We start from the raw sequence: 82,748 nt of genomic DNA on the forward strand, positions 1-82,748 counted from the left end.
TTATCGCGCCATCCATGCCGGGTTGGCGATCCTGATCGCCACGTCGATCGCCGGCGCCGCGCCTTCGTCCGCGCAGAACGTGCCGGTGCCGAAGCCCGCGCCGAAGGGCCGCGACGGCACGCAGATGAGCGCGCAGGAGCAGAGGGGCCCGACGACGACGGGCTCGACGCAGACGCCGCCGACCCCTGTGATTCCCGATCCGCGCCGCAACGTTCCGGCCAACATCTTCGCGACATTCGACGCCAACCAGAAGGCGCAGGCCGCGCGGATCAGCAGCTATCTCTCCTCGCTGCAGACGCTGTCAGGCAGTTTCGTGCAGGTCGGCCCCGACGGCTCCAAGACCAAGGGCGATTTCTACATCCAGAAGCCGGGCAAGGTTCGCTTCGAATATGAGCCGCCGAGCCCGATCGACATCGTTGCCGACGGCTCGTCGGTCGCGGTGCGCGACCGCAAGCTCTCCACCCAGGACATCTATCCGCTGTCGCAGACGCCACTGCGCTACCTGCTGTCCGATCGCATCGACCTGATGAAGGACACCAATGTCGTCAGCGTCACCGCCGACGACGTCTTCATCTCGATCACGATCGAGGAGAAGCAGGCGCTGATCGGCACCAGCCGCTTGATGCTGATGGTCGGCGCCAAGGACGGCCAGCTCAAGCAGTGGACCGTCACCGACCCGCAGGGCTACGACACCACGGTCGCCGTGTACAATCTCGACACCACCAAGAAGATCGATCCGGGCCTGTTCAAGATCGATTTCACGAACTACCAGACCCCACCGGGTTAGTTGATCGCAGGATGGGTCGAGCGCAGCGAAACCCATCATGGTGCCGCATGCGAGAATGATGGGTTTCGCTTTCGCTCTACCCATCGTACGGCCCTATTGCGCTTTGCGCGTCCCCTGTGGACAATCGATTCCGACGCTCCAATCCATGCTAAGACGCGTTTCCCATGCGTCTTTCCCTGACAACCTGGAACATCAACTCGGTGCGCCTGCGCATCGACCTCGTCGCCAAGTTCATCAAGCAGGCGCGGCCGGACGTGCTCTGCCTGCAGGAGACCAAGTGCATCGACGACGCCTTTCCGCTGAAGCGGTTCAAGCGGCTCGGCTATGAGCATGTCGCGCTGAACGGACAGAAGGGCTATCACGGCGTCGCCATCATCTCGAAAGTGCCGTTCGAGAAGACCGACATCCGCACCTTCTGCGACAAGATCGATTCCCGTCACATCTCGGTCGAATTCGGAGAGAAGGCGCAGCTCGCAAAACCGCTGGTGTTGCACAACTTTTATGTCCCGGCCGGCGGCGACATCCCCGATCCCGCGCTCAATCCGAAATTCGAGCACAAGCTGCAATTCCTCGACGAGATGAAAGCCTGCGAGCCCTTGCATCCGCGCGGCGACGACCGTCACATCCTGGTCGGCGACCTCAACGTCGCCCCGCATGAGAACGACGTGTGGTCGCACAAGCAGCTCTTGAAGGTCGTTTCGCACACGCCGATCGAAACCGAGAAGCTGCTCGCAGCCCAGTTGCATGGCGAATGGTTCGACGTCGCTCGGGAGCGAATTCCACTATCGGAGAAGGTCTATACGTGGTGGAGCTACCGCGCCGCCGACTGGACGGTGGGCGATCGCGGCCGCAGGCTCGATCACATCTGGGTCTCGCGCGCGCTCAAGGACAGCGTCACGGATTTCACCATCACCCGCGACGCCCGCAGTTGGGAACGGCCGTCGGACCACGTGCCGGTGACGGTGACGCTCGAGGTGTAGCACCGACCACGTCATTGCGAGCGCAGCGAAGCAATCCATCGCGCCGCTTGTGGAGGCATGGATTGCTTCGCTTGCGCTCGCAATGACGTGGAGAGAGCAACGCGCCCCAACCTACCCCTCACCATGAGGATCGGCAGCTACGAACTCAGCTTCCCACCCGCCACCAGAATGTCGCTCGCGATCTGGGTGGTGCGGGTGGCGAATTCGTCGCGCAGTCGTCGCGCCGCGGCAGGATCACTCTCCAGCACGCGTTGAAACAGGCTGCGCGCGATACGAATACAAGAGGCGCGCTCCAGCGCGGTCGCCGTTGACGGCCGCTTCATCCGCACGATCAGGGCGAGTTCGCCGATCAGTGCGCCGGGGCCAGCGATGATCTCGGCGCCGCCGTCCTCAACGCGGAAGGTGCCGTGCTGCACGACATAGCCCGCATCGGCCTCATCGCCGGCATGGAAGAGAACATCGCCACGTTCGAAATTACGCTGTTCGGAGCCGATCGCGAGCATGCGTAGCGCAGTATCCCCCAGCAGCCGCAAGGTGGAGACGCGTTCGAGCAGCGCTACGTCATCTTCGATCGACATTCAGGCCGGTGACCGGGGATACGATTCGGTCGCGAATCGTATCACGGCACCAGCTTGTAGCCACCGGCTTCCGTCACCAGGATCTCGGGGTTGGCGGCGTCCTTTTCGATCTTCTGCCGGAGCCGGTAGATATGCGTCTCCAGCGTGTGGGTGGTGACGCCCGAATTGTAGCCCCAGACCTCCTGCAGCAGCGTCTCGCGCGACACCGGCATCTGGCCGGCGCGATAGAGGAAACGCAGGATCGCGGTCTCCTTCTCGGTCAGCCGCACCTTCCGCGCATTGGCGGCGGTCAGCATCTTCGAGCCGGGGCGGAAGCTGTAAGGACCGACCGAAAACACCGCGTCTTCGCTGGCCTCGTGCTGGCGGAGCTGGGCCCGGATCCGTGCCAGCAGCACCGCGAAGCGGAAGGGCTTTGCTACGTAGTCATTGGCGCCGGACTCGAGACCGAGGATGGTGTCCGAATCTGTGTCGTGCCCGGTCAGCATGATGATCGGTGCCTTGAAGCCGCCCTTGCGCAGGGAACGTACCACCTCGCGGCCATCGGTATCGGGAAGGCCTACATCCATCAGGACCAGATCGGGAGAATTGGTCTTGGCGGCGCTGGCGCCCTTGGCCCCGGTGTCGACCGCGGAGGCTTCGAATTCCTCATGAAGCGAAAGTTGTTCGACGAGCGTATCACGCAAGTCGGTATCATCGTCCACGATCAAAATCTTGCGGGCATTGGCCATAGGAACGATCCTCTTGGAGGCAGGCAGCAGCGGACACAAGCGGACAGCGCTTTTGGCCGAGACTTGATAGTGAGAGTCGTATGTAGGTAGTCGTTCATTACCGATTCACAAGCCAATCACAGTCTATCCCAAATCAGCGGCCGATTGGATGAATGTGCTGTAATCCCGCCAGATAGAACAATCGGGGCCGGGGAGGCAAGGCGCGAGCTTTTCGATTCACATGGGAAGTTCCAATTTTTCAATCACTTATGAGACAACCGCGCGTGATCGGCCGTTGTCCTTGATTCAGATCCGGCCGGCCGCCGGTAACCCGTGCCGGGGGTGGCTGACCGCGGACGGCTGGTCGGTGCCGGTCGCGCTCGGCCGCGGCGGCATCCTTGCCAACAAGCGCGAGGGTGACGGCGGCACCCCCCGCGGGGTCTTCCACCCGAGGCAATTGTGGTGGCGGGCGGACCGCAGTTCCCGGCCGCGCACCTTCCTGCCGACACGCCCGATCCGGCCCGAGGACGCCTGGTGCGAGGACCCGGCGGACCGCCACTACAACCAGCCGATGCAACTCATCCGCGAGCAGTACGGCGACCGGTTGACGCGCCAGGATCATCTCTACGACTTCATCATCGAGATCGACCACAACACGACGCCGCGCATCGCCGGCCGCGGCAGCGCGGTGTTCCTGCATCTCGCCCGCCCGAATTTCGCGCCGACCGCCGGCTGCGTCTCGATGACGAAGTCGTCAATGCTGCGGCTGCTGCGCCGGATGAGCCCGCGGACGAGAATCGTGATTGGGTAGAGGGCCGGTTTTGCTCTGCGGGGAAGGAGTCAGTTGGGTTCGACCAAGCTTCCACAACGTCATTGCGAGGAGCGAAGCGACGAAGCAATCCATGCCTCAGCAAGTGGCGAAATGGATTGCTTCGCTTCGCTCGCAATGACGACGGGGAGAGCGCCAGTCATCCTCACCGCGCGCCGAAGATCGCGGATCCCACCCGCACATGCGTGGCGCCCATCTGGATCGCGGTGGTGAAATCTGCGCTCATGCCCATCGAGAGATTCGTCAGGCCGTTGCGCGCGGCGATCTTGGCCGTCAGCGCGAAGTGCGGGGCAGGGGGGTCGTTGACCGGCGGGATGCACATCAGGCCTGAGATCGAAAGCCCGTAATGCTCGCGGCAGCGCGCGATGAAGGCGTCGGCATCGGAAGGAGAAATGCCCGCCTTCTGCGGCTCCTCGCCGGTATTGATCTGGACGAACAATTGCGGATGCCGGTTCTGATTTTTGATTTCCTTGGCTAACGCCTCGCAAATGCTGGGGCGGTCCACTGAATGGACGGCATCGAACAGCGCCACCGCCTCCTTCGCCTTGTTGGATTGCAACGGCCCAATCAGGTGCAGCAAGATGCCCGGGTGAGCCTGCATCAATTCGGGCCACTTCGCCTTGGCCTCCTGCACGCGATTCTCGCCGAAAACGCGCTGCCCGGCCGCAATGACAGGCGAAATCGCATCCGCGCCGAACGTTTTCGACACCGCGATCAACGTCACCGAGCCACGATCGCGACGCGCATCCTTGCAGGCGCGCGCGATTTCCTGCTCGACCTCTGCGAGACCGTTTGGTGAATGCGCGGTTAGCGGCGCCGTGTTTTCCGGTGTCATGTCATCTACCAACGCGTGGTCCTGCGAGGGTTTCCTCGAATTTTACCAAATCCGGGAAAGGCTTCTTGAACCCTTCCTTCTACTTTCACGAGTGGGGCTAGGGGACAATGATGTCTAAAATTAATTTCAACCGCAAACGCGCGAAACTCAAGAATCTTCTGGGAATTCGCGCACGATTGGCACTGCTTGCGCTGTTGCTGGTGGCTCCCTTGATGCTGGACCGCGTCCGCACCCTGGAAGACTCGCGCGCCAAGCAGCTCGCGCATGCGGTCGAAGAATTCGCCACCCTCACAGCACATAGCGCCGACGCCCAGCGCGAGGTGATCTCCTCGGTCGAAACGGTGCTGAAATCCGCCGCCTATATCCGCGCATCCGCCGGCGGCATCGGCAAGAGCTGCGAAATCCTGCGCGCCAGCGTGCCCGCCAACATGCCGTGGATCCGCAGCCTGATGTTTCTCGGCAGTGACAACCGGATCCAGTGCTCGACCGACAACGCCTATGTCGGCATCGATCTCAGCGACCGGCCCTATGTCGCGGAAGCGCGGACCCGCCGGGAATTCGTCTTGAGCGATTTCATCGTGGCGCGGCCCTCCAATACGCCGGTCGTGATGGCCGCTTACCCGGTCGGCGCCATCAACAGCGAAACCGACTCCGTGGTTCTCGCGGCAATCAACCTGGACTGGATGTCGGGGATCATGACCAATTACGGCGGACGCGCCGGCGTCTCCTCTGTGCTGGTCGACAGCGCCGGCACGGTTCTCGCAGCACCGCTCGATCAGGCGAGCATGATCGGCCGCTCGCTGGATACCGTGCCTTTGATGTCAGCAATCGCGGACAAGGCGCTCAGCTACGGCGAATCGTCCGGCTCGATCTCCTTCACCGCGGCGGATGGCACCAACCGCACGATCAGCTTTGCCCGCATTCCCGGCACGCGCTCGCGGCTGATCGTCAGCATCGACGAGGCCAGGGTGACGGCTGCAATCGATAGCGATATCCGCACCGCCTATTGGCAGCTCGGCTTCGTCTGCCTGCTCGTGCTGTTCGGTGCGCTGGTCGGCGCGGAAAAACTGATCATCCATCCGATCGACGTGATGACCCGCACGGCCAGGCGCTTCGGCGAAGGCGACTGGTCCGTCCGCGTCGCGAAGGGCAAGCTGCCGGCGGAGTTCGTGCCGCTCGCGCGCGCCTTCAATGCGATGGCCGCGCAGCTCAGCCAGCGCGAACGCGATCTCGTCGCCACCAACGACCGCCTGACGGTGATGGCCTCGATCGACATGCTCTCGGGGCTTGCCAACCGCCGGGGTTTCCAGAGCCGGCTCGATTTCGAGTGGATGAAGGCGCAGCAATATGATTGCGAGCTGTCGCTGTTGATGATCGATGTCGATCATTTCAAGCTCTACAACGACACCTACGGCCATCCCGAAGGCGACGCCTGCCTGACCAGGCTCGGCGAGACGCTCTCCGGCATCGCCGCCGACACGCTGGGCTTTGCCTGCCGCTACGGCGGCGAGGAGTTCTGCCTGCTGCTGCCGAACACCAGTACCGTGCGCGCCAAGGAGATCGGCGAGATCGTGCGCGCCGCGGTGCAGGATCTCCGACTGCCGCACGCGACCTCCAGCCACCAGATCGTCACCGCCAGCGTCGGCGTCGCCTGCACCAAGCCGGGCCCGTCGCTGCACCCCAGCGACCTGATCGAAGCCGCCGACGCCGCCCTCTATGCCGCCAAGCATCTCGGCCGCAACACCGTCGTCGAGCACGGTCTGGTGCGAGATGCCGGCGGCGCGGCGGCGATGGCAATGGCGAGTTAGATTTCTCTCCTGTCATTCCGGGGCGCGACGAAGTCGCGAGCCGGAATCCATCGGGCCGCAGGCGCAGGTGGAGAAATGGATTCCGGGCTCGATGCTTCGCATCGCCCCGGAATGACGGCGGAGATTCTGCAGCGTTTCCAACGTGATTCGCCCCGTCCAGCCTTTGCGCGAAAAACATTCCGCTTCCGTCGTCGGGCAAATCAGTGATTTAACTCCGCGCGTCTCACCCAAATGAGGGGCGGCTCGCGATCGTCACGAACGTGCGGTGGGATGCGGTGGACGTGACGGGTGTGACTGACGAGCACACACATCACGGACGGCGAAGTCGTGTGGTTCTGGCGCCCCGACGCTGGCGCTAAGTTCTGTTCGTTGAACGGAGCGACGGTGGCAAGAAAGCCCGGTCACCGAGAAGAGCACGAAGTAAGCCGTAAACCACTGCGCAGGGAAAGCCGGTGTTGCTCCGGTTGACCTGTGGTCCTACCCCCGTGCTTTTTGTTGCACGGGGCCCACGGGTGCAGCCGGCACCCGGCTTTCCCTGCGCCCTCAGCTATCGAAGAGGGCGAAACGAGGCGCAAGACTCGGGCAATCAATGCTGCGAGAACGTGAACTCATATCCCCTCCACCGTCATGCCCCGCCAACGGGTCGGCGCGTACGCGCCGCCCGATGACAGGCTCCGGCGGGGCATCCAGTACCCGACGGCCTCTCGGCGTAAGCACGACTGCCTCTGGAATACTGGATCGTCCGGTCAAGCCGGACGATGACAGCGGAGAGCTGTTTGACAATTGAATCAGATCTCTCCGTCCGTCGTCGCTGCTTTCGCAGGGGCGACAGTAGGTTGGGTCGAGCGCAGCGAAACCCATCAATCTTGCCGCTCACTCCATTGCGATGGGTTTCGCTGCGCTCGACTCATCCTACCTATGAGGACGGGGCAAGTGCCCAACCCGTTGACCCCGCAGCCAATTCTATGGCCTAGTCCGCCGTCTTCTAAACGGCCGAAAGGCCCCAAGAGCCCTGCTCCATGACCTCCGAACGTTACAACGCCCGTGAATCCGAGCCGCGCTGGCAACGCCAGTGGGATGAGAAGGCGATCTTTGCGTCGAAAAACGACGATCCGCGGCCGAAATACTATGTGCTCGAGATGTTCCCGTACCCTTCCGGGCGCATCCATATCGGCCACGTCCGGAACTACACGCTCGGCGACGTGCTGGCCCGCTACATGCGCGCCAAGGGGTTCAACGTGCTGCATCCGATGGGCTGGGACGCGTTCGGCCTGCCGGCGGAGAACGCCGCGATCGAGCGCAAGGTCGCGCCAAAGGCGTGGACCTACGACAACATCGCGGCGATGAAGAAGCAGCTCCGCTCGATCGGCCTGTCGCTCGACTGGAGTCGGGAATTCGCGACCTGCGACCCCAGCTACTACAGGCACCAGCAGAAGCTGTTCCTGGACTTCCTGCGCGCCGGCTTGGTCGAGCGCGAGAAGCGCAAGGTCAACTGGGACCCGGTCGATATGACCGTGCTCGCCAACGAGCAGGTGATCGACGGCCGCGGCTGGCGCTCGGGTGCTGTTGTCGAGCAGCGCGAGATGAACCAGTGGGTCTTCAAGATCACAAAGTATTCGCAGGAATTGCTCGACGCGCTGGATACGCTGGACCGCTGGCCGGACAAGGTGCGGCTGATGCAGCGCAACTGGATCGGCCGCTCCGAGGGCCTCTTGATCCGCTTCGCGCTTGACACCGCGACCACGCCGGCCGGCGAAAGCGAATTGAAGATTTTCACGACGCGGCCGGACACGCTGTTCGGCGCCAAGTTCATGGCGATCTCGGCGGACCATCCGCTGGCGCAGGCTGCGGCCGCCAAGGATCCGAAGCTTGCCGAGTTCATCGCCGAGGTCAAACGGATCGGCACCGCGCAGGAGATCATCGACACTGCCGAGAAGCAGGGTTTTGATACCGGCATCAAGGCGATCCACCCGTTCGATCCGAACTGGAAACTGCCGGTCTATGTCGCGAACTTCGTGCTGATGGAATATGGCACCGGCGCCATCTTCGGCTGCCCGGCGCACGACCAGCGCGACCTCGACTTCGTCAACAAATATGGTCTTGGCAACACGCCGGTGGTCTGTCCCGAGGGTCAGGACCCGAAGAGCTTCGTGATCACGGACACCGCCTATGACGGCGACGGCCGCATGATCAATTCGCGCTTCCTCGACGGCATGACGATCGAGCAGGCGAAAGAAGAAGTGGCGAAGCGATTGGAATCGGAGCTGCGCGGCAACGCGCCCGTGGGTGAGAGGCAAGTCAATTTCCGCCTGCGCGATTGGGGCATCTCGCGCCAGCGCTATTGGGGCTGCCCGATTCCGATCATCCACTGCCCGAAATGCGACGTGGTGCCGGTGCCCGACAGCGCGCTGCCGGTGACGCTGCCGGAGGACGCGACCTTCGACAAGCCGGGCAACGCGCTCGACCATCATCCGATCTGGAAGCACGTCACCTGCCCGAAATGCGGTGGGCCGGCGCAACGCGAAACCGACACCATGGACACCTTCGTGGATTCGTCCTGGTACTTCGCGCGCTTCACCGATCCCTGGAACGAGACGTCGCCGACCACGCCCGCGGTCGCCGACCGGATGATGCCGGTCGATCAGTATATCGGCGGCGTCGAGCACGCGATTCTTCACCTGCTCTACAGCCGCTTCTTCACCCGCGCGATGAAGGCGACCGGCCACATCGCGATGGACGAGCCATTCGCCGGCATGTTCACGCAAGGCATGGTGGTGCACGAGACCTATCAGAAGGCCGACGGCACCTATGTGACGCCTGCCGAAGTGAAGGTTGAGGTGATCGGCGGTGAACGCCGCGCCACGATGATCTATGGCGACGAAGAGATCACGATCGGACCGATCGAGAAGATGTCGAAGTCGAAGAAGAACACGGTCGACCCTGACGACATCATCGCGGCCTACGGCGCCGACGTCGCGCGCTGGTTCATGCTGTCGGACTCCCCGCCCGACCGCGACGTGATCTGGAGCGACGAGCGCGTGCAGGGCGCGGCGCGTTTCGTGCAGCGGCTGTGGCGGCTGGTGAATGAATCCGCCGAGATCGCCAAGGCGGCGCCAGCGGCCCGGCCGGCCTCATTCGGGCCCGAGGCGCTCGCCTTGCGCAAGGCGGCCCATGGCGCGCTGGACAAGGTGTCCTCCGGCATCGAGCGGCTGCATTTCAATGTCTGCCTCGCCCATATCAGGGAATTCGCTAATGCCCTGGCCGAGACCCTGGCCAAGGGCGACAAGCCCGCGCCGGACGTCGCCTGGGCGGTCCGCGAAGCCGCGGTCATCCTCGTTAACCTGTTCGCGCCCATGATGCCGCACCTGGCCGAGGAATGCTGGCAGGTTCTGGGCCGGGAGGGGCTGATTTCGGAGGCTTCCTGGCCGCAAATCGAACGCGATTTGCTGGTTGAAGACAGCGTGACCCTGGTGGTCCAGGTCAACGGTAAGAAACGGGGTGATGTTACCGTGCCACGGGCGGCCGAAAATCCTGAGATCGAGGCTGCCGTTCTGGCGCTCGATGCGGTAAAAGCCGCCATGGGCGGCAAGCCCGTCCGCAAGGTGATCGTGGTGCCCATGAGGATCGTGAATGTCGTCGGCTAGGATCCGGATCGCTCTCCGGCTCGTCGCGGTGGCCGCTTTGGCCGCGCTGACGGCCGGCTGTTTCCAGCCGATGTATGCAGAGCATACCGACGGCACACCGGCGCTGCGCGAGAAGCTGATGGGCGTCGAGCTCCCGCCGATCACCGACAAGCCGAACGCGTCCCGCGAGGCCCGCATCGGCGTGGAAGTCCGCAACGCGCTGGCGTTCAAGCTCTATGGCAACGCCACCGGCATGCCGCCGACCCATCGACTGGTGATCCGCTTTACGACCAGCCGTTCGTCGCTGATGGTCGATCCGAACACGGCACTGCCGACCGGCGAGAACTTCGGCATCGACGCGCAGTACAACCTGGTCGATATCGCTTCCAACAAGTCGGTGATGACGGGCTCCACCTTCTCGCGCGTGTCCTACGACATGCCGGGCTCCTACCAGCGCTTCACCCGCACGCGCGCCTTGCGTGACGCCGAAGATCGCGCCGCGCAGGAGATCGCGGAGAATATCAATACCCGGCTGGCCTCCTTCTTCACCGCCGGCACCTGATCGCCATTGGTCGCGCTTCGCGGAAAAGACATCGACGCCTTCCTCGCCCGGCCCGATCCCGGCCGTCCGATCATCCTGCTTTACGGCCCCGATGCCGGCCTGGTGCGCGAGCGCGCCGACGCGCTGATGGCCTCCGCGGTCGACGACCCCAACGATCCGTTCTCGCTGGTCCGTCTCGACGGCGACGACCTCGCCGCCGAGCCTTCGCGATTGGTTGACGAAGCGATGACGGTGCCGCTGTTCGGCGGACGGCGCGCGATCCGCGTCCGTGCCGGCTCACGCAATTTTGCTAGCGGCGTCGAGACGCTTTCAGATTCGCCGGTGAAGGATTGCCGCATCGTGATCGAGGCCGGCGACATCAGGCCGGACTCACCGCTGCGCAAGATCTGCGAGCGCGCCAAGACTGCGGTGGCGATCGGCTGCTATCCCGACACCGAGCGCGACCTCGCCAAGCTGATCGATGACGAGTTGCGGGCATCCAATTTGCGTATCGCGCAGGATGCCCGCGCGGTGCTGATGTCACTGCTCGGCGGCGACCGCCAGGCCTCGCGCAACGAAGTGCGCAAGCTGACGCTCTATGCCCATGGCCGTGGCGAGGTCACGCTCGAGGATGTGATGACGGTGGTCTCCGATGCATCCGAGCTGAAGCTCGATCCGATCGTGGACAGCGCCTTCGCCGGCAATGCGGCCGCGGTGGAGAGCGAGTTTGCGAAAGCGATGGTCGCCGGCACCTATCCCGGTGTCATCATCTCGGCCGCTCAGCGCCAGGCGGCCTGGCTGCACAAATCGGCGCTGGCGATTGCCGATGGCGCACCGGTTTCGTCGGTGCTCGAGGGCGGCTTTCCGCGGCTGCACTTCTCGCGCAAGGGCGCGGTCGAGATCGCGTTGCGTAACTTCAGCCCGCAGCGGCTGGCCGGCATCATCGAGCAGCTCGGCACCGCCGCGCTCGACATGCGCAAGCAGAACTCGCTCGCCGCCGTGATCGCGCAACGCGCCCTGCTCTCGATTGCCGCGAATGCACGAAGGAGAGGATGAGACGCGATGCATCCCAAGCGTCATTGCGACCGATGCAATCCATCTCGCCGCTTGCGGAAATGTGGATTGCTTCGTCGCTTCGCTCCTCGCAATGACGGGAATGCGCATTGGGTAAGGCCGGACTAGCCGCCCTCGAGCCGCCGCATCACTTCGTCGAGCTGCTCGAGGCTGCGGTAGCTGATCTGCACGATGCCGCCGGGGTCGCGGTGGTTGACGCTGACGGTGAGGCCCAGCGCATCGGAGACGCGCTTCTCCAGCGCAAGCGTGTCGGGGTCCTTCTCCTTGCTGCCGCCGCGCGCCTTCTGCGGCTTGCGCACCGGCACGCCCTCGTCATGCGCCAGCGCCTCGGTCTGGCGCACGTTGAGGCCTTCCGCGACGATGCGCTTGGCGACGCCGAGCGGATCCGGCACGCCGATCAGCGCGCGCGCATGACCGGCGGACAATTCACCGCTTGCGATCAAGGCCTGCACCTCGGCGGGCAGCTTGGTCAGTCGCATCATGTTGGCGACATGGCTGCGGCTCTTGCCGACGATCTTCGCGATATCTTCCTGGCTGCGTTTGAACTCGTCGGCCAGCGCATGATAGCCCTGCGCCTCTTCCATCGGGTTCAAGTCTTCGCGCTGCACGTTCTCGATGATCATGATCTCGAGCGCGTCGCTGTCGTTGACCTCGACCGGGACGATCGGCACTTCGTGCAGGCCGGCAAGCTGGGAGGCGCGCCAGCGCCGCTCGCCGGCGATGATCTCGTAGCGATCCTGCGCGCCCTTGACCGGGCGCACCACGATCGGCTGGATCACGCCGCGCTGTTTGATCGAATCGGCGAGCTCATGGAGCTCGGCATCGGCGAAGCTGCGGCGCGGATTGCGCGGATTGGCTTTGAGGAATTCGATCGGCACCTTGCGCTGCGTGCGCGGCCGCTCGACATGCGCGGCCTCGCCGCCGACGTCTCCGATCAGACTTGCAAGCCCGCGGCCCAGTCGCGAACGCGCTTCGTCGGCCATTGTCGCCAGCTCCCTTGGATTCACGTAGCAAACTCCGGAAACAGAATTTCAGATTGGTCGGATCGTAGGCTGGGTCAAGCGCAGCGAAACCCATCGCGGTCATCGCGTGAGAGAACGATGGGTTTCGCTGCGCTCTACCCATCCTGCGGATCACCCTTAACTCGCACGCAACTCGCGTTCGCGCTGGATCACTTCGGTAGCGAGCTTCAGGTAGGCTTCGCTGCCGACGCACTTGAGATCGTAGACCAGCACCGGCTTGCCGTAGGACGGCGCTTCGGAGATGCGCACATTGCGCGGGATCATGGTGTTGTAGACCTTGCTTCCCATGAACTGCCTGACGTCGGCGACGACCTGGTTCGACAGGTTGTTGCGGGAGTCGAACATCGTCAGCACGATGCCGTGGATCGAGAGGTTCGGATTGAGCGTCGAGCGCACCTGCTCAACCGTCTGCAACAATTGCGACAAACCTTCGAGCGCGAAGAACTCGCACTGCAGCGGCACCAGGATCGCATCCGACGCCGCCATCGCATTCACGGTGAGCAGGTTGAGCGACGGCGGACAATCGATCAGCACATAGGTGTAGTCGGCGTCCGGCGAGGTGTTGTTGTTGAGTCCGGCAATGGCGTCGCGCAGGCGGAAGGCGCGGCCCGGCGTCGTACCCAGTTCGAGCTCGAGGCCGGAGAGATCCATGGTCGAGGGGGCAATATGAAGCCGCGGCACCGCAGTCGCTACGAGCGCGTCGCGCAGCGGCGCCTCGCCGACCAGCACGTCATAGGTCGAGCAGCTGCGATTGCGGCGGTCGATGCCGAGCCCGGTCGATGCATTGCCCTGCGGATCGAGATCGATGACCAGGACCCGCTCGCCAATTGCCGCGAGTGCGGTTCCGAGATTGATCGCTGTGGTTGTCTTACCGACGCCCCCTTTTTGGTTGGCGAGCGACAGGATGCGCGGATGGCCGGCCGGCTGCGGCGCCCTATCCTCTTGATAAACCTCATCAATTACGGTCATATCGTTGCCCTGCTGATCCCCTGCGTAAAGCTCAACGTCGCCCGATGGAGTCGAGCTCGACAATCCAGCCATGTCCGCCGGTCCGGCTGGAGTGAAGTTGCGGCTTGATTGTCCAATATTTAGTGGCTTCGGTCAATTCAGCCTCTACATCTTGGCCCTTCAGAAACAGCGCTTTTGCACCCTTTCGCACCAGCGGTTCCGCAAAGCCGATGAGTTGATGTAGCGGAGCCAGCGCCCGCGCGGTCACGCAATCGATGGGCCCGCTGATTCTATCCACAATATCCCCGATGTCGGCCAGATGCACCGTCCCCGGCGCACCCGTCACTCGAAGCGCTTCACGGAGAAAGGCCGCCTTTTTGGCGTTACGCTCGATCAGGTGCACTGTGGCACCCGGCGCCTCCGCGAGCGCGCAGGCGAGCACGACACCCGGAAAGCCGCCGCCGCTGCCGAGGTCGACCCAGATTTTTGCTGCAGGAGCAAGGGTCAGCAGTTGCATCGAATCGGCGATATGGCGGGTCCAGAGTTCGGGAAGCGTCGACGGCGCGACGAGATTGGTCTTGGCCTGCCACTCCAGGAGAAGCGCAACATAGCGCTCGAGCCGGACTTCCGTTTCACGTGAAACGGGGATGAGGGCGAGCGCCGCTGCCTTGTCGGTGCGGGCGGCTGTTAGTGCTTTAGGCGGTGATGCTTTGATCATCGGTCGGGAAGATGCCGGTCAAGAGCAGGCTGTCGTGGCGAGCGAGCCCCGTTTCACGTGAAACCCTACGCAGTCGCGCTCGCCGTCTTCCGCCGGGCCTCACGGCGCAGATAGGCGGCCAGGATGCCCAGCGCCGCCGGGGTCATCCCATCGATCCGACCCGCTTGGCCGACGGTCCGCGGCTGCGCAGCCTTCAGCTTGGCGCGCGCCTCGTTGGAGAGGCCGGGCACGTCATCATAATCGACGCCAGTCAGGATCAATCCCTCATCGCGGCGGAAGGCATCGACGTCGGCGACCTGGCGCTTCAGATAGACGTCGTACTTTGCATCGATCTCCAGGTGAACGGCGACCGATGGCTCAATGGCCGATAGCTCCGGCCAGATGCCGCGCAGCGTCGACCACTCCACTTCTGGGTAGGACAGCAGCTCAAATGCCGAGCGACGGACGCCATCGCGGTTGAGCGCAAGCCCGTGCCTTGTGGCCTCGTTCGGCGTGATGGAAAGTGACCTAGTCAGCGCCCTCGCGGCATTCAGCGCCGCCATTTTCGCGATGTGGCGCCTGGCGCGGGCTTCGCCGACGCACCCCAACGCTATCCCCTTGTCCGTCAGCCGCTGATCGGCGTTGTCGGCCCGGAGCGTGAGCCGGTACTCGGCCCGCGAGGTGAACATCCGATAGGGCTCAGTGATCCCGCGCGTGACGAGGTCATCGATCATCACACCGAGATAGCCATCAGCGCGGTCGAAAACGATCGGATCAGCGCCGCCGGCGGAGAGCGCCGCGTTCAGGCCAGCGACAATCCCCTGCCCCGCCGCTTCCTCGTACCCGGTCGTGCCATTGATCTGGCCAGCCAGGAACAGCCCCGGCAATCGCTTGGTCTCAAGCGTGGGTTCAAGCTCGCGCGGGTCGACATGGTCGTATTCGATCGCATAGCCCGGCCGGACCATCTTGACCCGCTCAAGACCTGGAATCGAGGCGAGGATCGCCAGCTGGACGTCCTCCGGGAGCGAGGTCGAGATGCCATTGGGATAGACCGTGTTGTCGTCGAGGCCTTCGGGCTCCAGAAAGATCTGGTGACCGTCGCGGTCCCCGAAGCGGACGATCTTGTCCTCGATCGAGGGGCAATAGCGCGGCCCGGTGCTCTTGATCTGGCCGGAATACATCGGCGAGCGATGCACATTGGCCCGGATCACCTCATGCGTTTCGGGCGTGGTGCGGGTGATCCCGCACTGGACCTGCGGCGTCGTGATCCGGTCCGTCATGGTAGAGAACGGCTCGGGCGGATCATCGCCGGGCTGCATTTCGACTGCGGACCAGTCGATCGTGGTGCTATCGAGCCGCGGCGGCGTCCCGGTCTTCAGCCGGCCAAGCGTAAAGCCCAGGCGCTCAAACGACACCGAAAGGCCCATGGCCGGCGCCTCACCGACTCGGCCGGCCGGCCAATTCTTCTCGCCGAGATGGATCAGGCCGCGCAAAAAAGTGCCGGTCGTGATCACGACGGCGCCGGCTGCCAGAACCCTCCCATCTCCGAGGCGGATGCCGCTGAGGTGCCCATTGGAGGTCAGGAGATCATCGGCTTCGCCCTCGACCACGCTCAGATTGGCGGTATCGAGGATCGCAGCCTGCATGGCCGCAGCATAAAGCTTGCGATCGGCTTGAGCCCGCGGTCCGCGGACGGCGGGACCCTTGCGGCGGTTCAGCATCCGGAACTGAATGCCGCCGGCGTCGGCAATCCGACCCATCAGACCGTCCAGCGCGTCAACTTCTCGGACCAGATGGCCCTTACCGAGTCCCCCGATCGCGGGATTGCAGGACATCGCGCCGATGGTCGAAAAGCGATGCGTCACCAGCGCCGTCTTCGCGCCCATCCGGGCAGCCGCGCCGGCGGCCTCGCAGCCGGCATGGCCGCCACCGATGACGATGACGTCGAATGAAAGCGATTGTGTAGACATGCTCAACTTCTAGCGCGGAGCGGTGAAAGTCGAAAGACAAGTTTCGCCGATCCAATCCCAATCCTGTTTCACGTGAAACGGGGTCGCGGACCTTACAAATCAAGCGAGCTACGCCGGATGATGTTTCACGTGAAACGGCGAGCCCCGCTGGCCCAGTGGCCTATGCGGTTGCGGACTCAAAGGCCTACTTCCCGACGCAGAACTCCCGGAAGATCACGTCGAGGATGTCTTCGACGTCCACGCGCCCAAGAAGCCGCCCGAGGCTATAGATCGCGCTCCGCAGTTCCTCTGCAGCGAGTTCTTCACCCGCCCCGACCACCGCGATCGCCCGCTGCAGCGAATCGGCCGTCTCCTGCAACAGCTTGCGTTGACGCGTCCGGGTGATCAGGCCGCCTTCGCCGGACCCAAAATAATCATGGGCGAAGCGGACCAGGGCCGCGATCAGTTCCGGGATGCCTTCCCCGGTTCGGGCCGAAATCCTGAAGATCCCCGTCGCTCGTCCCGATACAGCCGGCCGATCCTCAGCCGCTGAACTGATGTCGATCTTGTTCCGTACCGCCCAGACCGGCGCCGATCCCTCGTGCGAAATCGCCAGCCCTTTACCATCGGTTAACCACAATACCAGGTCGGCTTCCTCGGCACGGGCGCGGGCGCGGCGCACTCCCTCCTGTTCGACGGGATCGTCGGTTTCGCGGATGCCGGCGGTGTCGATCACCGTTACTGGATAGCCGTCGAGATCGAGCTGCACTTCAATGACATCACGCGTGGTGCCGGCATGGGGCGAAACGATCGCAACGTCGCGCCGGGCGAGCTGGTTGATCAAAGTCGACTTGCCGACATTCGGCGGGCCCGCGATCGCGACCACCAGGCCGTCGCGGAGCCGTTCGCTCTGCGCCTGGGCGGCCAGCACTCGCTGAATCTCGACCAACAGCGCTTTGACCTTCCCGAGAGCCGGCGTAATCAGTTCGGCTGGCACGTCGCCCTCGTCGGAAAAATCGATGCCGGCCTCGATCAGCGCGGACGCTTCGATGATCTGTGCGCGCCAATCGCGGGCGCGATCGCCGAGCAGGCCCTTCAACTGGCGCAGCGCCTGACGCCGCTGGCGATCGGTGTCGGCATGAATGAGATCGTCGAGCCCTTCGGCCTCGGTCAGATCGAGCTTGCCATTCTCGAAGGCGCGGCGGGTGAATTCGCCGGCCTCGGCGGGCCGAACGTTGTCCAGGCCGGCGAGCGCATTGAACAACGCACCGAGCACCGCACGTCCACCATGGACATGAAACTCGGCGACGTCTTCGCCCGTGGCGCTCGCGGGCGCGGGAAACCAGAGGACCACCGCGTCGTCGATCGGCTGGCCACGGGCATCCTGCAGCAGCACCCTGGCCGCCATCCGCGGCGCTGGAATCTTGCCGGCCAGCTTCACCAATGCCGGACCAGCCCCCGGTCCTGACACCCTGACAATGGCGATCGCACTTGGCGGCCGTCCCGAGGAAAGAGCAAAGATAGTCTGGTCGCGTGGATGCATCGCCTATTTGTTAGCGAACCAGCAGGAAGGCAACGCTGAATTAGCGCACCCTGACGCTAATGCCTTTTATTGCAGCGCAATATGAAGGTACCTTATCGCAGCAATTGTGCAGCAATTTGCTGCGATATCCGCAACGGGCCAACCCAATCAGGTCTTCGCGTGTCGATAGAATACTCTACCTATCAAACACTTAGACTAACCGCGACATCCTAAATCGATATAGCTTATGCTGCAGCTAGGTCGCAGCATAAACTACGCTTATTGCATCGCAGCATAATTACTGGGCTGTCTCCGATCCCCGCTTACGTGTTCATTGAATCGAAGAACTCGGAGTTGTTCTTCGTATTCCGGAGCTTGTCGAGCAGGAAGTCGATGGCGTCCATCGTACCCATCGGATTGAGGATCCGGCGCAGCACGTACATCTTCTTCAGCACCTGCGGGTCGGTGATCAGCTCCTCCTTGCGCGTGCCAGAGCGGGAAATGTCGATCGCCGGGAAAGTCCGCTTGTCCGAGACCTTGCGGTCGAGGATCAATTCGGAGTTTCCGGTGCCCTTGAACTCTTCGAAGATCACTTCGTCCATGCGGCTGCCGGTGTCGACCAGCGCGGTGGCGATGATGGTGAGGGAACCGCCTTCCTCGATATTGCGGGCGGCGCCGAAGAAGCGCTTCGGCCGCTGCAGGGCGTTGGCGTCGACACCGCCGGTCAGCACCTTGCCGGATGACGGCACCACCGTGTTGTAGGCGCGGCCCAGGCGCGTGATCGAGTCGAGCAGGATCACCACGTCGCGGCCGTGCTCGACCAGGCGCTTGGCCTTCTCGATCACCATCTCGGCGACCTGCACGTGACGCACCGCCGGCTCATCGAAGGTCGAGGACACCACCTCGCCCTTCACCGAGCGCTGCATGTCCGTGACTTCTTCCGGACGCTCGTCGATCAGAAGCACGATCAGATAGCATTCGGGATGATTGTGGGTGATCGAATGCGCGATGTTCTGCATCAGCACGGTCTTGCCGGTGCGCGGCGGCGCCACGATCAATGCACGCTGGCCCTTGCCGATCGGCGCGACAATGTCGATCACCCTTGCAGAAAGATCTTTTCGCGTCGGGTCATCGATCTCCATCCGGAAGCGCTGATTGGGAAACAGCGGCGTCAGATTGTCAAAATTGACCTTGTGCTTGGACTTTTCAGGGTCCTCGAAATTGAGCGAATTGACCTTCAGCAGCGCAAAGTAGCGCTCGCCCTCTTTCGGGCTGCGGATGTGGCCTTCGATCGTATCGCCGGTGCGCAAGCCGAAGCGGCGGATTTGCGAGGGCGAGACGTAAATGTCGTCAGGGCCCGGCAGATAATTGGCATCGGGCGAACGGAGGAAGCCGAAACCATCGGACAAAACCTCGACGACGCCTTCACCGATAATGTCGGTTTCCTGGATCGCGAGCTGTTTGAGGATGGCGAACATCAGCTCCTGCTTGCGCATGGTGCTGGCGTTTTCGACCCCATTTTCTTCGGCGAACGAGACGAGCTCGGCCGGCGTCTTGGACTTGAGGTCTTGAAGTTTGATTTCCCGCATGGGGGTGGTCCTGTGGAGCATTTTTTTAGAGAAGGGTCTTGCGAGGTGGCTTTGAGAAAAAGCGGACGCAAAAATGAAGGTCCGCAGGTCTAAGCAAGGAAAGCGCCGGTGGGGCTTCAAACCTGATGTGGCGGCCGGCCCGTTGATGGAACCGGAACGCGATCACATCCGCCTGCGTGGGGTGGGATTGAGACAAATATAGAAAATCGCTTTGCGCTCCGCAAGAAGGACTGAAGCCTGATTCGTGGGCAAACGGCTTGCCTAGAACGGCTTGACCACCACCAGGATCACGATCGCGATCATCAGGACCGTCGGTACCTCATTGATAATCCGATAAAATCTTTGGCTCCGGGTATTCCGGTCGGCGGCGAAATCCTTCATCCAGCGGGCAAAAAAGCCGTGGACACCGGAGAGCACGAGCACCAGCAGCAGCTTGCCGTGCAGCCAGCCGGAGCTGAACCAGTGACCGGCCCAGGCCAGGTACAGGCCGGCGAGCCAGGTGATGATCATCGCCGGATTGATGATCGCCCTCAAAAGGCGCCGTTCCATCACCTTGAAGGTCTCGGACTGCGTCGAACCCTTCTCGGCCGCGCAATGATAGACGAACAGCCGCGGCAGATAGAGCATGCCGGCCATCCAGGAGATGACCGCAATGATGTGCAGCGCCTTGATCCACTCGTACATCGTGATTGCTGAGCTCCTCGGAACATCTCGGGCAGCATCACCGTTCTCAGGGAGGGCCAGCCAGCGAGGTCACGGATACATATCCGCAAGCTCCGCTCTCTTAAAACCAATTAATTTTAGAATCTTAGGTTTGAGTCTAGGTGGCCGTGGATTTGACTCATGCAATGCGATCCCGCCGTTCTCGAGCGCTTGTTCACACCGCTCAACAATTCCGCCTCTGCCGTCGCTCAGCGAAATATCGTCCAGCGCCTCAAGCGTTTGCCGGATTCTTTGGCCAGCTTATCAAGAGACAAGTTCACATATTCTCACTATCATGCCAGCAACGCGGCGGACTTGTCCTCGCAAGAGGCGCTGTGAAGAAAAGGTTTAGATATCCCTAAGGCGGCGATCTCGCGCCGATAGTTGTAGGCAACCTCCACAGGGATTCACAGGATAGGCAGAGGTTCTGGTGCCCACATCAGGCAATTACTTTCACCTGCATCTGGTGTCGGACTCAACCGGCGAGACGCTGATCACAGTGGCGCGCGCGGTGGCCGCGCAATACGCCAATGTCTCGCCGGTCGAACACGTCTATCCGCTGGTGCGCAGCCAGAAGCAGCTCGACCGCGTGCTCGATGAAATCGAGGAGTCGCCCGGGATCGTGTTGTTCACGCTGCTCGAGAAGGATCTCGTCAGCCGGCTGGAAGCGAAGTGCAGGGAGATCAACGTTCCGAGCCTGTCGATCATCGGCCCGGTGATGCAACTGTTCGAGGCGTATCTGGGTGCGGCTACCTCTGGCCGGGTCGGCGCGCAGCACGTGCTGAACGCGGAATATTTCAAGCGCATCGACGCGCTGAACTACACCATGATGCATGACGACGGCCAGCATGTCGAAGGCCTGGAGGAGGCCGATGTCGTCCTGGTCGGCGTGTCCCGCACTTCGAAGACGCCGACCTCGATCTATCTCGCCAACCGCGGCATCCGCACCGCGAATGTGCCGCTGGTGCCCGGCATTCCGCTGCCGCATCAACTGGAGCACCTCAAGAAGCCGCTGGTGGTCAGCCTTCATGCGACGCCGGAGCGCCTGATCCAGGTCCGGCAGAACAGGCTCTTGAGCATGGGCGCCGCTTCCGGCAATGACGAATATATCGACAAGCAGGCGGTCGCCGACGAAGTTGCGTTCGCGCGCCGTCTGAGCGCAAAATTCAATTGGGCGCTGCTGGACGTCACGCGCCGCTCGATCGAAGAGACCGCGGCAGCGGTGATGAAGCTCTATAACGACCGCCAGCGGCAGCGACCGCTGGAGTGATTCGGTGGCGATGACGATCTGGCGCGGAAAAGATCCACTGGTTCTTGCTTCACAAAGCAGCGCGCGAAAGATGCTGCTGGCCAATGCGGGGCTTGCGTTCGAGGCGCTGCCGGCGGACATCGACGAACGGGCGATCCAGGAACATTCGGGCCTTTCGGCGCCGGCGGAAATCGCTTCACGGCTGGCACGCGAGAAGGCCCTGTTTGTTTCCGCGCAACGGCCGCGACGATTCGTCATCGGCGCCGACCAGACACTGGCGCTTCACGACAGGCTGTTCAGCAAGCCTACAAGCCGCGACCAGGCGGCTCGACAATTGCGTGCGCTCGCAGGCCGTGTTCACGAACTGCATTCCGCCGTCGCCGTTGCCCGTGACGGCAAGATCCTGTTTGCCGACACCAGCGTGGCACGCATGTCCATGCGTCCGCTCAGTGAGGACGAGATCGACGCCTATCTCGACCAGGCTGGCGAGGCCGTGACCACCAGCGTCGGCGCCTATCAGCTCGAGGGCCTCGGCGCACATCTGTTCGAGCGCATCGACGGCGACCATTTCACCATCCTCGGCCTGCCGCTATTGTCCCTGCTCGCTTTCCTGCGTAGCGAGAATTTGCTGGCAATCTGACACCTTTCCAAGCGATGACTGAAAGATGCTGATCCTGGGACTGACCGGCTCGATCGGGATGGGGAAATCCACCACCGCGAAACTGTTCGCGGAAGCCGGTGTTCCCGTCTATGACGCTGACGCGACCGTGCACAAACTCTACGAAGGCGAAGCGGCGGCCGCGATCGAAGCCGCCTTCCCCGGCACCACCGCCAATGGCAAGGTGGATCGCGCCAAGCTTTCCGCACGCGTGGTCCACGACCCCGCCGCCATGAAACAGTTGGAGCAGATCGTTCATCCGATGCTCGGTGCTTCCCGGAAGAAATTCTTCGAAGACGCGGAAGCCTCCGGCGCGCCTGTCGTGGTCGTCGACGTGCCCCTGTTGTTCGAGACGGGCGGCGAGAAACGTGTCGATGCGGTGGTCGTCGTGACCACCTCGCCGGAAATCCAGCGCGAGCGGGTGCTGGCACGCGGGACCATGGACGACGAAAAGCTCGATGCCATCCTGGCGCGCCAATTGCCCGACGCCGAGAAACGCAAGCGGGCGGATTTCGTGGTGGATACCTCACATGGCCTTGATCCGGTGCGCGCGCAAATCAAGGACATTCTGGCTGAGGTGGTTAAGATGCCGAAGCGGCGAATCTGATTCGCCTGGTACTTTCCGGTCCTAGAAATCCATGCGCGAAATCGTTCTCGATACCGAAACCACCGGCCTTGATCCCCTGCGCGGCGATCGGCTGGTCGAGATCGGCTGCATCGAGATCTTCAACCGCATGCCGACGGGGCAGACCTACCACGTCTACATCAATCCTGAGCGGGACATGCCGGCGGAGGCCTTTGCCGTTCACGGCCTCTCGACCGAATTTCTGGCCGGCAAGCCGCTGTTTTCAGAAGTGGTCGACGAATTCCTGGCATTCATCGCCGATGCGCCACTGGTGATCCACAACGCCTCGTTCGACATCAGCTTCATCAATGCCGAGCTCGAGCGGATCAAGCGGCCTGTGATCATCAAGGATCGGCTGGTCGACACCCTGCTGCTGGCACGCCGGAAGCATCCCGGCGTCTCGAACCGGCTCGACGATCTCTGCTCGCGCTATTCGATCGATAATTCCCGCCGCACCAAGCACGGCGCGTTGCTCGATGCCGAGCTCCTGGCGGAGGTCTATATCGACCTGATCGGGGCGAGGCAGTCGCAGCTCGTCCTGGCCTCGGAAGTCACGATCGCCCAGGTCGGCCAGGGCGATATGCCGCGGCGGCAGCGTGAGATTCCGCTGGCGCCGCGGGTGACCGACACAGAACGCGAAGCGCATCGCGCCTTCATCGCCACGCTCGGCGACAAGCCGATCTGGAACGATTATCTACCGGCGATGGCAGAAGCTGCAGAGTAGGATTTAGCTCGGTTTCGCACCGGACGCCTGGGTAGCCTGTGCTGCCGCCTGCCGTTCCATGTTCTGGCGATACAGGCCAACGAAGTCGACGGGATCCAGCATCAAGGGCGGGAAGCCGCCGTCGCGCACGGCGGTGGCGATGATCTCGCGCGCGAACGGGAACAACAGCCGCGGGCACTCGATCATCACCAGCGGATGCAGGTTTTCCTGCGGCACGTTCACGATCCGGAACACGCCAGCATATTGCAGGTCGAAGCTGAACATCACCTTGCCGGCAGTCTCGGCCTTGCCGTCGACCGAAAGCGTCACCTCATATTCGCTCTCGGAGAGGTTTTTGGCCGAAACATTGATCTGAATGTTGATCGCCGGTTGCTGCTGCTGTGGCCCAAGGGAGGTCGGCGCGTTCGGGTTCTCGAACGACAGGTCCTTGGTGTATTGCGCCAGCACGTTGAGCTGGGGCGGGGCCTGCTCGGGGGGTGCGCCGTTGCCGTTGGTCATGGGAAGCTCTCCTGAGCACTGGCGATCGGAGACGGTCTGACGTCCGAGGCCGCAGTTAAGGTTTTGGAAATGCTGGTGCCGGGCGAGTGGCTATCATAGCCCCACACTGCTCCACAAGGCGACAGTCCTTCATTGGCCAAACCTTCGCCGGTTTGCTGCCGAGATCGGCCATCGCGGTCGAAAGGCCGCAGCATTTGATACGTAAATGTTTGAAGATGCGTGATTTCCGGGCATCATCGGATTTCCCCTCGCGGCCAAAACGCGCTAGAATGACCGCGCCAAAACGCGCCATTGGCCGAGCGGAGTTTCGTGCCTACATGCTGCGGACTGAATTGGCGAGGTAATCTCCGCCGTTCCCAGAGCGGAACGCCCGCCGGGGCGGACCGTTGCCAGTGCAGATCAGAAAGCGAACACGACGTGGATATCTACACCATCATCTTCCTGGCGCTGGCCGTCTTCATTTTTCTGCGCCTGCGCAGTGTCCTCGGACAGCGCACCGGCAGCGAGCGGCCACCCTATGACCGCGCGGCCCCAAACGTGCTGCAGCGGGACAATAATGTCGTCCCGATGCCGGGGTCGGTGATCGATCAGCCGCCTCCGCTGCCGAGCAAGGAGGTGACGCCGCCTTCCGACCGCTGGAAGGGGATCGCCGAACCGGGCACCGCGCTGGCGCAGGGGCTGGACGCCATTGTCGCCCAGGACTCCTCGTTCGATCCGCGCCATTTCATCTCGGGTGCGCGCAGCGCCTATGAGATGATCGTGCTGGCCTTTGCCAATGGCGACCGCCGCGCGCTGCGCGATCTCTTGTCGAGCGAGGTCTATGAGAGCTTCGATGCCGCGATCAAGGATCGCGAGAAGCACGAGCAGAAGACCGAGACCCGCTTCGTCTCGATCGACAAGGCCGAGGTCGTCGGCGCCGAAGCGCGCGATCGCTCGGCGCAGGTCACGGTCCGCTTCGTGTCGCAGATGATCTCCGTCACCCGCGACAAGGCCGGCACCATCGTCGACGGCAACCCGGACAAGGTCGCCGATATCACCGATATCTGGACATTCGCCCGCGATACGGCGTCGCGCGATCCGAACTGGAAACTGGTTGGCACTGGAAGCGCCCACTGACCGGCTTCGCCTTGCGCGTCTCACGTCCGCGTGCTGCGCAATCGCCCTCCTATGCTCGACGGCCACGCTAGAGGCGCGGCCAAGGTCGCCAGCGAAGGCGACCAGGCATTCGGCGGTCCAGCATCACCGCCACCTGCCCTATCCGCGTCTGGAGTTTCCGCTGCAGATCAGCGGCAGCCAGTATGAGCCGCTGGCCTGGACCGACATGCCGGGCTGGCGCGATGACGATCACCTTGCGGCCTACAACGCCTTTCGCGCGAGCTGCCGGCCGATCGCCGCGCAGCACGGGCTGCCGTCGGAATCGAAGGCGCTCGGCACCTCGCTGCGCGATCCCTGCCGCATCGCCAAGGGCCTGGAACTTACCGATGAGGGCAAGGCGAAAGCGTTCTTCGAGGAGCATTTCCTTCCCTTGCGCATTTCGCGGCTCGGAGAGGGCGAGGGTTTCGTCACCGGCTATTACGAGCCCGTGCTCGATGGGTCGCGGACCCAGACCGACATCTACAACGTGCCGGTCTACCGCCGGCCGTCGAACCTGTTCGTCCGCGGCGCCAAGCCGAACTCGGCTGGCCTGCCGAACAAGGGCCAAGTGTTCCGCAAGATCGGCCGCCGCAAGCTCGTGCCTTATTATGACCGTGCCGAGATCGAGGACGGCGTGATCGCCGGCCGCGGCCTGGAAATCTGCTGGCTCAAGGACCAGACCGATCTCTTGTTCGCGCAGATCCAGGGCTCGGCGCGGGTGCGCCTCGCGGACGGCTCGACAGTGCGCATCAACTATGATGCCCACAACGGCTATCCCTATACGCCGGTCGGCCGCATCCTGATCGACCGCGGCATCATCCCGAAAGAGCAGATGTCGATGCAGAAGATCAGGGACTGGATGGCCCAGAACCCTGACGGCGCCAAGGAATTGCGGCGGCAGAACCGCTCCTATGTGTTCTTCCGCGAGGTGCAGCTCTCGGACAAGGACGAAGCGGTCGGCGCGCAGGGCGTGCCGTTGACACCGGGCCGCTCGATCGCAGTCGACAAGGCGCTGCATGTCTATGGCACGCCGTTCTTCATCGAAGGCGAATTGCCGATCGAGTCGGAGCAATCAAGGACACCGTTCCGCCGCCTGATGATCGCGCAGGATACCGGCTCGGCGATCGTCGGCCCGGCGCGCGCCGACCTCTATTTCGGCGCCGGGGCCGATGCCGGAAGGGTTTCCGGTCGGCTGCGGCACAATATGCGCTTCGTGATGCTGGTGCCGAGGAGCCTCGATCCCGTTGCGCGCGGGCGCAGGATGCCGGTGCCGGATGAGCGGCCGTCGGAAAAGATCGCAAAACTGTTTCCGCAAGTGGATCCGCAAAAAGAGAACAGCGCGGCGAAGCCCGTGGATGCTTCCGCTGCACCGGCTGCGCAAAATGCACCCGTCGCAAAACCGGTGCCGCTGCCGGAGCCGCGACGCGGCATCAAGGCGGAGAATGAAACGCGGCGCCATCGGCACTACCGCCATCACCGCACCTACAGATGAAGCGTCCCGTTCCGATTGCAGATCCGGCGCCGCCGCGGCGAAGGCGCGCGCTCAGCGAAGAGGAGCGCGCGTTGTGGGAAAGCGTCGCAAAGCAGGTCAAGCCGCTCCGCAAACGCCATCCCGTTGCCAAGGCGCACGCCGCGCCTGAAGCGGAGACCAAGGCCGCTGCCAGACCGGCTGTGTCGGCGAAGCCGATTCCAGTGAAATCCGCGCCCGCGCCGCGGCCGCAGACGCCGCCACCGCTGGCGCCGATCGGCCGCCGCGAGCGCGCGCAATTATCGCGCGGCAAAAAAGAGATCGATGCCCGGCTCGACCTGCACGGCATGACGCAGACGCGCGCCCATCGCGTGCTGTTTGCGTTCCTGCAGCGTGCCCACCATGACGGGATGACGTTCGTGCTCGTCATCACCGGCAAGGGCAAAGCCGGCAGCGCTGATTCCGAGCGCGGCGTGCTGCGGCGACAGGTGCCGCAATGGCTGAGCCTGCCGGAGTTCCGCGCGCTCGTCGTCGGTTTCGAGGAAGCCCATGTTGGCCATGGCGGCGAGGGCGCGCTTTATGTGCGCGTGCGGCGGGCGCGGATTTAGTCGTCGTCATTGCGAGGAGCGAAGCGACGAAGCAATCCATCCCTCCACACCTGGAGACATGGATTGCTTCGCTTCGCTCGCAATGACGATTACCTCACAAAATAAATCGGCTCAGATCGGCATTCTTCGCGAGGTCGCCGACATGCTTGCGCACATAGTCGGCGTCGACCGTGATGGTGTCGCCGTGGCGATCGGGCGCGGTGAAGGAGATTTCGTCCAGCACCCGCTCCATCACCGTCTGTAGCCGCCGCGCGCCGATATTCTCGACGGTGGAATTGACGGCAACGGCAATGTCGGCGAGCTCGTCAATAGCGGCGTCCGTGATCTCGAGCTTCACACCTTCGGTTTGCATCAGCGCGACATATTGCTTGATCAGCGATGCTTCGGGCTCGGTCAGGATGCGGCGCATGTCGTCGCGCGTCAGCGCCTGCAGTTCGACCCGGATCGGCAGGCGGCCCTGCAGCTCCGGCAACAGGTCGGAGGGTTTTGCGATATGGAATGCGCCGGAGGCGATGAACAGGATGTGATCGGTCTTCACCGGGCCGTGCTTGGTCGTAACAGTGGTGCCCTCGATCAGCGGCAGCAGGTCGCGCTGCACGCCTTCGCGCGAGACGTCGCCGCCGGCGCGATTCTCGCGCACGCAGATCTTGTCGATCTCGTCTAAGAACACGATGCCGTTGTTCTCGACCGCGTTGATCGCCTCCTGCACCAGCTGGTCGGTATCGAGCAGCTTGTCGGATTCCTCATTGACGAGGATTTCGTGCGAGCCCGCCACCGTCAGGCGCCGGGTCTTGGTGCGGCCACCCATCTTGCCGAAGATGTCGCCGATCGAAATGGCGCCCATCTGCGCACCGGGCATGCCGGGGATTTCGAACATCGGGAAGCCGCCGGAGGACTGTGTCTCGATCTCGATCTCCTTGTCGTTCAATTCGCCGGCACGCAATTTCTTGCGGAAGGATTCCCGCGTCGCCGGGCTCGAGGCCGGCCCGACCAGGGCATCCAGCACGCGTTCTTCGGCGGCAAGCTGCGCGCGCGCCTGCACGTCCTTCCGTTTGCGCTCGCGGATCAGTGCAATCGCGACCTCGACGAGATCGCGCACGATCTGCTCGACATCGCGGCCGACATAGCCAACCTCGGTGAACTTGGTGGCTTCGACCTTGAGGAATGGCGCGCCGGCAAGCTTTGCCAATCGCCGCGCGATTTCCGTCTTTCCGACGCCCGTCGGCCCGATCATCAGGATATTCTTCGGCAGCACTTCCTCGCGCAGGGAACCGGAAAGCTGCAGCCGCCGCCAGCGGTTGCGCAAGGCGATCGAGACCGCGCGCTTGGCGTCGGTCTGGCCGACGATGAAACGGTCGAGTTCGGAAACGATTTCGCGGGGGGAGAAGTCGGTCATGTCACCTAGCTAGGGGTTCGGGGCTGCGAGAGCAAGCTGAGGTTGGATTGCCGGCGGGCCGGAAATGATGTCGAGTTCGTAACCTGCGCTCATGCGTCACAGACCATCAACAGAGCGCGCCCGTCGGGCGTATCGATCATGCGGACTTTCCCAAATCCCGCTTTCTCATAGGCGCGCACGGCCCGGGCATTGTTCGGATCGGGATCGGTGACGATGCGCGGCGCGCCCTGCTCCAACCGGTCGACGACGAACCGCCGGATCAGCGCCGAGCCGTGTCCGCGTCCGATCATGTCGGACTCGCCGATGAAAAGATCGATGCCGCGTGTGCCTTCGGGATGTGTTCCGAAGCCTTGATTCCAAGCCGTCAGCTCGTAACACTGGATGTAGCCGAAATCGCTGCCATCGGCGGAGACGATGAACTGATCCATCGCCGGCTCGTCGAGATCGCCACTCACCAGCGCATATTGCTCTGACGGATCGCCCCACCATTCCCGGACATGCGGCATCGCCAGCCAGCGCTTGATGAGCCCAAGATCGGACGTCGTCATTTCCCGGAAGGTGTAAGCGGCCGCCACGCTTCAGCCGCCAAGCGCTTCAATTGTGACGTTGCGGTTGGTGTAGACGCAGATGTCGGCGGCAATATCGAGCGAGCGGCGCACGATCGCCTCGGCGTCCTTGTCGCTGTCGATCAGGGCGCGGGCCGCGGCCAGCGCATAATTGCCGCCCGAGCCGATCGCCATCACGCCGGCCTCCGGCTCCAGCACGTCGCCGGTTCCGGTGAGGACGAGGGAAACGTCCCTGTCGGCGACGATCATCATCGCCTCCAGCCGCCGCAGGTAGCGGTCGGTGCGCCAGTCCTTGGCCAGCTCCACGGCCGCCCGGGTCAATTGTCCCGGATATTGCTCGAGCTTGCTTTCCAGCCGCTCGAACAGAGTGAAGGCGTCGGCGGTGGCGCCGGCAAAGCCGCCGATCACGTCGCCCTTGCCGATCCTGCGCACTTTCTTGGCATTGGCCTTGATCACCGTCTGGCCGATCGAGACCTGCCCGTCGCCGCCGATCACCACCTTGCCGCCCTTGCGGACGGTTACGATCGTGGTGCCGTGCCATACGGTCGGCTCGTTTGGGGATGCTTGCATGGGGTACCTCTTCGTCCGAGCAGATTTAGGCCGTCGGCCAGTGGCTTACAATCGGGGGAACAGAGCGTTTTCGAGCGAAGTGGGCACCGGTTCGCGTGAAGAAAACGCGTCAAAACAAGATCGGCAGCCTTTTCGGTCACCATGGCCGCAACTTGGCCGCTTTTGGCGTCATCCCGCAGTAGCGAAGGGGTCATCAGCCTGTTAAAAGACGCCCGTTTTCGGCACGGGAAAGCTCAATTTTCATGCGCAAGGCGACGATCAAGCGCAAGACCAAGGAAACCGACATCGAGGTGGCGGTAAACCTCGACGGGTCTGGTGTGTCCCAGGTTTCGACCGGGATCGGCTTCTTCGACCATATGCTCGACCTGTTGGCGCGGCATTCGCGCATCGACATCACGGTCAAGGCCGAGGGCGACCTGCATGTCGACCACCACCACACCACCGAAGACGTCGGGATCGCGCTTGGACAGGCTGTGAAACAGGCGCTCGGCAACATGGCCGGCATTACCCGCTATGCCGCGATCCACATGCCGATGGACGAGACGCTGTCACGCGTGGTGATCGATATTTCGGGCCGCCCGGTGCTGGTGTTCAAGGTCGCTTTCCCCCGCGACAAGATCGGCGAGTTCGACACCGAGCTGGTGCGCGAATGGTTCAATGCCTTCGCGATGAATGCCGGCGTGACTTTGCACGTCGAGACCCTATATGGCGAGAACAGCCATCATATCGCCGAATCCTGTTTCAAGGGTCTTGCGAGAGCGCTTCGCGCGGCTGTCGCGATCGATCCGCAGGCCGCGGGCGAAGTGCCCTCCACCAAGGGCCAGCTCGGCGGCTGATCTCCCGGGGCGATCCGGAAAGGTCGGTACCGCGTTTCCGAACGGATCGTGTCCAAACAAAGAAGTTCGCGGCGGAGAGTCTGATGCCGGTCTACACAGTGCATGCCCCGGTGGGGAACAATGTCGATCTTGCGGCGACCGACAAGTTCACCTTCGTGCGTGACGGCTTTCATTTCTGGGCAGCGGTCGCGAGCGTGATCTGGCTGGCCTGGCATCGGCTGTGGCTGGCACTGATCGGCTGGGTTGTGCTGGTCGCGGCGATTGATTACGGCCTGGTAGCGCTCGGCATTGGCCGCGGCACGATCCTGGCCGTGAATGTCGTACTGGCGCTGCTTTTGGGATTCGAGGCGGCGAGCCTGAAGCGCTGGACATTGTCGCGCGGCCGGTGGCGCCAGCTCGACATCGTCGTGGCCGATGACGAGGAATCGGCCGAGCGCCGCTTTTTCGATCGCTGGGCAGCAACGCATCGGGGCCTCGTCAACGACCAACGGTCGGTTGATCGCGGCGGTCCGCCGCCGAACCGGAACATTCCGGGCCAGCCGTTCTCCAAGCCGCCACCGCTGCCGCAGGGCGGCATTATCGGATTATTTCCAGAGCCCGGAGGATCGCGATGACGGTTGCCATCATCGATTACGGCTCCGGCAATCTGCACTCCGCGGCAAAAGCATTCGAGCGCGCCGCGCGCAGCATGGAAGATCCGCAGAAGATCATGGTGACGCGCGATCCTGACGCGGTGTTCCGCGCCGACCGCATCGTGCTGCCCGGCGTCGGCGCCTTTGCCGATTGCCGCAGAGGCGTTGATGCGCTCGACGGCATGCTCGAGGCTTTGACGGAAGCGGTGCGGGTCAAGGCGCGGCCGTTCTTCGGCATCTGCGTCGGCATGCAATTGATGGCGACGCGCGGCAAGGAGCACGTGACGACCGACGGCTTCAACTGGGTCGAAGGCGACGTCGAAAAGATCCAGCCGCGCGAGGAGAACCTCAAGATCCCGCATATGGGCTGGAATACGCTCGAGGTGCTTCGCGAGCATCCCGTGCTGGAGCGCCTGCCGCTCGGGCCGGGCGGCCGCCACGCCTATTTCGTGCACTCCTACCACCTCAATGCAGCCAATGAGCAGGACGTGCTGGCGCGCGCCGATTACGGCGGGCCAGTCACGGCCGTCGTCGCCAAGGACACTGCGGTCGGCACGCAATTTCACCCCGAGAAGAGCCAGCGTTTCGGCCTGGCGCTGATCTCGAATTTCCTGAAGTGGAAGCCGTGATCCTCTTTCCTGCCATTGACCTGAAGAACGGGCAGTGCGTGCGCCTGGAGCAGGGCGACATGGCGCGCGCCACCGTGTTCAATCTCGATCCCGTGGCGCAGGCGCGTGCCTTTGCGTCGCAGGGTTTCGAATATTTGCACGTCGTCGATCTCGACGGCGCCTTCGCCGGCCAGCCGATGAATGCGCAGGCTGTCGAAGCGATGCTGAAGGCAGTCACGGTGCCGGTGCAGCTTGGCGGCGGCATCCGCGATCTCAGGACGGTGGAAGCCTGGCTGGAGAAGGGCGTCGCGCGCGTCATCATCGGCACCGCGGCGGTGCGTGACCCTGAGCTCGTCAAGGGCGCTGCGAAAAAATATCCCGGCCGCGTCGCCGTCGGCCTCGATGCCCGTGACGGCAAGGTCGCGGTGCAGGGCTGGGCCGAGACGTCGGAGGTGACGGCGCTCGAGATCGCGCTGCGGTTCGAGGACGCCGGCGTCGCCGCGATCATCTTCACCGACATCGCCCGCGACGGCCTTTTGAAGGGCCTCAACCTCGATGCCACGATCGCCCTCGCCGAGAGCATCTCGATTCCCGTGATCGCCTCCGGCGGGTTTGCTTCGATCGACGATGTCAAGGCGTTGCTAGAGCCGCGCGCCAAAAAGCTCGCCGGAGCCATCGTCGGCCGCGCCCTTTATGACGGTCGGCTTGATCCCGACGCGGCGCTGAAGCTGATCCGGGCCGCTGCTTAGGAGACGATATGTTCAAGGTCCGCGTCATTCCCTGCCTCGACGTCAAGGACGGCCGCGTGGTCAAGGGCGTCAATTTCGTCGACCTGCGCGACGCCGGCGATCCGGTGGAAGCGGCGATCGCCTATGACGCCGCCGGCGCCGACGAACTCTGTTTCCTCGACATCACCGCCACCCATGAGAACCGCGGCATCATGCTGGACGTGGTGCGGCGGACCGCCGAAGCCTGCTTCATGCCGCTCACCGTCGGCGGCGGCGTCCGCACCGTCGACGACATCCGAACGCTCCTGCGCTCCGGTGCCGACAAAGTGTCGATCAATTCCGCCGCGGTCAGCCGTCGTGAATTCGTGAAAGAGGGCGCCGAGAAGTTCGGCGAGCAGTGCATCGTGGTCGCGATCGACGCCAAGCGCGTCAAGCGGGCCGGCGGCTCCGACCGCTGGGAAATCTTCACCCATGGCGGACGCAAGCCCACCGGCATCGACGCCATCGAATATGCCCAGGAGGTGGTCTCGCTCGGCGCCGGCGAGATCCTGCTGACGTCGATGGACAGGGATGGCACAAGGCAGGGCTTTGACCTGGAGCTGACGCAGGCGATCGCCGATAGTGTCCCAGTACCGGTCATCGCGTCCGGCGGGGTCGGCAACCTCGATCATCTCGTCGACGGCATCCGCAAGGGTCACGCCACCGCGGTCCTGGCGGCGTCGATATTCCATTTCGGCGAATTTACCATCCGCCAGGCCAAGGAGCACATGGTGCGCGCCGGCTTGCCGATGCGTCTTGATCCCTAGGGAGCGATCCTGGTCTAGGACTCCCTGTCACAAAAATGCTAAGTCCCTTCCGGGGGGTGTTGCCGGCTCCGGCCGGTCTGGGTGGTTGAGTATGTCGCGTTTCACGGTCCACGATCTGGCCGCCATCATCGATGCCCGCGCGGCGTCGCGGGGAGAGGCGTCCTATACGAAGAAGCTGCTCGACAAGGGCGCCGAGCATTGTGCCAAGAAGCTCGGCGAGGAAGCAGTCGAGACCGTGATTGCCGCGATCGAGAACAATCGCGATCATCTCATCGCCGAAAGTGCCGATCTGGTGTTTCACCTGCTGGTGCTGTTGAAGGCCCGCGGTGTGAAGCTCGAGGATGTCGAGGCGGCGCTGGCGCAGCGCACGTCGATGTCCGGATTGGAAGAGAAAGCGGCGCGCAAACGCGATTAGGGCACGGCCATGGATATTCAGGCACCCGACCAGCAATATAATCCGTATCGGATCTTCTCGCGCGAGCAATGGGCGAAGCTGCGCGACGATACGCCAATGACGCTGGAGCCCGGCGAATTCGAGCGGCTGCGCTCGATGCACGATCGGCTCGACATCCACGAAGTCGAGGACATCTATCTGCCGCTGTCGCGGCTCCTCTCGATCTATGTCGACTCCACGCAGCGGCTGTACTACGCGCAGCGCCAGTTCCTCGGCATCCAGGACCGCAAGATGCCCTATATCATCGGCGTCGCGGGCTCGGTCGCGGTCGGCAAGTCCACCACCGCCCGCGTGCTGCAGGCGCTGCTCGCGCGCTGGTCGCCGCGGCCCAAGGTCGACCTCGTCACCACCGACGGCTTCCTCTATCCCAATGCCGTGCTCGAGCGTTTGGGAATGATGCAGAAGAAGGGCTTTCCGGAAAGCTACGACCAGGCGCTGCTGCTGTCGTTCCTGAGCGACATCAAGGCCGGACGGCGTCCGGTGCGCGCGCCGGTTTATTCGCACCTGACCTACGACATCGTTCCGAACCAGTTCATCGAGATCGATCGTCCCGACATTCTGATCGTCGAGGGCGTCAATGTGCTGCAGACCAGCCGCTTGCCCCGCGACGGCAAGGCCGTACCGGTGGTTTCCGACTTCTTCGATTTCTCTGTTTACATCGATGCCGATGAGCCGGTGTTGCGCGAATGGTACGTCAGGCGCTTCCTTGCGTTGCGCGACACTGCGTTCCACGATCCCCGATCCTATTTCCACCGCTACGCGGTTCTGTCGGACGAAGAAGCGACGGCCACCGCGATCGCGATCTGGGAGCGTACCAACCGCGCCAATCTCGAGGACAACATCCTGCCCACGCGTCCGCGTGCCACTCTGATCCTGAAGAAGGGCGCCGACCACGTGGTGGAGACGGTCGCGCTGCGGCGGTTATAGCCCACCCTCGTCATTCCGGGCGATGCGAAAGCATCGAGCCCGGAATCCATTTCTCCACCTGGGTATGCGGTCCGATGGATTCCGGGCTCCCGCTTTGCGCGCCCCGGAATGACGGCGGCGACAGTGTGGCCGCTACGCCGCCAGATGCCGTGATGCCGCCAATTCTTTCAGCGCCTGTTCCAGCTTCTCGCGATCGAGTGGCTTGATCAGAAAGCCGTCCATGCCGGCTTCGAAGCACGCGGAGCGATCTTCCGCCAGGGTGTTGGCGGTCAGCGCGAGGATCGGCGTCGGTCGGCCGGACTGGCCGGCTTCCGATTGCCGGATACGTCTGGTGGTTTCGATGCCGTTGAGCTGCGGCATCTGGACGTCCATCAGCACGAGATCATATGGCGCCCCTGTCGATTTCGCCGACCTCCAGGATTCCAGCGCCTCTTCGCCATTGGTGGTGATCACCACCTGATGGCCGAGGCGCGTCAGCAGCGAGCGCATCAAGAGCGCGTTGATCTCATTGTCCTCGGCGACCAGGATCGACAGCCCCTTGTCAGACAGCGAAGCCGAACCCGCCTCCACCGGCTCGACCATGGGCTCTGCCACGACGCTCGGAGAAGCGATCTCGGGCGGGGCGGTGAGGCGGGCGGCGAGCGAGACCGCGCGCAGCGGCTTGACCAGATAGCCAGTGAAGGACGAGTCGGCGGATGGCTGCAGTTCCTGCCGGGTCGCCGGCGTGAACATCACGATCCGCTGCGTGGCATGCAGCCGCGCCGCCGCGCCGAGGTGCTTGATGTCGGCCGCTCCCAACGCATGGTCGATCAGCACGGCGTGCCATGAACGCTCGGGCAGCAAGGCCTCGGCCACCATGGCATCCGATACCATGCAGGTCTGCGCGCCCCAGCGCTGCAGCCGGCGCGAGATCAGGGAAGCCTCGATGCCCTGCGGCGCGACCAGCATGATCGACCGGCCTGCAAGGTCAGGCGGGCTGAACGCCGGCGGCCCGTCGCCGTCGGAAGCGGCGAGCGGGATCGACAGTTCGAAGGTCGAGCCAGCGCCAGGCGAGCTTGCAAGTGCGATGCGGCCGCCCATGCGCTTGATGATGCGATCGCTGATGCTCAGCCCAAGCCCGGTGCCGCCATAGCTGCGCGCAATGCCTTCATCGGCTTGCTCGAACTCGCGGAAGATGCGCTGCTGCGCCTCGGGCGCAATGCCGATGCCGGTGTCACGGACCAGGAAGCTGATTTCATTCGGCCGGATGCCGGGTTCGACAATCAGGGCGACGCCGCCGGTCGCGGTGAACTTGATCGCGTTGCCGGCAAGGTTGAGCAGCACCTGACGCAACCGCGCCGCGTCTCCGACGACGTCCATCGGCAATCGCTCATCGATATAGGCGGCGATCTCGATTCCCTTTGCTTCCGCGCGTGGCGCCAGTAATTCGGTAATGTCCTCGATCAGTTTCGAGAGCGCGAATGGCCGCGACTCGAGATCGATCTTGCCGGCTTCGATCTTGGAATAGTCCAGCAGTTCCTCGATCAGCGACAACAATGCGTCGCCGGAGGTCTTTACCGCCTTGGCGTAGGTCATCTGCTCCGGCGTCAGCGGCGTATCCATCAGGAGGCCGCTCATGCCGATGATGCCGTTGAGCGGGGTGCGGATCTCGTGGCTAGCCATTGCGAGGAAGCGCGACTTGGCGCGATTGGCTGCATCGGCCTGGTCGCGCGCCTCGGCGAGCGCGCGCTCGCTCTCGGTGCGATCGGTGACGTCGCGACCGACGCTTTGCATCTCCGCGGGCCGTCCTGCTTCGGTGCGGACGAGGCCCTCGCGCCAGGCGATCCAGCGCGGCCCGGAGCGGCCCGCAATCTTCTGGTCGTAGACGCGGGTGCCGCTTGGCTCCAGCACCGTGTCGCCCTGTTCCAGCACCTCGAATGAGAAATGGCTGCGGATCAGTTCCTCGCGCGGCTTTCCCGCGAGGTCGCAATAGGCATCGTTGACGAAGGTGATCATGCCATCGGCATCGCGCAGGACGATCAGATCGCTTTGCGATTCGAACAGGCTGCGTGCGCGTTGCTCGGCTTCCTGCAGTTCCCAGTTGCGGTCGGCGAGCGCTTCGTTGTGCTCGGCGATCATGCGCAGCCTTCCGCGCATCAGCCGCAGCCGGACACTGAGCACGACCAGCGCCACGGAGGTGAGCGCGAACAGCAGGCTGACAGCCACGGCAATGGCGCGCGGGTCACGGTCCGAGACGGCGCCAACGAGGAATGCATAACCGCCGCCGAACGCCGCGGCGAAGACGATGACGGCGCGGAGGATGAAGATGATCCAGGGGTGACGCCGCCCGAACCGAAGCAGGCGGAGCTTCAGCCGATAGGTCCAGTTCATCGCCGATCCCCTGATCACCTGCCTGAAGGCTGACGGCTTGCATATTGGGTCGACGATGCACCGGCGCTCTTGCAAAGTGCTTGAGACGGCGTCGGGCCCGGGTCCGCGATGCGAACAGGGTTGATAAAGGGTTAATGGTCTCGACTGTTTGCCCTAGAGCATTTTCGGTTCTGATTGAATCAGAACTCTAGATTCTTGTTTTGACGCGTTTTCTTCACGCGAGCCGGTATCCACCCTCGGATCAAGTCCGAGGGCATGCTTCGCTCGAAAACGCTCTACAGCGAAGCCGCCTGCAGCCGGCGGTGCCCGCCATGCGCGCCGACGATCAGGGCTGCGGCGTCGCGCACCGAGAAGCTCTTCGAATGAACGAAGATCCGGTAATCGGCCGGGCCGTCCTGCGAAAGATAGATCACGGGATCGGTTGTGGTGGGGCTGGCCGAGATCGCCACCAGTTGCGGCACGCCGCTGCTCTCGCAGACGCCGGGCTCGGCATCGTCGACATCATCGACGACGGTGAAATCGGCGGCGTCCGCGCTGTTGGAGATCTGGACCCGCACGGTGGCGGAAGCCGGGTCGTCGGTGAAGCTGACGTGGAGCTGGGCCAGCCAGGGGATCGACGCGATCTGGACGGTGGCGCCACCGGCTTCGATGCAGGGGCGCGGACCGGGCAGCAATTCACCGCGGGCAACAAGCGCGAACACGGCCAGCGGCACGACCGAGGCCAGGATCTTCAAACGCAACATGACACCACTCACTCAACCAAAGCCGGCCACGACAGCGCAGGCTTATGGTTGGCGGAGGGTAAAGAGAACTGGTTACTTTCGTGTTGACGCGGCGCGCTCTAGAACTTCGGCTCTGATTGAATCAGAACCGAAGTTCTAGATTCTTGTTTTGACGCGTTTTCTTCACGCGAACCGGTGTCCACCCTCGGATCAAGTCCGAGGGCATGCTTCGCTCGAAAGCGCTCTACGCTGCGCGCCTAATGTCGTCGGCCAGCGCGCGGTAGGACAAGGCTTCCGCCAGATGCAATCGACCGATCTTCTCCGCGCCGTCGAGATCGGCGAGCGTGCGCGCGACGCGCAGCACGCGGTGATAGCCGCGCGCAGTCAGCCGCATGGTCTCCGCGGCATCGCGCAACAGCTTCTGCCCTTGCGCGTCCGGTTGCGCGACGGTCTCAAGCACCGACGATGGCGCCTCGGCATTGGTGCGGACGTTGGGCATGCCGGCGGCGGCATAGCGTGCAAGCTGGATGTCGCGCGCCTTGGCGACCCGCGCCGCCACTTCCGCCGATCCTTCGGCAGGCGGCGGCAGGATCAGATCGGCGGCGGTCACCGCCGGCACCTCGATCCGCAGATCGATGCGGTCCATCAGCGGACCGGAGATGCGCATCTGGTAATCGGCCGTGCAGCGGTCGATCGGGCCGCGCTTGCAGGCATAGCCGGGCTCATAGGCATGACCGCAGCGGCACGGATTCATTGCCGCCACCAGCATGAAGCGCGCCGGATAGGTGACGCGGTGATTGGCGCGCGAGACGGAAACCTCGCCTGTCTCCAGCGGCTGGCGCAGCGAGTCCAAGACGCGCGGATCGAATTCCGGAAGTTCGTCGAGGAAGAGCACGCCCTGATGCGCCAGCGAGATCTCGCCGGGCCTGGCGCGCACGCCGCCGCCGGTGAGCGCGGCCATGCTGGCGGAATGATGCGGGCTGCGGAAGGGCCGCCGCGCGGTCAAGGCGCCATCACGGATCTCGCCCGCGACCGACGCGATCATCGACACTTCCAGGAGTTCCGGCATTAGGTAGCAAACTCACCTTCCAACCTGTCGGCCTCGCTGCCTCCCTCCCTTACGATATTGCAGGTACCTGCAAACGGGAGCGAGGCAATGAACGAATTTGTCCTAGGCGGACTGGTAAAGAAACGGGCTGAGTTGGCTGGCGATATCGAGCGTACCCATGAGGCCCTACGGAAGATGGTCTTGGACCTAGAGGCCTTGGACGCGACAATCGTCCAGTTCGATCCGGACTTTGAGGTTGAGACCATCAAGCCCAAGGCCTTCCGGCCGCCAAAGGATTGGAGCAACCGGGGCCAGATGTCCCGGATTATCCTGAGCGTGCTCAGGCAGGCCTCAGAGCCACTGACGACGCGGGATATCGCCTTACAGCTACTTGTCGAAAGGGCCTTGGATAAGAGCGATCAGAGGCTCTTGCGGCTCATGACGAAGCGCGTCGGAGTCGCGCTCCGTGGACAGCGGGAGAATGGTCTTGTCCGGTGCGATCAGGGGCCGGGGCAGTACATGCTTTGGGAAATTGCGCGGTAACTATCAGAACGCTGGGCGACGTTGGAGGACAGCGGCCGGATTGGAAAGCTCAGACATGAGCCAGAGTGTTTCGGGGCACATCCATTGCAACAGGGTTCGGATATTGCGGTACTCCTCTACGGGACCCTTATCGAAAATGGCGTAGTGGTGCATGACGGAATTTCTAAATTTCCGAAGTCGCTCTAATCTCTTGTAAACCTCGTCACGGCTAAAACCCTGCGGAAGGTGCGGAAATGCACTTCCAACACCATCAGGCCAGAGAATAAATTCCAAGCTCCGCCCCAAGAGGTTTTGCCAGAAGCCAAAGGACATTCCCGCAACCACGTGATCGGGGGTAAAAGACCTGCCGCGTTTCTGCCGTTCATCGGCCGCGGTCTTGTTGATTTCCGCCTTGTGCCGATCAGGGATGATGTTAGTGAACCTTTGTCTGTCAAACCAGTTCTCTCCATAGAGGTCAGTCAACTGGCGGTGGATGGCATTTCTCAATGCAACCTCTGTGAACTGCACTGGAATGTAGAATTCCTCACACAGTCTGGCGTTCCATACATATAGCCTAAGTGCATGATTTTTATCGCCCTTTCCAGCGGAAAGATAGCGTCTAAGACGAGCGGGTGACATAGTGGACTCAATCGCCGCCAAAACGTTAGGCATAGGTGAGAAGGGGTATTGCATCGAGACTCGCGTATGATAGAATTCTCGGTACGTGCCGTGGGGCGGATCACTGCGCAGATGCGCAAATCTCCTGCGGACAAAAGCGGGCCGGACCTTCGGGTGCCGGCCCTACTTTTTTGTCCTGCAATCAGTAGTACGTCAAAGTATTTGCTTCGGCTCTTGGTTGTCTAGTCAGACATCAGCGCGTTGACCGCTGCCAATAACCTTTCCACTGCCGAGAAACAGGATGCTGTAGCGCCGCGTCCGTAGCCATCAAGTACTGCTCGCCATTGCTGACGCGGCGGTTGTTTTCGCGCCAAGCCATCTCGCGCGCATAGGCCGAGAGGTACGGACCAGCAACATGATGGTGGATGCCGATCTCGGCGCGGCGCAAACGGGAGAAGAACGACTCCGCTTGATTGGTGCAGGCCTCGCCATCCGAGTAGGCCTCACTGTGATTGATCCGCTTCGTCAGGAAGCGAGCGTGCAGGGCATCCCAATGCGTTGCCTCGTCAGCGTGAACGATGCTGCCGGGCGTCACGGTGCGAGCAATCGTCACCACGGCAGCATCTTCGGTCTTGAAGACGAAGGGCAGCGTGCGGCCGCCGCGCTCGCGCATAATGACGACGACGCGGCGCTTGCCGGTCTGGTTGGAGATAAGGCGACGGTCGCGACGGTTAGCCTTGTAATTGGCAGGGCGGACATGGCCGCCGAAGTAAGCGCCGTCCACCTCGACCTCGCCCGAGACGGTCGCGCCGTTGGCCTCTGATGCCATCGCCTCACGGATTTTGTGAGCCATCACGAAGGCCGTCTTGTACTGGCAATCCAGGTCGCGGCTCAGTTGCAGAGCGCTATGGCCCTTCGCGCCGTTCACGAAGATGGCGATTGCCAAGAGGTAGTCGCGGATGGGGAGCTTGCGGCTGGCGAAGATGGTCCCGGACGTGACGCTGAATTGGTGATTGCAGGCCTTGCACTTGAACAGCTTGCGCGTGGTGTAGGTATAGACCGCGACACAACCGCAACGGGGGCAAACCGGCTCACCGTCAGTAGCGGCCCAACGAACCAGTTTGAAGGTCTGGTAGGCTTCCTCGTCCGACAAACGGGCGACCTTCGCTAAACTTAGCGACCTCGCCTTTGCCGTGAGAAGGAAGTGTTGCGACATGAGACCAACGTTTTCCGTTGACCTCATTGATAAGCGCTGAAAGTGATGGTGTCAACGAAAAACGTTGACCTTGACTATTATGTTGACTGTCAACATATTCCGGTGATGACGCCGGAACAGTGTCGAGCCGCCCGAGCATGGCTAAATTGGCCTCAAGACGCGCTTGCAAAAGCCGCGAACGTGGGCGTTTCGACGGTACGGGACTTTGAGGCAGGGCGCCGGGAGCCGACGAGAAACAATCTAGCGGCAATGAAAGCTGCTTTGGAGACCGGAGGGATTGCATTTGTTGACGATGATAAGCAGCTAGGGATTGTCGCGCCGCGTTAGCTGTGATTCTATAGGCGTTAGGAACGCGCAACTAAGGCTTGGACCCCCTAGCTGCACGGGTACTCTGGACGGCGCCCAACTCCGGTGGAAGGGAGCGGGCGTGGCCCCTTATGGAAGGGGGCTGTTTGGACTGAGCCCGGCCCTTGTGGAAGGGGCCGGAGGTGGAGGTAGCGGGACTTGCACCCGCCGGGGACGGAGCTGGACAACTCACCCCTGCACTGTGCACCCCCAATTTCTCAATAAAAGCCGGGGCCGAAAGGCTCCGGTTTTTATTTTTCGGTCTCGGTTGTCTCCTTATGGGGGGCATCCTGACGGGACGACCACGGAAAATCCTTTGGGATCATGTAGACAGAGCCGTCCTTCGCTAGGCGGCCATCCTTCCACATACGCCAAGCGGTAGGGCCGACATCCTCAGACTTGACGGATGGCCACCATCGCTTCCCGATGGCAATCTGCATCTCTCGCGGCTCAAGACCTTGCTTCCCTTGAGCGTGAGCCTCTCGCAGCAGCGCCAAGATCATGTTCGGGGTGGTGGGTGTGCCCTCAGGCTTCCCTGACGTCTTGGTCTCAATGACTGTAACGCCTTCCGGGCCATAAGAGATTAGATCAGGCTGAACGGCGCCAAATCGCGAAAGCACCCGCTCTGCGGATGCAAGTTCCTGGTCTTCAGTTTCCAGGGCGCGCATGCGCGTTCGGAGATCGTCCAGCTCGGACGCGATCTCCTTCCGGCGGTGCAGCAGCATTGCATACGGGTCGGTGCTCATGAGCAACATATGAACCCGCGCATTGATGCCGTCAAGTTCCGGTATGTGATTTATCATGGAATGTTCCGCTTTTTTTCACACCATAAAGATGGTGGAACCTGTGGATAACTCGTGAGTCCGACGCGCCGCACCTTGACTCGCGAATCGTGTGAAGGGCCGCCAACTATGGCAGCCTCATTGACGTAATTGGCTTGGTGAGTTTGCTACCTAATGCCGAGGAGTTCGGACGGCGACAGCGGCGGCAGGATCGAGGGCAGCCGCGCCGCCACCATCGATTTGCCGGCGCCGGGCGAGCCCATCATCAGCAAATGATGTCCGCCGGCGGCGGCGATCTCAAGCGCGCGCTTGGCGCTTTCCTGGCCCTTGATGTCGCGCAGGTCGAGCAACGTCTCCTTCTGCTCGTGTACTTTGGGTGAGGGGCGCGACAGCACCTGCGTGCCCTTGAAATGGTTGGCGATCTGGATCAGCGAGTGCGCTGCTATGATCTGGATGTCCGGGCTTGCCCATGCCGCTTCGGAGCCGCAGGCGGCGGGGCAGATCAGCCCTTCGTCGCGCGAATTGGCGCCGATCGCCGCCGGCAAGACGCCCGCGACCGGCGCGATCGAGCCGTCCAGCCCGAGTTCGCCGAGCACGGTGAAGCCGTTGAGCGCATCCGGCGGGATTGCCCCGATCGCCGCCATCAGCCCCAGCGCGATCGGCAGGTCGTAATGGCTGCCTTCCTTGGGCAGGTCGGCCGGGGCCAGATTGACGATGATCCGCCGCGCCGGCAGGGCGAGGCCTGAGGCGATCAGCGCCGAGCGAACCCGCTCGCGCGCCTCGGAAACCGCCTTGTCCGGCAGGCCCACGATCGCAAACGCCGGCAATCCCGGCGCGACCTGCACCTGCACATCGACCGCGCGAGCCTCGATCCCCTCAAAAGCGACGGTGGAAACGCGTTGAACCATGCTGCCCCCTTGCCGGAACCAAGGGTAGCCGAAGGCAACGCCGAGCGCAAGAACATTACAGGAACATGAGCTCCGGGACCAGCGCTCGGCTGTCCCGGAGCCCGCGCAGCCTACAGCGTCATCTGCATCGGTTCGGGATAGTATTTGAAGCCGTCGCCGGCCTTGGCGACGTGGCCGTAGCCGGGCCAGGCGAAGTGGTAGGACATCACGGGGATCTTGTTGGCCGCCAGCATCTCCAGCAGCTTCACCCGCGAGGCTGCCGCCTGCTTCGGGTCGGTATCGTAGGAGAATTCCATCCGCGGCCGCTCGAGCAGCAGCACGGACTGGTGCGAGAGATCGCCGAGGAAGGCGAACGATTTGCCGGCCGAACTCACCATGAAGATATGGTGGCCGACGGTGTGGCCGGGCGCCGCGATCGCCTGCACGCCGGGCAGGAATTCCTGGCCGTCCTTGAAGAACACCAGGCGGTCCTTGACCGGCAGCAGATTCTTGCGCGCGTGAACGACGAAGTCCTTCAGCGGGCTGCCCATCTTGCCTTCGTCGGTCCAGTAATCGAAATCGCTCTGGGCGATATAGACCTGCGCGTTGGGGAACAGCGGCTTGTCATTGGCGCCGACGATGCCGCCGATGTGGTCGATATGCGCGTGCGAGCAGACGACGGCGTCGATGTCCTCAGGCTTGATGCCGGCTTCCGCCATGCTCTTCTGCTGGCGGCCGGTGGTCGGACCGAACGCTTTCGACGTGCCCATGCCGGTGTCGAACAGGATCAGCTTGTCGCCGGTGTTCACGATCGGCGAATTCTGCTCCAGCACGACATTGTCGGGCGAGAGGAAGTGCTCCGACAGCATCTTCTTCACTTCCTCCTTCGGCACGCCGGTGAAGGTGCCGGAGGGATCGCCGAGCGGCAGCGGGCCGTCGGAGACGACGGTGACTTCGGCATCGCCGAGAATGAAGCGGTGCCAGTAAGGTGTTTGCGTGCCGAGCTTCGGCGCGCGCGCCAGCGCGCTGCCGCCGAGCAGCGTGCTCGCGCCAAGCCCGGCGCCGAGCGCGAGCAGTGACCTTCGCGAGACGTTGATTGTCATGCTTTTCCTCCAACGGTTCTTATCGGGTTGTATTTTTGGCAAGTCGTCGCGTTGCCGCCCGCGGACAGGTTCTGCCCCACGGCCCGAAGGCGGGCGCAACCATGCTGCGCCCGCGGCCGCAAGCTGACAAGAGGTCTCAGAGAAAAGGGAAGGCCGTGAGGCTCACGACTTCGCGCGCTTCGCCTCGATGACGTCCCAGATTCTGGCGCCCACGTCCGGGCCGCCGAGTCGCTGAATCGCGCGGATGCCGGTCGGCGAGGTGACGTTGATCTCGGTGAGGTAGCCGTCGATCACGTCGATGCCGACGAACAGCAGGCCGCGCTCGCGCAGGGCCGGGCCGAGCGTCGCGCAGATCTCGCGCTCGCGGTCGGAAAGGTCGGTCGACTGCGCCGCGCCGCCGCGCACCATGTTCGAGCGCAGGTCGTCCGCCGCCGGCACGCGGTTGACGGCGCCGGCGAATTCGCCGTCGACCAGGATGATGCGCTTGTCGCCATGTTTGACCTCGGGAAGGAAGCGCTGGATCACCCACGGCTCCTTGAACGTCACCGAGAACATGTCGAACAGCGAGCCGAAATTCATGTCCTGCGGCATCACGCGGAACACCGCGGCGCCGCCATGGCCGTGCAACGGTTTCATGACGACGGCGCCATGCTCGTCGCGGAACGCGTTGATCTCGCCAAGGTCGCGCGAGATCAACGTCGGCGGCATCAGTTGCGGAAAGTTCATCACGAACAGCTTTTCCGGCGCGTTGCGGACGCTGGCGGGATCGTTGACGACCAATGTCTTCGGGTGAATGCGTTCGAGGAAATGCGTCGAGGTGATGTAGGCGAGATCGAACGGCGGGTCCTGCCGCAACAGGATCACGTCGAAATTGGTCAGCGGCTCGCGCTTGGGCTCGCCGAGGGTGAAGTGATCGCCGACCTCGTCACGCACGGTAAGAATCTGTACCGGCGCAACCAGCTCATCGCCGCGCAGCGAGAGCTTGTCCGGCGTATAATAGGAAACGCCGTGGCCGCGCTTCTGCGCTTCAAGCAGCAGCGCAAACGTCGAATCGCCGCGAATGTTGATGCGCTCAATCGGATCCATCTGGACGGCGACGTTCAATTTCATGGGCTTTGAGTCCGGTCTCTCGAGGAAGTCAGGTGCTGGCGTCGAACGCCGCCAACAGATGGCGCGGCAGGTGCCTGGGCGCAATCAGCATGGCGTCGAAACGCATATCGAATTCCGCATGTTCGGGATGCGCCATCAGCCAGGCTTGGGCCGCGGCGACGATGCGCTGCTGCTGGCGCGGCGTGACGGCATAGGCGGCCTCATCAAGGCTGGCGCGGGCTTTGACCTCGACGAAGGCGAGCAGGTTGCGCTTGCGCACCACCAGGTCAATCTCGCCATAGGGCGTGCGGAAACGCTTGGCGAGGATGCGGTAGCCCTTCGCCATCAGATAGGCCGCGGCGCGGCTTTCGGCCGAAAGCCCGGTGCGAAATGCGGCAATGCGTTCGGGTGATGCCAGCTTCGCGACCGCTTCCGGCGGCGAGCCGTCACTCTTGGCCATCATCGCCTCGCAGTTCTTTCGCGAGCTCGAGGGCGCGGGCATAGACCTCGCGGCGCGGCCGGCCGGAAAGCTCGACCGCATGCGCAACCGCATCCTTGACGCTGTCGCGCGTGAGCGAGGTGCGCAGCAGGTCGTCGAGTTGATCCTGCCCCATCGTCTGCGCATCCGCCGGCGGCGGACCGATCACCAGCACGAATTCGCCGCGCGTCTCCAGCCTATCCCTGGCCGCTGCCAGTTCGGCGATTGGGGCGCGCGTGATCTCTTCATGCAGCTTCGTCAGTTCGCGGCAGATCGCGGCATCGCGTCCGCCCATGATCGCCGCAAGGTCTGCAAGCGTCTCCTGCACGCGGCTGCCGGATTCGAACAGCACCAGCGTTGCATCGATCCTGGCGAGCTCAACGAGGCGCGTGCGCCGGGCCTGTTCCTTCGCAGGCAAGAAGCCCTCGAAGAAAAACCGGTCGGTCGGCAGCGCCGCGACCGACAGCGCCGTCAGCACCGACGATGCCCCGGGCACTGCGATCACCTGATGTCCGGCGGCACAGACCTCGCGCACCAGCTTGAAGCCGGGGTCGGAAATCAGCGGCGTGCCGGCGTCCGAGACCAGCGCGATCGCGGCGCCCTCGGCCAGGCGCTGCAGCAATCTTGGCCGCGCCTGGGCCGCATTGTGCTCGTGGTAGGGGGTCAGCTCGGCCGTAATCGTGTAACGCTCGGTCAAACGGCGGGTGATGCGGGTGTCCTCGCACGCGATCAGGTCGACGCCGGCGAGCGTCTCCAGCGCGCGCAGGGTGATGTCGGCGAGATTTCCGATCGGCGTTGCCACCAGATGAAGGCCGGGAACCGGCTTTGGCGCGTTCAGCACATGGCCCGAGACGGAAAATGTCCTGTTGGGGACACCCATCTCGGCGTCAGCGCCGTATCTTGAGCTGGCTTTTGCGCGCATAATGCCAATCTAGAGCATGATCCGGACAAGTGGACACCGCTTTTCCGAAAGATCATGTTCAAACGAGGAGGGGCAGCGCTGGCGCCACAGCATGCTTGCGTCCTGCAGAGCGGGGGCGACTGTGCTGCGCACATGGGTGAAGGGGTTCGTGGTCCACAGCCGGCAGCGCCGTCATGGGACGATAAACCCTTTGTTTTGGTTAACTATTCGCCGACAATATGCCTGATTCCATGTCCCCTTTGTTGGGCGGTTGGAAGCCCGGCCGAGCGCGGTCGGTCAAGAGAAGAGACGAGATGGTAGGGCCGCATAGTCGCAAACCGCAATCCTCGGGTCCGCGGGGTTCCGCCGCGACGCGACGGACGGCGCTCGGCCTGATGCTGGGTGCTCCCTTGCTGGCCGCCTGTTCGGGAGTGCAGCAGACTCTCAGCCAATTTACCTCGTCGCAGCCGGAGGCTCCCGCCGGCCCGCAGCAGCAGCCGCAGGCGATCGGCAACGGCCAGGTCAAAGTCGGGCTGATCCTGCCGCTGTCGGCGGCCGGCAATGCCGGCCTCGCCGGGCAGTCGATGAAGAACGCCGCTGAACTGGCGCTGGCGGAATTCCAGAACCCGAACATCCAGCTCCTGATCAAGGACGACAGCGGCAGTCCGCAAGGCGCCTCGCAGGGCGCGCAGCAGGCCCTCGGCGAGGGCGCGGAGATCATCCTTGGCCCGCTGTTCGCCCAGTCGGTGCCGGCCGTCGCGCAGGTCGCGCGCGGACGCGGTATCCCGGTGATCGCGTTCTCGACCGATTCGAGCGTCGCGGGACGAGGCGTCTATCTCCTGAGCTTCCTGCCGGAATCGGACATCAACCGGATCATCGAATATTCCGCGAGCATCGGAAAGCGTTCCTTCGCTGCGCTGGTCCCCGACAATGCCTATGGCAATGTGGTCGAGGCGGCCTTCAAGCAGGTGGCCGGCCGCAGGGGCCGCGTCGTCGCGTTCGAGAAATACGGCGCAGACCGCGCCACGCCGGCACGTACGGTGGCGCAGTCGCTTGGCCAGGCCGACGCGCTGTTGCTCGCCGATGACGGTGATTCGGTGGTGGCGACGGCCGACGCGCTGACCGCAGCCGGTGCCAATTTGCGCAACATCCAGCTCTTAGGGACAGGCCTGTGGGACAATCCGCGCGTGTTCGCAAGCCAGGCGCTGCAGGGCGGCCTGTTTGCCGCGCCGGACCCGTCCGGCTTTCGCAGCTTCGCCGGCCGCTACCGCAGCAAATACGGTTCTGAACCCGTGCGCACCGCGACGCTTGCCTATGATGCCGTCGCGCTGGTCGCCGCGCTGGCGCGGACGCAGGGCGGGCAACGGTTTGCGCAGGAAACGCTCACCAATCCGTCCGGATTTGCCGGCATTGACGGCCTGTTCCGTTTCCGCGCCGATGGCACCAATGAGCGCGGACTTGCGGTGATGAAGGTCGCCAGCGGCGGTACGCAAGCGGTCGCAGGCTCACCGAAGAGCTTTGGGGCGTAATTGGCCCGGCTACGCGGCTAAATCCGCGACCACGGCATCGAGCACCGGGAATCCAGACTTCGTCACCCGCAGCCTTCCGTCGGCGTCGACGATGATGGCGCCTTCTTCGCGCAGCAGCGCGATGCGGCGCGGGTCGAGTTCGCGGCCTGAGAGCGAGGCGTATCGCTCGGGGTCGATGCCCTCGGCGAGACGTAGTCCCATCAGCAGGAATTCGTCGGCGCGCTCTTCGCTGTTGAGCACGTCGTCGGTGACGACGCCGCTGCCATTGGTTTCGACCCGCATCACCCAGGCTTCCGGGCGCTTCTCGGTCGCGGTGGCGTGGCGCCGGCCGTCGATGTCGAGGCGGCCATGCGCGCCCGGGCCGATGCCGGCATATTCGTCGCCACGCCAGTAGATGAGGTTGTGCCGGCATTCCGCACCGGGTCGGGCGTGATTGGAAATTTCGTAGGCCGGCAGGCCTGCCTGCGCACAGACTTCTTGCGTCACGTCGTAGAGCGCGCGCGCGACGGCCTCGTCCGGCGTCTGCAATTTGCCCGCGGCATGCAGGCCGAAGAACGGCGTGCCTTCCTCGATGGTGAGTTGATAGAGCGACAGGTGCTCGGCAGCTTCGGCGATCGCATGCTTCAGCTCGTCCGCCCACGTCACGGGCGTTTGATCGGGCCGGGCGTAGATCAGGTCGAAGGAATAGCGATCGAAGGACTGGCGGGCGACGGCGACCGCATCGAGTGCCTCGCGCGCGGTGTGCAGCCGCCCCAGCGCCTTCAGCGAGGCATCGTCAAGCGCCTGCACGCCGAGTGACACGCGGTTGACGCCGGCGGCGCGATAGCCGCGAAACCGTGTCGCTTCGACGCTCGTCGGATTGGCTTCCAGCGTCACCTCGACATCGGAAGCGACGCGCCAATATTTGCCGATCGCATCCAGGATCGCGCCGACCGTCTGCGGCTGCATCAACGACGGTGTGCCGCCGCCGAGAAAGATCGAGGACACGTCGCGGCCGGGCACGCGCGCCGCGGTGGTCTCGATCTCGCGCGCAAAGGCGCGGGCAAACCGTTCCTCGTCGATCGGTGTATGCCTGACATGGCTGTTGAAATCGCAATACGGGCATTTCGACAGGCAGAACGGCCAGTGCACATAGACGCCGAAGGCTGCCTGGTCCCGGTCAGTCAAGGCATATCTCCGCCAGTTTGACGAAGGCGCGGGCCCGGTGCGACAGGCCGAGCCCGAGCGGCGGCAGCCCATGCTTCTCGATGCTCGTCATCTCGCCGAAGGTGCGGGTGTGTCCGTCGGGCAGGAACATGGGGTCGTAGCCGAAACCAGCCGTGCCGCGCGGCGGCCACACCAAAGTTCCGTCGGCGCGCGCCTCGACCTCCTCGAGATGCCCATCCGGCCAGGCCACACAGAGCGCGGAGACGAAATGCGCTTTGCGTTGGTCGGTCGTGGTCGCGCCGCGCTCCTGCAACAGGCGTTCGATCCGCGTCATCGCGACGGTGAAATCCTTGTTCTCGCCGGCCCAGCGCGCCGAATAGATGCCGGGAGCGCCGTCGAGCGCGTCGACCACCAGCCCGGAATCGTCGGCAAAGGCCGGCAGACCGGTGGCCTTGGCTGCGGCAATCGCCTTGATCGCGGCATTGGCGCGAAAACTGTCGCCGGTCTCTTCCGGTTCGCCAAGGCCGAGATCGCCAGCCGAGGTCGCCTCTACGCCATGCGGCGCCAGCAATTCGCGCATCTCGGCCAGCTTGCCGGGATTGTGGGTCGCGATCACGAGCTTTCCAGTGATTCGGCGGTGCATGACCTATTGACTACGCCACCGCCATTTTCTGCAAGTCGACCAGACGCGCGACTCCCTTGCGCGCCAGCGCCATCAGCGCCAGGAACTCCTCCTGCGAGAACGGCGTCTTTTCCGCCGTGCCCTGCACCTCGATGATGCGGCCGTCGCCCGTCATCACGAAATTGGCGTCGGTCTCGGCCTCCGAATCCTCGGCATAGTCGAGGTCGAGCACCGGCGTGCCGTTATAGATGCCGCAGGAGATGGCCGCGACGTTGTCGCGCAACACGTTGGTTTTCAGCATGTTGCGGGCCTTCATCCAGTTGATGCAGTCGGCAAGCGCGACCCAGGCGCCGGTGATCGAGGCGGTGCGGGTACCGCCATCGGCCTGCAGCACGTCGCAATCGACCGTGATCTGGCGCTCGCCCAGCGCCTCCAGGTCGATGGTGGCGCGGAGCGATCGGCCGATCAGGCGCTGGATCTCGATCGTGCGTCCGCCCTGCTTGCCGGCGGAGGCTTCGCGCCGGGTGCGTTCCAGCGTGGCGCGGGGCAGCATGCCGTATTCGGCCGTGACCCAGCCGCGGCCCTGGCCCTTCAGCCAGGGTGGCAGGCGGTCTTCCAGGGTCGCGGTGACCAGCACATGGGTGTCGCCGAATTTCACCATGCAGGAACCCTCGGCATATTTGACCACGCCGCGTTCCAATGAGACGGGGCGCAGCTCGTCCGGTGCACGGCGGCTTGGCCGCATGGGGAATCCTCCGGGAATTCGAGCGATATGGCTGGCGGTGCTTGTAGGAGCGGGCAGGCGGTGCGGCAAGCCTTTTGGCCACTTCCGAGGTGGTAATGCACGCTTGTCACCGGACGTGTGGATGGTCAAATTAGAGCCAGTTGTGAGGGAGTTTGTTACTGGTGGCTCAACACGAACCGGTTGGTTTGATCGCGCCGCACGCTGGGCTTGCCCAGCTCAACGAGCGTTCGCGCGACATTTTCCGTCAAATCGTCGAAAGTTATCTGGCGACCGGCGAGCCGGTCGGCTCGCGCAACATCTCGCGCCTGATCGCATTGCCGCTGTCGCCGGCCTCGGTGCGCAATGTGATGTCCGATCTCGAGCAGCTCGGCCTGATCTACGCGCCGCATACCTCCGCCGGCCGGCTGCCGACGGAGCTCGGCCTGCGTTTTTTCGTCGATGCGCTGATGCAGGTCGGTCACCTCTCGGAGGCGGAGCGGCAATCGATCCAAAGCCAGCTGGCGACGGTCGGCCGCGCGCAATCGGTCGAGGCCGCGCTCGACGAGGCCTTGATCCGGCTGTCGGGCCTCACCCGCGCGGCGGCCGTGGTGCTGACGCCGAAATCCAATTCGCGGCTGAAGCATATCGAGTTCGTGCGGCTGGAGCCGGAACGTGCGCTGGTGGTGCTGGTCGGCGAGGATGGCCAGGTCGAGAACCGGGTGCTGACCTTGCCGCCGGGAGTTCCATCCTCGGCGTTGATCGAGGCCACCAACTTCCTCAATGCGCGCATCCTCGGACGGACGCTCGCCGAAGCACGGCTCGAGCTCGAGACCGCGCTGGCGCAAAGTCGCGCCGACCTCGATCAATTGACGCAGAAGGTGATCTCGGCAGGACTCGCAAGCTGGTCGGGTGGCGACAATGAAGACCGGCATCTCATCGTGCGCGGGCACGCCAATCTGCTGGAGGACCTGCATGCGCTCGAGGATCTCGAGCGCATCAAGTCGCTGTTCGACGATCTCGAGACCAAGCGCGGCGTGATCGATCTTCTGGGCCGCGCGGAAAACGCCGAGGGCGTGCGGATCTTCATCGGGTCCGAGAACAAGCTGTTCTCGCTCTCCGGCTCCTCGACTATCGTCGCGCCCTATAGCGATGGCGCCGGCCGTATCGTGGGCGTGCTCGGCGTGATCGGGCCGACCCGGCTGAATTATGCGCGCGTGATCCCGACGGTGGACTATGCCGCGCGCCTCGTCAGCAGGATCCTGGGCGGCTAAACCCCCGAAACACGGCTGGTTGCGCTTGATTTTCGTTGCCTAAAGCACGATATCCCGGCCAGCCAATCCCTAAATGTTGACCAGACGCGATTTTTCGAAAAGGCAAGCCATGACCGATCCGAACCGGCCGAACGACAACGCCGAGAACCCGGCGCAAACCGGCGAGCCCGTGGTCTCGAAGCCTTATGTCATGCCCGACGATCCCGAGCAGGGATCGGTGGAGGCCTTGACCAAGGAGCTCGACGAAGCGCGTGATCGGACGCTGCGTACGCTGGCCGAGATGGAGAACCTGCGCAAGCGCACCAGCCGCGAGATCGCGGATGCGCGTGCCTACGGCATCACCGGCTTTGCCCGCGACATCCTCGATATCGCAGACAATCTCCAGCGCGCCCTCGATGCCGTCCCGGCCGAGGCCAAGGCGGCGGCCGACCCTGGCTTGAAGGCCCTGATCGAGGGCGTCGAACTGACCGAGCGTTCGCTGCACGCCACGTTGGAGAAGAACGGCGTCAAGAAATTCGATCCCACCGGCGAGAAGTTCGACCCGAACTTCCAGCAGGCGATGTACGAGGTTCCCGATCCCTCAGTGCCATCGGGTACGGTGGTGCAGGTCGTGCAGGCCGGCTACACGATCGGCGACCGCGTGCTGCGTCCCGCGCTCGTCGGTGTCTCCAAGGGCGGCGCAAAGACAGCGCCGGCTTCGGCCGCACAGTAGTACTGAACCGGCGTCAGCGCGGCTCAATCCCGTCGCGCACGCCGCGGAAGCGCGGAAATGCGGTCGACCATTGCGTGCGCGGCGAGGAGCCGATGATGCGCAGCGAGGTCTGCGCGCCGAAGCGCAGCCATTGCACGATGGTCACCGGCGTACTGTCCTTGCCGCTGACGGCATCGATCCGCGTCTCGTAGCCCGGCTGGCCATCGATGCGGATCGGCTCCGACATCGTGATCCGTCCGTCGCGCACGCCGGGAATCGTGGTCGCGATCTGCTGGGCAAAACGGCCGCGGTCATCGGGAGAGGCGGCGGTCGAGCCGATGATGCCGATGATCATGAAAGGCGCCACCTCGAACCCGCTCTTCTCGTCGCCATCGGCGAGGATCAGTGCAGCGCCCGGCGCCAGTGTGCGGACGTTCTTGAAATTCGACAGTTCGGTGATCTTGAACGGCATCAGCCCGAGCTGCTCGTCGACGGGAACCTGATCCCGGATCGCAGCGGTCGAAAACATCTGGCGGACGGCGTCGTCGGTATAGATCCTGGCGGCATTCTCCGGGACCTGCATGGCGATATAGCCGGAGAAGGTCGGGCCGGGCAGGATCATCGAATAGCGCCGCACAGTGGTGGCGCCGTCCTTGGCGCTCTCGACCGTGTAATAGGCGAGACCGGCCGATGTCTCGATGCTCTCCGGCTTGATCCCGCCGGTGCCGCCCGGATTCGCCTTGAAGGCGTTGGCGACCTCACCATAGGCCTCCGCCGGCAGGTCGGTCACCAGCACCTTGACGCCCTGGTCCTCGGTCTCGAAGCCGGTGAACGCCTTGGCGCGATTGAGCCCGACCAGCGGCTTCATCCCGACCCTGGCGCCCGGCGGAAAGACCACGTCCGCGGCAAAGGCGGGAGATGCGGCGGCAATGAACAGGGCGACCGCGGCGAGGAGGCGAATGGGGTTCATGTCAAGGATCTACCGGGTTTGGCATTGAGGCCGTTCAATGGGCGGCCGGTGCGGGCCGCAAGCTGTCGGACCTCGTTCAGTCGGCCCGCTTTTAGCGGTTTTGATGGCCCGGCGACAGGGGCGGGCGGCTTCATGCCGCCTGAGGGCACAGGGTGCAATGCCGCAGCTTTCTTGCGCATCCGTTAATGTTGGCCGAGGCGGACCAGGCCGGGGTCGAGGCGGTCTCGGCCCGGACTGATACAATCTTTCAAACGCCAGTCTTTTCAGGCCTCAAGGTTGCGTCCAGTCCTTGCAGGCCTAACCCCCCCTCCTATATGAGGCTCATCGTCGCAATATCGCGAGCATTTGAACGTGTGGGGGTTCGGTTCGGTGCGCCGCCAGGGCCCAGCCAACCTGCCTTAGAAAGAAGGAAATCAGAACCATGGGAAAGGTCATTGGGATCGACCTCGGCACCACGAATTCGTGCGTCGCCGTAATGGATGGCAAGAACGCGAAGGTCATCGAGAATTCCGAAGGCATGCGGACGACGCCGTCGATCGTTGCCTTCACCGATGATGGCGAGCGCCTCGTCGGTCAGCCGGCCAAGCGCCAGGCGGTGACCAACCCCGAGCGGACATTCTTCGCGGTGAAGCGCCTCATCGGCCGCCGCTATGACGACCCGATGGTCGAGAAGGACAAGAAGCTCGTCCCCTACAAGATCGTCAAGGCATCGAACGGCGACGCCTGGGTCGAGGCCGACGGCAAGACCTATTCGCCGTCCCAGGTCTCCGCCTTCATCCTGCAGAAGATGAAGGAGACCGCGGAAGCGCATCTCGGCCAGAAGGTCGATCAGGCCGTCATCACGGTTCCGGCCTACTTCAACGACGCGCAACGCCAGGCCACCAAGGACGCCGGCAAGATTGCGGGCCTTGAAGTGCTGCGCATCATCAACGAGCCGACCGCGGCCGCGCTCGCCTACGGTCTCGACAAGACGAAGTCCGGCACCATCGCGGTCTACGACCTCGGCGGCGGCACCTTCGATATCTCGATCCTGGAGATCGGCGACGGCGTGTTCGAGGTGAAGTCGACCAACGGCGACACCTTCCTCGGCGGTGAAGACTTCGACATGCGGCTGGTGAATTACCTGGCCGACGAGTTCCAGAAGGAGCAGGGTATCAACCTGCGCAACGACAAGCTCGCCCTGCAGCGCCTGAAAGAGGCCGCTGAAAAGGCCAAGATCGAATTGTCATCGACGACGCAGACCGAGATCAACCTGCCCTTCATCACGGCCGATCAGACCGGGCCGAAGCATCTGACGATGAAGCTGACCCGCTCCAAGTTCGAAGCGCTGGTCGACGACCTCGTGCAGAAGACGATCGAGCCCTGCCGCAAGGCGCTGAAGGATGCCGGACTCACTGCCGGCGAGATCGGCGAAGTGGTGCTGGTCGGCGGCATGACCCGCATGCCCAAGATCCAGGAAGTGGTGAAGCAGTTCTTCGGCAAGGAGCCGCACAAGGGCGTCAACCCGGACGAAGTCGTCGCCATCGGTGCTGCGATTCAGGCCGGCGTGCTGCAGGGCGACGTCAAGGACGTCCTGTTGCTCGACGTCACTCCGCTGTCGCTCGGCATCGAGACGCTGGGTGGCGTGTTCACCCGCATCATCGACCGCAACACCACGATCCCGACCAAGAAGAGCCAGGTGTTCTCGACCGCCGAGGATAATCAGAATGCGGTCACCATCCGCGTCTTCCAGGGCGAGCGTGAGATGGCGGCCGACAACAAGATGCTCGGTCAGTTCGACCTGATGGGCATTCCGCCGGCCCCGCGCGGCATGCCGCAGATCGAGGTGACCTTCGACATCGACGCCAACGGCATCGTCAACGTCTCGGCCAAGGACAAGGCGACCGGCAAGGAGCAGCAGATCCGGATCCAGGCATCCGGCGGCCTCTCCGAGACCGATATCGAGAAGATGGTCAAGGACGCCGAGGCCAATGCGGCCGAGGACAAGAAGCGGCGCGAGGCGGTCGACGCCAAGAACCATGCGGACGCACTGGTGCATTCCACCGAGAAGGCGCTGGCTGAGCATGGCTCGAAGGTCGCCGACAATGAGCGCCGCGCCATCGAGGACGCCGTCAGCGACCTGAAGGAAGCGCTGAAGGGCAGCGATGCCGAGGCGATCAAGGCCAAGACCAACGCGCTGGCGCAGGCTTCGATGAAGCTCGGCGAAGCAATGTACAAGCAGCAGGCCGAAGGCGATGCCGCCAAGGACGCTGCGAAGGATGATGTCGTCGACGCGGAGTTCACCGAGGTCGACGACGACAAGAACAAAAAATCTGCTTAAGACACGGGCGTAGGATGATGACCCCCATGCCAAGAGGGCGCGCAGCGTCTCCATGGATGGGGGTCATTTTTCGTTAAGCCGAACACTGCATCTTGCCGACCGCATGGCTCGGCATGAGGATGAATTCGGGCGGGTTTGACTGATGTCCACCAAGCGCTGCTATTACGAGACCCTCGAGGTCGATCGGAACGCGGACGAAACCAAGCTGAAAGCGGCTTTCCGCAAGCTCGCGATGAAATGGCACCCGGACCGCAATCCCGGCGATGCCACGAGCGAGGTCAAGTTCAAGGAAATCAACGAAGCCTACGAGGTCCTGAAGGACAACGACAAGCGCGCTGCTTATGATCGCTACGGCCATGCCGCGTTCGAGCAGGGCATGGGCGGTGGCGGTCCGGGATTTGGCGCGGGCTTTGCCTCTTCCTTCTCCGACATTTTCGAGGACCTGTTCGGCATGGCCGGGCAGCGTCGCAGCGGCGGCCGCGAGCGCGGTGCCGATCTTCGCTACAACATGGAGATCACGCTCGAGGAGGCGTATCTCGGCAAGACCGCGCAGATCGAAATTCCGGTTTCTGTCACCTGCGAAGCCTGCTCCGGCACCGGCGCCAAGGCCGGCACCAAGCCGAAGACCTGTTCGATGTGCGGCGGCGCCGGCCGTATCCGCCAGGCCCAGGGCTTCTTCACGCTGGAGCGCACCTGCCCCGGTTGCCAGGGCCGCGGCCAGATGATCGAAGATGCCTGTCCGTCTTGCTCCGGCTCCGGCCGGGTCACGCGCGACCGGACGTTGTCGGTCAATATTCCGCAGGGCGTCGAGGATGGCACCCGCATCCGCCTTGCGGGCGAAGGCGAAGCCGGCGTCCGCGGCGGCCCGCCCGGCGACCTCTACATCTTCCTGTCACTGACCCAGCACCCGTTCTTCCAGCGCGACGGCGCCGACCTGCACTGCCGCGTGCCGATCTCGATGGTCACGGCGGCCCTGGGCGGCGAGTTCGAGGTGCCGACCATCGACAAGGGCAAGACCAAGGTGAAGGTGCCGGCCGGAACGCAATCGGGCCGCCGATTCCGCATTGCATCAAAGGGCATGCCGGTGCTGCGATCGCGCCAGACCGGCGACATGTATGTCCAGGTCGTGGTCGAAACGCCCCAGAATCTGACCAAGAAGCAGCAGGAATTGCTGGCGGAGTTCGAAAAGCTCTCTTCCGGCGCGACGCAACCGGAAGCAGTGGGCTTCTTCTCGAAGGTCAAGGACTTCTTCGGCACTCGGACGGGTACCTAGCGTGGCGGAAGAAGCGGTCCGGCGGTGTGCGCAATGGCGCTGAAATCCAAATCGGTGCATGGCCTTATCGCAGAACCGCGTCGCGGTTTGGCGGATCGGATGCGCGGCCGATCTGCTTGACCATAACGGTTTCGACCTATACCTCTTTGTGACTGTTTTCTGACAGCCGCTTGCGCGGTCCCGCCTGGTAGCGACATGCCCCTGCAATCGTCCGTGCGTCCGTTGAAGAAGCCCCGTCTCGATGACGAGGTCCGCTTCCTCCGGTCATGGATCGAAAAGCCGCTGCACGTAGGCGCCGTGATGCCGTCGGGGCGACTGCTGGCGCGCACGATGGCGCAATATGTCGACGTCAGATCGGAAGGTCCTGTCGTCGAACTTGGTCCGGGGACCGGTGCGATCACCAACGCACTGATCGAGCATGGCGTGGATCAGAAGCGTCTCGTACTGGTCGAATACAATCCCGGCTTCTGCGCGCTGCTGCGCGAGCGCTATCCGCAGGCCAAGGTCGTGCAGGGCGATGCCTACCGCCTTCGGGACTCGCTCTTGAACGTGTTGAATGCGCCGGCTGCGGCGATGGTCTCCGGCCTGCCGCTGGTCACCAAGCCGATGATCACCCGCCTGAGGCTGATCCGCGATGCCTTCATGGCGCTGGCGCCGGGGGCTCCCTTCGTCCAATTCACCTATTCGGTCGTCCCGCCGATCCCGAAATCGCTGCCGGGCGTGTCCACAGAAGCTTCCGAGCGGATCTGGATGAACCTTCCGCCCGCGCGGGTCTGGGTGTATCGCAAAGGTCGATGATCCCCGCGCATCGCGCGCGGCGGGTCTGCCGAACGCGATTCAAAAATAATGTCTGCGCTGAAAATACTTGTGATCCCGGGGTCGCTGCGATCAGGCTCGCTCAACGCGAAGCTCGCGGCCGTGGCGGCCCATGAGCTCGCGCAGGCGGGCGCCGAGGTCAGTCGCATCTCGCTATCGGATTTTCCGCTGCCGATCTATGACGGCGACCTGCAGGCGAAATCGGGCGTGCCGAAGAACGCCGTCAATCTCAAGCGGATGATCGGCGCGCATCATGGCGTGCTGATCGTGACGCCGGAATATAATTCGTCGGTCCCGCCGCTGGTCAAGAACACCATCGACTGGGTGAGCCGCGTGCAAGATCCGCATGAGGTTCGTGGCCAGGTGTTTCGCGATCGTGTGTTCGCGATCGCCGCCGCTTCCGGCGGCCGGCTCGGCGGCAGCCGCGCGCTGGCCGCGCTGCGCCTCATCCTGTCCGCCTGTCAGGCCACCGTGATCCCGAACCAGCTCGCGCTGTCATTCGCCGAACATGCCTATGACGATATGGATCACCTGAAGCATCCCGCAGATATTGAGGCGATGCAGGCCATGGTGCGGCAATTGATCGACCTGTCTCAACGCATGATGTGAGGTGACATGCAGCCAGCCGATATCGCCCAGAAGGACCGCTTGATCGTGGCGCTCGATTTGCCCAGCATCGCTGCGGCGGAAGCGATGATCGCAAGGCTCGGCGACAGCGTGCACTTCTACAAGATCGGCTACCAGCTCGCCTATGCCGGCGGCCTTCCGCTGGCGCGAGAACTTGCAAGCTCCGGCAAGAAGGTCTTCATCGATCTCAAACTGCATGACATCGGCAACACGGTCGCGCGCGGCGTAGAGAGCATTGCGTCGCTCGGCGCGACGTTCCTCACCGTGCACGCCTATCCGCAGACCATGAAGGCTGCGGTGGAGGCGCGCGCCGGATCGAACCTCAAGATCCTCGCAGTCACGGTGCTGACCTCCTATGACGACAACGATCTGCACGCCGCAGGCTATCGCTTCAATGTCGCCGATCTCGTCGAAGCGCGCGCGCAGCAGGCGCAAGTGCTCGGCGTCGATGGGCTGGTGAGTTCGCCGGAGGAGGTATCTTCCTTGCGCAAGATCGTCGGGCATCAGATGAAGCTGGTGACTCCAGGTATCCGTCCAACCGGTGCCGCGAGCGGCGACCAGAAGCGCATCATGACGCCGTCGCGTGCGATCGCCGCCGGAGCGGATTATCTGGTGGTGGGCCGGCCGATCCTTGAAGGTGCCGACCCAAAAGCTGCCGCAGAGGCCATCCAGGCTGAGATTGCGCAGGCGCTTGAATAATTAACAAAGGAGAAGAAGAGATGGCCAAGGGATACTGGATCGGACGCGTCGACGTTCACAACGAGGAGGGTTACAAGCCTTACATCGCCGCCAATCCGGCTATCTTCCAGAAATTCGGCGGCAAGTTCATTGTGCGCGGCGGCAAGTTCACCGCGGTGGAAGGCCAGAGCCGCTCCCGCAATGTCGTAATCGAGTTCCCCGACTATGAAACGGCGGTGGCCTGCTATCGCTCGCCGGAATATCAGGCCAACGTCAAGGTTCGGCAGCCGCATTCGATCGCCGATCTCATCATCATCGAGGGCTACGACGCACCGCAGTCGTGAGCGAGTATTCTTCGCGAGCGGACACATCCCGGATTGTTACATGATGTCTTGAGTTGTGATCTCAATCTGAACTGCCGCGAGCGTCGAATAACTGACGTCACGCCGTCATCCAACGACGCGTAACCACATCCTTCTCTTTGATCGTCCTGGAACAAGCGGGACGAATTGGTGCGCCATGATGCGGCGTGTCGATATGCACGCTCCGTTTCTTTTGTATCCAAATGGGGATTGCGACGCCGCCCCCCTTTCATCCAAGGTTGCAACCGTCGACGTCCACATCAATCGGTGATGGACAGTGAAGTAGCCGGCTCAGCAATCGAGACGTCCGTCGCGGGACGCAGGCCAACCCGCAAGCGTCTATGTGTAGGGAGCGGAAATCATGGCACTCATCATTGGAACAGCAGGCGACGATGTACTGCCCGGCACAGCGGACCCCGATGAGATCTTTGGTCTGCAAGGCAACGACACCATCACCGGATTGGAGGGCGACGACACCGTAAGCGGCGGGGCGGGAGACGACGACATCGATGGCGGCGCCGGCAACGATACTCTCAACGGCAATGCCGGCGACGACACCGTCGCGGGCGGCGAGGGCGATGATACGATCAACGGCGGCGCGGGAGTAGACACGCTGTCCGGAGACGCCGGCAACGATACCATAAACGGCGGCGCTGGAGACGACAACATCGACGGTGGCGAGGGCGACGATACCCTCAACGGCAATGCCGGCAATGACACGGTCGCGGGTGGCGAGGGCAATGACACGATCACCGGCGCCGCGGGAGACGACACGCTTTCGGGCGATGCTGGCGATGATACGCTGAGTGGCGGGGTCGGCGACGACACCTTGAACGGCGGCGAGGGCATCGACCTGCTCAATGGTAACCTCGGTGACGACACGCTGAACGGCGATGCCGGAACCGATACGCTCAACGGCGGCCTCGGCGATGATACGCTGAGTGGCGGCGACGATGATGACGAGCTCAACGGCGGCGACGGAAATGATACGCTGGCCGGCGACGCCGGCAACGACACCATCGACGGAGGGGACGGGGCCGACACCGCGGACGGCGGCGAAGGCGATGATACGGTGTCCGGCGGCGATGGCGACGACATCCTGGCCGGAGGTGCTGGTGTCGATGACGTCAGCGGCGGTCTCGGCGATGACGAACTCAGCGGCGACGACGGTGCCGACACGCTGGCGATGAGGGCGACGACACGCTCGATGGCGGCAACGGAGCCGACATCATGGATGGCGGCGACGGAGCCGATGCGCTGGCCGGCGGGGCGGGAGGCGATACGCTGAACGGCTCAGCAGGCGATGACGAGCTCGACGGCGGCAACGGTGCCGACACCCTCGATGGCGGTGAAGGCGATGATCTGCTGACGGGCGGTGAAGGCACCGATACGCACAACTTCGGCGACGGCACGGGTGCCGAGTTCGGCGATGACGAAATCACCGATTTGGACTTCGCCGACGAGGATGTCGTCAACGTCGACGCGCCTGACGGCTTCGATCCGACCACCGTTGTTGTCGATGACGACGGCACGAATACCGTGCTCGACTTCGGCTTCGGCACGATCCAGCTCGACGGCATAACGGGCGGAGCAACGCCGTTCGAATCGATCGAAGACATCAATAATGCCGCGGGATACGACGTTATCACAGTGGCATGACGATAACTGCAGCGGGGCGGTCAGCCGCCCCGCTGCTGCATTCTGAAGTGTAGAGTTCTTAGTGATATTTCGGCCGTTCATGTATTCGCGCTGCCATCGTGAGATTCCAGCGTCTGGCCAACGATCGTTGCTCGGATCGATTCCGGGACGGGCTACTTTTGTCTGGATCGTCGCCTTCAGCGTATCGATCAATATGCTGCTGCTCGTCGTGCCCTTCTACTCGATCGAAGTGTTCGACCGGGTGCTCAGCAGCGGCAGCGTCGAGACCCTGGTTGGCCTCAGCCTCATTGCCGCAACCGCACTCATCTTCAGCGCCGCATTCGAGATCCTGCGCAATCGCCTGCTCAGTCGCTTTGCCGTTCAGTTCGAACGCCATCTCGCCCCGATCGTCCTTGAAGGCACGATCATGGGAGCCGCCGCGCGGAACGACGGCAGGACGAACGCGCTCGTAAAGATCCGCGAACTCCGCAGTTTCTTGTCGGGCGGCCCGGTCGGATCCTTGATCGACGCGCCGTTCCTCCCAGGCTTCGTCCTCATTCTCTTCTTCCTGCATCCCTGGTACGGCGTGATAGCGCTGATCGGAACCGCGATCCTGCTCGTGCTGGGCGCCATAAGCCACCGGATTGCGCGCAGGAAATCGGGCAGGCGACGCAGGCGGCACAGGCGACGCAGTCGGCCCTCGACGGGATCATCCGGCATTCCGACCTGGTGCGGGCCATGGGCTGGACCCGCGGCGCCATCCGCGAGTTCATGGATCTGAGTGACGAGGCGCTGTCGCCGGTGGTCCGCGCCAGCGAACGGGTCCACACCATCGCCGCAATCGCGCGGATGGTAAGAACGATCCTGCAGATCGCTGCGATCGGCTGCGGCGCCTGGCTCGTGCTGCAGAACGAGGTGCTCTCCGGCAGCTTGATCGCGAGTTCGATCCTGATCGCCCGGACGCTGCAGCCGATGGAAGGCTTGATCTCGGCGTGGCGCGGGCTGACCTCCGCCCATGAAGCATGGAAGCAGGTCCAGGCGGCCGCAATTCCGGTCCTTACACAAAAGAGAAAGACCCTGCTTCCCTCTCCGTCGGGAAGGATCAAGGTCGAGCGGGTGACATTCCGGACCGGCGCGGCCGATCGAGCGATCCTGGCCGGCGTGACATTCGAGTGTCGGCCTGCAGAGATGGTCGCCGTGATCGGACCGACGGGGGCGGGCAAGTCGACCGAAGCAACCGTCAGAACCTATACCAAGCGCATCATGCTGAAATTGGGAATTAACCGACAGTCCGAGTTCTTTTTGCTCTACCATCTCACACAATCTCCTTTCGGTGCGGGCAGGCGTGAGAAGGCGGCGAGCCACGCTTTGTCGGAATGTCAGCCGAAAGGAAATGATCCTGCGCTGGATAGTTGATAAGCTTCCGCCAGATGATGCCTAGGCCGTTCATCATATCTCAGGGATTCATACGGTCCGTCTCAGCGATGGTGGCGGCAATCGGCTTTGCCTGCTCCGCCCGCGCGGAGAATATAGAGCTGGGAATGCCGGTCGCCTGCGAGATAGGCCGGACCTGCTATATCCAGAACTATGTTGATGACGATCCTGCGGAGTCGAGCCGCGACTACAAATGCGGCACGCTCACATACGATGGACACAACGGAACAGACTTCCGCATACCCTCACTCGCGGCGCAAAGGTCCGGCGTAGACGTGCTCGCTTCCGCAAGCGGCCGCGTTCTTCGCATGCGCTACGGTGTGCCCGATGGTGCGTTCAGCAAGACAGCGCGCGAGGCCGTGCGCGACGTCGAATGCGGCAACGGCGTCCTCATCGAACATCCCGGCGGCTGGGAAACCCAATACTGCCATATGGCGAATGGCAGCCTGGCGGTGAAGCCCGGCGACGACGTCGCCCGCGGGCAACGGCTTGGCCGCATCGGTCTCTCCGGTCTCACCGAATATCCTCACCTGCATTTCACCGTCAGGTACAAAGGGGCCGTCGTGGATCCCTTCGCCTATGGGGCCGCTCCCGGCTCATGTGGCGGCGGAGAATCTCTTTGGCAGCCCGCGCTCCGCGTCCCGCTTGCCTATCAGGAACGGGCGGTCCTGAACTCCGGATTCACGAGCGGGCCGCCGACCATGGAACTCATTGAGGAGGCGCGTGTGGACGGGCAGCCCGTATCCGCCGACTCCCCGGCTCTGGTTGTCTTTGTCCGCGCCATCGGGCTGAAGGCGGGAGACGCTCAGGGGCTCGTGATCAAGGACCCGCAAGGAAAAGTTCTTGCCGACAATCGAGCCGCACCGCTCCAGAGCAACAAGGCGCAGTACATGTTGTTTGCAGGCAAGAAGCGCCCGCCAAACGGCTGGGACCATGGCACCTACAAGGCGACCTACACCGTCGAACGCGATGGCCGGGTCCTCTTGGAAAAGCAATTGGAACTAACGCTATAGCTGCTTGGGATGCCGGCTGAGCGATCCCGTCTCGGCAAGGGCCTATCCTTCTGCCCGCCTTGTTTCCCCGGCTCTCCTTCGGCTCCCGGAACATCTCGCCAAGACGACTCGGTTGCCGGAATGGCCCGCGCCAGCTATAGGGCGTGGAGAGGAAAAGCCATGGCCGATATGCGCTTGATCGTTGCAGGGGCTGGCGGCCGGATGGGCCGCGCCCTGACGCGTGCCATCTCGGAGACGCCGGGCGCCGTTCTGACCGGTGCGCTGGAAGCGCCCGGCTCCGAGCTCCTCGGCGAGGATGCCGGGGTGCTCGCGGGTCTGCCGGCCAACGGCGTCAAATTGTCGGCTGACCTTTGGTCGCTCTCGGCCAATGCCGACGGCATCCTGGATTTCACCGTGCCGGCGGCGACCATCGCCAATGTCGCCATCGCGGTCGAGCGTGGCCTCGTCCATGTCATCGGCACCACCGGGCTGTCAGCCTCAGATGATGCTGTCATCCGAAGCGTCACCAACCGCGCCGTCGTGGTGAAGTCCGGCAACATGAGCCTTGGAGTCAATCTCTTGGCCGCCCTCGTCAAGCAGGTCGCGAAGTCGCTCGACAATGCATTCGACATCGAGATCGTCGAGATGCACCACAAGGCCAAGGTCGACGCGCCCTCCGGCACCGCCCTTCTGCTCGGCGAGGCCGCCGCGGCCGGCCGCGGCATTGCGCTCGACAAGCACTCGGCGCGCGGCCGTGATGGTCACACTGGCGCGCGCCGCACCGGTGATATCGGCTTTGCGTCGCTGCGCGGGGGCACCGTGACCGGTGACCACAGCGTGATCTTCGCCGGCCCGCATGAGCGGATCACACTGTCGCACCTTGCCGAGGATCGCATGATATTCGCGCATGGCGCGCTGAAAGCCGCGCTATGGGCGCATGGCAAGAAGCCCGGGCTATACTCCATGATGGATGTGCTAGGCCTCTCCCACCTCTAGTGCATGATCCGGAAAGTGGGAACCGGTTTTCCGAAATGATCGTGCGCAAACAAGAACGGAATTTGGAATGAACGATCGTCTTCTCGTGCTGGTGCGCCATGGCCAGAGTGAATGGAATCTGAAGAATCTCTTCACCGGATGGAAAGATCCCGATCTCACCGAACAGGGCATTGCCGAAGCCAAAGAGGCGGGCCGCAAGCTGAAGGCACAGGGGCTGTCCTTCGACATCGCCTTCACGTCGGTGTTGAAACGGGCGCAGCATACGCTCGATCTGGCGCTCGCCGAAATCGGCCAGACCGGATTGAAGACTTTGAAAAACCTCGCGCTCAATGAACGCGACTACGGCGATCTCTCCGGTCTCAACAAGGACGACGCGCGTAAGAAGTGGGGCGAGGAGCAGGTCCTGATCTGGCGCCGCTCCTATGACGTATCTCCGCCGGGCGGCGAAAGCCTGAAGGATACGCTGGCGCGCGCGCTGCCCTATTATGTGCAGGAGATCCTGCCCTGTGTGCTGCGCGGCGAGCGCACGCTGGTCGCCGCCCACGGCAATTCGCTGCGCGCGCTGATCATGGTGCTGGAGAAGCTGTCACCCGAGCAGATCCTGAAGCGCGAGCTCGCGACCGGCGCACCGATCGTCTACCGACTCAACGCCGATTCCACCGTCGCCTCGAAACTCGATCTCGCGGCGTGAGCGGCGGTGTCGAGATCTTCGTTCTCGACGCGCCCATACCGGACGCAGCCCTCGATCAACTCGCATCGGTTCTCGTCGATTGTGTCGACGGCGGCGCGAGCGTCAGCTTCATGGCACCGTTCTCGCAAGCCGAAGGGCTTGCGTACTTTCGTAAGGTTGCTGATGCGGTCGCGTCAGGCGACGCCGTGCTGCTCGCGGCAAAGCGCGATGGCAAGATCGTCGGCACGGTCCAGTTGGGTCTCGACACGCCGCCCAACCAGCCGCACCGCGCCGATGTGAAGAAAATGCTGGTTCACCGTTCCGCGCGCGGGTGCGGCATCGGCGCAGCGCTGATGGCGCAGGTCGAAGCCGAAGCGACCAGACGCGGCCGCTGGCTGCTCGTGCTTGACACTGTGCCGGGTGAAAACGGTTATCGCCTCTACAAGCGCGCGGGCTGGACCGAGAGCGGGATCATCCCGAACTACGCGCTGTTTCCCGACGGCCGACTGTGCGACACCGCGGTGTTCTGGAAGCGGCTGGATCACTGATTGCGGCGATTACTCAGCCATAAACAGAGCGTCGTATGATGGGTAGAGCGCAGCGAAACCCATCGCGCACCGGAAGCGGCGGCAACGTCGATGATGGGTTTCGCTGCGCTCTACCCATCATACACCCTACGAAATCCTTCTTTACTGCAACCCGAGCCGCCCGGCTTCCCAGCCGAGCATGGCCTGCTTGCGGGTGATGCCCCAATGATAGCCGGTGAGCGCGCCGCTCTTGCCGAGCGCGCGATGGCAGGGCACCACGAATGAGACCGGGTTGCGGCCGACCGCGGCGCCGACGGCGCGCGAGGCCTTCGGGCTGTTGATCTTGCAGGCGATGTCGGAATAGGACACCGCGCGTCCCATCGGGATCTTCAGCAGCGTTTCCCACACCCGCACCTCGAAATCGGTGCCGATCAGGACCACGCGCAGCGGCTGGTCCGGCCGCCACAGTTTCGTGTCGAAGACGCGCTGTGCAATCGGCGCCGTGCCTTCGGTGTCCTCCACATAGGTCGCGTTCGGCCAGCGCCGGCGCAGGTCGGCAAATGCCGCCGCTTCGTCGCCGGGATCGGCAAATGCGAGGCCGGCCAGACCGCGGGCGGTGGCGATCACGATCGCGGTTCCGAATGGCGAGGGGTGGAAGCCGTAGTGCAGCGTCATGCCGGCGCCGCCAATCTTCCATTCGCCCGGCGACATCGCCTCATGGGTGACGAAGAGATCGTGCAAGCGGCCCGGGCCCGAGAGTCCCGAATCGAGCGCGGCATCGAGCACGCTCGCGGAGTCGCGCAGCAGGTTCTTGGCGTGGTCGAGGGTGAGCGCCTGCATGAACGCTTTCGGCGTCAGCCCGGCCCAGCGCCGGAACAGATGGTGCAACTCGTCAGGCGTCACGCCGGCGGCATCCGCCACCGCCTCGATCGTCGGCTGCGCACGCCAGCGCTCCGAGATGAAGGCGATCGCGCGCCGCACCGAATCGTAGTCGCGCAGCGCGGCGCTCTGGAGGCCCGGCTTGGCAAGGCGCTGGTCATGGATGGCGAGTGTCATCATGGGGGCTGATTTAGGAGACATGCGGCTGCTCAACCACCCGTTTTCCGATAAACCTCAGTGAATCGGATTATAGGTCGGCCCGCGCTTGGCGGCGTTCAGCGCTGCCACTAAAGCTTTGGCAAAGCTGGCTTTTTCGTCCGGACCCAGGAAACTGCCGATATCGACGCGGCGTCCCCGGGAAACCAGATAGAGCCGCTCGATGCCGAACTCGGCATCGACCTGCTGCTCGAACTGCACCCACAGGGGATTGAGCACCCATTCCGCGACATGGCCGCGATGGCTGACCCGGCGCACCCTTAATTCCGACGGCGTCACCGTGATCTCCTCGCACGCCAGGGCCGTGCGGAAATTGACGCGGAAGGCCCAGTAGATGACCAACACGTCCAGGCCGAAGAAGCCGAACACGGGCCAGGCGCCCAGCCACCAGAACACGGCGCCGGCAGCAAAGCTGACCACGCTGACGATGCTCATCAGCACGATGAAGCCGGTGCGGCTCAGCGAACGGTGCGGCGTCAACAGCGCGGAAAACAGCTCCGGCTCAAGCGTCGGGTCAAAGTCATTGCTTGCGGTCATGGCCTACCAGTATATGCCGATCATGGCCAAAATCATCCGCGCTCAACGCGCCAGGAAACCCAGTGTTCGATCCGCGCCGAAAAAGCCGGCAAAGAAGCCGGTGGCCAGGCCGCCTGCGCGCGCGACAAAGAGATCCCTTAAAGCGCCGAAGCCCTGGACCCCGGCCGAAGTGCGCGACGCATTCGAGCGATTCCGCAAGGCCAATCCGGAGCCGAAGGGGGAGCTCGAGCATCTCAACCCGTACACATTGCTGGTTGCCGTCGTGCTGTCGGCGCAGGCGACCGACGCCGGCGTCAACAAGGCGACGCGTGCGCTGTTTGCCGTCGCCGACACGCCGCAGAAGATGCTCGCGCTCGGCGAGGAGAAGCTGCGCGACTATATCAGGACCATCGGCCTTTATCGCACCAAGGCAAAGAATGTCATCGCGCTATCGGAGAAGCTGATCTCGGAATTCGGCGGCCAGGTGCCGCGCACCCGCGCCGAGATCGAGTCGCTGCCCGGTGCCGGCCGCAAGACCGCGAACGTCGTGCTCAACATGGCCTATGGCGAACACACCTTGGCAGTCGATACCCATGTGTTCCGCGTCGCCAATCGCACCGGGCTTGCGCCCGGCAAGACGCCGCTCGAGGTTGAGCTCGGACTGGAGAAAGTGATTCCGGCCGAGTTCATGCTGCATGCGCATCACTGGCTTATCCTGCACGGGCGTTACACCTGCCTCGCACGGAAACCGCGCTGCGAGGTATGCCTGATCAACGATCTTTGCCGCTGGCCGGAAAAGACGGTCTGAGCGATGATCGGTTCTTTCCACCGGCAACTGTCTCGGCAGTTCCGTGGCAGAACGACCTGGGGAATGTACCTTGAGTGAGCAGAACCAAATCGCCCCGGCGCCCCTGAACAGGATTGCGCCGTCGCCGGCTCCGGCCCCCACGGCTCCGCCACCCAAGCCGTCGGTTGCACCTTCGAGCACCTGGGGGCGGCTGGCGATTCCGGTATTCGCCGTGCTCGCCGCCTTCGCCTTTATTGCGCTCGCCACATTGCGCTGGGACGAATGGGTGGGCGCCGCCACGATCCAGACCACCAACGACGCCTATGTCCGCGCCGAGCTGACGCGGCTGAGCAGCCGTGTTGCCGGCGAGGTGTTGACAGTGGCAGTGAAGGATTTCCAGCACGTCAAGGCCGGCGACCTCCTGGTGCAGATCGATCCCGCCGATTACCAGGCCCAGGTCGCACAGGCGGAAGCCGGTGTTGCCGCCGCGCAGGCCGCGCTCGACAATCTGAACAACCAGGTCGAACTGCAATACGCGACGATTGCGCAGGCCGAGGCCGCGCAAGTCTCCGCGGCGGCGTTGGAGGTCGAGGCACGTCAGGAACAGGAGCGCCAGCAATCGTTGTCGCAGACCGACGCGGGCACGCGGCAACGGCTCGAGCAGGCGACGGCGGCCTATGCAAAAGCGCAGGCCGATGTACGCGCGAGCCGCGCCGTGATCGCCGCGCAGCGCCATCAGCTCGAGGTGCTGCAGGGTACCAAGAAACAACGCGCCGCCGATCTCGATGCCGCCAAGGCGCAGCTCGCCGCCGCGAAGCTCAAGCTCGGCTACACCAAAATCGTGGCGCCGTTCGACGGCGTTGTCGGTGAGCGACAGGTGCAGCCGGGCGATTACGTCAATATCGGCACCAATTTGATCAATGTCGTGCCGCTGCCGAACGTCTATGTGATCGCCAATTACAAGGAGACCCAGCTCACGCGGGTGCGTCCGGGCCAACCGGTCGAGATCACCGTCGACAGCTTCCCGCGCGAGAAACTTCGTGGCCGTGTCGAGCGCATTGCGCCGGCCAGCGGCTCGCAATTCGCGCTCTTGCCGCCGGACAATGCCACCGGCAATTTCACCAAAGTCGTGCAGCGCATCCCGGTCCGCATCCAGTTCGACGAAAACCAGCCGCTGCTGTCACGCCTGCTGCCCGGCATGTCCGTGGTCACCAGGATCAATACCGGCGGTGCGGAGACCAATGGCAGATAATGACGATGCCGGCCACGGACCGGTCTCGCAGGGCGGCATCGCGCGACAGCCGCTGTTTGCGGTGGCCGCGGTGCTGCTGGGCTCGTTCCTCGCCAATTTCGACAGCCGGCTGACCACGGTCGGCCTGCCGGACCTGCGCGGCGCCTTCTCGCTCGGTTTCGACGAGGGCGCCTGGCTCTCCACCGCCGGTATCGGTTCGCAGATCTTCATCGCGCCGGCGGTCGCCTGGCTCGCGACGGTGTTCGGCCTGCGCCGCGTGTTGGGTATCCCAAGTCTCGTCTATGCCGGGGTGTCGCTGATCATTCCGTTCGTCGACCATTACCCGACGCTGCTCGCGCTCAGCATCGTACACGGCCTGCTGCTCGGCACCTTCGTGCCGGCGACGCTGATGATCGTGTTCCGAAATTTGCCGATCCGCTGGTGGATTCCGGCGATCTCGATCTACTCGATCCGCGTCGGCTTCGCGCTTGACACCTCGACCTCGCTGGTCGGTTTCTATGTCGACCATCTCGGCTGGCAATGGCTGTACTGGCAGGGCGTCGTCATCGCGCCCCTGATGGGCCTGATGGTCTATCTCGGCACGCCCGATGAAGCCGTCAACAAGGATCTGCTTCGCGATGCGGATTGGGGCGGCATGCTGCTGCTCGGCACCTCGGTGTCGATGATCTATGCCGGTCTCGACCAGGGCAACCGGCTCGACTGGCTCGAATCCGGCACGGTGATGGCGCTGCTGCTTGGCGGCGCCGCGCTGTTCGTCGTCTTCCTGATCAACGAGGCCATGGTGCGGCAGCCCTGGGCGCATGTGAACGTGCTGTTCTCGCGCAACATCGGGTTATCGCTGGTCGTCATTCTGCTCTACACCCTCGCCAGTCTTTCCAATTCATCGCTGGTGCCGAACTTCCTCAGCACGATCGCGCTGATGCGGCCGGAGCAGAGCGGCGTCCTGCTGCTGACCTACGGCGCGCTGCCGATGTTCGTGCTGGTGCCGATCTCGATCTATCTGCTCAGGCATTTCGATCCGCGCACCGTGGTCGTCCTGGGATTCTCGGCGTTCGCGGCCGCCAATCTCTGGGCTACGCAATTGACCGATGAGTGGGCGCGGGAGGACTTTATCGGCATCGTCATCCTGCAGTCGATCGGGCAGTCGCTGACGCTATTGCCGGTCATCATCATGGCGCTGTCCAATTCCGATCCGAGCCGCGCCACGGCGTTCGCCGCCTATATTCAGATCATGCGGCTTGGCGGCGCCGAGATCGGTGTGGCGCTGATGGGCACCTGGCTGCGGGTCCGTGAGCAGATCCATTCCAACTATATCGGACAACACGTCGCCAATGGCGATGTCGATGTCATGCGCATGCTCAAGCAACTCGCCGACCAATTCGCCGCGCACGGCATCGGCCTCGCTCAGGCGCGCGCAGTGGGAACATTGGCGGCGCTGGTGCAGCGCGAGGCTAATGTGCTCGCCTATATCGACGGTTTCTGGCTGTGCTTCTGGCTTGCGATGACCGCGCTGTTCTTCGTCGCTCTGATCACCCGTGCACCGCCTGGGCCGTTTACGCCGGAGCCGTTCGGCTTTGCCAAGATGCTGATGCGCAAGTGCGGAATGTCGGCAGCCGGACCACCACGATCAACGTACTGATATTCCCTGCCGCCGCGACTCGAGCAATTCCGGCCTCGGACCCGACAGGCGCTTGTGCATGTGGACCATGAAGGCCATGCCGAACAGCGGCGTCGCCAGATTGACGATCGGGATCGACACGAAGGCGGCGATGATCAGACCGGCGGTGAACACGGTCGCGGCGTTGTCCCGGCGCATCGCTTTCGCTTCTGCGGGCGGCCGGAACCGCATCGCCGCCAGCTCGAAATATTCGCGGCCCAACAGCCAAGCGGTGGCGAGGAAGAAGATCAGGAAGCCGGCGCCGGCGAACAGCACGAAAGGCAGCGCGATCAGATAGACCAGGATCGTCAGCAGCGCGGTCTTGACGCCCTCGGCCATGGCGAGGTTGAACGGCAGCGCGACGCCGGGCTGTTCGGCCGGATAATGTTCGCGCTCGACGTGGTCGGCGACGTCATCCACGAAAAGGCTCGCCACCAGCGAGGTGATCGCGGGCATCAGGAAGATGCCGCCGAGCACCACGCCAAGGCCGGCGGCGATCGAGACGATCCAGGACAGCACGTTGAGCGTGGAGTGGAAGTTGGGGCCGAGCAGGCCCTCGGCCCAGACCGAGCCATACTCGGCAAACCAGCTCAACAGCCGCTGCAATCCGATCGCGAGCACAGTCACCAATACCAGCGCCACGCCGATCGAGCGCCACAGGATCGAGCGCATCGGCGGAGACAGGATTTGCGTGAGCGCCTTGACGGCGGCATCAATCATCGTGGGTTTACCTCCAGAAAGCCCCCGCGAGACGTAGATATACTTCGTGGCCTCGGCAAGGGTGCCCTCTATCGTAGGCCGGGTGAAGCGTAGCGTAACCCGGGAAGGTATCGCCGGTCGAAATCCCGGATTGCGCTACGCCTCAGTCATGCCGGTGTCCGTGCTTGCGCGGCTTCTTGCCCGGCGCGGTCGGGATCATCACGACGCGGCCATAGCGCACGCCGCGCTCGGCGATGACGTGGTCGGCGAGATGGCGGACATCGCCGGCGGCGCCTTTCAGCGCGGTCACCTCCATGCAACTGTCGTCGTCGAGATGGACATGCAGCGTCGCCAGCGAGAGATCGTGGTGACCATGGAAGTTCTGCACCAGCCGCTTCGACAGGTCGCGCGCGGCGTGGTCATAGACATAGACCAATGCGGCCACGCATTGGCCCGAAGCCGCCGTGTCCTCCGCGCTCTGCTGCAGTCCCGCGCGGGCAAGATCGCGGATGATCTCCGAGCGGTTCTGGTAGCCGCGCGCTTTTGCCGCGGCATCGATCTCGCCGAGCAGGTCGTCCTCGATGGTGATGGTGATCCGTTGCATCAGAAGTTTCCGTTTGGTCTCGCGCGTCGCCAGTATGATATTATTCTTGTAACGTCATACTCAGCTTGCTAGCCTCGACGGGCCGGGTTGAAGTCGAACTGGTTGCCTGTCGAATTGTAGCAGGTGCCATGCGGGGGCATGGGCATTGCGTAAACTTGTCGGGTGGATTTTTTCCACCGCCTCCCTTGTTGTTCTCACGTCGGCGGCGCAGGCACAGACTGCTGCGGTCGGGATAGGAAACCAGCTTCCATCCGTCACGGTGACCTCGCCGGAGATGACGCCACCGAAGCGGGCCAGGCAAGCCGAACAGCCGCGTCGCTTGCGGGCCGGCCGAAATCCTCACGCCGCTCCATCCGGCCAGCCTGCTTCGGCGGCGAACGGCGTTGCCTCCGGTCCGGGAGATTCGGATACTGCCAATCTTCGGCCCACTGCCGCAAGCGAGATACGCATCAGCGGCGAGGAGGTGAATGCCTTGCCGGTGTCGCGCGTCGGCGAGGCGCTCGAAGTGGTGCCGGGCCTGATCGTCACCCAGCACTCCGGCGAGGGCAAAGCCAACCAGTATTTCCTGCGCGGTTTCAATCTCGACCATGGCACTGATCTAGCGATCACCGTCGACGGCATGCCCGTCAACATGCCGACCCATGGCCATGGCCAGGGCTACGCCGACATCAATTTCCTGATCCCGGAATTGATCAGCTCCGTCAACGTCCGCAAGGGCCCATACTATGCCGACACCGGCGATTTCTCCTCCGCCGGCAGCGTCGGCATCGATTATGTCAACCGGCTGCCGAAGAACCTTGCCCAGGTGACCTTCGGCAGTTTCGGCTATCAGCGTGGGCTGGCGGCAGGCTCCGCGGCGATCGGCGAGGGCACGCTGCTCGGCGCGATCGAGGCCAACAAATATGATGGCCCGTGGGACGTGCCTGACGATGTGCGCAAGGTGAACGGCGTGTTGCGCTACAGCCAGGGCACCGCGACCGATGGCTTCACGCTGTCGGCGATGGCTTATTCCAACGGCTGGACTTCGACCGACCAGGTGGCGCAGCGCGCGATTGACCAGGGCCTGATCAACCGGTTCGGCTCGCTCGATCCGACCGACGGCGGCACCTCGAGCCGCTTCAGCCTGTCCGGCAATTGGGCGCAATCGGGTGAGTACGGGCAAACCCGCGCGAATGCCTACGTGATCCGTTCGTCGCTGCAGCTCTTCAACAACTTCACCTATTTTCTCGACGACCCTGTTAACGGCGACCAGTTCAGTCAGCTCGATCGCCGCACCATCTATGGCTTCCATGCCAGCCATGCTTTCGATGCGCGCGTCGCCGGCATCGAGACGCAGACCCGCGTCGGCCTGCAGACCCGTGGCGACGACATCGAAGTCGGCCTGTTCAGGACCTTCCAGCGCGAGGCACTCTCGACGGTGCGCAACGATCGCGTGCAGGAGGGCAGCGCCGGCCTGTGGGCCGATACCACCGCGCGCTGGACCGACTGGCTGCGCACAACGGTCGGCATCCGCGAGGATTTCTTCGCCGGCCACGTCTTCAGCGACACGCCGCAGAATTCCGGCAATGCGCAAGCCGCGATGACGAGCCCCAAGGCCGGCATCGTGCTGGGCCCGTGGTACAAGACCGAGTTCTACGGCAACGCCGGCTACGGATTGCATTCGAACGACATCCGTGGCGCCACGATCACCGTCGATCCCACCGACAAGGTGACGCCGCTCGATCGCGTGCCGCTGCTGGTCCGCTCCAAGGGCGCCGAGGTCGGAATCCGAACCAAGGCGATTGAGGGCCTGACCAGTTCGCTTGCGGTGTTCGTGCTCGATTTCGATTCCGAGCTCCTGTTCGTCGGCGATGCCGGCACTACCGAGGCGAGCCGTCCGAGCCGGCGCGTCGGTATCGAGTGGACCAACCAGTACAGGCCCGTGCCGTGGATGCGGGTCGATTTCGATCTCGCCTATACCCGCGCCCGCTTCACCGATTTCGACCCCGTGGGCAATTTCATCCCGGGCGCGCCGGCCTGGGTTGCCAGCAGCGCCGTGGCCTTCGGCCATGAGACCGGCTGGTTCGGCGCCCTGACCGCGCGTTATTTCGGGCCGCGCCCGCTGATCGAGGATGACAGCGTGCGCTCGCAATCGTCGCTGATCTTCAACGCCCGCGCCGGCTATCAGTTCGACAGTGGCATGCGGGTGCAGCTCGACGTGTTCAATCTCTTCAACGCCAACACCAACCAGATCGAATACTACTATTTATCGCGCCTGCCAGGCGAACCGATCGATGGCGTCGCCGATCGCCACATCCACCCGGCTGAGCCGCTCGCGGTCCGCCTGACGCTGGCTGCGCGCTTCTAGCGCAATCAGGCCGCGAGCTCCGGCGCCTTCATTTCCGTATCTTCAGGCGAAACCGGAAGCGGCGTCTCCTGGTCAATCGCTTCAGGAACAAGCGGCGGCGATTTTTTCTGAAACACACTGAATTCGCCCGCCACCTCCTCGAGCGGCTTCTGCTTGTCGGCCCAGTGCAGGGCGGTGTAGTCGAAGCCGTGCACGATGGTGGGTTTGACGACTTCGAAATAGGGCGAGATGTCGAAGTCGCGCGGCATGTAGAGCGAGGAATCACGGATGTGCAGGATCTCGCGCCGCGCCTTGCGGCTGGAGGTGCGTGTGATCTTGGGCAGGATCGGATAGCGCACGGCATCGAAGGCCTGCGCGATCAGCGCCGAGCAGATGATCTTGGTGGGATCGCCGGAGCCGAAGGCAATCATCCGCCGCCGCCAGCGCTGCGGCACCGGCATCGGGAACAGGTAGCGTGCGAGGTCAACGATGTTCTTGGTGTCGTAGCCGAAGCCGATCCGGTTGATGGCATAGCGGCACACCGTCTCGCGGTCCTCATAGGACAGGCCGACCGGGCGGCAGAGCCGGGTGTGATAGGGAAAATATTTCGACAGCGGCGCGGACGTAACGCCTTCGCCGATATTGGCCTCGATCAGCACATGCGGCTCGCCGTCGGGTTCGCCGGCGCCGTCGACCGGACCGACATAGAGTGCCGCATGCGACCAGGTTGACTGCGTGAGGTATTTGATGATGCCGGAAATGCGGTTGTTGCCTTCGACCAGCAGCACATCGCCAGGCTGAACCACGCCGCGCAGATGCTCCGGATCGCTCGGCGTGAACGGCTCGTAACCCGGGATCTCCTTCTGCAGGTAGCCCGCGATCACCTTGCCGATCGTGTCGAGCATGACGCCCATAGTGTTCCCCCCGCGCGGCTTGCCCTTCCGCTTTTTGGTTCCTTATCATGGTCGCGAGCCGTTGCAATTTAGTTCATCGACGCAGCCGATCAATCATGATTGATTCACCGTAATGGTTGCTGCGCCGCATGAGATGCGGCAAGGTTCGCGAACCGTTCCCATTTGCTTCAAGCCTGCGGAAACCATGATATGAGGATCACCCGCCGCAACTTCCTGTCGGCGTCCGCAGGCATTGCCGCAGCTCCGTTGCTTGCCGGCCGCGGTGCGGCCGCGCCCGCGCGTGTGCGCGAGGCCGACATCGTGGTCATCGGCGCGGGCGCTGCCGGTATTGCTGCGGCGCGGCGCGTGTTGGCGGCGGGCCGCAAGGTGATCGTGCTGGAAGCGGCGAGCCAGATCGGCGGCCGGTGCCAGACCGACAGTTCGACCTTCGAGGTGCCGTTCGATCGCGGCGCGCGCTGGACGCACAATCCCGAGGCCAATCCGATTGTCAGGCTCGCGCGCACCACGGGCCTCGAAGTCATGCCGGCGCCGGCGGGCCAGAAGATCCGGATCGGCCGGCGCAATGCGCGTCCCGGCGAGACCGAGGAATTCCTGGCAGCGCTGGTGCGCGCCAATCGCGCGATCGATGATGCCGCGCGGCGAAGCGACGTATCCTGCGCCTCGGTGCTGCCGAAGGAGCTTGGCGATTGGGCCAGCACGACGGAGTTCGTGCTCGGCGCCAGCTTCACCGGCAAGGACCTCAAGGAGATCTCGGTCGTCGACAAGGCACGTGCGCAGGACCGCGCCAGCGCGACCGCCTGCCGGCAGGGGCTCGGCACGTTGATTGCCAAGCTCGGCGAGCAGTTGCCGGTGGCGCTGTCGACGCCCGCCGACCGCATCTCCTGGAGCAACCGCGATGTCGTCGTGGACACGCCCTCCGGCAAAGTCCAGGCGCGCGCCGCCATCATCACGGTTTCGACCAATGTGCTTGCGGCGGGCAAACTCAAATTCGACTCCGATCTTCCCAAGCGTATCGGTGATGCCGTCGCGAAGCTCAGCCTCGGCAGTTATGACCGCATCGCGCTGCAGATACCGGGCAATCCGTTTGGGCTTGCGCGCGACGATGTCCTGATCGAGCAGAGCAACTCGACGCGCACCGCGCTGCTCTACGCCAATGTGGGCGGGGCATCCCTGTGCACGGTCGACGTCGCGGGCTCGTTCGGCCGCGATCTCTCGGAGCAGGGCGAACAGGCGATGGTGGCATTCGCGACGGAATGGCTGAAGAAGCTGTTCGGCAGCGATGCGGTGGCCGGCATCAAGAAGTCGAGCGCCACGCGCTGGAACGCTTCGCCCTATATACTCGGTGCGATGTCGGTAGCCGCGCCGGGCGGGCAGGCCGCTCGGCGAGCGTTGATCGATCCGGTCGGCTGCATGTATTTCGCCGGCGAGGCCACGCACGAAACCTTGTGGGGTACGGTCGACGGCGCCTGGGAGAGCGGCGAGCGGGCCGCGGAAGGGGCGCTGCGTCGGATCGGCGCGTTGCCGGCGGCACCGGCGGCGGCACCGCCACCCCAGAAGCAGCGCCGGCGCGCGCCACCGGCGCAATCGGCCCAGCCGCGAGGGCTGTTCGACTGATGCCACGGCCGAAGGCGCTGATCTCGTGGTCAAGCGGTAAGGACAGCGCGTTCGCATTGCATGAAGTGATGCAGGCTGGCGAGTTCGAGGTGGTGGGCGCGCTGACGACGGTCACCGAGACCCTTGAGCGCGTCGCGATCCACGGCGTACGCCAGCAGATTCTGCGTGCGCAATGCGAGGCTGTCGGACTGACGCAGCGGATCGTGCCGATTCCGCACCCCTGTTCCAACGAAATCTATGAGGCGCGCATGGGCGAAGCGGTCGCGCGGGCTGTCGCCGACGGCATCACCCACATGATCTTTGGCGATCTCTTCCTCGCCGATATCCGCGCCTACCGCGAGCAGAAGCTGGCGGGCACCGGGATCACGCCGATCTTCCCGCTGTGGGAACGGCCGACGGCAGAGCTGGCGCAAGCCATGATCGCGAGCGGGCTGGAGGCTCATCTTGCGACCGTTGACCTGAAGCGGCTGCCTGCGGAATTCGCCGGCCGCCGGTTCGATGCGCAGCTTCTCGCCGATCTTCCTGACGGCGTCGATCCATGCGGCGAGAACGGCGAGTTTCACACCTGCGTGGTCGCCGGCCCGATGTTCTCGCATCGGCTCGCCGTTGCCGTCGGCGAGCGGGTGCAACGCGATGGTTATGCGTATTGCGATCTGGTGATCGGCTAGCGGCGTAGGGTGGGGCAAAGGCGCGTCTATCGCGCCGCCTCTCCGCCTATGCAGGCAATGGATTGCCGCGGCGCTTCGTGCCTCGCAATGACGGGGGGAGAGGTTCTGATTCAATTGTCAAACAGCTTCTCCGCGGTCATCGTCCGGCTTGACCGGACGATCCAGTATTCCAGAGGCGGTCGTGCTTACGCGGAGAGGCCGTCGGGTACTGGATGCCCCGCCTGCGCGGGGCGTGACGGTGGAGGGGATATGAGTTCACGTTCTCGCGGCATTGATTGCCCGAGTCTTGCGCCTCGTTTCGCCCTCTTCGATAGCTGAGGGCGCAGGGAAAGCCGGGTGCCGGTTGCACCCGTGGGCCCCGTGCAACAAAAAGCACGGGGGTAGGACCACAGGTCAACCGAAGCAACTCCGGCTTTCCCTGCGCGATGGTTTACGGCTTACTTCGTGCTCTTCTCGGTGACCGGGCTTTCTTGCCACCGTCATCTCTCGCGCAAACTTTGCGCAAAAAACTTAGCGCCAGCGTCGGGGCGCCAGAACCACACGACTTCGCCGTCCGTAACGCGCGTGCTCGTCAGTCACACGCTTCACGTCCACCGCATCTCACCGCAACGTTCGTGACGATCGCGAGCCGCCCCTCTTTCGGGTGAGACGCGCCGAGTCATAGTGCTGATTTGCCCGACGGCGGAAGCGGAATGTTTTTTGCGGCAAGGCTGGACGGGCCAAATCACGTTGGTTGGATTGAGGAAATCCGTGCCGGCACGCACGCGCCATTCCGGCGCGCCCCGGAATGACGACGGAGGTGACGTTCCCGCGTGAATCTAGCTGCCGCGCAGCACGCCGTCGAGGATGGGCAGGCCAACGATGACCGCCGCGGCGATCAGGGCGTAGCAGATAGTACGGAAGGTCTTGTCGCTGGCCTTGCCGAACAGGGAGGCGCCGAACCAGACGCCGACGGCGTAGACCGGACCGACGACCAGCGAGAACTTGAGGGAATCGGCGGTGATCAGGCCGGTGAAGAGATAGCTGGCGACGGAGAAGAAATCCGAGGCGCCGAAGAACAGCACGATGTTGGCGCGCGCGATGATGGAAGGGATTGGGCGGCCGAGCCAATAGCCCACGATCGGCGGACCGCCGGTCTGCGCCAGCCCGCTGCAAAAGCCGGACAGGCCGCCGATGCCGATTGAAAGCGCTGCGTGGTCCTTGCCGCGGTAGCGCCAGCCCGACAGCAGCAGTGCCATCAGCGCGGCGACGAAGCCGGAAATGATCCAGCGCGTGGTCACGGGATCGAGCACGCTGAGAAAATACGTGCCGATCGGCACGCCGACGAGCGCACCGAGCACCATGATCGCGGTGGCCTGGCGCTCTGCGTGCTTCCAGGCATTCGGAACCAGCGGCATGGCGGCAACGAAATCGATGATCAGGAGCAGCACCGCCACCAGGCGCGGCGCCGCAATGCTGCTCGCCAGCGGCATGAAGATCAGCGCCGAGCCGAAGCCGGAAAAGCCGCGCGCCGTGCCCGAGACGAAGGCGATGGCACAGATTGCGAGCGCAACGTTGAGGCTGACCTCGGACGGGAGGAGACCAGACGGGCTCATCCCCGGAGAACGCCGCCGGTCTTCTTCGTGACATCAGCGACGATCTTGCCCGCCACCGCGTCGATCTCCTGGTCGGTCAGCGTCTTCTCGCGCGGCTGGATCGTCACCGTGATCGCGATCGACTTCTTGCCGTCCTCCATGCCCTTGCCTTCATAGACGTCGAACACGCTGACTTCGGTGATCAGCTTCTTGTCGGCGGCCAGCGCGGCGCGAACGATATCGCCGGCCCTGACGCTGCGATCGACGATGAAGGCGAAATCGCGCGACACCGGCTGGAACGCGGAGAGTTCGAGCGCCGGCTTGGCGCGGGTCGGCTTGCGCTTGGCCTCCGGGATGCGATCGAGGATCACCTCGAACGCCATCATTGGCCCATCGGCGCCAAGCGCCTCCAGCGCGCGCGGGTGCAACTCGCCGAAATGACCGAGCACGTTCTGCGGTCCGATCTGGATCGTGCCGGAACGTCCGGGATGCAGCCAGGCCGGGCCGCCGGGCACAATCTGCAGCGCCTGCACCGGCGCGCCGGCCGCCGCCAGCACGGCGAACACGTCGGCCTTGGCGTCGAACGCATCAGCGCTGGCCGAGCCGGACCAGCTGCGCCCGACGCCTTCCGACGAGGCGAAGCCATGACGCACGCCGGAGGCGGCGACGAACTGGTCTTCCGGCCTGTCGCCCTTGAACACCTGGCCGACCTCGAACAGTGCAACGTCAGGATAGCCGCGGTTGATGTTCGCCTGCGCCGCCGCGACGAGGCCGGGCAGCAGGCTCGGCCGCATGTCCGAAAGATCGGATGCAATCGGGTTGGCGAGCACGAGCGCGGCCTGTCCGCCGCCGAACAATTCCGCCGCGGGCTTGGAGATGAACGACCAGGTCACGGCTTCCACCATGCCGCGCGCAGCCAGCGCGCGCTTGGCGCGGCGGGTGCGGAGCTGGATCGGGGTCAGCACCGGTTTGCGCGGCTCCTCGCCGCGATCGAACGGCGTCTCCGGCACCTTGTCGACGCCGACGATGCGGACGATCTCCTCGACGATGTCGGCCTTGCCATGCACGTCCGTGCGCCACGACGGCACCGCGATCTTCACCACCGGTCCGGCGCCTGCGACCATGAAGCCGAGATGGCTGAGGATGCGCTTCGTCTCGACCAGCGGCACCTCGATTCCCGCGAGGCGCTTGACCTCGGTCAGCGGGAAATCGATCACGCGGTCGTCGCCGAAGCGATTGCCGACCACGATGTTTTCCGACGGCGCGCCGCCGCACAAGTCCATCACCATCTTGGTCGCAAGCTCGAGGCCCGGCACCATGAAGGCCGGATCGACGCCGCGCTCGAACCGATAGCGCGCATCTGAGTTGATGCCGAGCTTGCGTCCGGTCTGGGCGATGTTGATCTCGTTCCACAGCGCCGATTCGATCAGCACATCGGTGGTGTTCTCGTCGCAGCCGGAGGCTTCGCCGCCCATGATGCCTGCAAGCGATTCGACGCCGGCGTCATCGGCGATCACGCACATCGAGGATTCGAGCGTGTAGGTGCGGCCGTCGAGCGCGAGCAGCGTCTCGCCCTCGCGGGCGCGGCGCACCACCAGATTGCCCTTCACCTTCTTCGCGTCGAACACGTGCAATGGGCGCGCGCGGTCATAGGTCATGAAGTTGGTGATATCGACCAGCGCGTTGATCGGCCTGAGGCCGATCGAGGCAAGGCGCTTCTGCAGCCATTCCGGCGATGGGCCGTTCTTGACGCCGCGCACCAGCCGCAGCGCGAAGCCCGGGCAGAGCGAGGCGTCCTCCACCGTTACCGTCACGGGGGAGGGGAATTCGCCCTTGATCGGCTTGATCGCGGGGTCGATGAACTTGCCCATGTCGGCGGCGGAGAGATCGCGTGCGATCCCGTGCACGCCGGTGCAATCCTGCCGGTTCGGCGTCAGGTTGATCTCGATGACGGGATCACCGAGCCCGGCCCATTCGGCATAGCCCTGGCCGACCGGCGCATCGGCCGGCAGTTCGATGATGCCGTCATGATCGTCGGAAATCTCGAGCTCGGCCGCCGAGCACAGCATGCCGCGGCTCTCGACGCCTCGGATGGTGCCGACGCCGAGCGTGATGTTCTTGCCGGGAATGAAGGTGCCAGGCGGCGAGAACACGCTGATCAGGCCGGTCCGCGCATTCGGCGCGCCGCAGACCACCTGCACCGGTGCAGCGCCGTTGCCGGTATCGACCATGCAGACCCGCAGACGATCGGCATTGGGATGCTGCTCGGCCGAGATCACCCGCGCAATCGTAAAGGGGGCAAGCGCCTTCGCCTTGTCCTCGATGCTCTCGACCTCGAGCCCGATCATGGTGAGCTTGTCGGCGAGCTTTTCCAGCGGCTCGTCGGTGTCGAGATGTTCCTTCAGCCAGGAGAGCGTGAATTTCATGGTGTTTGCTTTTCTTGTTCCCTCTCCCGCCTGTGGGGAAGGGCCAGGGTGGCTCGCTCCACGACGGCAGCGGCAATTGTTTGGAGCACGCCCGCGCGATTGGTCATGATGTCGAGATTGCTGACGCGGAGGACCTTGAAGCCCTGTGCTTCGATCACCGCGGAGCGCGCCGCATCGGCCCGCTCGCCTTGATCGGAAAAATGCTGTCCGCCGTCGAGTTCGACGACCAGCTTCGCGGCGCGGCAGACGAAATCGGCGATGAAGCTTTCGATCGGGACCTGGCGGCGGAAGCTGATGCCGTTCAGTCGGCGATTGCGAAGCTCCGACCAAAGGATGCGTTCCGCATCGGTGGAGTTTCGCCGAAGAGCGCGGGCGTTGGCGCGCAGGCGGTCGGAGACCTTCCAGTCCGGGTGTTCGGGATCAACCATTGAAAGCCCCGTTGTGGAGACACCCTTGTATCTGCTCGGACATGATTTGTGCGATGGAAGCGACTTGCGCTTTGGCCGGTGGCCACCGGCCAAAGCGCGTGGCGATGTCGCCCGTTTCCCCCTCCGGCTACAACCGTGGGTGA

Annotated in this window: 81 protein-coding genes and 2 pseudogenes (1 of these 83 only partly in view); 46 read left to right on the forward strand and 37 right to left on the reverse strand. The window is 63.7% G+C overall.

Annotation, left to right across the window (positions count from 1 at the left end; translation table 11 throughout):
- Nucleotides 1-787, forward strand: partial view of an outer membrane lipoprotein carrier protein LolA gene (locus I6F35_RS24790; RefSeq protein ID WP_225120276.1) — the 3' portion only. The gene continues 17 nt to the left of window position 1, outside the view; only the last 787 of its 804 coding nucleotides appear in the window; its start codon lies beyond the left edge, outside the window; its stop codon occupies nucleotides 785-787.
- 164 nt (nucleotides 788-951) lie between these two features.
- Nucleotides 952-1,767 (forward strand): exodeoxyribonuclease III, encoded by an 816-nt coding sequence (locus tag I6F35_RS24795; protein WP_225120277.1) that lies wholly within the window; start codon nucleotides 952-954, stop codon nucleotides 1,765-1,767.
- 137 nt (nucleotides 1,768-1,904) lie between these two features.
- On the opposite strand, the gene I6F35_RS24800 is transcribed toward I6F35_RS24795, so the two are convergent.
- Nucleotides 1,905-2,345 (reverse strand): cyclic nucleotide-binding domain-containing protein, encoded by a 441-nt coding sequence (locus tag I6F35_RS24800; protein WP_225120278.1) that lies wholly within the window; start codon nucleotides 2,343-2,345, stop codon nucleotides 1,905-1,907.
- 41 nt (nucleotides 2,346-2,386) lie between these two features.
- The gene (locus I6F35_RS24805; protein ID WP_027582830.1) at nucleotides 2,387-3,073 is read right to left on the reverse strand and encodes a response regulator transcription factor; all 687 of its coding nucleotides are present in this window, start codon (nucleotides 3,071-3,073) and stop codon (nucleotides 2,387-2,389) included.
- 220 nt (nucleotides 3,074-3,293) lie between these two features.
- Here I6F35_RS24805 and I6F35_RS24810 point away from each other — a divergent pair, with 220 nt between their 5' ends.
- Entirely contained in the window at nucleotides 3,294-3,863 is a 570-nt protein-coding gene (locus tag I6F35_RS24810; RefSeq protein WP_225120279.1) for a L,D-transpeptidase family protein, read from the forward strand.
- A 163-nt stretch (nucleotides 3,864-4,026) separates the two neighbouring features.
- Here the strand turns inward: I6F35_RS24810 and I6F35_RS24815 are convergent, their stop codons facing one another.
- Nucleotides 4,027-4,716, reverse strand: coding sequence for a YggS family pyridoxal phosphate-dependent enzyme (locus I6F35_RS24815; RefSeq protein ID WP_225120280.1), 690 nt, complete (start codon nucleotides 4,714-4,716; stop codon nucleotides 4,027-4,029).
- 110 nt (nucleotides 4,717-4,826) lie between these two features.
- On the opposite strand from I6F35_RS24815, the gene I6F35_RS24820 reads away from it, so the two are divergent.
- From I6F35_RS24820 to holA, 4 genes are all read left to right on the forward strand, one after another.
- Nucleotides 4,827-6,524, forward strand: coding sequence for a diguanylate cyclase (locus I6F35_RS24820; protein WP_225120281.1), 1,698 nt, complete (start codon nucleotides 4,827-4,829; stop codon nucleotides 6,522-6,524).
- A 1,019-nt stretch (nucleotides 6,525-7,543) separates the two neighbouring features.
- On the forward strand, nucleotides 7,544-10,168 hold the full coding sequence (gene leuS / locus I6F35_RS24825) for a leucine--tRNA ligase (RefSeq protein ID WP_225120282.1): 2,625 nt from the start codon (nucleotides 7,544-7,546) through the stop codon (nucleotides 10,166-10,168).
- Entirely contained in the window at nucleotides 10,155-10,709 is a 555-nt protein-coding gene (gene lptE, locus I6F35_RS24830) for an LPS assembly lipoprotein LptE (RefSeq protein WP_225120283.1), read from the forward strand. The genes leuS and lptE overlap by 14 nt, the downstream gene beginning before the upstream one ends.
- A 6-nt stretch (nucleotides 10,710-10,715) precedes the next feature.
- Nucleotides 10,716-11,744: a DNA polymerase III subunit delta gene (gene holA, locus I6F35_RS24835; protein ID WP_225120284.1), complete on the forward strand. Its 1,029-nt coding sequence runs from the start codon at nucleotides 10,716-10,718 to the stop codon at nucleotides 11,742-11,744.
- A 122-nt stretch (nucleotides 11,745-11,866) separates the two neighbouring features.
- On the opposite strand, the gene I6F35_RS24840 is transcribed toward holA, so the two are convergent.
- The 7 genes from I6F35_RS24840 to hemJ form a co-directional block, all read right to left on the reverse strand.
- Complete coding sequence (locus I6F35_RS24840; protein WP_225120285.1) at nucleotides 11,867-12,745, reverse strand: ParB/RepB/Spo0J family partition protein; 879 nt, start codon at nucleotides 12,743-12,745, stop codon at nucleotides 11,867-11,869.
- Between the two features lie 156 nt (nucleotides 12,746-12,901).
- Nucleotides 12,902-13,753, reverse strand: coding sequence for a ParA family protein (locus I6F35_RS24845; RefSeq protein WP_225120286.1), 852 nt, complete (start codon nucleotides 13,751-13,753; stop codon nucleotides 12,902-12,904).
- A gap of 31 nt (nucleotides 13,754-13,784) precedes the next feature.
- Complete coding sequence (gene rsmG, locus I6F35_RS24850; RefSeq protein ID WP_225120287.1) at nucleotides 13,785-14,450, reverse strand: 16S rRNA (guanine(527)-N(7))-methyltransferase RsmG; 666 nt, start codon at nucleotides 14,448-14,450, stop codon at nucleotides 13,785-13,787.
- 65 nt (nucleotides 14,451-14,515) lie between these two features.
- Nucleotides 14,516-16,399, reverse strand: coding sequence for a tRNA uridine-5-carboxymethylaminomethyl(34) synthesis enzyme MnmG (gene mnmG, locus I6F35_RS24855; RefSeq protein WP_225120288.1), 1,884 nt, complete (start codon nucleotides 16,397-16,399; stop codon nucleotides 14,516-14,518).
- Between the two features lie 184 nt (nucleotides 16,400-16,583).
- Nucleotides 16,584-17,921 carry a tRNA uridine-5-carboxymethylaminomethyl(34) synthesis GTPase MnmE gene (gene mnmE, locus I6F35_RS24860; RefSeq protein WP_225120289.1) on the reverse strand — a complete coding sequence of 446 codons (1,338 nt, stop codon included), beginning with the start codon at nucleotides 17,919-17,921 and terminating at the stop codon, nucleotides 16,584-16,586.
- A gap of 302 nt (nucleotides 17,922-18,223) precedes the next feature.
- The gene (rho, locus tag I6F35_RS24865; protein ID WP_027581395.1) at nucleotides 18,224-19,489 is read right to left on the reverse strand and encodes a transcription termination factor Rho; all 1,266 of its coding nucleotides are present in this window, start codon (nucleotides 19,487-19,489) and stop codon (nucleotides 18,224-18,226) included.
- A gap of 261 nt (nucleotides 19,490-19,750) precedes the next feature.
- Nucleotides 19,751-20,173, reverse strand: coding sequence for a protoporphyrinogen oxidase HemJ (hemJ, locus tag I6F35_RS24870; protein WP_225120290.1), 423 nt, complete (start codon nucleotides 20,171-20,173; stop codon nucleotides 19,751-19,753).
- A 448-nt stretch (nucleotides 20,174-20,621) separates the two neighbouring features.
- On the opposite strand from hemJ, the gene I6F35_RS24875 reads away from it, so the two are divergent.
- The 4 genes from I6F35_RS24875 to dnaQ are packed head-to-tail and all read left to right on the forward strand — an operon-like array spanning nucleotide 20,622 to nucleotide 23,447.
- Complete coding sequence (locus I6F35_RS24875; RefSeq protein ID WP_225120291.1) at nucleotides 20,622-21,461, forward strand: pyruvate, water dikinase regulatory protein; 840 nt, start codon at nucleotides 20,622-20,624, stop codon at nucleotides 21,459-21,461.
- 10 nt (nucleotides 21,462-21,471) lie between these two features.
- Nucleotides 21,472-22,080: a Maf family nucleotide pyrophosphatase gene (locus I6F35_RS24880; RefSeq protein ID WP_225120351.1), complete on the forward strand. Its 609-nt coding sequence runs from the start codon at nucleotides 21,472-21,474 to the stop codon at nucleotides 22,078-22,080.
- Nucleotides 22,081-22,105: 25 nt separating this feature from the next.
- Complete coding sequence (gene coaE / locus I6F35_RS24885; protein WP_225120292.1) at nucleotides 22,106-22,705, forward strand: dephospho-CoA kinase; 600 nt, start codon at nucleotides 22,106-22,108, stop codon at nucleotides 22,703-22,705.
- A gap of 31 nt (nucleotides 22,706-22,736) precedes the next feature.
- Nucleotides 22,737-23,447, forward strand: a complete 711-nt coding sequence (dnaQ, locus tag I6F35_RS24890) for a DNA polymerase III subunit epsilon (protein ID WP_225120293.1) — start codon at nucleotides 22,737-22,739, stop codon at nucleotides 23,445-23,447.
- 3 nt (nucleotides 23,448-23,450) lie between these two features.
- Here the strand turns inward: dnaQ and secB are convergent, their stop codons facing one another.
- Entirely contained in the window at nucleotides 23,451-23,945 is a 495-nt protein-coding gene (gene secB / locus I6F35_RS24895; protein WP_225120294.1) for a protein-export chaperone SecB, read from the reverse strand.
- Nucleotides 23,946-24,362: 417 nt separating this feature from the next.
- Between secB and I6F35_RS24900 the strand changes: the two genes are divergently transcribed.
- The 3 genes from I6F35_RS24900 to I6F35_RS24910 all read left to right on the forward strand — a co-directional run bounded on the left by I6F35_RS24900 (nucleotide 24,363) and on the right by I6F35_RS24910 (nucleotide 27,155).
- On the forward strand, nucleotides 24,363-25,061 hold the full coding sequence (locus I6F35_RS24900) for a Tim44/TimA family putative adaptor protein (protein ID WP_225120295.1): 699 nt from the start codon (nucleotides 24,363-24,365) through the stop codon (nucleotides 25,059-25,061).
- Nucleotides 25,062-25,266: 205 nt separating this feature from the next.
- Nucleotides 25,267-26,571 (forward strand): MltA domain-containing protein, encoded by a 1,305-nt coding sequence (locus I6F35_RS24905; protein WP_225120352.1) that lies wholly within the window; start codon nucleotides 25,267-25,269, stop codon nucleotides 26,569-26,571.
- Nucleotides 26,568-27,155 carry a Smr/MutS family protein gene (locus I6F35_RS24910; RefSeq protein ID WP_225120296.1) on the forward strand — a complete coding sequence of 196 codons (588 nt, stop codon included), beginning with the start codon at nucleotides 26,568-26,570 and terminating at the stop codon, nucleotides 27,153-27,155. The genes I6F35_RS24905 and I6F35_RS24910 overlap by 4 nt, the downstream gene beginning before the upstream one ends.
- A 94-nt stretch (nucleotides 27,156-27,249) precedes the next feature.
- Here the strand turns inward: I6F35_RS24910 and hslU are convergent, their stop codons facing one another.
- From hslU to hslV, 3 genes are all read right to left on the reverse strand, one after another.
- Nucleotides 27,250-28,551, reverse strand: a complete 1,302-nt coding sequence (hslU, locus tag I6F35_RS24915; RefSeq protein WP_225120297.1) for an ATP-dependent protease ATPase subunit HslU — start codon at nucleotides 28,549-28,551, stop codon at nucleotides 27,250-27,252.
- Nucleotides 28,552-28,640: 89 nt separating this feature from the next.
- Nucleotides 28,641-29,126: a GNAT family N-acetyltransferase gene (locus tag I6F35_RS24920; protein ID WP_225120298.1), complete on the reverse strand. Its 486-nt coding sequence runs from the start codon at nucleotides 29,124-29,126 to the stop codon at nucleotides 28,641-28,643.
- 3 nt (nucleotides 29,127-29,129) lie between these two features.
- Entirely contained in the window at nucleotides 29,130-29,687 is a 558-nt protein-coding gene (gene hslV / locus I6F35_RS24925) for an ATP-dependent protease subunit HslV (RefSeq protein WP_225120299.1), read from the reverse strand.
- A gap of 242 nt (nucleotides 29,688-29,929) precedes the next feature.
- Between hslV and hisB the strand changes: the two genes are divergently transcribed.
- The 7 genes from hisB to coaA all read left to right on the forward strand — a co-directional run bounded on the left by hisB (nucleotide 29,930) and on the right by coaA (nucleotide 34,678).
- On the forward strand, nucleotides 29,930-30,523 hold the full coding sequence (gene hisB / locus I6F35_RS24930; RefSeq protein ID WP_225120300.1) for an imidazoleglycerol-phosphate dehydratase HisB: 594 nt from the start codon (nucleotides 29,930-29,932) through the stop codon (nucleotides 30,521-30,523).
- An 83-nt stretch (nucleotides 30,524-30,606) separates the two neighbouring features.
- Nucleotides 30,607-31,137 (forward strand): DUF2628 domain-containing protein, encoded by a 531-nt coding sequence (locus I6F35_RS24935; RefSeq protein ID WP_225120301.1) that lies wholly within the window; start codon nucleotides 30,607-30,609, stop codon nucleotides 31,135-31,137.
- The gene (gene hisH, locus I6F35_RS24940; protein WP_225120302.1) at nucleotides 31,134-31,784 is read left to right on the forward strand and encodes an imidazole glycerol phosphate synthase subunit HisH; all 651 of its coding nucleotides are present in this window, start codon (nucleotides 31,134-31,136) and stop codon (nucleotides 31,782-31,784) included. The genes I6F35_RS24935 and hisH overlap by 4 nt, the downstream gene beginning before the upstream one ends.
- On the forward strand, nucleotides 31,781-32,512 hold the full coding sequence (gene hisA / locus I6F35_RS24945) for a 1-(5-phosphoribosyl)-5-[(5-phosphoribosylamino)methylideneamino]imidazole-4-carboxamide isomerase (RefSeq protein ID WP_225120303.1): 732 nt from the start codon (nucleotides 31,781-31,783) through the stop codon (nucleotides 32,510-32,512). The genes hisH and hisA overlap by 4 nt, the downstream gene beginning before the upstream one ends.
- Nucleotides 32,513-32,520: 8 nt before the next feature.
- Nucleotides 32,521-33,297 (forward strand): imidazole glycerol phosphate synthase subunit HisF, encoded by a 777-nt coding sequence (gene hisF / locus I6F35_RS24950; protein WP_225120304.1) that lies wholly within the window; start codon nucleotides 32,521-32,523, stop codon nucleotides 33,295-33,297.
- A 91-nt stretch (nucleotides 33,298-33,388) separates the two neighbouring features.
- Nucleotides 33,389-33,712 (forward strand): phosphoribosyl-ATP diphosphatase, encoded by a 324-nt coding sequence (locus I6F35_RS24955; RefSeq protein WP_225120305.1) that lies wholly within the window; start codon nucleotides 33,389-33,391, stop codon nucleotides 33,710-33,712.
- 9 nt (nucleotides 33,713-33,721) lie between these two features.
- Nucleotides 33,722-34,678: a type I pantothenate kinase gene (gene coaA, locus I6F35_RS24960; protein WP_225120306.1), complete on the forward strand. Its 957-nt coding sequence runs from the start codon at nucleotides 33,722-33,724 to the stop codon at nucleotides 34,676-34,678.
- Between the two features lie 132 nt (nucleotides 34,679-34,810).
- Here coaA and I6F35_RS24965 read toward each other — a convergent pair whose 3' ends face one another.
- From I6F35_RS24965 to I6F35_RS24975, 3 genes and pseudogenes are all read right to left on the reverse strand, one after another.
- A complete protein-coding gene (locus I6F35_RS24965) occupies nucleotides 34,811-37,048 on the reverse strand; it encodes a response regulator (RefSeq protein WP_225120307.1) in 2,238 nt (745 codons plus the stop codon).
- A 275-nt stretch (nucleotides 37,049-37,323) separates the two neighbouring features.
- Nucleotides 37,324-37,791, reverse strand: a complete 468-nt coding sequence (locus I6F35_RS24970; RefSeq protein WP_225120308.1) for a hypothetical protein — start codon at nucleotides 37,789-37,791, stop codon at nucleotides 37,324-37,326.
- A 223-nt stretch (nucleotides 37,792-38,014) separates the two neighbouring features.
- A pseudogene (locus I6F35_RS24975) lies at nucleotides 38,015-38,833 on the reverse strand (ATP-binding protein); the annotation flags it as partial.
- Nucleotides 38,834-38,926: 93 nt separating this feature from the next.
- On the opposite strand from I6F35_RS24975, the gene I6F35_RS24980 reads away from it, so the two are divergent.
- Entirely contained in the window at nucleotides 38,927-39,361 is a 435-nt protein-coding gene (locus I6F35_RS24980) for a hypothetical protein (protein ID WP_225120309.1), read from the forward strand.
- Between the two features lie 3 nt (nucleotides 39,362-39,364).
- On the opposite strand, the gene I6F35_RS24985 is transcribed toward I6F35_RS24980, so the two are convergent.
- Nucleotides 39,365-39,868 (reverse strand): hypothetical protein, encoded by a 504-nt coding sequence (locus I6F35_RS24985; RefSeq protein ID WP_225120310.1) that lies wholly within the window; start codon nucleotides 39,866-39,868, stop codon nucleotides 39,365-39,367.
- Nucleotides 39,869-40,211: 343 nt separating this feature from the next.
- The gene (locus tag I6F35_RS24990; protein ID WP_225120311.1) at nucleotides 40,212-41,174 is read right to left on the reverse strand and encodes an IS1595 family transposase; all 963 of its coding nucleotides are present in this window, start codon (nucleotides 41,172-41,174) and stop codon (nucleotides 40,212-40,214) included.
- 105 nt (nucleotides 41,175-41,279) lie between these two features.
- Between I6F35_RS24990 and I6F35_RS24995 the strand changes: the two genes are divergently transcribed.
- On the forward strand, nucleotides 41,280-41,501 hold the full coding sequence (locus I6F35_RS24995) for a helix-turn-helix transcriptional regulator (RefSeq protein WP_225120353.1): 222 nt from the start codon (nucleotides 41,280-41,282) through the stop codon (nucleotides 41,499-41,501).
- 269 nt (nucleotides 41,502-41,770) lie between these two features.
- Here the strand turns inward: I6F35_RS24995 and I6F35_RS25000 are convergent, their stop codons facing one another.
- The 6 genes and pseudogenes from I6F35_RS25000 to rsmI all read right to left on the reverse strand — a co-directional run bounded on the left by I6F35_RS25000 (nucleotide 41,771) and on the right by rsmI (nucleotide 46,780).
- Nucleotides 41,771-42,322 carry a hypothetical protein gene (locus tag I6F35_RS25000; protein WP_225120312.1) on the reverse strand — a complete coding sequence of 184 codons (552 nt, stop codon included), beginning with the start codon at nucleotides 42,320-42,322 and terminating at the stop codon, nucleotides 41,771-41,773.
- Nucleotides 42,323-42,480: 158 nt separating this feature from the next.
- Nucleotides 42,481-43,209: pseudogene (locus tag I6F35_RS25005) on the reverse strand (magnesium chelatase domain-containing protein); the annotation flags it as partial.
- A gap of 110 nt (nucleotides 43,210-43,319) precedes the next feature.
- Nucleotides 43,320-44,291, reverse strand: coding sequence for an MBL fold metallo-hydrolase (locus I6F35_RS25010; protein WP_225120313.1), 972 nt, complete (start codon nucleotides 44,289-44,291; stop codon nucleotides 43,320-43,322).
- A 162-nt stretch (nucleotides 44,292-44,453) separates the two neighbouring features.
- The gene (gene gshB, locus I6F35_RS25015) at nucleotides 44,454-45,401 is read right to left on the reverse strand and encodes a glutathione synthase (RefSeq protein WP_225120314.1); all 948 of its coding nucleotides are present in this window, start codon (nucleotides 45,399-45,401) and stop codon (nucleotides 44,454-44,456) included.
- Nucleotides 45,402-45,429: 28 nt separating this feature from the next.
- Nucleotides 45,430-45,840 (reverse strand): YraN family protein, encoded by a 411-nt coding sequence (locus I6F35_RS25020; RefSeq protein WP_225120315.1) that lies wholly within the window; start codon nucleotides 45,838-45,840, stop codon nucleotides 45,430-45,432.
- Nucleotides 45,827-46,780, reverse strand: coding sequence for a 16S rRNA (cytidine(1402)-2'-O)-methyltransferase (gene rsmI / locus I6F35_RS25025; RefSeq protein WP_225120316.1), 954 nt, complete (start codon nucleotides 46,778-46,780; stop codon nucleotides 45,827-45,829). The genes I6F35_RS25020 and rsmI overlap by 14 nt, the downstream gene beginning before the upstream one ends.
- 293 nt (nucleotides 46,781-47,073) lie before the next feature.
- On the opposite strand from rsmI, the gene I6F35_RS25030 reads away from it, so the two are divergent.
- On the forward strand, nucleotides 47,074-48,288 hold the full coding sequence (locus I6F35_RS25030; RefSeq protein ID WP_225120317.1) for a penicillin-binding protein activator: 1,215 nt from the start codon (nucleotides 47,074-47,076) through the stop codon (nucleotides 48,286-48,288).
- Nucleotides 48,289-48,297: 9 nt separating this feature from the next.
- On the opposite strand, the gene hemW is transcribed toward I6F35_RS25030, so the two are convergent.
- Genes hemW through rph form a run of 3 tightly spaced genes read right to left on the reverse strand, consistent with a single transcriptional unit; the run spans nucleotide 48,298 to nucleotide 50,801 of the window.
- Entirely contained in the window at nucleotides 48,298-49,455 is a 1,158-nt protein-coding gene (gene hemW, locus I6F35_RS25035) for a radical SAM family heme chaperone HemW (protein ID WP_225120318.1), read from the reverse strand.
- Nucleotides 49,448-50,077, reverse strand: coding sequence for an RdgB/HAM1 family non-canonical purine NTP pyrophosphatase (gene rdgB, locus I6F35_RS25040; RefSeq protein WP_225120319.1), 630 nt, complete (start codon nucleotides 50,075-50,077; stop codon nucleotides 49,448-49,450). Before rdgB ends, hemW begins: the two co-directional genes overlap by 8 nt.
- A gap of 10 nt (nucleotides 50,078-50,087) precedes the next feature.
- Nucleotides 50,088-50,801, reverse strand: coding sequence for a ribonuclease PH (gene rph, locus I6F35_RS25045; protein WP_225120320.1), 714 nt, complete (start codon nucleotides 50,799-50,801; stop codon nucleotides 50,088-50,090).
- Between the two features lie 161 nt (nucleotides 50,802-50,962).
- Here rph and hrcA point away from each other — a divergent pair, with 161 nt between their 5' ends.
- Together hrcA and grpE are read left to right on the forward strand one after the other, a co-directional pair.
- Complete coding sequence (gene hrcA / locus I6F35_RS25050) at nucleotides 50,963-52,051, forward strand: heat-inducible transcriptional repressor HrcA (RefSeq protein ID WP_225120321.1); 1,089 nt, start codon at nucleotides 50,963-50,965, stop codon at nucleotides 52,049-52,051.
- Between the two features lie 109 nt (nucleotides 52,052-52,160).
- Entirely contained in the window at nucleotides 52,161-52,763 is a 603-nt protein-coding gene (gene grpE / locus I6F35_RS25055; RefSeq protein WP_225120322.1) for a nucleotide exchange factor GrpE, read from the forward strand.
- A 13-nt stretch (nucleotides 52,764-52,776) separates the two neighbouring features.
- Here grpE and I6F35_RS25060 read toward each other — a convergent pair whose 3' ends face one another.
- On the reverse strand, nucleotides 52,777-53,712 hold the full coding sequence (locus tag I6F35_RS25060) for a hypothetical protein (RefSeq protein WP_225120323.1): 936 nt from the start codon (nucleotides 53,710-53,712) through the stop codon (nucleotides 52,777-52,779).
- Nucleotides 53,713-54,133: 421 nt separating this feature from the next.
- Between I6F35_RS25060 and dnaK the strand changes: the two genes are divergently transcribed.
- The 14 genes from dnaK (at nucleotide 54,134) to I6F35_RS25130 (ending at nucleotide 66,066) form a co-directional block, all read left to right on the forward strand.
- Nucleotides 54,134-56,032: a molecular chaperone DnaK gene (gene dnaK, locus I6F35_RS25065; protein ID WP_225120324.1), complete on the forward strand. Its 1,899-nt coding sequence runs from the start codon at nucleotides 54,134-54,136 to the stop codon at nucleotides 56,030-56,032.
- A gap of 142 nt (nucleotides 56,033-56,174) precedes the next feature.
- The gene (gene dnaJ, locus I6F35_RS25070; protein WP_225120325.1) at nucleotides 56,175-57,305 is read left to right on the forward strand and encodes a molecular chaperone DnaJ; all 1,131 of its coding nucleotides are present in this window, start codon (nucleotides 56,175-56,177) and stop codon (nucleotides 57,303-57,305) included.
- 195 nt (nucleotides 57,306-57,500) lie between these two features.
- Nucleotides 57,501-58,103 carry an rRNA adenine N-6-methyltransferase family protein gene (locus tag I6F35_RS25075; RefSeq protein ID WP_225120326.1) on the forward strand — a complete coding sequence of 201 codons (603 nt, stop codon included), beginning with the start codon at nucleotides 57,501-57,503 and terminating at the stop codon, nucleotides 58,101-58,103.
- A 48-nt stretch (nucleotides 58,104-58,151) separates the two neighbouring features.
- Nucleotides 58,152-58,730: an NAD(P)H-dependent oxidoreductase gene (locus I6F35_RS25080; protein WP_225120327.1), complete on the forward strand. Its 579-nt coding sequence runs from the start codon at nucleotides 58,152-58,154 to the stop codon at nucleotides 58,728-58,730.
- A gap of 6 nt (nucleotides 58,731-58,736) precedes the next feature.
- Nucleotides 58,737-59,447, forward strand: coding sequence for an orotidine-5'-phosphate decarboxylase (gene pyrF / locus I6F35_RS25085; RefSeq protein WP_225120328.1), 711 nt, complete (start codon nucleotides 58,737-58,739; stop codon nucleotides 59,445-59,447).
- 20 nt (nucleotides 59,448-59,467) lie between these two features.
- Nucleotides 59,468-59,770, forward strand: a complete 303-nt coding sequence (locus I6F35_RS25090) for a DUF1330 domain-containing protein (protein ID WP_225120329.1) — start codon at nucleotides 59,468-59,470, stop codon at nucleotides 59,768-59,770.
- A gap of 379 nt (nucleotides 59,771-60,149) precedes the next feature.
- Nucleotides 60,150-61,076, forward strand: a complete 927-nt coding sequence (locus tag I6F35_RS25095) for a calcium-binding protein (RefSeq protein ID WP_225120330.1) — start codon at nucleotides 60,150-60,152, stop codon at nucleotides 61,074-61,076.
- A complete protein-coding gene (locus tag I6F35_RS40255; RefSeq protein WP_275945492.1) occupies nucleotides 61,019-61,447 on the forward strand; it encodes a hypothetical protein in 429 nt (142 codons plus the stop codon). The genes I6F35_RS25095 and I6F35_RS40255 overlap by 58 nt, the downstream gene beginning before the upstream one ends.
- A gap of 127 nt (nucleotides 61,448-61,574) precedes the next feature.
- Nucleotides 61,575-62,207, forward strand: coding sequence for a hypothetical protein (locus tag I6F35_RS25105; protein WP_225120331.1), 633 nt, complete (start codon nucleotides 61,575-61,577; stop codon nucleotides 62,205-62,207).
- Entirely contained in the window at nucleotides 62,165-62,842 is a 678-nt protein-coding gene (locus tag I6F35_RS25110; protein WP_225120332.1) for a hypothetical protein, read from the forward strand. Before I6F35_RS25105 ends, I6F35_RS25110 begins: the two co-directional genes overlap by 43 nt.
- Before the next feature lie 68 nt (nucleotides 62,843-62,910).
- The gene (locus I6F35_RS25115; protein WP_225120333.1) at nucleotides 62,911-63,873 is read left to right on the forward strand and encodes a M23 family metallopeptidase; all 963 of its coding nucleotides are present in this window, start codon (nucleotides 62,911-62,913) and stop codon (nucleotides 63,871-63,873) included.
- Nucleotides 63,874-64,032: 159 nt separating this feature from the next.
- Complete coding sequence (gene dapB, locus I6F35_RS25120; protein ID WP_225120334.1) at nucleotides 64,033-64,848, forward strand: 4-hydroxy-tetrahydrodipicolinate reductase; 816 nt, start codon at nucleotides 64,033-64,035, stop codon at nucleotides 64,846-64,848.
- 67 nt (nucleotides 64,849-64,915) lie between these two features.
- A complete protein-coding gene (locus tag I6F35_RS25125) occupies nucleotides 64,916-65,539 on the forward strand; it encodes a 2,3-bisphosphoglycerate-dependent phosphoglycerate mutase (protein ID WP_225120335.1) in 624 nt (207 codons plus the stop codon).
- Nucleotides 65,536-66,066: a GNAT family N-acetyltransferase gene (locus tag I6F35_RS25130; RefSeq protein ID WP_225120336.1), complete on the forward strand. Its 531-nt coding sequence runs from the start codon at nucleotides 65,536-65,538 to the stop codon at nucleotides 66,064-66,066. The genes I6F35_RS25125 and I6F35_RS25130 overlap by 4 nt, the downstream gene beginning before the upstream one ends.
- A 141-nt stretch (nucleotides 66,067-66,207) precedes the next feature.
- On the opposite strand, the gene I6F35_RS25135 is transcribed toward I6F35_RS25130, so the two are convergent.
- Nucleotides 66,208-67,104, reverse strand: a complete 897-nt coding sequence (locus I6F35_RS25135) for a bifunctional helix-turn-helix domain-containing protein/methylated-DNA--[protein]-cysteine S-methyltransferase (protein ID WP_225120337.1) — start codon at nucleotides 67,102-67,104, stop codon at nucleotides 66,208-66,210.
- A 54-nt stretch (nucleotides 67,105-67,158) separates the two neighbouring features.
- Complete coding sequence (locus I6F35_RS25140) at nucleotides 67,159-67,677, reverse strand: DUF2244 domain-containing protein (protein WP_225120338.1); 519 nt, start codon at nucleotides 67,675-67,677, stop codon at nucleotides 67,159-67,161.
- A 22-nt stretch (nucleotides 67,678-67,699) separates the two neighbouring features.
- Between I6F35_RS25140 and nth the strand changes: the two genes are divergently transcribed.
- The 3 genes from nth (at nucleotide 67,700) to I6F35_RS25155 (ending at nucleotide 71,334) form a co-directional block, all read left to right on the forward strand.
- Nucleotides 67,700-68,464 carry an endonuclease III gene (gene nth, locus I6F35_RS25145; RefSeq protein ID WP_225120354.1) on the forward strand — a complete coding sequence of 255 codons (765 nt, stop codon included), beginning with the start codon at nucleotides 67,700-67,702 and terminating at the stop codon, nucleotides 68,462-68,464.
- A gap of 70 nt (nucleotides 68,465-68,534) precedes the next feature.
- Nucleotides 68,535-69,695 carry an HlyD family secretion protein gene (locus tag I6F35_RS25150; RefSeq protein WP_225120339.1) on the forward strand — a complete coding sequence of 387 codons (1,161 nt, stop codon included), beginning with the start codon at nucleotides 68,535-68,537 and terminating at the stop codon, nucleotides 69,693-69,695.
- A complete protein-coding gene (locus I6F35_RS25155; protein WP_225120340.1) occupies nucleotides 69,685-71,334 on the forward strand; it encodes an MFS transporter in 1,650 nt (549 codons plus the stop codon). The genes I6F35_RS25150 and I6F35_RS25155 overlap by 11 nt, the downstream gene beginning before the upstream one ends.
- Here I6F35_RS25155 and I6F35_RS25160 read toward each other — a convergent pair.
- Together I6F35_RS25160 and nikR are read right to left on the reverse strand one after the other, a co-directional pair.
- Nucleotides 71,323-72,072, reverse strand: coding sequence for a sulfate transporter family protein (locus tag I6F35_RS25160; RefSeq protein WP_225120341.1), 750 nt, complete (start codon nucleotides 72,070-72,072; stop codon nucleotides 71,323-71,325). The two genes, I6F35_RS25155 and I6F35_RS25160, sit on opposite strands and share 12 nt — an antisense overlap.
- 142 nt (nucleotides 72,073-72,214) lie before the next feature.
- Nucleotides 72,215-72,655 carry a nickel-responsive transcriptional regulator NikR gene (gene nikR, locus I6F35_RS25165; RefSeq protein ID WP_225120342.1) on the reverse strand — a complete coding sequence of 147 codons (441 nt, stop codon included), beginning with the start codon at nucleotides 72,653-72,655 and terminating at the stop codon, nucleotides 72,215-72,217.
- A 274-nt stretch (nucleotides 72,656-72,929) separates the two neighbouring features.
- On the opposite strand from nikR, the gene I6F35_RS25170 reads away from it, so the two are divergent.
- A complete protein-coding gene (locus tag I6F35_RS25170) occupies nucleotides 72,930-75,002 on the forward strand; it encodes a TonB-dependent receptor (protein WP_225120355.1) in 2,073 nt (690 codons plus the stop codon).
- A gap of 5 nt (nucleotides 75,003-75,007) precedes the next feature.
- Here the strand turns inward: I6F35_RS25170 and I6F35_RS25175 are convergent, their stop codons facing one another.
- A complete protein-coding gene (locus I6F35_RS25175) occupies nucleotides 75,008-75,895 on the reverse strand; it encodes a YiiX/YebB-like N1pC/P60 family cysteine hydrolase (RefSeq protein WP_225120343.1) in 888 nt (295 codons plus the stop codon).
- Between the two features lie 189 nt (nucleotides 75,896-76,084).
- On the opposite strand from I6F35_RS25175, the gene I6F35_RS25180 reads away from it, so the two are divergent.
- A complete protein-coding gene (locus tag I6F35_RS25180) occupies nucleotides 76,085-77,509 on the forward strand; it encodes an NAD(P)/FAD-dependent oxidoreductase (RefSeq protein WP_225120344.1) in 1,425 nt (474 codons plus the stop codon).
- Nucleotides 77,509-78,177, forward strand: a complete 669-nt coding sequence (locus tag I6F35_RS25185) for an adenine nucleotide alpha hydrolase (protein ID WP_225120345.1) — start codon at nucleotides 77,509-77,511, stop codon at nucleotides 78,175-78,177. The genes I6F35_RS25180 and I6F35_RS25185 overlap by 1 nt, the downstream gene beginning before the upstream one ends.
- Before the next feature lie 818 nt (nucleotides 78,178-78,995).
- On the opposite strand, the gene I6F35_RS25190 is transcribed toward I6F35_RS25185, so the two are convergent.
- The 3 genes from I6F35_RS25190 to I6F35_RS25200 are packed head-to-tail and all read right to left on the reverse strand — an operon-like array spanning nucleotide 78,996 to nucleotide 82,605.
- Nucleotides 78,996-79,772, reverse strand: a complete 777-nt coding sequence (locus tag I6F35_RS25190; RefSeq protein ID WP_225120346.1) for a sulfite exporter TauE/SafE family protein — start codon at nucleotides 79,770-79,772, stop codon at nucleotides 78,996-78,998.
- Nucleotides 79,769-82,177 carry a phenylalanine--tRNA ligase subunit beta gene (pheT, locus tag I6F35_RS25195; RefSeq protein ID WP_225120347.1) on the reverse strand — a complete coding sequence of 803 codons (2,409 nt, stop codon included), beginning with the start codon at nucleotides 82,175-82,177 and terminating at the stop codon, nucleotides 79,769-79,771. The genes I6F35_RS25190 and pheT overlap by 4 nt, the downstream gene beginning before the upstream one ends.
- Entirely contained in the window at nucleotides 82,174-82,605 is a 432-nt protein-coding gene (locus tag I6F35_RS25200) for a DUF559 domain-containing protein (RefSeq protein WP_225120348.1), read from the reverse strand. Before I6F35_RS25200 ends, pheT begins: the two co-directional genes overlap by 4 nt.
- Nucleotides 82,606-82,748 lie beyond the last annotated feature (143 nt).

It is taken from the genome of Bradyrhizobium sp. BRP22 (assembly GCF_020194175.1).
In the GTDB taxonomy this organism is placed as follows: domain Bacteria; phylum Pseudomonadota; class Alphaproteobacteria; order Rhizobiales; family Xanthobacteraceae; genus Bradyrhizobium.

Bases quoted from the DNA above. Each gene is read 5' to 3' on its own strand.
- I6F35_RS24795 (WP_225120277.1), top strand. From the start codon at position 952: ATGCGTCTTTCCCTGACAACCTGGAACATCAACTCGGTGCGCCTGCGC.
- I6F35_RS24800 (WP_225120278.1), bottom strand. From the start codon at position 2,345: ATGTCGATCGAAGATGACGTAGCGCTGCTCGAACGCGTCTCCACCTTG.
- I6F35_RS24805 (WP_027582830.1), bottom strand. From the start codon at position 3,073: ATGGCCAATGCCCGCAAGATTTTGATCGTGGACGATGATACCGACTTG.
- I6F35_RS24810 (WP_225120279.1), top strand. From the start codon at position 3,294: ATGGGAAGTTCCAATTTTTCAATCACTTATGAGACAACCGCGCGTGAT.
- I6F35_RS24815 (WP_225120280.1), bottom strand. From the start codon at position 4,716: ATGACACCGGAAAACACGGCGCCGCTAACCGCGCATTCACCAAACGGT.
- I6F35_RS24820 (WP_225120281.1), top strand. From the start codon at position 4,827: ATGTCTAAAATTAATTTCAACCGCAAACGCGCGAAACTCAAGAATCTT.
- leuS (WP_225120282.1), top strand. From the start codon at position 7,544: ATGACCTCCGAACGTTACAACGCCCGTGAATCCGAGCCGCGCTGGCAA.
- lptE (WP_225120283.1), top strand. From the start codon at position 10,155: ATGTCGTCGGCTAGGATCCGGATCGCTCTCCGGCTCGTCGCGGTGGCC.
- I6F35_RS24840 (WP_225120285.1), bottom strand. From the start codon at position 12,745: ATGGCCGACGAAGCGCGTTCGCGACTGGGCCGCGGGCTTGCAAGTCTG.
- I6F35_RS24845 (WP_225120286.1), bottom strand. From the start codon at position 13,753: ATGACCGTAATTGATGAGGTTTATCAAGAGGATAGGGCGCCGCAGCCG.
- rsmG (WP_225120287.1), bottom strand. From the start codon at position 14,450: ATGATCAAAGCATCACCGCCTAAAGCACTAACAGCCGCCCGCACCGAC.
- mnmG (WP_225120288.1), bottom strand. From the start codon at position 16,399: ATGTCTACACAATCGCTTTCATTCGACGTCATCGTCATCGGTGGCGGC.
- mnmE (WP_225120289.1), bottom strand. From the start codon at position 17,921: ATGCATCCACGCGACCAGACTATCTTTGCTCTTTCCTCGGGACGGCCG.
- rho (WP_027581395.1), bottom strand. From the start codon at position 19,489: ATGCGGGAAATCAAACTTCAAGACCTCAAGTCCAAGACGCCGGCCGAG.
- hemJ (WP_225120290.1), bottom strand. From the start codon at position 20,173: ATGTACGAGTGGATCAAGGCGCTGCACATCATTGCGGTCATCTCCTGG.
- I6F35_RS24880 (WP_225120351.1), top strand. From the start codon at position 21,472: ATGACGATCTGGCGCGGAAAAGATCCACTGGTTCTTGCTTCACAAAGC.
- coaE (WP_225120292.1), top strand. From the start codon at position 22,106: ATGCTGATCCTGGGACTGACCGGCTCGATCGGGATGGGGAAATCCACC.
- dnaQ (WP_225120293.1), top strand. From the start codon at position 22,737: ATGCGCGAAATCGTTCTCGATACCGAAACCACCGGCCTTGATCCCCTG.
- secB (WP_225120294.1), bottom strand. From the start codon at position 23,945: ATGACCAACGGCAACGGCGCACCCCCCGAGCAGGCCCCGCCCCAGCTC.
- I6F35_RS24905 (WP_225120352.1), top strand. From the start codon at position 25,267: ATGCCGGGCTGGCGCGATGACGATCACCTTGCGGCCTACAACGCCTTT.
- I6F35_RS24910 (WP_225120296.1), top strand. From the start codon at position 26,568: ATGAAGCGTCCCGTTCCGATTGCAGATCCGGCGCCGCCGCGGCGAAGG.
- hslU (WP_225120297.1), bottom strand. From the start codon at position 28,551: ATGACCGACTTCTCCCCCCGCGAAATCGTTTCCGAACTCGACCGTTTC.
- hslV (WP_225120299.1), bottom strand. From the start codon at position 29,687: ATGCAAGCATCCCCAAACGAGCCGACCGTATGGCACGGCACCACGATC.
- hisB (WP_225120300.1), top strand. From the start codon at position 29,930: ATGCGCAAGGCGACGATCAAGCGCAAGACCAAGGAAACCGACATCGAG.
- I6F35_RS24935 (WP_225120301.1), top strand. From the start codon at position 30,607: ATGCCGGTCTACACAGTGCATGCCCCGGTGGGGAACAATGTCGATCTT.
- hisH (WP_225120302.1), top strand. From the start codon at position 31,134: ATGACGGTTGCCATCATCGATTACGGCTCCGGCAATCTGCACTCCGCG.
- hisF (WP_225120304.1), top strand. From the start codon at position 32,521: ATGTTCAAGGTCCGCGTCATTCCCTGCCTCGACGTCAAGGACGGCCGC.
- I6F35_RS24955 (WP_225120305.1), top strand. From the start codon at position 33,389: ATGTCGCGTTTCACGGTCCACGATCTGGCCGCCATCATCGATGCCCGC.
- coaA (WP_225120306.1), top strand. From the start codon at position 33,722: ATGGATATTCAGGCACCCGACCAGCAATATAATCCGTATCGGATCTTC.
- I6F35_RS24965 (WP_225120307.1), bottom strand. From the start codon at position 37,048: ATGAACTGGACCTATCGGCTGAAGCTCCGCCTGCTTCGGTTCGGGCGG.
- I6F35_RS24970 (WP_225120308.1), bottom strand. From the start codon at position 37,791: ATGTTGCGTTTGAAGATCCTGGCCTCGGTCGTGCCGCTGGCCGTGTTC.
- I6F35_RS24980 (WP_225120309.1), top strand. From the start codon at position 38,927: ATGAACGAATTTGTCCTAGGCGGACTGGTAAAGAAACGGGCTGAGTTG.
- I6F35_RS24990 (WP_225120311.1), bottom strand. From the start codon at position 41,174: ATGTCGCAACACTTCCTTCTCACGGCAAAGGCGAGGTCGCTAAGTTTA.
- I6F35_RS24995 (WP_225120353.1), top strand. From the start codon at position 41,280: ATGACGCCGGAACAGTGTCGAGCCGCCCGAGCATGGCTAAATTGGCCT.
- I6F35_RS25000 (WP_225120312.1), bottom strand. From the start codon at position 42,322: ATGATAAATCACATACCGGAACTTGACGGCATCAATGCGCGGGTTCAT.
- I6F35_RS25010 (WP_225120313.1), bottom strand. From the start codon at position 44,291: ATGACAATCAACGTCTCGCGAAGGTCACTGCTCGCGCTCGGCGCCGGG.
- gshB (WP_225120314.1), bottom strand. From the start codon at position 45,401: ATGAAATTGAACGTCGCCGTCCAGATGGATCCGATTGAGCGCATCAAC.
- I6F35_RS25020 (WP_225120315.1), bottom strand. From the start codon at position 45,840: ATGGCCAAGAGTGACGGCTCGCCGCCGGAAGCGGTCGCGAAGCTGGCA.
- rsmI (WP_225120316.1), bottom strand. From the start codon at position 46,780: ATGCGCGCAAAAGCCAGCTCAAGATACGGCGCTGACGCCGAGATGGGT.
- I6F35_RS25030 (WP_225120317.1), top strand. From the start codon at position 47,074: ATGGTAGGGCCGCATAGTCGCAAACCGCAATCCTCGGGTCCGCGGGGT.
- rdgB (WP_225120319.1), bottom strand. From the start codon at position 50,077: ATGCACCGCCGAATCACTGGAAAGCTCGTGATCGCGACCCACAATCCC.
- rph (WP_225120320.1), bottom strand. From the start codon at position 50,801: ATGCGGCCAAGCCGCCGTGCACCGGACGAGCTGCGCCCCGTCTCATTG.
- grpE (WP_225120322.1), top strand. From the start codon at position 52,161: ATGACCGATCCGAACCGGCCGAACGACAACGCCGAGAACCCGGCGCAA.
- I6F35_RS25060 (WP_225120323.1), bottom strand. From the start codon at position 53,712: ATGAACCCCATTCGCCTCCTCGCCGCGGTCGCCCTGTTCATTGCCGCC.
- dnaK (WP_225120324.1), top strand. From the start codon at position 54,134: ATGGGAAAGGTCATTGGGATCGACCTCGGCACCACGAATTCGTGCGTC.
- dnaJ (WP_225120325.1), top strand. From the start codon at position 56,175: ATGTCCACCAAGCGCTGCTATTACGAGACCCTCGAGGTCGATCGGAAC.
- I6F35_RS25075 (WP_225120326.1), top strand. From the start codon at position 57,501: ATGCCCCTGCAATCGTCCGTGCGTCCGTTGAAGAAGCCCCGTCTCGAT.
- I6F35_RS25080 (WP_225120327.1), top strand. From the start codon at position 58,152: ATGTCTGCGCTGAAAATACTTGTGATCCCGGGGTCGCTGCGATCAGGC.
- pyrF (WP_225120328.1), top strand. From the start codon at position 58,737: ATGCAGCCAGCCGATATCGCCCAGAAGGACCGCTTGATCGTGGCGCTC.
- I6F35_RS25090 (WP_225120329.1), top strand. From the start codon at position 59,468: ATGGCCAAGGGATACTGGATCGGACGCGTCGACGTTCACAACGAGGAG.
- I6F35_RS25095 (WP_225120330.1), top strand. From the start codon at position 60,150: ATGGCACTCATCATTGGAACAGCAGGCGACGATGTACTGCCCGGCACA.
- I6F35_RS40255 (WP_275945492.1), top strand. From the start codon at position 61,019: ATGGATGGCGGCGACGGAGCCGATGCGCTGGCCGGCGGGGCGGGAGGC.
- I6F35_RS25110 (WP_225120332.1), top strand. From the start codon at position 62,165: ATGGGCTGGACCCGCGGCGCCATCCGCGAGTTCATGGATCTGAGTGAC.
- I6F35_RS25115 (WP_225120333.1), top strand. From the start codon at position 62,911: ATGGTGGCGGCAATCGGCTTTGCCTGCTCCGCCCGCGCGGAGAATATA.
- dapB (WP_225120334.1), top strand. From the start codon at position 64,033: ATGGCCGATATGCGCTTGATCGTTGCAGGGGCTGGCGGCCGGATGGGC.
- I6F35_RS25125 (WP_225120335.1), top strand. From the start codon at position 64,916: ATGAACGATCGTCTTCTCGTGCTGGTGCGCCATGGCCAGAGTGAATGG.
- I6F35_RS25135 (WP_225120337.1), bottom strand. From the start codon at position 67,104: ATGATGACACTCGCCATCCATGACCAGCGCCTTGCCAAGCCGGGCCTC.
- I6F35_RS25140 (WP_225120338.1), bottom strand. From the start codon at position 67,677: ATGACCGCAAGCAATGACTTTGACCCGACGCTTGAGCCGGAGCTGTTT.
- nth (WP_225120354.1), top strand. From the start codon at position 67,700: ATGGCCAAAATCATCCGCGCTCAACGCGCCAGGAAACCCAGTGTTCGA.
- I6F35_RS25155 (WP_225120340.1), top strand. From the start codon at position 69,685: ATGGCAGATAATGACGATGCCGGCCACGGACCGGTCTCGCAGGGCGGC.
- I6F35_RS25160 (WP_225120341.1), bottom strand. From the start codon at position 72,072: ATGATTGATGCCGCCGTCAAGGCGCTCACGCAAATCCTGTCTCCGCCG.
- nikR (WP_225120342.1), bottom strand. From the start codon at position 72,655: ATGCAACGGATCACCATCACCATCGAGGACGACCTGCTCGGCGAGATC.
- I6F35_RS25170 (WP_225120355.1), top strand. From the start codon at position 72,930: ATGACGCCACCGAAGCGGGCCAGGCAAGCCGAACAGCCGCGTCGCTTG.
- I6F35_RS25175 (WP_225120343.1), bottom strand. From the start codon at position 75,895: ATGGGCGTCATGCTCGACACGATCGGCAAGGTGATCGCGGGCTACCTG.
- I6F35_RS25180 (WP_225120344.1), top strand. From the start codon at position 76,085: ATGAGGATCACCCGCCGCAACTTCCTGTCGGCGTCCGCAGGCATTGCC.
- I6F35_RS25185 (WP_225120345.1), top strand. From the start codon at position 77,509: ATGCCACGGCCGAAGGCGCTGATCTCGTGGTCAAGCGGTAAGGACAGC.
- I6F35_RS25190 (WP_225120346.1), bottom strand. From the start codon at position 79,772: ATGAGCCCGTCTGGTCTCCTCCCGTCCGAGGTCAGCCTCAACGTTGCG.
- pheT (WP_225120347.1), bottom strand. From the start codon at position 82,177: ATGAAATTCACGCTCTCCTGGCTGAAGGAACATCTCGACACCGACGAG.
- I6F35_RS25200 (WP_225120348.1), bottom strand. From the start codon at position 82,605: ATGGTTGATCCCGAACACCCGGACTGGAAGGTCTCCGACCGCCTGCGC.